Raw genomic sequence first — 115,343 nt, 5'->3', positions numbered from 1 at the left:
GACCTCCGTAGTTTTTCTTTTTTTATATAGATAATTGATGTGCTAAATTATACATTTTATTGTCGATGTTATGTTCTGCTTGGAATATTTCATCAAAATGAGTACATGTAAGTTCATTTTGTTGAATTCCAACTGCTTTAGCACTATCACCTTGCATAAGTAATTCAACTGCATAGCCGCCTAAACGAGAAGCAAGCACTCTATCCATTCCAGTAGGTGTACCACCTCTTTGAATGTGGCCTAAACATGAAACTCTTGTATCAATGTTAATAAATTTCTTCAATTCTTCCCCACATTGATTACCAGTCATGACACCTTCAGCACAAATAATAATAGAATGTTTTTTCCCTCTATCCATACCATGTTGAATTTTTTCAGCTATTTCTTCAATGTCCGATTTAACTTCTGGTATTAAAATTGTTTCTGCTCCAGCAGCTAAACCTGACCAAAGTGCTAAATCTCCAGCGTCTCTTCCCATTACTTCAATAATAAAAGTACGTTCATGACTTGATGCTGTATCTCTTATTTTATCGACAGCATCAATGATTGTGTTAAGCGCTGTATCAAAACCAATTGTAAAGTCTGTACCATTAATATCGTTATCGATAGTACCGGGAACACCGATTGTTTTAAGATTTTTAGCTTCTTCGCTTAATCTTTGTGCACCTCTATAACTTCCATCTCCACCGATAACAACTAATCCTTCTATGCCTCTTTTTTCAAGGTTTTCAATTGCTTTTGCACGCACTTCTTTTTCTTTAAATTCTGGACATCTAGCAGAATAAAGGAATGTACCACCTCTTTGAATCATGTCCCCAACTGAACCTAATTCAAGTTTTTTGATATTATCATTTATTAAGCCTAAGTAACCTTGGTAAACACCATAAACTTCAATATCATGATAAATAGCTTTACGAACAACTGCACGAATTGCTGCGTTCATCCCTGGTGAATCTCCACCGCTCGTTAAAACCGCAATTTTTTTCATAAATATACAGACCTCTCTTGTTATATGTTTGTTAATTTAAAAATAACACAAATATTGGCTTGATTCCATTAAAACTACTGTTATTTAAATATGTAAACGTCTTCTTAAAAAAAAGATTCCAACTTTTGTAATTTTTCAAAAGTTGGAATCGCTTAATTTTAATTCAATTATGCACATATACATAAATTTATAAAAAGAAATGATATCCGTATAAATCATTTTCTTTTCAATTATTATATCTTAATCGATATAACTTCCTATATTACGATACTTTTTAAAACGATCTTCAACTAAACTTTCTGCATTTAATGTTCTTAAGTCTGAAAGATGTTTTTCAATTGATGTCTTTATAAGTGAAGCTTGTGATTCTAGATGTTTATGAGCGCCACCAAATGGTTCTTTAACAACTTCATCTACAACATCTAAATCAAATAAGTCAGGTGCTGTAATTTTCATTGTTTCGGCTGCCATTTGAGCAAGCCCAGAATCTTTCCATAATAATGCTGCTGCACCTTCCGGAGATATAACAGAATAAGTACTATTTTCTAACATAAGTAGACGATTGGTTACACCTAATCCAAGCGCACCACCGCTTCCGCCTTCACCGATGACAATAGAAATAACAGGTACTGTTAAAGATGCCATTTCGACTAGGTTTTTAGCAATAGATTCACTCTGTCCACGTTCTTCTGCGGCTTTACCAGGATATGCACCTTTCGTATCAATGAACGTAATAATCGGTCTATTAAACTTCTCAGCCTGCTTCATTAAACGCAATGCTTTACGATATCCCTCTGGATGTGCCATCCCAAAGTTTCTAAAAATATTATCTTTAGTGTCTTTACCTCTTTGGTGCCCTATAACTGTCACTGGTAACCCATTAAAGTAAGCCAATCCACCTATTAAAGCTGGGTCATCACGGAAAGTTCGATCACCGTGAAGTTCGATAAAATCATCAAATATGTAAGGGATATAATCTAAAGTTGTAGGTCTTTCTTGTAATCTCGCAACTTGTACTCTATCCCAAGGCTTTAAATTATTATAAATGTGTTCAGTTTCTTTTGTTAAAGTGGCTTCCAACATTTCTATTTCATCTGTTAAGTCTACACCATGTTTTTCTTGATAAGATTGTAGAGATGCTATTTTTTCTTTAATTTCTACTAAAGGTTTTTCAAATTCAAGCATTGTCTTTCACCTCGTTATGATGCATCTTGAGCACAGTACTTAAAGTTTTATACATATCTTTTCGATGTACAACTTTATCTAATTGGCCATGTTCTAATAAAAATTCCGCCGTTTGGAAATCGTCAGGTAGTTTTTCACTAATCGTTTGTTCAATGATTCTTCTACCAGCAAATCCAATCAAAGCTTTCGGTTCTGCAAAGTTTAAATCACCTACAGAAGCAAAGCTCGCTGAAACGCCGCCAGTTGTAGGGTGTGTCATATATGAAATGAATAGTAAGCCTTTATCACTATGACGTTTAATGGATACACTTGTCTTTGCCATTTGCATTAGTGAGATGATTCCTTCTTGCATTCTTGCACCACCACTCGCTGTGAACAATACAAATGGTAAATTATGATCTGCACAATAATCTACAATTCTACAAATTTTCTCTCCAACTACTGCACCCATACTTCCCATTCTAAATCTTGAATCCATAACACAGATACCATAAGGAATACCGTCAATTGACGTTACACCTGTAACGACTGCATCATTTAAACCAGTGCTTTTTCTATCTTTTTCTAATTTTTCTTCATATCCAGGAAATTCTAATGGGTTTGAAGCAGTCATACCGACATCAAACTCTTTAAATGCATCTTCATCACTCACAGCTCTAATTCTATCGTGAGCAGTTAATGCAATATGATGATCACAGTTAAAACAGACATTTAAGTTTTGTACGAGCTCTTTCGTATACATGATTTTTTTACATTTAGGGCATTTTGTCATGATACCTTCAGGCACGTCATTATCTTTACTGTTTTGAACAGTTACATATTTTTTCTTTTTCTGGCTACGATTGAACAAGTCTTTAAACATGTCACTATCCCCCTGATTTTATTTACAATTGTCTCTTTCAAATCTATCACTATATTGAGAGAGTAGCTTCCAAATCATATACATAATTTGATTATTATTATTTGAAACAAGTTCTTCTTTTGAATTTGTTTCAATGTTATTGTGTTCTTCACAGAAATTTTCAATCATCCATTTTAATTCATTAATTTCATCTAATTGTGATTCGTTATGAATTAAGAACCTTCCGATTAAATCAAAAAGTTGGTGTTGGTACATATCACTTAAGAATGTACCTTCACCTCTTCTAGTATGTATCACTCCTAAAAGTTCTAATGCTCTTAGGGCTTCTCTGATACTTGAACGTCCAACATTTAACGTTTCACTTAAAAATCTTTCGGAAGGCAGTTTTTCACCCACTTGAATATTTTTTTCAACAATAATTGACTGAATTTGTTCGACAATCTTGATTAATCCTTTTTGCTTTTCTTTATCCAACGTGAGTCTCCTTCCAAAATTATGACAAGTCTGCTAATTCATATGTTCTACGTTCTATTTCATCAACATCAACTTCAATACGTGCTACACCTGATTCCATACCAGCTTTTGCTACAGCTTTCGCTACATATGGTGCAACTCTTGGATCGAAAGGTCCAGGAATGACATAATCAGCATTTAATTCATCCTCTGAAACAAGATTAGCAATTGCTTCTACTGCAGCTTGTTTCATTTCTTCATTTATATGAGTTGCACGAATATCTAATGCACCTCTAAAAATACCAGGAAATGCTAATACATTATTAATTTGGTTAGGGAAATCAGAACGCCCTGTACCAATAACTTTAGCACCCGCTTCTTTCGCTACATCTGGCATAATTTCAGGAACTGGATTAGCCATAGCAAAGATAATTGGGTCTTCAGCCATTGTTTCAACTAATTCTTTTGTTAATGCGCCTTCAACAGATACACCTACGAATACATCCGCATCTTTAATAACATCTGATAATTGACCTTCTGTTTTGTCTTTGTTTGTCCATTTCGCAACAAAGTCTTTAGTAGGATTCATACCATATGGACGGTCTTCATAAATCGCACCTCTAGAATCACACATAATCATATTTCTTACACCATAACTGTATAATAATTTAATAATTGCAATACCAGCTGCACCTGCACCATTTAAAACAACTTTTATATCGGATAATTTTCTGTCAGTAATTTTCAATGCATTAATCAAACCAGCAACAGTTACGATAGCCGTACCATGCTGATCATCATGAAAGACAGGTATTTTAGTTTCTTTTTTTAGGCGTTCTTCAATTTCAAAGCATCGAGGTGCTGAAATATCTTCTAAGTTAACACCACCATAGTTAGGTTCTAATAATTTAACAGTATTCACAATTTCATCAACGTCTGTCGTATTCAGTGCAATTGGCACACCATCTACACCAGCAAAACTTTTGAACAAAACTGCTTTCCCTTCCATAACAGGAATACTTGCTTCAGGACCTATATCACCTAAACCTAATACAGCTGTACCATCTGTAATAACAGCTACTGCATTTGATTTCATTGTATAGTCATATACTTTTCTGACGTCTTCATGTATATCTTTACACGGTTCTGCGACACCTGGAGAATAAGCAAGACTTAATTCCTCTTTATTAGTAACTTTAACTTTGGCATAAACGCCTAATTTACCTTGTTTTTCTTTATGCATATATAGTGCATCATCTCTTAATGACAAAATAATCATCCCTTCATTGTATGTATCTATCCCTTTATTATACATTAAATTTCTATAATTAAATTAAAAAATTCTTCATAGTGGTCAGACCACCATGAAGAATACTATATCATAAATTATTTAATTAATAAAGACTATAAAAGGCGTACATTCTCATAACCTATTTTATGAATAAATTCTTCAAAATTACCATGATTTAAGTTTAAATAGCCAAGCATTTTTGAACTATAATCTTCATCATTAAAATACGTTACTTTAATATAACGATCGTGGTCTTTTGTAATCCACTCTGCTAAATCTTCTACATTTCTTACGACGACTTCTTTTGTCGTATTAAATTTATGTTGTTTAAATGCTTCTAATGTATCTATTTGATTAATAATAATTTGTGTCTTACCGTTTCTTTTTTCGAATTTGCCATTAATAATTACTGGGACATTGATGATATCAGTTGTTTCAATTTGTTTATATGCATCAGGGAATATAACCCCTTCAACTTCATTTAGCCCATCTATTAAATTGACGAAAGCCATATTTTGACCTTTTTTAGTTCTAATTTTCCTTAGTGAGGCAATCATTACGAGCATCGGCACTTTATTATGGTCTATTCTTAATGGATAAATAGATAAATATTGATGTTGATTGAATAATGAAATGATTGGATGTTCAGTTGCATAGAATCCTAAGTATTCTTTTTCATATTCACTTTTCATAAGATTAGGCATTTCTTCAATTTCTTTAAATTCTTTCTTTACGTTTAAACCTAATTCTTTCAATAAATTATTAGAATCTCCAACAGACTCGCTACTTTCATAAACATCGTCAATAGACTGTAACAATGTCGCTCTAGTCTGACCAAAATCATCTAAAGCTCCAGCATATATAAGTGCTTGTATCATTTTCTTACTTTTCGCTTTACTAGGTAATCGATGTACAAGATCAAACATATCTTTATATGTTCCGTTTGCTTTTCTTTCATCAACGATCACTTTTACGCTTTGATAACCAACACTTTTAATTGCACCAAGTGACGTATATATACCTTTTTTAGTTGCTTTATAGAACCATTCACTATGATTAATGGACGGTGGATATATTTTTACACCAATTCTTTTAAGTTCCGTTACCATTTGTTCTGTCTTAACTTCATTACCAACTACATTAGAAAGAATCGCAGCATAAAAATATGTCGGATAATGGACTTTCAAATAAGTCATGATATACGCGATTTTACTATATGCTACAGCATGTGCTTTTGGATAACCATAGTCTGCAAACTTCAGTATTAAATCAAATATTTTTACAGCTGTTGATTCCTCGTAACCTCTTTCTAAGCTTCCATTCACAAAATGTTTTCTTTCATTTTCTAACACTGCTCTATTTTTCTTACTCATCGCACGTCTCAAAATATCCGCTTCACCATATGAGAATCCTGCGAACTTACTCGCAATCTGCATAATCTGTTCTTGATAAATAATAACGCCATAAGTTGATTTCAATATCTCTTTTAAGTCTGGATGTAAATATTCTATCTCTGCATTTTGTCTACGTCTTTTAATATATGTTGGTATTTCTTCCATCGGTCCAGGTCTATATAGCGATGTAACTGCTACAATATCGAGAAAATGGTCAGGCTTTAACCTCTTTAATACACTTCTAACACCTTGAGATTCGAGCTGAAAAATACCTGTTGTTTCACCTTTAGACAATAGTTGAAAGACTTTAGAGTCATCAAAAGGTATTTTTTCGATATCTACAATTTGATTTTCTTGATATTTCACTTGATTGACCACTTGTTGAATAATCGATAAATTTCTTAAACCAAGAAAGTCGATTTTTAATAGACCGATCTTTTCAGTTTCTGTCATTGTCCATTGCGTTAAAACACCCGTATCACCCATCATTGTAGGTACAAATTGGTGTAATGACTGATCATTAATAATGATACCTGCTGCATGGGTCGATGTATGCCTCGGTAAACCTTCTAATTGTTTACTTAGTTGAAACCATTTTTCATGCAAATGATTCTGGTTAACAAATTGTTTAAACGCATCATCTTCAAATGCTTCGTCTAATGTAATACCTAATTTATGCGGAATTAATTTTGAAATGTAATTGAGTGTAGCATCATCAAACTGTAATATTCTACCTACATCTCTTGCTACTGCTCTCGCTTGAAGATGTCCATAAGTTACAATCCCAGCAACACGATTATCACCATATTTTTCTTGAACATATTGAATCACTTTATCGCGCTTAGTATCTTGAAAGTCGATATCAATATCCGGCATCGTCACACGTTCTGGGTTTAAAAATCTTTCAAATAACAAATCAAATTCAATCGGATCAATAGTTGTAATATTTAAAATAAAACTAACAAGAGACCCGCCAGATGAACCACGTCCTGGTCCAACTAATACATTTTGCTCTTTCGCATAATTAATTAAGTCACTAACGATTAGGAAATAATCTGAATATCCCATTTTTACAATAATATCGTATTCGTATTTAAGTCTTTTTTCATATACTTCATTAAACTGTGGATACTTAGATTTATTCCTCATTAATAATTCCCAAAGATATTCATCACTTGATTGATTATCAGGCGTTTTATATTTTGGTAATAAATCTTGATGATACTCAATTTCAACATGACATTTTTGAGCTATTTCGTCTGTGTTTTGTATGTACGTTTCATCTATATTAATTTGTGATATATCTTCTTTAGTTAAAAAATGATGATTTAAGTTTTGTTGAAAATCACTCATCGTTAATTTTTCATTATTTTTAATTGCATGAAGTGCAATTAAACTATCACCATCATCTTCATTCAAATAAAGTGCAGACTTCATAAAAACTTTCTTATGATCCATTTCAATCATAGAATCATGTGAAATATATTTATCATCTTCCTCAATTGTTATAGCTTGGAATAAATAATAGTTAGCTTCATTGATTTGTTTACCAATGATTATAAGTCCTTCTGAATAAGCATTCACCCATTCAATGGGTGTTGAAAATCTTTCTTTTATGGAAATAGCAGAAGATAACTTAATTAAATTATGATAGCCTGTTATATTTTTAGCTAAGACCACACATTCAACTTGATTGAGTTGGTCATCTAAATAAATGGTTAATCCGAAGATTGGTTTTATATCTTCTTTTATACATGCATCATAAAATTGTAAAGCACCGTGCAGAACATTTAAATCTGTAAGAGCAAGCGCTTGATAATTTTCATTTTTAGCTTTTTGAACAACATCTGGTATTCTGACACTTGAATTGAGCAAATCATATGATGAATGAATATTTAAATGACTTACCATGCGCTCACCTCCTATATTTCAGATTTAATATCTGCTGCTAATGCATCAAACTCTTCCCAGCTATATACAGATGCACCCGAGGCATTTGGGTGTCCTCCACCGTTATATTGAGCTGCGATATGATTAATTTTTATACCTTTTGAACGAATTCTACATCTTATTTCTTTACCTTCATCGACAGCAAATACCCACGCTTTTAATCCTTTAATATCAGAAACGGTATTCACGAATAATGAAGCTTCGTTAGGTTGTAAGTTGAATTGTTCAAGTATATCTTTCGTAATCTTAATTGAACAGAATCCTTCACCATCATATTTGAAATTCTGAAGTATATATCCTTGGAAGTGAAGTAAAGCTGGGTCTCTTTCACTCAGTTGATTAAGTAATTTAGTACGTTCGAATTCTTTCGTCATTAACTCAGCTGCAACTTCCATTGTATGTGTTGACGTATTATCAAATAAGAATCTACCCGTGTCACCAACAATGCCTAAATATAAGACTCTACTTGCTTTCTCACTTACGTTAGAACCATTTAAATTCCATGATTTATTTAAATCAAAGATTATTTCACTTGTAGATGACGCCTCAGTATTCACAAAATTAATATCACCATATGAATCTACTGGTGGATGATGATCAATCTTAATTAATTCGGCACCTGTATTAAAGCGACTATCATCTATACGTGGCGCGTTTGCTGTATCACAAACAATCACGAGTGCACCATTATATGTTTCATCTGCAATTTCATCCAAATCTCCAATAAATGTTAGCGTCGGTTCTGGTTGCCCGACTGCATAAATATGCTTTTCAGGAAAAGCATCTTGTAGTATATATTTCAAACCTAATTGAGATCCGTATGCATCTGGGTCTGGTCTAACATGCCTATGTATAATAATTGTTTCATATTGCTTTATTTTATTTAATATTTCTTCCATTATTATCCTTCTTTCTTTATATTTACTTATATTTTATTAATTGATATAATTCGACTTGGTAGGAGGAATCAAACATGTCATCTGAAATTATGTCTACACTTGTTGCTTTAGCAGTAACAGTTATGATTATTGCTTTAATATTCGCTATTTTAAATTTAGCACGTTCATTTAGAACGAAACGTGACGTTAGAAAAGCGTATCATAAAGCACGTTCAAGATTTTACTTTGGTATATTTATGATCGCATTTGCAGCAGACCAAGTATTGTTATTTCCAACATTAGTCACTTATATTATTGTTTTAGTATTATTATTCTTTGGTATTTTAAACGTGTCTTATGGCTATACAGCAAGTAAATACTTTAAAGGTAACTTACCGATTGAGAACAAAGCTTGGGAAGAATTCGAACAAAAAAAACATCAATAATATTTTAAAAAGCGTTGTATAACATAACGCTTTTTATTTTTCGAGAATTTGACACATTAGTAATGCTTTCGCAACAGTCGCACTACCGCTCACCATCGTAACTTCGAATTTAGCAAATATTCTACCGATATCTAATGTTGTAATCTTCACTTCTACATCGTCATCGATTTGAACAGTTTTCAAATAATAAATGTCTATATGTTCAATCATGATTTCTGATTTTTTCATTTTTCTTATTTCATAACGTAACGCTTCTTCAATAACTGCAATATAAACAGATTTCGTTAACATACCGAATTGATTGGTTAATTGTGGAGATATATTCACCACAACATTACCGTTGTCCATTGTGATTTGTTTTGCAATTTGGTCATGAATCGTTTCACCAATTTGTGGTTGTCTACTCATTAATTGCATCGTCTTCAATACATCTTCACGAGAAATGATACCGATTAATACTTTAGAGGTAGATACAACAGGCAACAATTCAATCCCTTCCCAAATCATAAGATGGGCACAAGTTGCGATGGTCGTATTTAAATGTGCAATAATAGGTGATTTAGTCATCAACGTTCTAATACTTTTATCTTGTTCTTCGTTAACAATATCTTTACTCGTTAAAATTCCTACAACTTTCATTTCACTATCAACAACTGGAAAACGCGTATGAGATGTTTGTTGAGATAATTCGTTCCAATCTCGCACTTTTTGTTTATCATCTAAATAAGAAGTTGATTCAAGGGGGATCATAATATCTTCAACCATTAAAATTTCTTTTTTAATCATTTGATCATATATAGCTCTGTTAATAATATTGGCAACTAAAAATGTATCATAATTTGATAAAATAATCGGAAGTTCGTGTTCATCAGCATAATTTATAATATCTTCATTCGCTTCAAAACCACCCGTAATTAACACGGCAGAACCTCTTTTTAAAGCTTCCATTTGTACATCTGATCTATTACCAACTATCAGCAATGTATTTTTAGTTAAATATTTAACGACATCATTTAATTCCATTGCGCCAATTGCAAATTTTGATAAAGTTTTATATAAGCCTTGTTTACCGCCCAATACTTGACCATCCACAATTTTAACAATTTCATTAAATGTTAAATTTTCAATTTGTTCTCTAGATTTTCTTTCAATTCTAACTGTCCCTACTCTATCAATAGATGCTACAAGCCCTTGATTATCCGCTTCTTTAATTGCACGGTAAGCTGTACCTTCAGAGACATTTAAATCTTTCGCTATCTGTCTGACAGAGATTTTATGTCCAACAGATAACGATTCAATATACTTAATAATTTGCTCATGTTTCGTCATGTTTATACCCTCTATCAAATTTTATGAATTACTTTCTATTATACATTTTTAATGTATTAAATGATATCTTAAAAATTAAATAAAAGATTGAAACAACGCTCATTAAATTAAATCTTTTATACAGATTTACTTCTTAAACTTAAAAGCTGAGACGATAAAATCATCTCAGCTTTCTTAACTTACTTTCATATACATTTATAATTCTACTGATTCACCAGGCTTTAAAATGTGCACTTCTGATTCTGTTACAGCTTTTTCAAAATCTTTAGGGTCTTGTTTAATAAAGTCAAATGTATCGTAATGAATGGGTACTACCTTTTTCGGCTTGATAAATTCATTAACTGCATAACTTGCATCATCAATGCCCATTGTAAAGTTATCGCCTATCGGAATAAAGCATAAATCTACTGGGTGTCTATCTGCGATTAATTTCATATCGCTGAATAAGCCTGTGTCACCAGTATGATAAATTGTACCCGCTTCAGTTTCTAATACAATTCCTGCAGGCATACCTAAATAGACGATTTCTCCATTTTCTTCTGTAAAGCTATTACTATGAAAGGCTTGCACATATTTTACTTTTCCAAAATTAAATTCAATATTTCCACCAATATTCATTGGATGTAAGTTTTCTAATCCGTGTTTATTAGATAAATAATCAATCGCTTCAGGTAACGCTATAACAGTTGCACCTGTTCTTTTTGCAATGCTAACAGTATCACCTAAATGATCGCCATGACCATGAGTTAATATAATATAATCTGCTTCTACTTCATCTGTCGTCAAATCTGATAATGGATTCCCTGTTATAAACGGATCCACAATCACTTTATGTCCTTTACTTTCAAAATAGATTACTGATTGTCCATGAAATGATACTTTCATGAATCTCCCTCCTCACATTGTCTTTTCCGTATATTATATACCCTAAATTTGAATTTATGAATCAAGAAGTCTAAAATAATGATGTAAGAAAGAGATTTGGGAGGAAGAATAATGGAACATAATGAAATTGCAACATTTTTAAAAGATAAAGGTGCAGATGCAGCATGGATTACAACGCCTTTGAACATCTTTTATTTAACAGGTTATTTATCTGAACCACATGAACGTCTATTTAGCTTATTAGTCACTAAAGATGGTGAAGAAACACTATTTTGTCCAAAAATGGAAGTTGAAGAAGCTAAAAATGCAGGTTTCACTGGAAACATCGTTGGATACTTAGATACAGAATCACCATTCGATTTGATTGAACAACAATCTTATAAAACTTTTGCGATAGAATCAGAGCATTTATCAGTTAAAAGACTTCGTGAAATTGAAAAAGCATTTAATGTAGAAACAATTGTTGATATTGATCAAGTATTAAAAGATATTAGAAATGTAAAAACTAATGACGAGATTGAGTTGTTGCAAGAAGCGGCTAAATATGCAGATTTAGCTATTCAAGCTGGCGTTGATAAGTTAGAAGTTGGCGTTTCTGAAATTGAAGTATTAAATCATATTGAAACAACTATGAAACAACATGGTATTTCTAAGATGAGCTTTGATACTATGGTATTATTCGGCGATCATGCAGCAGCTCCTCATGGTACACCAGGAGAAAGAACTTTAAAAGAAAATGAATATGTACTATTTGACCTAGGTGTCATTTATAAAGGTTATTGTTCAGATATTACAAGAACTGTTCCATTCGGTACACCTTCTGATAAGGCACAAGAAATTTACAACGTCGTACTTGATGCTAACAAACAAGCAATTGAAATGATTAAACCAGGTGCTAAAATTGCTGACTGCGATAAAGTAGCTAGAGATATTATTAGCAATGCTGGTTATGGTGAATACTTCCCGCATAGACTTGGTCACGGACTTGGATTAAGCGTCCATGAATTCCCAGACATTTCTAGTGCAAATACGGATGAATTCAAACCAGGCATGGTATTAACAGTTGAACCTGGAATTTACGTTCCTGGTGTCGCTGGCGTTAGAATTGAAGACGATATCGTTGTAACTGAAGATGGACATCGCATACTAACAGGCTACCAAAAATGATTAAAGAAGCTTGTGTAGAAACAATTTCGCAAATTGAACAAGCGATTAAAAACGGTGCAAATCGAATTGAACTTTGCGATAACCTTTCAGTTGGTGGCACAACACCAAGTTATGGAATGGTAAAGATTGCAATAGAATTATGTCATCAACACAATGTCGAAGTCGCTGTCATGATTAGACCTCGCGGTGGAGATTTTAACTATAATTATTTCGAATATGAAATCATGCGACAAGATATATTACAATTGAAAGATTTGAAAGTTGATGCATTTGTATTTGGTTGTTTAGATGAACACGGTCATCTTGACGAATGGAAGATGAAATCATTAAAAGAAACATGTGGTATCATACCTGCCGTTTGTCATATGGCATTTGATTCAATTAATCCATATCATCAATTAAAATCATTAGATTGGTTAATTAAGCACCAATTCAGTCGCCTACTAACACATGGCGGACCAAGTGATAGTGTGATATTTGATAACATTAACCATTTAGGTAAATTGTTGATTCACTCAAAAGGCAATATTACAATCATGCCAGGTGGCGGACTTAATAAAGATAACTTATCACAATTAATAGAAGACATACCATTCGATGAAGTACACGGTACAAAGATCGTATAATAAGAAAAACCTGAGACGAAATTCGTCTCAGGTTTTTTGGTGGAGTTGACTTGTTTTTTAGTTTGGCGGGCGCTTAGTTACATTTCGTCCGACTTTTGTTACTATGGGGTGCCTTAGTTACACTTCGTCCGACTTTTGTTACTATGGGGTGCCTTAGTTACATTTCACCCGACTTTTGTTACTATGGCCACCCTTAATTACACTTCGCTCGACTTTTGTTACTATGGGCTGCCTTAGTTACATTTCGTCCGACTTTTGTTACTATGGCCACCCTTAATTACACTTCGCTCGACTTTTGTTACTATGGGCTGCCTTAGTTACATTTCGTCCGACTTTTGTTACTATGGATAGCCTTAGTTACATTTCGTCCGACTTTTGTTACTATGGGCTGCCTTAGTTACATTTCACCCGACTTTTGTTACTATGGCCACCCTTAGTTACATTTCACTCGACTTTTGTTACTAACAATGCCTTATTAGAATTTGATACACCCTATGTACCGAAAACTAAATAAATCAAGTATGTTTTTTGAAAAATATCGTACTTCATATTTTAACTTTTTTCTAGATAAAATTTCTTATTTCGCATATTTGTATTTTTAAAGTATTTATTACATACTCTTCTGACTGTATGTATTGGTATAGGATAACACCATGCTTTAGCTTCTTTAAAATCAAAAGGTTTTCTCTTTATGATAAAAAGTTCTTTTAGGTTGAAATATATTAACTCCTCATATCCTAAATCTTTTCTACAGTAACAACATCTATAGTTATGCTTGTTTTTCTTAAAGGCAATAGTAAATAATTTTCTACAATTTGGGCATCTCAAACCAGATCCAACTTTATCTTCTAGAATATTAATATCTTTTTGATAAAAGGTTGAATGAATAGATTCATATTGTTTGAAAATATTTAAGATTTCTTGATTAGCTTCTTGATTATTTGTATCAATGAGTTGAGGAACTCTAGAAAGTTCTTGAGGAAGTAGTATTGCTTGATTTTGTGGTCTTTTACCGTGAAGATTGAAATGACTATTCGTAAATATAATAATGGTTTCAACTTCTCTTGGTAAATTGTGAGTATTAACGATTGATTGTATTTTATTTTCAATTTTATTTGTTTGTATGTGCGGTGACGGGTATCTTAAACTATTTGTACATTTAATATAATTTTCTTCAAAATACCAATCGCCAGTATAGTGTTTAACTTCGAAAATATAGATTTTTGTTGATGAAACAACTAAAAAATCAATTTGTATATGATTTGAGGTTCCGATTTCTAAATTATATACATACTTAACATCAACGATAGTGTCTAGTATTGCTTTAAAATACATTTCACCTTCCAATCCAGTTTGGTTAATATACAATTCTTTTCTTTGATCTAAATTCAAATTTGTCCTGCCTTCGATAGCTTTAAGATAAGAAATATATTCGGTTTTGTTCATGTAATCACCTGCTGTTAATAATAATATGTAATCAAATTATAGGTATTCTGCTCATTTTCAGCAAGTTCCATAAATTAAAAAAATGTCCAACTCAGCAATCTGAGTTAGACATTTTTTAAAATTTTATCTCAAAACTTCTTGATAAGGTGTGTATTCTTTATCAAAAGCTTTTGCAACTTCTTTATATGTTAATTTACCGTGTATTGTGTTTAAACCTTTAGCAAGTGCTTCGTTATCTTGACATGCTTTAACGTAGCCTTTGTTTGCTAATTGAATTGCATATGGAGTTGTTGCATTATTTAATGCAATTGTAGATGTTCTTGGAACTGCTCCTGGCATATTAGCAACTGCATAGTGAACGACATCATGTTTAACATATGTTGGGTTATCATGTGTTGTAATTCTATCTGATGTTTCGAATGAACCACCTTGGTCAATCGCGATGTCTACTAATACTGAACCTGGTTTCATTTTCTTAACCATTTCTTCAGTTACAAGTTTCGGTGCTTTAGCGCCTGGTATAAGTACTGACCCAATTACTAAATCACTTTCAACAACTGCTTCTTCAATATTTAAAGGTGATGACATCATCGTTTGCACGCTTGCACCAAATAAATCATCTAATTGTTGTAAACGTGTAGGATTTAAGTCAATAATCGTAACGTCTGCTCCAAGACCGACTGCCATTTTAGCAGCATTTGTTCCTGCTTGACCTCCACCGATTATTGTTACTTTCCCTCTTTTAACACCTGGTACTCCAGATAATAATATTCCAATGCCACCATGTGTTTTTTGTAGGAATTGCGCACCAATTTGAGTTGACATTCTTCCTGCTACTTCACTCATTGGCGCTAGTAATGGTAATGAACGATCGCTTAGCTGAACAGTTTCATAAGCAATTGCAGTTACTTCATTCTCTAATAATGCATTTGTTAAAGATTCTTCAGCAGCTAGATGTAAATATGTAAATAGGATTAAGTCTTTCTTGAAGAATTGGTATTCTTCTTGTAATGGTTCTTTAACTTTCATAACCATTTCTACATTCCATGCTTCTTCTTGACTTACAATTTCTGCTCCAGCTTGTTGATAATCTTCGTTAGTAAATTGTGAACCTAACCCTGCTTCAGTTTCTACTTTAACAACATGATTTTGTGCAACTAAACTTGCCACGCCACTAGGTGTTAATGCCACCCTATTTTCGTTATTTTTAATCTCTCTTGGTACTCCAATAATCATTTTTCATTCCTCCTTGCTTTTATCATAACGCCACTAATTTGAAAGCGCAATCATTATTATTCATTTTTTATATTATCCTTATTTTCTAAATTTTTTTAATTTTCTTACTATAACGCAATCTTAACATACTTTATATAAAAATCGTGTAAATTCCCTATTATTTAAAAGTTTATATTGTTATTTTTTCAGAAAATTATGATATAATTAAATAAAAGAACTAGGAGGCGGTTTCTATGTTAAGTTACAAAAATATTTTAATTGCAGTAGATGGATCAACTGAATCAGAATGGGCTTATAATAAAGCTGTAGCCGTTGCTAAACGTAATGATGCTAAATTAACAATTGTTAATGTTGTAGATTCAAGATCATATGCAAGTGTTGAAGCCTATGATACTCAAATAGTAAATAAAGCAACAAGTTTTGCTGAAAGTTTATTATCTGGATATAAAGAATTCGCTGAGAATAATGGTGTTCATAATGTAGCGACTAAACTTGAATTCGGATCTCCAAAAACAGTTATTCCTAAAAAATTAGCAGTAGAATTTGACGTAGATTTAATCATGTGTGGTACTTCAGGATTAAATGCAGTAGAACGATTTATCGTTGGCTCTGTATCAGAATCAATAGTGAGAAACTCACCATGTGACGTTCTAGTAGTAAGAACAGAAACAATGCCTGAAGATTTCGAACCAGTTGTAGCAACAAAAGAATTATTCGAAGAACACCACGAAGTAAATAAATAGATATAAGAAAAGCGTTCAGTCGAAATGGCTGAACGCTTTTATATTAGTTTTGATTATTATTTTGATCTTTTAAGTTTTGGTTATTTTCTTGTTTCTGTTTTTTAGATTGTTCTTTAACGACTCTGCGTGTAACGATTCTAACTAATCGCATTAATGCTCTCTCTGGTCTCATTTATATATCCTCCTTAGAATATGCATTACTTACATATAACCGAAGAATCACTTTTTAAACATAAAAAAACGAGACTGGCATCTTATTCACACATAAGTTACGCCTGTCTCGCTTTTAAATATACTTGATTATCCTAAGTTACCAAATTTCACAACGTCACGTGCGATCATAACTTCTTCGTCAGTTGGAATTACAATAACTTTTACTGGTGAATGTGGGTAGTTGATGAATGCTTCTTCTCCACGTAAACCTGTGTTTAAGCGTTGATCCCAATATACACCCATAAATTCTAATCCTTCTAATACTTTAGCACGAACTGTGTCAGAGTTTTCCCCTACACCAGCTGTAAATACAATTGCATCTAAGCCGTGCATTCTTGTAGCATATGATCCCATATATTTATGGATTCTAGATGCGAATACATCTAATGCTAATTTAGCACGTTCGTTACCTTCGTTAGCGTCTTGCTCAATATCTCTTAAGTCACTTGATGAACCTGAGATACCAAGTAAACCTGATTCTTTATTAAGGATATTTAATACTTCTTCAGCATTTTTACCAGTTTTCTCCATGATATATGGAATTAAAGCTGGGTCAAGGTTACCTGAACGTGTACCCATTGTAACACCTGCTAATGGTGTGAAGCCCATTGAAGTATCAACTGATTTACCACCGTCAATTGCAGCAATAGAAGCACCATTACCAATATGACAAGAGATAATTCTTAATTGATCTAATGGACGATCTAATAATTCTGCTGCTCTTTCAGATACATATTTATGACTTGTACCATGGAAACCATATTTACGAATACCGAAATCTTTATAGAAGTTGTAAGGTAAGCTGTATAAATATGATTCTTCTGGCATTGTTTGGTGGAATGATGTATCGAATACTGCAACATGTGGGATACTTGGCAATAATTTTCTAAATGCTTTAATACCCATGATGTTTGCTGGGTTGTGTAAAGGCGCTAAATCAGTTAATGATTCGATTTTAGCTAATACATCTTCAGTAACAAGTGCTGATTCTGGGAATAATTCTCCGCCGTGAACAACACGATGTCCAGTACCTTGAATATCATTAATGTCTTCGATGATATTATGCTCTTTTAAAGCTTCAATCATGATATTTACTGCAACTTCATGATTTTCAATATCTAATGTTTTTGTAATTTTTTCCCCGTTAACCGTAATTGAGAAAATTGAATTTTTCAATCCGATACGCTCGATTAATCCTTTTGTGATAACTTTTTCTTCAGGCATCTCAAATAATTGGAATTTTAAAGATGAGCTACCAGCATTAATTGCTATAATTTTTGTCATTTAGACTTCCTCCTGATAATACTATTCTATACTATTTAAACACTAATACAGTTATGAATCAAGCATTAATACAGTTTATAAAGAATGATTTTCTTTCATCCATTCATCTACTTCTGATAAAAACGTTTGCAATTGAGATTGTGCCTTGAAATCTGGTATATTTGCTAGCAATACTTCAACACTCTTAGTATTTCTAGGATCTTTCTTCTGTAAGATTAATAGTGATTTACGTGATTGTTCTGTCTTGAATAATGAATTAGGAAAGTTTAAAAATGCTTGCATTTCTGTTTCTGTTGCAATATATTTTTGAAGCTGTTTCACTTCTTCGCCTTCAAAGATATTTGTTGGTACGATTAAGAAAACATACCCACCTGGTCTAGTTGCTGTAACAGCTTGTTCTAATAATAAATAATGACTATAACTATGCCCTTCATCAAAGCCTAATTTCATCTCTTTACTGCGTTCATCAACTGGGTAATATCCTACTGGTAAATCGCCGACAATAACATCCGCTTCTTCTAAAGGTAGTGGCATAATGGCATCTTGTGGATACACATCAAATGGTATTTCTAAGAAGTTAGCTAAATGTATACTTACACGTTGTAATACAGGATCAACTTCAATCAAGTGGTGCATCAATGTCTTATCTTGATTTTGTTCGTTGATTGTTGCACTTAAATGTCCTGTACCACTTGCAATATCTACAATGTTTAATTCTTTTTTGTTTTTGTTAAATAAATTTACAAGATAGCTTAATATAAACCCAATAGAATCTGGCGTCATTTGATGATTGGGTTGAATCACTTCTTCTTTTAATAAACTTAAATAAGCAAATTGGAACGCTTTTCTTCGTTCTTGTAATGTTGATTGTTCTAAAAGATCTCTTTGGTTTGTATAAATGTCTTCCATCGCCAAACCAAGATTCTCTATATAACTTTGTCCATTCTCATCGTGGAGGTCTTTACTTTTTACATCAAGTTTTTCAAATAATACTTCCATCATATTCTTTTCTTCAGTCATAATTGCCCTCTTTCGTATAAAAAGCTGTCCACTAAATGGACAGCAGTTTATGGTTGTTAATTAGTCTAAATTTTTAAATGCTTCTAAAGCTTTGTCATAGTCAGGATGGTTTGTACCTTCACTCACTATTTCTGCATAAACAACTTTATTATCTTTGTCCAAAACAAATACTGAACGTGCTAATAAACGAAGTTCTTTCATGATAACACCATAGTTTTCACCAAATGATAAATCACGGTGGTCACTTAATGTAATCACATTATCTAATCCTTCAGCTGCACACCATCTTTTTTGAGCAAATGGTAAGTCGTTAGAAATTGTTAAAACAACGCCATCTTGTTCATTTGCAGCTTCTTCATTAAATTTACGTGTTTGTTGACTGCACACGCCTGTATCTAAAGAAGGTACGGCACTAATAAGTTTCTTTTTACCTTCATAGTCTTTTAATGTCTTTTCAGATAGGTCGTTTGCTAATACAGTAAAATCAGGTGCTACTGAACCTATTTTAACTTCCTCACCTAATATTGTAATTGGTTCATTCTTGAATGTAACTTGCGCCATAAAAAAAGCCTCCTTATTCTTGATAAATATATTTTATCATGATTAAAGAGACTTTAAAATTCTTTTGATTATAACTTAGTTATCCAATCACATTTTGGAAGTCTTTTCTCATTTGAACATATTTGTTTTTGAGAACGACTGTTTCCCCAAAATAGTCATGAATACCTTTATGCTTTTTAGTAAATGCTACTACAATATATGGAATGCCTAATAGTGCACCAGATATAATTCGCCCGATCCATTCTCTAAATAGGACATCCTTCAATTTGAGCGGTTGAGTATCTTCTCGATAGACACTTAAACCTAAGATCATCTTGCCTAGTGTTGCTTTAAAATAATACGTCATCAACACGAAATATAAATAAAATATTAAGGCACTTGCCATATTTTCAACACTGAAGTATGGCACCCATAGATAAGAATCATTGATATCTGTAAGTGCAAATATCGGACTTAACACAATACCTTTAAATCCTGCTAAAGCTAAGATATCGATGATATAAGCTAAAAATCGGACCCAGAATCCAGCAAATACGATGGATTTAATATCAGACATATATTTATTGACAGTACGCTCAATTTCACTTTGTTCACGTGTAGTAGCGACTTGTTCATAACTTGTTTCTGTCATTACAATCCCTCCTTATTCACCGTATAAATACATAGGTTGTGGTGATTTATTCGCTTTAATTAATGCTTCATATTTAGTCATATCATCTAAACCTATCATAGAAGAAAGTTTACTTTTAGCAGCCATTGGGAAGTTTAAGAATCCACCTGATGTATCATATGTTACAACTTGTGCATTTTTCGATTTAATGTCACTTCTTAATGCTTTAATTGCATCATCTTCATAACCAATTTCATCAATTAAGCCATTTGATTTAGCTTGTTGTGCAGAATATATTCTACCATCAGCTAATTTCTTAACTTCTGATTCTGACATATGTCTACCATCTTTAATGACATTTACAAATTGTTTATAACTATCATCAATGATGGATTGCATGATATCGCGTTCTTCTTTTGACATTTCTTTCATTGGATTCAAGATTTGTTTATGTTTACCAGAAGTAACAGATTCATCTTTCACACCTAAATCATTTGCAAGTTCTGAATAATTAATGCTTGAGATAATAACGCCAAGTGAACCTGTTAATGTTTGTGAACCTGCATAAATTTTGTCAGCTGGTGTTGAAATATAATATCCACCTGATGCTGCCATATTTTTCATTTGTACATAAACTTTTTTATCTTTAGCTTTAATTTCTTCTAATTTTTTATGTATTTCATCACTTTCATATGTTCCACCACCTGGTGAATTCACAACTAGAAGTACACCTTTAACTTGATCGTCTTTTTTAATTTTATCAAGTTGTTTTAAGAAGGATTCATGATTATACCCTCCTCCACTAAATAACGACTCTTGGACACCCGTATCTTGAATGGTACCATCTACTGATAATTTAACAATTTTACTACTACTATCACTACCAGATACGACAGACTCACTAATACCATCTGAATCTGTTACTGATTTTTTCCACGAATCGTCTAAAAATATGCCAACTGTGCTGACAACTATACCACCTACAACTAAAACAGCTGCGATGATTATCGCTATAATTCGTTTAGACATAGTATCATCCTTTCTATTTTAAATATTTACATTTATAATAATAACAGACTTTAATAATAACTGTAACTTTTGGGAGGAATAAATTATGACTTCGTATAAACGTATTTATTTATTTAGTTCAAAAGACCGTGACGTATTGGAAACACGCGAAAAGATTCAGAATGAAATGGAACCACACGGATTTGAATTTGTTTCAAATTACGATGATGCAGATATTATTGCTTCAGTTGGAGGAGATGGGAGTTTCTTACAAGCTTGTAGAAAAACTAACTTTAATAAAGACAAAGTATATATTGGTATCAAAACACGACTAGACCAAAATTATTTATATGTTGATTTTAGTATTGATGACATTCCACATTTAGTAGAATCTATTGATTCTCATGAAGTAAGTGTCAGAAAATATCCTGTCCTAGAAGTAAACTTGAATAATCAAATGTCTTATATGTGTTTAAATGATTTTTACATTAAATCAAGTGTTATCAAACCGATGAAGATGGAAATATACATTGATGACGAATACTTCGAGGCATTCAACGGGGATGGTTTGTTAATATCAACACCAACAGGATCAACAGGATATAATAAATCATTAGACGGCGCAATTATTGACCCTAAAATTAGAAGCATGCAACTAACTGAAATCGCATCACTGAATAACAACAATTTTAGAACAGTGAGTAGTTCAGTAGTATTAGGTGATACAAGAACCCTTAAAATCATACTCGATAAAGAAGGAAACTACTATCCAATTATGGGACTAGATAATGAAGCATTAAGCATTCAAGAAACAGACTTTATATCACTTAGAATACAAGATAAATATATTCGAACACTGAAATTACCTCAAAATTCATTCTGGAGTAAAGTACAAAGAAAATTCTTATAAAAATAAGTAACAATCCCATAAATTAAAACACCTTAGCGCCTATGCGCTAAGGTGTTTTTTACATAAAGTGACTACTAATATAGTCATATAGATTTTTGAGTATTAACGTGATTGTTACAACAATAAATAATACTTTGACGTATGATACGCCTTTTTTAATAGCAAACGTAACCCCTAAATACGAACCGATTACCATAGATACTGCCATACTTAATCCATAGATATAATTGACATGTCCTAAAACCATAAATAACAGTAATGCACCTATGTTAGAAGCAAAATTTAAAAATTTAGCATTCCCTGCTGCGTGTAAATAATCAAGGCCGATTATTAATAAAGCAAATAGGAAAAATGATCCTGTTCCGCCTCCAAGAAATCCATCATAATAACCAATTACCGTTACACCAATAATAAACAAGATTGCTTTTTTTAGAGACAATTTCTTGTATCGATTAATGTCTCCCCAATCTTTTTTTACAATTGAGTATATGGTTACAAGTGCCAATATAATAATTGCTAATGGCTTTAAATATTCTGGTGGTAAATATGTAGCAGTAATCGCACCGAATATCGAACCTACAAAGGATAATGGAAATAACTTACCTACAATATCGAAATCTACTTTCTTTGCTCTTATAAATTTCATCGTACTCGTAAATGAACCGAATGAACTTGCTAATTTATTCGTACCTAGAGCTGTGGCTGGATCCATTCCTACTGCTAGTAATGCAGGTAAAGAAATCAATCCTCCTCCACCTACAACTGAATCGATAAACGATGCAATTAAACCAAACAAAATAATGATTAATAATATATTTAAATCAAACTCCATATGGATATCTCCTCTACTTTAATGATAACGACATCCCAACGTTCGTATTAAAGTAGTTCATCCATCCATTCTTCTTTTTGTTGATTCAAATCATCGTGCTTAGAAATTGTAAGTGTTTCTACATTTTTAACCGCTTCATCAATTAGTGGACCAAAATCAAATTTTGATTCAAAATATTCCACTTTTTCTAGTTTAGGATTTGTCTTTGGATTTTTTGGTGTAAATATCGTACAACAATCCTCAAATGGTTGAATTGATAAATCAAATGTATTAATTGCTTTCGCCTTTTTAACGATATCTTCTTTATCAAATGTAAGTAATGGACGTAATATCGGCATTGATGTTACGCTGTTAATGGCATACATACTGCCTAAAGTTTGGCTCGCTACTTGTCCTAAATTCTCACCATTTACAATAGCGTGTGCACCGATTTCATGTGCTACTTTCTCAGTAACTCTTAACATCATTCTTCTTGTACTTGTCATTGTAAAGCTTTCTTCAACGACTTTATGAATTTGCTTTTGGAGTTCTGTAAAAGGTACAATGTGCAATTTGATATCGCCTGTTAAGTGAGCAAGTTGTTTTGTTAAATCGATTACTTTTTGTTTAGCTTGTTCACTTGTATATGGCGGACTATGAAAATGAATAGCTTCAATTGTCACGCCTCGTTTCATCACTTCCATGCCTGCCACTGGTGAATCTATTCCACCTGAAAGCATAAGTAATGTTTTACCACCTGTCCCAACAGGTAATCCACCAGCGCCTTCAAGTACGCGGTTGTACATATAAATAGCGTCTTTACGAACTTCTACTTTTATTTTATGATCTGGTTGTTTAACATTTACTGTTATATGATCAGTATTTTGAAGTACATGACCGCCTAATTCTTGTTGCAATTGAAAAGTATCAAGTTCAAACGTTTTATCTGCACGTTTGACATCTATTTTGAATGTATCTCCATCTTTAAAATCATACGCAAACTTTAAGGCAATTTCTTTCATTAAATCTAAATCTTTATCAATTCGAACTACTGGACTTACAGAGTGGACGCCGAAAACCGTTTGAATTCTGCTCATCATTTCTTCAATGTCAGAACCTTCGTGTACATCTATATACATACGGTCACGATTCGCACGTACTTTATAACCTTGAAGTGGCATTAATCGGCTCTTGATGTTTGCTTTTAATTTATTCACAAACATATTTCTATTACCTGTTTTTAAAGTCAGTTCTCCGTATCTCACTAAAATGTGATCAAAATTCATATTTTATTAACTCCTTTACCTCTTTATATACTTTATCAAAGGCATCTTTAAAACGTTCTATTTGTTCATTCGTTAAATCTGGTGCAATACTTATTCTTATACTTCCTTCAATAACAAGGTTGCTTAATCCCATTGCTTTTAACGTTTCATTATGAGAACTTTTCTTTGACGAACATGCACTCGTTGTAGACAAATAAATTTCATATTTAGAAAATGCATTGACTAATACTTCACCTTTAACACCTGGAAAAGAAATATTTAATATATATGGTGCTGCATCGATTGGTGAATTAATCAAGACACCTTTATATTGTGCTACAAACGCTCTAATTTCTCTACCTCTTTGACTTAATGCTTGAGCATTATTTTCCATATTATCGTTCATTATTCTCATCGCTTTTGCTAATGCAATATTGACTGGTGCATTAACTGTTCCGCTTCTTAAGCCTTGCTCTTGTCCGCCACCAAATATTATCTGTTTAATCGATTTAATTTGTTTAATCGCCAGTATACCTGAACCTTTTAATCCGTGGAATTTATGCGCGCTTAAACTATAACTATCCGCTAAATTAATATCTAATGGTATTTTCCCAAAACCTTGTACACCATCTACATGAAAATGCACTTTAGGATATTCTTCTAAAATTCGGCTAATTTCTTCAATCGGTTGAATTTGCCCCATTACATTATTGACATGCATACATGTTACAAGTACAACTTCATCGTTAAGCAATTCTTGTAAAGATGATATATCTAATTTCCCATCATTTGTCGTTTTAATATATTTCAAATTAAAACCTTCGTCCTCTAAGCCTCTCATCGTTTCAAGAACTGACGGATGTTCCATTTTAGTTGTTAGAATTGTATTACCAAATCTCTTTTTCGCTTTTGCCATCCCTTGAAGTGCTATATTATTCGATTCAGTAGCACCACTTGTAAATATAATATTGAATGGGTCTTTTAAATTTAAATATTGTTTAATATTTTCTCTTGCTTTATCAAGTAAATGAGCAATCTTTATGCCAGCAGAATGAGGACTATTTGGATTAAAAAAGTATTGTTGATTCATTTGTATATATGTTTGAATAACATCCTCATTAGGCTTTGTCGTTGCAGCATTATCAAGATATATCATACTGTCACCTCTTTTTTTCATTATATAATGATACCACAAGTCATTTCGTATAGATATACTAATTGACTTAGAAAAAACATCCACTAACTCAGAAAAAATAAAGGCAAAGACATTTGCCATGTCTTTGCCTTTACAACGTTCTTATCGTTTATTTACATCTTCTTCTATTTTTTCACTGATACCAGGTTCAACTTTTTCAAGCGCTGCTTCTGCTATTTCAATAGCTCGTTTGTATCTATTGTTAGCAAATAATCTTTCTGCTTCATTAAGACTCTTATTCAGTTCATTATTTTCTTTTCTATATCTATTACCATATTGAATTAATGTTTCAGCATGAACTGCATTAATAAGTACATCTGTTGTTTCATCTTCAAATTTATTCATTTGAAGAACAATGTTACTTACTTTATCTTTTACATACTGTACATTAATAGGTCTTTGACTAAAGATTTTATTCACTTCACGAATTTCGTGATCAATTTCATTTTTCATAATGATAAATCTTTCAGGTACACTTGGTAAATTTGATGCTAATAAATTTCTATATATTTCTTCTTTCTTAGATTGAACACGTAATGTATTTTGTTGAGCTGTAGCTTCGTCTTCTCTAAGAGAAACTAAATGATTTTGTATTTTTTGTTGATTATCATTAATAACTTTAACATGTTCTTCTATATATAGAAGATTATCTTCAACTTCACTATAGCGTACGTTTGTTTTAGCCATTTCACCTAAAATTTCATCGTATACGCTGATTAAGTTTTGAATTTCATTCTCGTACTGTCTTACTTTATGTACATCTTCTTCGGAAATATAATAGTTCTCTTTAACATATTCAATTTCTGTTTGAAGTGTGTAGTTCATATCTTTAGCATGGAATAATTCATCTGTAATAATTTCTTTAGATTGTTCGACAGTATTTTTAGATTTTACTTCATGTTCGATTAAATCATACATATCATCTAAAGCATCATTAATTTCATTAATAATGCTTTCAGCTTTCGTTAATTCTAATCTTCCAATCAATGGTTCAACTAAATTTAATTTACCACGTAAAGTTTGTAGCGTACCTTCCACTTTAACATGTTCTAGGTTGTAACCTTCAACTTTTAAATCTCTACATCCAAATTTCAAGTCTTGGAATTGACCTGGTAATTCTTTTTGTACATCTTTGATCAATAATGGAATTTCATTCATATCTTCTTGCATACGTTTCATATCCGTATTAAGTTGATCGATATGACCACTTGCTTTAATGTAGTGTCCATCTTCAACAAGTTCTTCATATTGTTCAATTCTAGGTAGAAAAGCTTCGATGTTTTTTTCGATTAGTTCAGCAGCATCCCCAAACTGGTGTCTATTCGCTAATACTTCTCTCTTCGTTTCTCTATAAATCTGTTTAGATTCATCGTATAGTTTGTCGCTTGTTTCCACTGTTGTCATTAATTCTGTAACACTCTGAGTTAAGCGCGTATATTTCTTTTCTATACCATCCATTATTTTGTTAGCATCTGCAATACTTTCTTCAGATTGTGAGAACTTAAATTTATCAAGTTCTGCATCAGCATCGTGAATTTTAGCATCTACAACTTTTAAATCTTCTTGTAAAACAGTTTGCCATTCTCTCTTAAATTGGTCATACTTGTCTTTAGCTTCACCATGGATATTTAATTTTTTAAGCTTAGCTAATTCATCTTGAAAAGGTAATTGCTTAATTTTTTGCTTACGCTGCTCAGTCTCAGTAATCAAATTTCGCTTTGATGTACGCAACCATAACATTATACCAATACCAATTAATATAATGATTATAACTGCAAGTGTTATATAAATTGCCATTATGTATTCTCCTCCTAAATCGTTCTCTTTATTATAACGTAAAATATATATCCAACAAACCTTTTTCTATGCAAAACATATTCAAAATCATAAAATAGTAATATAATTCAAATAAATATTGAAATGAGGAATAAAAATGTCAGAACAACAACTAGATTATTCATTACTCAACCGCCAATTAGATGGTTTATTATCAGGAGAACGAGATTTAATTGCTAATTTAAGCAATGCATCTGCGTTTATCAACCAATTCTTACCAAACATCAACTGGGTTGGGTTTTATCTTATTAAAAATAATGCCTTAAAACTTGGTCCATTTCAAGGATTACCTGCGTGTGTAGACATTGAAATTGGTAAAGGTGTTTGTGGAACAGCTGTTGCCGAAAACCAATCACAACTTGTTGAAGATGTTAATCAATTCCCTGGCCATATTGCATGTGACGCTAATAGCCAATCAGAAATCGTTATACCTATATACTATAACAAAGAAATCATCGGTGTGTTAGATATAGATGCACCTGTTAAATCAAGATTTAATCAAACTGATCTTGAAGGGTTAGAATTACTTGTCAAAACACTTGAAAAGCATATCCATCTTTAAAAATATAAATTGACATGAACTAAACAAAAATGTATAATAGCTTTTGTGTGAATTAACGAAAGTAGCAGTTAAATATTGTAAGGCTCTATGTTATTCCCAAAGAAGGCGTGTTGTGTAACCGCGGCTGCAAGGTGAAGGCACACAAATATAACATATCCCTATGAGCATTTAACATTCTTTCTTGTTTCTTCATAACAATCAAACAAGAAAAAAGGAGGAACTTCAAAATGGCAAGATTTAGAGGTTCAAACTGGAAAAAATCACGTCGTTTAGGTATTTCATTAAGCGGCACAGGTAAAGAATTAGAAAAACGTCCTTACGTACCAGGACAACACGGTCCAACTCAACGTAAAAAATTATCTGAGTATGGTCTTCAATTACAAGAGAAACAAAAATTACGTTACATGTACGGAATCAACGAACGTCAATTCCGCACTATTTTCGATAAAGCTGGTAACATGAAAGGTATCCACGGTGATAACTTCATGGCGCTATTAGCTTCACGTTTAGACGCAGTTGTTTACCAATTAGGTTTAGCTCGTACTCGTCGTCAAGCACGTCAATTAGTTAACCACGGTCACATTACTGTAGATGGCGCTCGTGTTGATATCCCATCTTACACTTTAAAACCAGGTCAAACTATCAGTGTTCGTGAAAAATCACAAAAATTAAACATCGTATTAGAATCAGTTGAATTAAGTCATCACGTTCCTGATTACTTATCATTCGATGCTGACAAATTAGAAGGTACTTTCGTACGCGTTCCAGAACGTAGCGAATTATCTGCTGAAATCAATGAACAATTAATCGTTGAGTACTACTCTCGTTAATCTTTGTTCAAACAAAACCACTTTCATTTCGAAAGTGGTTTTTTATTTTATAATTTATGACTTCATCCATTCATCTAATATATGCGCATAATCCGATATTAAACCATCAACACCCATAGCTAACATTTTTTGAGCCGTATGTTTATCATTAATCGTATATGGCAGTATCTTAAGATGCGATGCATGTGCAGCTTTTACAAATCTTCTCGTGACAATTTTATAATTCGGATTAATATAGTTTGCATACTCCCCTATTTTCTTAATTGCCCTTTTACTTATAAAACGATCTTTCTTCTTAATTAAGACACCTAATTCTATTTCAGGCCATAAAATATTTATTTTTTGAATTGCATTTCTATTAAATGATTGAATCATAATTTGATTGTTCGAAATACCATGTTGTTTGATCATAGTAATGATATCCTCTTCGATGTTCGGATAATTTTCAGGTTGTTTAATTTCTATTAGAAGCTTTATATATGTGTCTTTTATTAATTTAAGTACATCTTGAAATAACGGAATTTGCTCTCCAGAATATGCTTCCCCTTTCCATTTACCGACATCATATTTTGTTAATGCTTCGTACGTTAATTTTCTGATGATCCCTTTTTCTTGTGAAGTACGGTTCGTCGTCGGATCATGAATAACAACAAGCTTACCATCTATTGTTCTATGTATGTCTATTTCAAGAACGTCTATATTGAATTCTATTGCACGTTTAAAAGAAACCATTGTATTTTCTGGTGCTAAAGATGGAACACCTCTATGTGCAACTTTTAATTTACAATTTTGATTATACACATTCATTGTCTACTCCTTTAAAATCAGTCATACTATAGATTATACCCAAATATTTTTATTTATAGAAAGGAACATGATTATGACAACACATATTTTTAATTTAAAAGGAACATGGACAAAAGGTAGAAATGCTTCTGGCCATATAACTACTGATAACTTATCTACACGCGTATCAATTCCAGAAGTAATGGATGGTCCGGAAATCGGCACAAATCCCGATGAAATGCTACTTGGTGCAGCTTCAACTTGCTATATGATTACATTGGCAGCAATGATTGAACGCTCTGAAATTGATATCGAGAGAATTGAAGTGGCTTCTAAAGGTCATGTTGATGTAGAAAATGGTGTAATCACTTATAAAAAAATAGAACATTTCCCAATTATTTATTTATCTGAAGAACCGGATGAAAATTTACAAAAAAGATTAAATAGACTTGTTCAAAAAGCAGAAGAATCTTGTATGGTAACACGTGCTTTGGCTGGCAATGTTCAAGTTGTAGCAACTGGGGAAATAAGATTTTAATAATGAAAACGTTTTAATCAGAATTTTCTATAAATTCTCTATTATTTTACTATTTTCTTTGCTACAATATAGAACATAAATTCAGTAAGGAGTGTATATATATGTATCAGCATGATTCTTTATTACTCGCACCAGGTCCTACAACTGTTCCAAGGGAGATTTTAGAAAGTATGAATCAACCTATGACAGGACATAGAACAAAGGAATTTAGTCAAATTATTCATCAAGCATCAAGAGATTTACAAACAATTTTTGGGGCTAAACACCCTGTTGCTATTCTAACTTCATCAGGAACAAGTGCTCTTGAAGCAGCTATGGTTAATGTAGCGAATCCTGAAGATGATATTGTCATTATTGTTTCAGGCGCTTTTGGGGATAGGTTTAGAAAAATCGCGTCCTCTTATCCTTTTAAGGCACATATTTTTGAAGTTGAATGGGGAAAAGGTGTCGATTTAAAAGAATTTGAAACATATTTAAACTCACTTAATGTTGATGTTAAAGCCGTATTTACTCAATTCTGTGAAACGTCTACTTCTGTTAAACACCCTATTAATGCTTTAGGTAAGTTAGTTAAACAATTTAATCCTGACATCTATTTTGTAGTGGATGGCGTTAGTATTATTGGAGCAGTAGAAGTAGATATGGAACAAGACAACATCGATGTTCTCGTTTCAGGTAGTCAAAAAGCAATCATGTTACCACCTGGGGCAGCATTTGTAGCATATAATGATAGAGCTATTGAAAGGTTTAAAGAAGTGAAAACTTCAAGATTTTATTTAGATTTAAATAAATACATAACTTCTTTAAACGATGATTCAACACCTTTCACACCTGCTGTATCACTTATTAGAGGTGTACAAACTTATTGTGATTTAATACAAAAAGAAAAATTTAAAAATACAATCAAAAGACATGAAGTATGTAAATCAGCTGTTCGAGAAAGTTTAAAAGCATTAGATATTGAACTATTAGTTGAAGATGAATTTGCATCACCTACTGTAACAGCTTTTGTACCAAATAAAAATGAAGTTAAGACGATTAAAGATGAATTACTTAATAGGTTCAACATTACAATTGCTGGTGGTCAACAACACCTTAAAGGCACAATATTAAGGGTTGGTCACATGGGTAAAGTCTCACCAAATGACATGTTGCAATTTATTAGTGCATTAGAAATTATACTTTCAGAAATACGTGAACAATCAGTACTTGGTAAAGGTGTTTCAAAATTCCAGGAGGTAGTTAATCAATATGTTTAAAGTAATTGTAGTCGATCCAATATCAGAAGAAGGTTTAAAAAGTTTAACAGATCATGAAAAATTCGAAATAGACATCAAAACTGGCTTGAGTGAATCAGAAATCGTTAACATTATCGGTGACTATGATGCTTTAATCGTAAGAAGCCAAACTCAAATCACACCCCCAATCCTAGACGCAGCGAAAAATCTTCGTGTTGTAGCTAGAGCTGGTGTTGGTGTTGATAATATTGATATCGATCACGCAACAAAACAAGGTATTCTTGTTATTAATGCGCCTGATGGAAACACTATTTCTGCAACAGAACATTCTATGGCAATGATTCTTTCTATGGCTCGAAATATTCCAGAAGCACATCGCTCCTTACAAGAAGGTAATTGGGATAGGAAAAAATATCGTGGTACTGAATTATACAAGAAGACACTCGGCGTAATTGGTGCAGGTAGAATAGGATTAGGTGTTGCGAAACGTGCTCAAAGTTTCGGCATGAATATTCTTGCATTTGATCCTTATTTATCTAGCGATGACGCGAAACGTTTAGAAATTACAAGAGCGACCGTAGACGAAATTGCTGAACAAGCAGATTTCATTACAGTACATACCCCTCTTACACCAAAGACTAAGGGACTTGTAAATGAAGACTTTTTCAATAAAGCGAAACCTAACTTACAAATTATCAATGTTGCCAGAGGTGGTATTATCGATGAAGATGCCTTAATTAAAGCACTTGATGAAGGTAAAATCGAAAAAGCTGCACTAGATGTATTTACTGAAGAACCGGCAAATAACACACCACTTACGCAACATGAAAAAATCATCGTAACACCACATCTTGGCGCTTCAACTATCGAAGCTCAAGAAAAAGTTGCAGTATCTGTTGCAAATGAAATCATTGATATTTTTGAAAATAATAACGTCTTACACGCTGTAAACGCACCACAAATGTCTGGTGAAGTTGAAGCAGAACTAAGACCTTTTGTAGAATTAAGTAGAACAACTGGTGAAGTTGGTATCCAACTATTTGAAAAAGGTCCAAGAGAATTAAAAATTAAATATCATGGTGAAATTGCATTAGATGATACAAGTTTAATTACAAGACAACTTGTTATGGGTGTCTTACAACAAGACTTAGGTGATCATGTTAATTTAATCAATGCACTCGTATTGTTAAATGAACAAGGCGTAACGTATCAAATCGAAAAAAATAGTAAAAAATATGGTTTCAGCAACTATATTGAATTAGAATTAGTGAACAAAGACCATTCTATTAAAATCGGTTCGACTGTATTAAATGGTTATGGACCTCGTATCGTAAGAATCAATGACTATCCTGTAGATTTCAAACCAGAAAAGCATATGTTACTTATCCATCATAATGATAGACCAGGTATCGTAGGTAAAATGGGACAAATCTTAGGAGAACATGGTATCAATATTGCTTCAATGCACTTAGGTAGACATTCTATCGGTGGAGAAGCATTAATGATATTATCAATAGATGATGAAGCATCAGATGAAACAATAAATGACTTATTTGCTATTGATGGCTTCCAAAGTATTAAAAAAGTCGAACTAAATAAACAACTATAAACAATCAACCACGTGTTAGCATTCATCTAACACGTGGTTTTTATTATACATAATTAACTTACAAATGCTTTAAGTTCAAGTCTTGCTCGATTGTTGTTCATTTCATGAATATCATAGTACGTTAAGATATGTAACCTTATATCATTAATCATTTTTTCTTCAGATGATTTACCAATACTTCTCACTTTACCTACAATCCATAAAATAAATGATGTTAAAACAGTTTGGGATACGTCTTTCATATATTGCTGATCATGAGATATATCAGATTGCTTTATATCATTAATCAGACTATAAACCTCTTTACCAACTAAAAATTCTTTAGGACTCGTATCAATCACAATCTTTAGTTCGTCGACAGTGTGTGCTTTATAAAGTGTCCCCTTTTCTTTAATTTGTCGTAATTCATTTCTAGTATTGTCATAGCTTAAATTAAGGAATTGAGCAATCTCTTTAATTAATTCTTCACTATACGAATTAGGATCTTGCTTATTGAGTTTAGAAATTTTCTTATGTGAGAATCCAGTTTGCCTCATAAAATGGTTTCTATCAGCATCATGATTTTTAAGTAAAATATCAATATACATTATTCCAACCCCCATTTGTTTTTCAAAATTTTATTCACACTTCTATTATACAATATTTGTAAGTAAATATTGTAATAAAATCTTATAAATTATTTATTTATCAAAAAAAACCACAAATCATCAAAGATTTGTGGGATGTTAAATTTATAATAATACGTTTCTAATATCTAATATATTATCTACAATATAATCAGCATGGTAATCTTCTAGCTCTGCTCTTGCTGACTGACCTTTTAATCCAGTAAGTGTGCCTATAAATGTTGCACCTATTTTTTGTGCACTTAATAAATCAGCTAATGAATCACCTACTATATATATATCTTGCTCACTAAACACCTGTTCTTGTTCTTTAATATAAGTTAAATAGTTCTCTGGGTCATTTCCACCATTCGCTATTAAATAACTAAACGGATTTGGTTTACCGAGTGGTTTGAATTCAGGATATGTTGTTTCTGCTTTAAGAACTTCTGATGCTGTTCCTATATGGAATTCATCAAATTGCTTTAACCAACCGATTGTTTCAAATGGAACGATTGTTTCTGTTCTTGGTCTACCTGTAGCAATACCGATTTGATATCCCGCTTCTTTCAAATCTTCTAGCAATTGCGTCACTTCATCCACATTTGCTAACACTACTTCTTCTTTTATATAACCATTTTTAAAAGTTGTACGTGGTGTCTTATGTTCAACTTCTTGATATAACTCAGTACCTAAGTACCATTCTTGATAAACTTCTTGAGCAACATCCCAGAACTTACTTTTCAATTCAAAAATTGAAGCATCTTCTACATTGAGTTCTTCTTTCGCAAAAGCGATAAGATCATGATAAATATTTTCTTTACCGGAAGTCGCTTTAGATAAAAATCGACGAGGTGTTTCTATATTGATCTCTTGGCCTACTATTTGTTGAGCATAATTTTTCAAAGTATTGTCGTCAAAGTTAACGTTACTCAAGTCTAGATTTTTAGCTTTTGCTTGCTTTAACAATTCAATTAAATGTGTACTAATCACAATAAAAAGCATATCCCAGTTAGAATTTAAACCTAAAGACTTAAGTTGATTCAGAATTTGATCATCAATAAATATGTCTTTTCTAATTTGTTTAATATCTTGTTCGTCTAATGTTTCAATGTCTACTGTTCCTTTTAAGTTTAAAAAAGCTTCACTATATAAAATTTCATAAACTGTTAAAGCAGAAACATCAAAACATCTTTCTTCACTTAAAAAAACACCGTCTACATCAAATAATACTTGTTTCATATTATGCCTCCATTTTTTGAACATTCTGATTATAATTTTAGCATAGATTATTACCGAATACAGTAGTATTACAACATAAGATAAATGAAAACGTTTTACTTTAAAATGCAAAAAAATCTTACAAGCAAATGGTCGCTTGTAAGATTTTTTAATATTATTTTTGTCTAGATTTATGAGCAATATACGTTACTTCTTTTTGTAAAGTATTCGTTCTTTCTTCTAATAAAGTCATAATTTTAGCTATTTTTTCACTTTTCTTTAAATCACTTGGTAAGTCGTTTGGATCAATCGGCTCTCCAAATTTAATAAAGGACTTTTGTCTAAAACCAAAAATTGATTTAACTTGTTTAGGGCCTTCAAAAGCAGCTGGTACAATTGGTTTATTACTTAATACAGCAATCGTAGCTGCCCCTCTTTTCAATGGTGCCTCTCCTGTTTCTGCTCTATGACCAGATGGGAATATACCAACACTTTTACCTTCTTTTAATAATTTAACTGGTATTTTTAATGTACTTGGACCTGGGTTTTCTCTATCAACTGGAAATGCATTCAATGAATGAAAGAACTTATCTGACCAGTCTTTCGAAAATAATTCCTTTTTAGCCATATAATTAATTTCTGTAGGATATAAACTTAAAGCTAACATGATAACTTCTACATATCCTGTATGTGTACATGTAACGATATAAGGTTCATCAGGAACTTTTTCTTTATTGATTGCTACAATTTGTTTCCCGAATTTTTGAAAAATAGTATATAAAACAGTACTCGCAAATTTATACATTTAATGACCACTCTCTTCTTAATGATATACATATTCTATCATTGTCGTACTTGTGGAACAAGTTTTCATACAAAATATTGTAACAATTTAAAACAACCATATCATTAGCTTTTTAAAGGGATTTCTATAATAATTATTTTATGGACAGTGTTTAAGGAGGCAATACAATGGATCAAAATCAAAATGAGGATCAACAAAATATTAATAAGACAACTTCAAATGGTTACTATTACAAACAAAAGAATAAAATCCCTTGGTATCAAAGTTGTCTTATCCCATTTATTTCTGGTATTCTAGGTGCGGTGTTAATACTCGCATTATATATCGGAGGGACTAAAATAGTAGATGTATTTAGCAATTATAATGATGAAGCAAACATTACTAAAGCACCTGCTAATGAAAAAGGTGGCAATATTAAAGATAATAAATCTAGCAACAAATCCGTTTCTAAAATGATTGAAGATGTTTCACCTTCAATTGTAGGTGTTATTAACAAACAAAAAGCAAGCGGACTTGAATCATTTTTCGGTGGTAACAACTCTGAGGATTCAAACGGGTCTGGTGATTCAGAAGAAACAGGTACAGGTACAGGCGTGATTTATCAATCTAATGGTAATAGTACATACATTGTAACGAACAACCATGTTATAGAAGGTGCAAATGAAATAGAGGTTCGCCTTCATAATGATAAATCAGTGAAAGCAAAACTTGTTGGTACAGATGTTATGACAGACTTAGCAGTATTAAAAATAGAAGGCAATTATAATATTAAACCAATTAAATTCGCAGATTCATCTAAAGTTAAAGCTGGAGAAACAGTATTTGCTCTAGGTAATCCATTAGGTGTCGAATTTGCAAACAGTGTGACACAAGGTATTATTTCGTCACAAGAACGTACGATGAATGTACAAACTTCTCAAGGTGTGACAGAAGCAACAGTAATTCAAACAGATGCTGCCATAAACCCAGGTAACTCAGGTGGTGCATTAATCGACTTAAACGGTAACCTTATCGGTATTAACTCAATGAAAATTTCAAGATCTGATGTAGAAGGTATCGGTTTTGCAATACCAAGTAATGAAGTAAACAATATCATTAAAGATATTATGGATGACGGTAAAGTTACACGACCTTATATCGGTATCAGCATGATTTCAATAGATGATATACCAAACCAATACAAAAAAGAATTAAATCTCACAACAGATAAAGGTGTTTACATTTCTGAAGTAGATAAAAAAGCAGACAACGGACTTAAAAAAGATGATGTCATCACTAAAGTAGACGATAAAGATGTATCAGTCGTTTCTGATATTAAAAATTATATCTACAATGAGAAAAAACCAGGTGACAAAATCACAATCAAATACATTAGAGATGGTAAAACACATACAACAAAAATCACATTAAAAGAACAAAACTAAATTATATACCGCATGGGACAATGATAGAGTCCCATGCGGTTTTTAGATAGTTGCCAAAGTATTATGCTTTAGGTGCATTTTTTATGTGCTTCCATAGTTACATTTCAGACGACTTTTGTTACTATGGGTGGCCTTAGTTACATTTCCCACGACTTTTGTTACTATGGGCATCCTTAGTTACATTTCAGACGACTTTTGTTACTATGGCGGCCTTAGTTACATTTCGACCGACTTTTGTTACTATGGGCGGCCTTAGTTACATTTCGACCGACTTTTGTTACTATGGGCGGCCTTAGTTACATTTCGACCTACTTTTGTTACTATGGGCGGCCTTAGTTACATTTCCCACGACTTTTGTTACTATGGGCCTCCTTAGTTACATTTCGACCGACTTTTGTTACTAACGGCCTTCTTATTAACATTTCAGCCGACTTTTGTAATCATATCTACTATTATATATACATAAACTCCATATAATAAAAAAAGCATGCAACCCATATCGAGTTGCATGCTTTTTCTATATACATATTACAAACTAAAATCCTCTTCCTGCGCCTCCGCCAGAGAAGCCGCCTCCTCCGCCGAAGCCACCTCCGGAGAACCCGCCACCAGAACTACCTGATGAACCTCCAAAGATAAATGGTCCAGTCATACCGCGTCTTGTACCTCTTCTATTTCCACCTCTTGGAGGTCTACCGCCTCCATTTTTGAAGTAAATGATGAAGAATACAATAATAAATATGATAAAGATGATAAATGGTATTTTTCCTAACCCACTACTTTGTGGCTCGTCTTCAGTAAACTTCTTACCATCGTATCCGTAACTTTTAGCTACTTCATCCCACACTGCATCATATAAATTTGTTAAACCTTGACTGTAATAGGCGTTTGCTTTTTTAGTATCTTTAGTTTGAGAAGCTTTCTTTTGGTAAGGCATAAATTTAGAATCAATCAATTCCCCAACTTTAGAGTCGTTGAGGACACCTTCAAGTCCATCTCCAACTGCTATATCAATACCTCTATTATTGTTCTCATTACCGTTATCCATATTTAAAAGAATAACGATACCGCGATTATGCTTTTGGTCTCCAACTTTATAGTGTCGACCCGCTTCTAATGCATAATCTTGGCGAGGTGTTTGACCTATTGATTTCATCGTCATTAACAAGATATCTGCATCTGTTCCATCTTGTAATTTTTGACCCTTTTGATTAATTTTGTCTTTATCTTGATCAGTCATTAATTTAGCATGATCTTGTACAAATACAGGCTGTTCTAACTTAGGAAATTTATCATCAGCTGCATGTACGACATAACTTAGTGAAAAAAAGCTAACAATAAGCAAGACACAAAATCGTTTAAACATTAATTTCATTAAGATTCGTCTCCGCCAAAATCAACTTTTGGTGCATCTTTAGCTTCACCTTTGGCTTGGAAGTATTCTTTTTTATCAAAATTAAACAATCCTGCTACGATACTAGAAGGGAATCTACGAGTAGCTTGATTATATTCATTAATAGATTCGTTATAATCTTTTCTAGCTACTGCGATTCTATTCTCAGTACCAGCTAATTCGTCTCTTAATCCTGTAAATTGCTTATCTGCTTTTAAATCTGGATAATTTTCACTGATAGCAAGTAAACGACTTAACGCACTATTAACTTCACCATTTGCTTCTGCTTTTTCTTCTGGCGTATTCGCACCTGCTAATTTGCTACGTGCATCTGATACATCTTTGAATACTTTTTCTTCGTGTTTCGTGTAACCTTTAACTGTATCAACTAAGTTAGGAATTAAGTCAACACGTCTTTGAAGTTGATTTTCAATATTAGATAATGACTTATCCGCTTCTTCTTCAAGTCCAACTAATCTATTGTATGGACCGATCATAAATAAGCCAATAATAACAATTACTGCTACAACAACAATAATTGGTCCTAAATATTTTTTCATTAAATGTCTCCCTTTCTATTTATAAATAAATTGTCTTCTTTATTATACAATAAATACCATATGTATGCTAAAAAAGACTGAGACAAACATGGTTGCCTCAGTCTTAATAGCTTATAAATATTAAACGTATTTAACCATTGTGTATTTCTTCTTACCTCTTCTTACAATTGTAAATTCGTCATCTATTTTATCTTCGCTTGAAATCTCATGGTTAACTTCTTGAATACGTTCACCGTTTAAGTAAATTGCACCATTCGTAATATCTTCACGTGCTTGTCGTTTTGAAGGAGAAACGCCAGCTTCAATAATAAAGTCAACAAGTTGTACAGTTTCAGAACTCACTTCAGCTGTTGGCACATCTTTAAAACCTTCTACGATTTCTGATTTTGTTAATGATTTAATATCACCTTTAAATAGTGCATCTGTAATTCTTTTAGCTTCTTCTACAGCTTCTTCACCATGTATAAAGCGGACCATTTCTTCAGCTAATACTTTTTGAGCTTCTCTTAAGTGAGGTGCTTCTTCAACTGTTTTTTCAAGTCTTTCAATTTCTTCTCTATCAAGGAAAGTAAAGTATTTCAAGTATTTTACAACATCAGCATCTTGTGAGTTAATCCAGAATTGGTATAACTCGTAAGCTGAGGTTTTACTTCTATCTAACCATACAGTACCTGATTCAGATTTACCGAATTTTTTACCATCTGCTTTCGTAACAAGTGGAATTGTGAAACCGTAAGCTTCAGTGTCACCGTACATTCTTCTCATTAAATCTAATCCTGTCGTGATGTTACCCCATTGGTCAGAACCACCGATTTGCATTTTACAATCGTAATTGCGGTTTAAGTATCCAAAATCAATGGCTTGTAAGATCATGTACGTAAACTCAGTGTATGAAATACCTGTTTCTAATCTCGTCTTAACAGAATCTTTCGCTAACATGTAGTTTACACCTACGTGTTTAGCGTAATCTCTTAAGAATGAAATTAAGTCTATTTCTTTTAACCAATCTTTATTGTTAACAAGAATCGCTGAGTCTTCACCTTCAAAATCAAATATTTTATGCATTTGATTCATAATCCCTCTAACGTTAGCTTCAACTTGTTCATCAGTTTGTAATTTTCTTTCTTCTGAACGACCTGATGGGTCACCAATCATACCTGTACCACCACCGACTAAGACGATTGGTGTATGACCATGATTTTGGAAACGACGTAGTGTTAAATATGGTAATAAATGTCCAATGTGTAAACTATCAGCTGTTGGATCTGCACCACAATATATTTTAACTGACTCTCTATTTAATAAATCTTCAATTTCTTGTTCATCAGTTTGTTGATAAATTAAACCTCTCCATTTTAAATCTTCTAAAAGTTCATTTGTCATTATATTTTCCTCCTCTAAAATAGAATATAAAAAAGCACCCTCACAAAAATGTAAGGGTGCTTGAATACACGGTACCACCATACTTATGACGTACATTCATACATCATCACTCTTTAATGTTACGTACATTAATAACGTTGAACTTGTTGTTATAAAGGTGTATTCATCATTATCACTTTATCAGTTCGCAGCACCACTGACTCTCTTAAAAAGAAAATAATCACTACTTCTCCTTTAGTTCATTACCATATGCAATTAATTACAAAGTATAATGCTAACTTTTTTAAAAGTCAACACTAAACATATATGTTATAATATTGATGATTAGATTGGAGGTAAAAATTTGAGTTCAAATCAGTCTAAAAACAAACTTAAAGAACAATTTAATCGTTCAAGTAAGAAATATAAAGATACTTTTAAAGAAACAAAATGGTCTCCAAAACTCATATTCCATACTACATACAATGTAATAAGCAATTTATTTTTCGTTATTGTATTTATTAGTTGTTTATTATTAGCTTTAGGATTGGGTATTGGCGGAGGATACTTCGCAGGACTTGTCAAAGATGAAAAAGTAATGTCTAAAAAAGAAATGAAGCAACAACTTTATTCAATGACAGAAAGTACATCTGTTTATTTTGGTTCTGGAGAGTCACTTGGTCGATTAAAAAGTGATGTCCAAAGGGATGTTATTAAAGGGAAAGACATAAGTAAGAATGTTAAAAATGCACTTATATCAACAGAAGATGAAGACTTCTATAACCATAATGGTATTGTACCAAAAGCTTTTATAAGAGCTTCTGTACAAGAAGTGCTTGGCAGTGCTAATTCTTCTGGCGGGAGTACATTAACGCAACAACTTGTTAAGAACCAACTTTTAACAAATGAAACATCATTTGAACGTAAAGCAAAAGAAATGCTACTTTCAATGAATGTTGAAAAGAACTTATCAAAAGAAGAAATTATTGATAGTTACTTGAACGTTGTTTCATTCGGTAGAAATTCAAATGGTTCTAATATAGCGGGTATTGAAGCCGCTGCTCAAGGTGTATTTGGTAAATCAGCTAAGAATTTAAACGTTGCACAATCAGCATATCTTGCTGGATTACCACAGAATCCTTACACATACACACCTTTCTTGCCGAATGGTGATTTGAAAGATGATGAATCCTTGAAATACGGCATCAATCGTCAACACTATGTTCTGAAAAGAATGTATCAAGAAGATAAAATTACGAAAAAAGAATACGATGAAGCATTAAAATTCGACATCAAGAAATCATTTGTTGATAAGGTTGAAGAACCTAATCAGAAATATCCATTCTTAACAGAAGAAGTAGAAAAACGTACTGTTGATATTCTTAAATATCATTTAGCTAAAGAAGATAATATTTCTAAGAAAGAACTTGATCAAACACCTGTTCTTATGACGAAATACACTGAAAAAGCTAATCAAGCTATGCGAACTGAAGGTTACCGTGTAGATACAACGATTGATAAAGATATGTATGACAAACTTCAAGAAGTTAAAGATAATTCTGGTAGCTACTCATGGGATAGAGAAGCAAGTTATACAAACAGTGAAGGTAAAAAAGCTTCTAAAGATTTCCAACATGAAGTCGGCGCATTATTAAAAGAAAACCAATCTGGTAAAATTCTAGCGTTCGTTGGTGGTAGAGATTACGAAAAATCACAAATCAATCACGCAACAAGTGCTAAACGTTCACCAGGTTCAACAATGAAACCATTACTCACATATGCGCCTGCATTTGAAAATGGATTAATCACACCAAACACTGCCCTACTGGATAAAAAATTCGACTTCCAAGGTTATTCTCCTGATAACTATGATAGAAGAGAATTTGGGCCGGTAACAGCAGATTATGCATTAAGAAACTCTTTAAACTTAAGTACTTTAAGATTGTATAGCAATGTTCAAGACTACAAACCATGGGAAAACTTAAATAAAATGGGTATGACCGTACCTAAAGAAATCCAAGATGGTTTAGCTTTAACACTTGGTACAGCAGACTTCACGTTAGAACAAGATGTGAATGGTTACAGTACTTTAGCTAATAAAGGTGAATATAATGAAAGTTATATGATTGAATCTATTAAATCACGAGATGGCGAAGTGATTTATCAACACAAAAAAGATCCTAAGCGTATCTTTAGTGAATCAACAACATATTTAACAACAAGTATATTAGAAGGTGTTCTTGATGACGGTTCTGGTTACCAAATTAAGAATTCATTTGACGGTAACTGGGCTGGTAAAACAGGTACATCACAAGATGCTAAAGATAGCCTGTTTGTAGGATATACACCAAAAGTTACACTTGGTATATGGATGGGTTACGACCAACCAATAACATTTGATGAAGACAGTCATTATCAATTATTTATGTGGAGAGATATGGTTAATGCATTATCTTCTACAGATAGAGAAAAATTAGGATACGATAGTGAATTCTCTAGACCTAGCACAGTTAAAGAAGACACAATTTGCCAATACACAAATTCTACAGGAAGCTGTAGTAGTGGTGAATCTAAATCTTCTACATTAATATCTGATAAAGTCGATACTTCGAATAAAGATATTAATTCTGACTATGTATTAAAACGACTAGGACAAGCAATTGATACAAACACATCTTCAAAAGTTAAGCCAAAAGAACGCGTATCTAAAAATTCTAAAGAAGCTTGGTCATATAAATCAAGCAGTAATAAAGATAGTAATTCAAACAGCAATAGCAAGCCATCCAGTGGTACAAGCACCGCACCACCAAGTGGCAATAATTAGATAATTCGTTTATAACACCTCATTTTCAGTGAAAATGAGGTGTTATTTTTTGTTGAATAAGATGATGTGATGGCATGCCTTAGTTACACTTCAACCAAGTTTTGTTACTAACGGCATCCTTAGTTACAATTCGGCTGACTTTTGTTACTATGGCGTGCCTTAGTTACAATTCCACCGACTTTTGTTACTATGGCGTGCCTTATTTACAATTCCACCGACTTTTGTTACTAACGGCATCCTTAGTTACAATTCGGCCTACTTTTGTTACTAACGGCATCCTTAGTTACAATTCCGCCTACTTTTGTTACTAACGGCATCCTTAGTTACAATTCGGCCTACTTTTGTTACTAACAGCATCCTTAGTTACAATTCCACCGACTTTTGTAATTAAAAACTCATTCTCTACATATCCCTAAATATTTTATAAACAAAGAAACTGTTGAGACAGCCATTATTGTCTCAACAGTTTTCTATAAAGTCATATTTTATTTAGAATAATCCTACTGCAGAACCGTCTTCGTTAACATCCATATTTAATGCTGCTGGTTTCTTTGGTAAACCTGGCATTGTCATGATGTCCCCTGTTAATGCTACGATAAATCCTGCGCCAGTTCTTGGTGATAATTCTCTTATTGTTATATCGAAGTCTACTGGTGCACCAAGTTCTTTTGGATCGTCTGTAAATGAATATTGTGTTTTCGCCATACAAACTGGGTATTCATCCCAACCGTTTTCTTTAATTGTCTTCAATTGTTTTAAGGCTTTATCACTGAATTTAACAGATCTTCCACCGTATACTTTCTGAACAATTGTTTCAATTTTTTCTTCTATAGATAAGTTCAAATCATAAAGTTGCTTAAATGGTTGAGGTGTTTCTAATACTTTTAATACTTCTTTAGCGAGTTCGACGCCACCTTCTCCACCTTTTTCCCAAACTTCTGTTAGAGCAACTTTTACGTTATTTTCTTTACACCAATCTAAGACAACTTGTACTTCGTCATCTGTATCGTGAATAAAAGCATTAATTGCTACAACAGGTTCAACGCCAAACTGTTTAATGTTATTGACATGTCGTTCTAAGTTTACGATACCTTGTTGAACAGCTTGAACATTTTCTTCTTTAAGATCAGTTTTTGCTACGCCACCATGCATTTTTAACGCACGAATAGTTGCGACTATTACAACTGCACTTGGATCAAATCCAGCTTTACGTGTTTTGATATTTAAAAACTTCTCTGCACCTAAATCTGAACCAAATCCACTTTCTGTTACGACGATATCCGCTAACTTTCTAGCAGTATTCGTTGCAATAATTGAATTACATCCATGTGCAATATTCGCAAAAGGTCCACCATGTACTAATGCAGGCGTGCCTTCTATCGTTTGTACGATGTTAGGTTTTAGCGCGTCTTTTAAAATAAGTGTTAAAGCACCTTCTACCTTTAAATCACGAACCGTTACTGGTTGCTTATCGACATTATAGCCAATTGTAATGTTAGCTAGATTTTCTTTTAAATCTTTAATGCCGTTTGATAAACAGAATATAGCCATTATTTCAGATGCAACTGTGATATCAAAACCATCTTCTCTTGGTACACCTCTTGTCGGGCCACCTAAACCAACTACGACTTGACGTAACTCTCTATCATTCATATCAAGTACACGTTTCCACTCAACTCGTCTAGAATCAATATTGAGTTCGTTACCTTGATAGATATGATTATCGATAAAAGCTGACAACGCATTATTAGCAGTCGTTATCGCGTGTAAGTCACCATTAAAATGTAAATTGATTTCTTCCATTGGTAAAACTTGTGCATAACCACCACCTGTTGCGCCACCTTTCATACCAAATACAGGTCCAAGTGAAGGTTCTCTTAATGCAACCATTACATTTTGATTAAGTTGATTAAAGGCATCTGCTAATCCAACTGTTACCGTTGATTTCCCTTCACCTGCTGGCGTTGGACTTAAAGCTGTTACAAGAACAACTTTACCTTTTTCCTCTAGATCATTTAGCTTTGTAATATCAACTTTTCCTTTGTAGTGACCATAAGGCTCCAAAGCTTCATGAGAAATTCCCACCTTCTCAGCTATTTCACTAATTGGTCTTAAAGTACTTTGTTTTGCAATTTCTAAATCTGATAAATGACTCAACATCGTTCACTCCTTAAATTTATATTACAAATTAAATATTAAATGACATATCCTAACACTATTAGGATATACAATTCACTCATAAAAGTCGATATGTAAGCTACTTTTATTCAAATTTCCCGTAAAAAAGATCACGCCAATTATATGACGTGAACTTTATTTAAATTAATCTTCAAGCGTAGATAAGTCACCTGCTGGTAAATCTAATTCCCATGCTTTAAGTACACGTCTCATAATTTTACCTGAACGTGTCTTAGGTAATTTATCTTTAAATTCAATTTCACGAGGTGCTGCATGACCAGCTAATCCTTCTTTAACAAACTTTCTAATTTCTTCTTTAAGTTCGTCTGATTCTTCATAGCCATCTCTTAAAGCAATAAATGCTTTAATAATTTCACCTCTTACTGGGTCAGGTTTACCGATAACACCCGCTTCAGCAACAGCTGGATGTTCAACGAGTTTAGATTCAACCTCAAATGGACCTACACGTTCACCAGCAGTCATAATTACATCATCAACTCTACCTTGGAACCAGTAATAACCATCTTCATCTTTATATGCAGAATCTCCTGAAACATACCACTCATCATTGATAAAGTAAGAATCGTATTTAGGTTGATTATTCCAAATTGTTCTCATCATTGATGGCCAACCTTTTTTAAGGGCTAAGTTACCCATTCTATTCGGTGGTAATTCATTACCTTGATCATCTACAATTGCTGCTTCAATACCTGGTAATGGTTTACCCATCGAACCAGCACGTATATCCATAGAAGGATAGTTTACAATCATATGTCCACCTGTTTCAGTCATCCACCATGTATCATGTACTCTATGATTAAATACGTTATGTGCCCATTTAATAACTTCAGGGTTTAATGGTTCACCAACTGAAAGCACATGTCTTAATGATGAAAGATCATACTTACTAACAACATCATCACCAGCACCCATTAACATACGTAGTGCTGTTGGTGCTGTATACCAAATTGTTACGCCATATGTTTGAATAAAGTCATACCAACCTTCAGGCGAAAATCTTCCACCGACAATGCAATTTGTAACACCATTTAACCATGGACTAAAGATACCGTATGATGTGCCTGTTACCCAACCTGGGTCAGCTGTACACCAATAAACGTCATCTTCTTTAAAGTCTAATACATATTTACCAGATATATAATGTACGATCATAGCCTCTTGAACATGTAATACACCTTTAGGTTGTCCTGTAGAACCTGATGTATAATGTAAGATCAAACCATCTTCTCTATCTAACCATTCAATATCAAATTCATCACTTGCTTGTTCAAATGATTGATTGAAATCAATGTATTCATCACTTACTTCGTCATCTACAACGACAATATGTTCAAGGTTTGGTAATTCATCTTTCGGAATTCTACCAACTAAATCATTCGTCGTAATGATCACTTTAGCTTCACTATTTTCTAATCTGTCTTTAACTGCTTTTTCCATAAAAGCTTCGAATAATGGTCCTACGATAGCCCCAATCTTCAAAGTACCTAATAAAGAGAAATATAATTCAGGTGTTCTAGGCATAAATATAAATACTCTATCACCTTTTTGTACATTCGCTTCATTTTTCAAGACATTTGCAGCTTTATTACTCGCGATTTGTAATTCTTTAAATGTATAACTATCTTGTCTATTGCTATCTTTATAATGAAGTGCAATTTTGTCCCCTTTACCATTGTCTACATGACGATCGATACATTCGTAAGCCATATTTATTTTTCCAGTTTCACTCCAACTGAAATTCTTTTCGATATCTTTCCAATTATGATTTTTTACTGTTTCATCATAATCAGCAAGGTTATAAGAATCATTTAATGCTTCGTAAACTTCGACTTTCATTTAAATCTCCCCTTTTATGAATGTAATCGTTTTCAATAAAGCCTATTTACATTATAATATAAATAGATGATACTTTTCAAAAAAATTTGATTATTCAAAATACATATTGCAAATATAGAATATCATACTTAATGAAAGGAGGTACAACATTGGAATTCAAGAAGACTTTTATATCTGAAACTGTCCCCTATGATAAAGACACAGATATTATCGTTGAAGGACCTGTACATCCAGATGAATTACGAAACATGACTTTTGATGAAGGACTCAATAGTTTTAGAGTATCTAAAGAACAATTTGAAGCCATTATTGAAATTGCTGAATTGCCTGAAGGAAGAATAATTATCGCACGTATTGATCAACATATTATCGGTTATACGACATACTTATACCCTGACCCATTAGAAAGATGGTCTGATGGTAATTTACCGTATATTCTAGAGTTAGGTGCTATTGAATTGTCTTTAGATTATCGTAAATATGGTCTAGGTAAAAAAATGCTTCAACTTGCTATGAAAGCGCCTGAAATGGAAGATTTCATCGTCATTACAACTGAATATTATTGGCATTGGGATTTAAAAAACAGTGGTTTAGATGTTTATCAATATCAAAAAATCATGCATAAAATGATGGCTGAAGGTGGATTAGAAGTGTTTGCAACAGACGACCCTGAAATAATTAGTCATCCAGCTAATAGCCTAATGGCAAGGATTGGACAAAATATTCAACAAGAACAAATGGAAGCATTTGATAAACTCAGATTTATGAATAGATTTTTCTTTTAGAGGGGGTTTGAATTTATGTTAGTTGAAAAAATTATGACATCACCTTGTACAACAATACAAAGTGATAAATCTATTGAAGATGCTTTAGTATTAATGACACAAAAAGAAATTAGACATTTACCGATTATTGATGAAGAAGATCATTTACTCGGTATTATTTCTGATAGAGATATAAAAATGGCTCTGCCTAGTATATTATCTGATGACGAGCCCAACAAAAGTTTGTCATTATCTGTTTCAAAAATAATGAGACGTAATGTGATACGTTGCCATCCACTTGATTTCGTAGAAGATATTGCACTAGATTTTTATGAAATGTCTATTGGTTCAATTCCAGTTATTCGAGATAATAAAGTAATTGGTATCGTTACCCAAAAAGACATGCTCAATACATTTTTAGAACTTACAGGTGTGACTATGCCTGGTTCTATTATTGAAGTACATATTGATGATAAAGTTGGCGCACTTCATGATATTACTAGAATATTTAAAGAACAAAATATTGATATCTTAAACGTTTTAGCATATGCAGATCAACAAGATATTAATAAGAGATACCTGATGTTACGAGTGAAATCAATGAATCCAGAGAAAATATACAAATTATTAGAAGAACAAGATTACCATGTCATCTATCCGTTTGGTATAAAAAATGACTAATGTTAAATATGTATATTCTGAAGATTTATTGAAATATCGTTTTTCAGATAGTCACCCTTTCAATCAAATGAGACTTAAATTAACAACTGATTTACTCTTTGATTTAGGTGTATTAACCGAAGCACATATTATTTCACCTCGGGTAGCGACTGATGAAGAACTTCAACTCGTACATGAACCAAATTATATAGAAGCAATAAAGAAAGCTGGTAATGGTGATTTACCATTAAAAGAATATGATAAATACGGATTAAATTCTGAAGACACGCCACAATTTATAAATATGCATGAAAATAGTGCACGTGTTGTTGGTGGAACTTTAAGTGCAGTAGATGCCGTTATGACTGGAGAAGCAACAAGAGCATGCCATCTTGGCGGTGGCTTACATCATGGCTTTAAAGGTAAAGCGAGCGGATTTTGTATATATAATGACAGTGCTGTTGCCATTCAATACATGCAATCAAAGTATAATCAACGTGTCTTATATATTGATACAGACGCACATCACGGCGATGGCGTACAATGGTCATTTTATACAAACGAAGATGTCATGAACTATTCTATACATGAAACTGGTCGATACTTATTTCCAGGCACTGGTGCGTTAACAGAACGCGGTGATGGCAAAGGATTTGGAACGACTGTCAATGTACCATTAGATGCTTATACAGAAGACGATTCATACATAGACGTTTTTAAAGATACAGTAGAAGCAGTTTGTAAAGCATATAAACCAGATGTCATACTAAGTGTAAATGGTGTGGATATACATTATTTAGATCCACTCACACATTTAAGTTGCACACTTGATACATTGTATAAAATACCATATATCGTTAAAGGTTTAGCTGATAAATATTGTGATGGCAAAATCATTATGATTGGAGGCGGTGGCTATAATATATGGCGCGTTGTACCTAGAGCGTGGTCACATGTATGGTTTGCACTAAATGACCTAGAAACACCTGAAGGATCAATACCAGATTCATGGTTACAAAAATACCAACCACACGCACCATTACCACTACCTTCAACTTGGATAGATGAAAAAGAAGACTATACTGACATACCTAGAAGAAAAGAAATAACAGAAAAAAATAATAATACTAAACTAAGAATATTAGATTGGTTTGATTAAATGTAAAAAAAGACGAGACTGGGACATAATGTAATGTCTCAGTCTCTTTTTGCAACTTGGCAGTAGATGTCTGAATTGAAAATGCGCTTGTACCAAGCTTTTTTCAACTCTAGTCATCCTTCCCGGGGCGGGACTACGAAATCATTTTATATAAATTAGATTTCTGTCCCGCTCTCGTCTTTCTATATTATTTAGTTGTACCTCTATATTCTACTCTATAAGGTAAAATCACATTAGGTTCATCAATTTGTTCATCATTCATATATTTAGTTAATAATCTCATACCAACTGCACCAATATCATATAATGGTTGTGTCACACTTGATAATTGAGGTCTAACCATATGAACTAATCTTGTATTATTGAAACTTACAACTTGTAAATCATTTGGTACATTAACGCCTGCATCTTGTGCTGCGTGTACAATACCAATTGCTTGTTCATCACTAATACATAAAATAACATCCGGCTTATCTTGAGAAACAGCCTCATAAGCACGACTACCATCTTTATATGTTTCATTACCAACAAATTTAGCATTGTCTTCGATTTCAAGTCCAGCTTCTTGAAGTGCAAGTTCTAATCCTTTAAAAGCATCATCTTGTGCTTTTTCTGAATATCCTCCACCTACAAATGCAAATTTCTTAGCACCTTTCTTAATCAATGACTCAGCAATTTCTTTACTAGCTTCTGTATAGTTAATGTTAACTGAAGCAAGTTTAGAGTCTTTATCATTCGTACCTGATACGACTACTGGTACTGATGATTTATCAATAAGGTCTACTGTTTCATCTGTTAAAGTACCACCTAAGAAAATAATGCCGTCAACTTGTTTACTTAATAAATTATTAAATATCTCTTGTTCTTTTTCACTATCATTATCAGAATTTGAAATGATTGTATGATATTTATACATAGTAGCAATATCTTCTAAACCACGAGCTAATTCAGAATAATAAACATTTGAAATGTCAGGAATAATTACCCCAACAGTTGTTGTTTTCTTACTTGCTAAACCTCTAGCTACAGCATTAGGTCTATAATTTAATCTTTTAATTACTTCATTTACTTTATCACGTGTTGAAGGCTTTACATTTTGGTTGCCATTCACTACACGTGAAACTGTTGCCATTGATACTTTTGCTTCTCTTGCAACATCATATATTGTTACAGTCATAATATCCTCCTATCTTGAAAACGTTTTCTACTTTATTCTAGCACGTTTTCATAATGTTTTCAAAATATATGAAAGCGAACTCACAATTAACAATTATAAAAGATTATAGAGGTGTTGTCGATACAATTGCTCTAATATTTTTGAGCATTGTGTAAATTGTAAATAGTTTTTCAGAAAACAAACGAACATGTGTTGATTTACAACATAAAAACTGGCGAAAAGTTATGATAACTTTTCGCCAGTCGATGTATATGAAAATTATTTTTCGTATAATTTAGCAGCTTCAACGATTTCTTTGTAGAATGCGTCAAATTCATTTAAGTCCATTTGTTGTCCAGCGTCACTTAACGCTACTGATGGATCAGGATGTACTTCTGCCATTACACCGTCAGCTCCAACTGCTAATGCAGCTTTAGCACATGGTAGCATGATGTCTTTACGACCAGTACTATGCGTAACGTCTACCATAACTGGTAGATGTGTACCTTGCTTTAAAATTGGAACTGCTGAAATATCTAATGTGTTTCTTGTAGCTTTTTCATATGTTCTAATACCACGTTCACATAAGATAATATTATTGTTACCTTGTGAATGAATATATTCTGCAGCGTAAATGAATTCTTCGATAGTTGCAGAAAGACCACGTTTTAATAAGATAGGTTTGTTTGTTTTACCTGCTTCTTTTAATAACTCAAAGTTTTGCATGTTTCTTGCACCAATTTGGAATACATCTAAGTATTCATCAGCCATTTCAAAGTGTGCAGGATTTACAATTTCACTTACGATATTTAAACCGTATTTATCTTTAGTATTTTTAAGAATTTTTAATCCTTCTTCACCTAAACCTTGGAAGTCATAAGGAGAAGTACGTGGTTTAAATGCGCCACCTCTAATGAATTTTTCGCCTCTATCAGCTAATTCTTTCGCAACAGTATCAACTTGTTCTTGTGATTCTACAGAACACGGCCCGAATACGAATGATTTTTTATTATTACCAATAATTGCACCATTGTCGAATTGTACAATAGTATCTTCTGGTTTTAATTTACGAGAAACATATAAATGTTTTTCATTTTCAGATTTTTGTAAGTCAGTAGAAGCTTTAAAGATCTCTTTAAATAATTGCTTAATAGTATTGTCGTTATATGGTCCTTGGTTATTATCAATTAAATGATTTAACATTTCTTTTTCACGTTGTGGATCATATACTTGAGTACCTTGTTTACGTTTTTCTTCACCAATTTTTTTAGCTAAAGTACCACGCTCTTGTAATAAAGCTAAAATTTCATCATTAATACCTTCAATTCTTTTTCTTAAATTCTCTAATTCATTTGACATCCTTTTCACCTCATGTAAACAATTTAACTCACATACTTTAAAGCGATAAAATATATAAGTAATTAGATGTTAGTATAACAATTAAAATGATCTGATTCAACCCCAACATCTCAAAAATATTAAAGTTTATTACTAATCAGACTAATAAAGTATATTTTAATTTATAATGGTGTTCATTACAATATAAAAAACTACCGAAAAGTTATGTTATAACTTTTCGGTAGTACAAATAATATGCGTTATACATCACTTATTTATTATTTTTTATCGAAAGTTTTTTTCTCTACAACTGTTTTTGGACCTTTTAAGTCTTCATTTTCTACTTCAGATTTAATCGCACCTTTTTGTGCTTTTAATTCTTCATCGCCTACATCGTCAGCTGTTACAACGCCTTTGTTAGCTTTCTTTTCAGCTTGTTTAGATTTTACTTCTTCTGCTTTTTTCTTAGTTTCTGTTTTCTTTTCTGAAGCTTTTGTTTTAACTTCTTCTTTTTTATCTGTAGCTTTAGCTTTTACTTCTTCCGCTTTTTGACTAGCTTCTTCTTTTTTATCAGCAGCTTTAGCTTTCACTTCTTCTGCTTTTTCGCTCGCTTGTGCTTTTTTATCTTCAACTTTAGTTTTGACTTCTTCTTTCTTTTCTTCAGCTTGTGTTTTGATTTCTTCAGCTTTAGATTGAGCTTGAACTTTTAAGTCGTCAGTTTTAGTTTTAACGTCATCGATAATTTTGTTTGATTTCTCACTTAAATCATCTTGTAGTTCTTTCCCTGATTTAGGTGCTAGTAATAAACCAACAATTCCGCCTACTACTGTACCTAATACTACACCAAATACAAAATCTCTACCGTTTGTATTTTTTTCATATTCAGCTTCATATGTTTCTAGACCATGTGTATATAAATCTCTATTGTATTTGTTTTCCATTTTATTTTCCCCCTAATTTTATTAAAGAAATCAGGCTGTGACATTTTTTATATGCCTCAGCCTGAAAAGATTGTTATTTGCTTCCATGCACTTTATTTTTTCAAGCCTGCACCAATTTTATCTTCATCTAAGTTGTCACCTGATGTTGTTTTTTCATTGTAGTCTTTCGGCACTTGCGCTTCAAAATCTTTAGAAGCATTTACATTATTTTTGTACGATACATTACTTCTACGATCTCTTCTTAATTGCCATTTATCTGCAACTTCCATTGCAACATTTGACCATTGAATAACTTGAGAAATCTTATCTTCATTTTGTGAGATATTGTGTGTAATAGAGTTTGTAACTCTATCTACTGAATTATTAAGTGTTTGTACAGAATCTCCAACACCTTTAACTGCATCTACTACTGAGTTTAAGCGTAATGATTTATCTTGAATATCTTCAGTTAAACGATTTGCTTTATGAAGTAAATCTGTAGATTCACGAGTGATACCTTGTATTTGGCCTTGAATGCCATCTAAAGTTTCATTAATTCCTTTAACTGTTTTTAATAATTGCATTAAAAATAGTGCTAAGACAACACAAATAATTAAAAATGCAACCGCAGCAATTATGCCTGCTATTGGTAAAATCCAATCCATACTGAACGCCTCCTAATAATTATAAAACTATTCTTTATTCGATTTACTAATATTTAATACCCTCACTATTAAAGTATAAACATATTATATTAAATGTGATAGTGAAGTAACATAGGCTTTTTGAACTTTTTGAATATCTCCAGCACCCATAAATAGTATAACACCATTATCATGCTTTTGTAGCTGAGAAACAGATTCTTCACTAATTAAATCCGCATTAGGAATTAATGCTTTTAAATCATGTATTGTCAGCTCACCTTGTTGTTCTCGAATAGAACCAAAGATGTCACATAAATATACTTTATCAGCAAGGTTTAAACTTTCAGCAAATTCGTTTAAGAAAGTTTCTGTTCTTGAAAATGTATGTGGCTGAAATACTGCAACCACTTCATTTTCAGGATATTTTTTTCTAGCTGATTCAATTGTAGCATTTATTTCTCTCGGATGGTGTGCATAGTCATCGATTAAGATTTGATTATCGTAAAAACTTTCACTAAATCTTCTTTTTACACCACCAAAAGTTAATAATGCTTCTTTAATATTTTCAATATCAAGTTTTTCTAAATGGCAAATTGCAATAACAGCTAATGCATTTAGAACGTGGTGATCACCATACATAGGTGTTGTAAATGTACCTATGAGTTCGTTTTTAGATTTGAAGTATACATCAAATGTTGTACCTTTAGAAGACGTTTGAATATTTTCAGCATAGACATCATTGTCGTGTTCGAAACCATAAAAGTAAATTGGAACATCCGCTTTAATTTTTCTAAGTTCAGCGTCATGTCCCCAAGCAACGATTGCTTTTTTTACATTACTAGCCATCTCTTGGAATGCATTTGTTACGTCTTGTAAATCTTTAAAATAGTCTGGATGATCAAAATCAATATTTGTCATAATCGCATAATCTGGATAATAACTTAAAAAGTGTCTTCTATATTCACAAGCTTCAAAAGCAAAGTATGAGCTATCAGGTAATCCCATACCTGTTCCATCACCTATTAAGAATGATGTCTTTTGATCACCATTCATGACATGTGATAATAATCCAGTTGTCGATGTTTTACCGTGTGCACCTGTAACAGCGACTGATGTATATTGAGACATAAATTCACCTAGGAATATATGATATCTTTTTACTTCAAGTCCCATGTCGTAAGCTTTTGCTATTTCAGGGTGTGTATCTGGAAAGGCATTACCTGCTATAACAGTCATGCCTTCTTGAATATTTTCTACATCAAAAGGTAATATTTTAATGCCTTTATTTTTTAATGCTATTTCAGTAAATACTGTATTCTCTATATCAGAACCTTGTACTTTATGTCCCATGTCGTGCATGATTTGTGCAAGTGAACTCATACCTGCACCTTTTATGCCGACAAAATGAAATAATGTCATTTCATGTCACTCCTTCTATTTCTTAAATGTTAGTTTCTCTTTCTTCTATCATATCTTTAGTAATAAGTACATCTCTTGGTTTAGAGCCGTTAGGTCCTGATATATAACCTCTCTCTTCAAGATTATCAATCATTCTCGCTGCTCTATTATATCCAATTTGGAAATGTCTTTGTATAAGTGAAGTTGAAATATGACCTTCGTTTAACATAAATTCACAAACTTCATCAAATAGTGCATCAGCAGGTTGTTCATTTACCTTTTTCAACAATGTTTCTTTTTTGAATAGATAATTAGGTTTCATTTGACTACTAACATTTTCTACTGTTTCATCAATTTCATCATCTGATACAAATGCACCTTGAACTCTTATCGGTTTATTCATACCGTTACCAAGATATAACATATCACCATTACCAAGTAATTTCTCTGCTCCACCAACATCAAGAATTGTTCTAGAGTCAATAGAAGACGATACCATGAATGATATTCTTGTTGGTACGTTTGCTTTAATTAAACCTGTAATCACATTGACGGATGGTCGTTGTGTCGCAAGAATCATATGTATACCACATGCTCTAGCTTTTTGTGCAATTCTAGCAATAGATTGTTCAACTTCTTGAGGTGACATCATCATTAAATCAGCTAACTCATCTATAACTATAATGATTTTTGCCATTCTTTGCTCGTAATTTGCTTTCTTATTAAATGCAGTAATATTTCTAACATGTAATTCAGCAAAACGCTTATATCTACGTTCCATCTCTTCAACTGCCCATTTTAAACTAGCAGTTGCTGCTTTAACATCCGTAATAACTGGCGCAACTAAATGCGGCAAATTATTATATGGTGCAAGCTCTACCATTTTCGGATCAATCAGTAATAGTTTCAGCTCATCTGGATGATTTTTATAAAGTAAACTTGTTAAGATAGCATTAATACATACTGACTTACCAGAACCTGTTGCACCAGCAATGAGCGCATGAGGTGTCTTAGCAATATCCATTAATAGCGGTTCGTTATTAATTTTAAAGCCCATTGCTACAGTCAGTTTACTTTCTGCTTGTTGAAAAGGTTTAGACGTGATCATTTGGCCTAATGGAATCTTTTTAGGACTTTGATTAGGCACTTCGATACCTACTAAACTTGTACCTGGAATAGGCGCTTCAATACGAATATCTTTAGCAGCTAATGCCATCTTAATGTCATCTTGCAACGCAGTAATTCTAGATACTTTAACACCTTTTTCAACAGATAATTCAAACCTTGTAACAGTTGGCCCTTGTATCATATTGACAACATGTGCAGGCACATTAAAATGATAAAAAGCTTCATCTAGTTCTTTTTTCTTTTCCTCTAACCATTCACTATTATCTTCTTCCTCAACTAGATCATCTAATATAGATACTGGTGGAAGTACATAAGATGGTCCTTTACGTTTAACAGCTTGGTTAGACTCATTTTGTTCAGTGTTGCTTTCATTTTCTGTTTCTTGAAAGTTAGATGTTTGCGTCTTGTTGATATTTGATGAATTCTTAAATGCTTGATGTTTGCGTTTATCTGAAGGTGTCATCATCACGTTAAATGGTGAAGACTTTCTAACAGACTTAGGTTTCAAGATAGGTTCGTGAGAAGTTGTTTCTTTAGGTTCTTCAGGTTGTTGAATCGTGTCTTCAGCTTCTATTGGATTATTATTTGATTCTTCTTCTGCAATAACATTATCCGCTTCTTGTTTTTCTGTATCACTTTCCACTTCAAAATGATCAGACTCGAATAAGCTTTCATTATTATCTTCTTCATTTTCATCAAATGTTAATACATCTTCAGCATTATCGATTGTTTCTATTTCTTCATCTTCAGAATCTTCTACTTCTTCAAAATGTATATCATCTTCGACAAATTGATCAGATTGTGTAATCGATGCATCATCATCTTCTTCAAGAGAATCATGCGTCTCTATTATTTCTGATGGTTCGATAACTTCTTCATTTGAAACTTCATTATCTTCTTCAAAATGTTGTATTGCTTCAGCTTCAGTAATATTTTCGGCTCCACTAATGTCTTCTACTACATTGCTCGATTCTACTTCTTCAACCTCTGAAGCTTCCTCTTCAATTGAATCATGAGTTGAATTGTCTTCTTCATGTTCAGTCTCAACTTCTTCAATGATATCATCAACATTGTCTTGTTTAATGTCATCTTCTGTATCATCAAAATCTAAGTCTATCTCTTTAAATTCATATGTAGTTAAATCATTGACGTCTGGCTGTAACGCATTAGAATTAACCGTCTCTTCTTGAGAGTCGCTTGATTCATCTTGGGGTATGTCATTTTGTAATTCATCTGGCAATTCTTCTTGTTCATCTTCCACGTCTTGATAATCTTTTGGATCTTTTTTAATATATGAAGCTTGTTGTTTTAAGTAATAGTCTTGGTTTTTAATTTGTGACTTTGTTTCTTCTGAATCAAGACTGTTAAGTTCTTGTTCTCTTTTTTCTCTTAAAGCTTTTTCAAATTGTTTTTTCTTTTGAAGTTTCTTCTCGCGTTCTTTTCTAATTTCAGAAACAATTTGTGAAGCATAAATATTTTCAATGTTAATCGTATTATCCGTCTTTGAATAAGTAGGGACTTCTTGTACGATTTCACTACTTTGTTTACGTTTATTTTCTTTTTCAGTATCATTATCTGATTTAGTTGAATGATCTTTCAAACCACTATTAGGAACTTCTTTTTGTTTTCTCATACCGAATATTGCTGAAGGCACTTCAGAAGCTTTAAATTTTGGTTGATGTAATGCATTCAATCTTTCTTCAAATTGATAGTCATCATTATAACGTTTACTGTTGTCGTAGCGTTGAGAAGATTGTTTACTTTTCGTATTGTAATGATGTGTTACATCCTGATCATAACTTCTTGACTTCTTAGCAGGTTCATATGCATCCACATTACGATTTCTTCTACGTCTTCTTCTATTTGTTGGAAAAGAAGCTGAGCTTTCATCATAAAATCTACTATCATGATATTTCTCTTCTCGTTGACTTGTTTCATTATCATGTTGATGGTGCTCTTCATTAGATTGTTCTTCATATTCCATTTGTATTGGAAATCTAAATTTGCCTTTAGGTCTTCTATAAATTTCTTCATTAGTTGAATCGTCATCAGGATGATGATCAAAAGACACTTGATCGCTTTTTTGCTTTTCATTTTTTTGTTCATTTTTCGATTGCCCGAATATATCATCAAACCAACTCATAGGTTCACTACCTTTCGTCTTCAAAGAATGGTGTTCCTACAGTATAACTATCATCTAGTACCATTATACCTTTTTCTTTTGGAGCACCTTCTAAATCAAGTTCTTTCATTGAACAAATCATACCACTAGAAGGAACACCACGTAATTCTGCATCTTTAATAATCATTCCACTAGGCATTACGGCTCCTACTTTAGCAACAACAACTTTTTGTTCTTGATCAATATTTGGAGCACCACATACAATTTGTAATGTTTCATTACCAACATCAACTTTACATACTGATAGTTTATCTGCATCAGGATGTTTTGATTTTTCAGATACGTATCCTACTACAAACTTAGGAGATAAATCAACGTCTAATTTATAATTAATATTACTTTTCTCTAGTAAGTCTTGAATACTATTAATGTGTTTCTCTTCAACTTTAATATTGCCATTGCCTTCTATTTGAACATATTTAGAAGCATTGAATATATTAAATCCAACAATTTTATCTTCACTTTTAATAATTGTTAAATCATTTTGATAATCATATTCTAATTCTTCAAATAAAGGTTCTAAAGTAACCATTAATACATCGCCAACACCATTTTTATTATAAAATAAATTCATTTCTCCTACTCCTTACAATCTTTTTTGATTATTTTTCATTTTTTTAAATATTTCTCTATTTTTTTCTAATCGCTCAATAACTTCTTGGTTTCTCTTACGAGAGTGATTTTTACCTAAAATAAATATTGGTTCCAAAGGTTTATCAGGTGTATAAGAGAATGATAATGATGTTATTGGCACTAAGCCATTTTGGAAGAATTGCATCGTCATTTGCGCTACAATATCATACCCAATTTCATTTTTAATATCACAAATCACCAGTACATCTTGGTGAGGTGTAGCTAATAACATTTCCCCTTCAATATTTTGATAAACATCTTTTAGGAATGTCTGATTGAGAATACGTGAAGCATCATATCCGTCATTCGTATTAATGAAATAGAATGTATTGCCTTGAACTTCATCAGACTTGTAAGTTGTTTTTCTCTTTTTAATATTGAATAACGCTTGCTCTTTAATTTGTTCTTTCGTTAAATTAAGTTCACTGAGCATAGACTCATCTATTAGTCTATAAGTATTACCTAAATCAAGCGCATAATATATATTTGTTTCAGCTGTATGTTCATCAATGACAAAAGGTGTACCTTCTTTCGTTTCTTTATGAAAACTAGTAGACCTTATGACAGGCAAGATTTCAATTTTATTAATTTCTTTATTGGATTCATCTTGCATTGCATTTATTGTTTCAGTGACGTAATAAACAATTTCGTCTATTGTTTTATTACCGTTATTTTTATATTTAGCAATAATCGGAGCTAATTTAACTGAAAGCCCTTTTTGATTATCTGTACGTTCAATTCTTAAACTTTCATTTTCCCTATCAAACTTAAAATTTGCATCTAAAGTTTTCAATCGGTCTTTTAATAAATCTCTCATTTGAAAGACATTCATACTTAACACTCCTATTTTTATACCTCTATATAGTTTACAACAAATCGCAGTTATGTAACAGTGATAAACATATTTAAATGAAGTTAAATAAAATAAAAAAGCAGGTAATTCGAAAATAAAAGAAACTTTTTTCGACCTGCTTTTTTTATATAATTTTAATTATTTAATCCATCAATAAATGCACTAATTTGTGGAATTGTTTTTCTTTCTTTACCAACGTATCTACCAAGTTCTTGACCGTTGTTATAAGCAATAAAACTTGGAATACCCATAACATCAACTTCTTGACATAAATCAATAAATTCATCACGATCAACTGATACGAATTGATATTGATTGTATTTCTCTTCAAGTCCAGGTAAATCAGGATCTATAAAATGACAATCCGGACACCAAGATGCTGTGAACATAAATATTGTGGGTTCGTTAATCAACGATTTGTATTCTTCGATTGACGTTAATTGTTTCATTTCTTTGCACTTCCTATCATTAATGTTTGTTGACCATCTTTAATTATATGATACTTCTTCAATAAATGATAAACAAATAAACTGATTACTGCAGGTAATAAGAAATGGAAGAAAGCAATTTGTAAGTATACTTCTGTCGTACTACCCATTGTTTTAATCGTCATAATTTGCCCTACAAGTCCACTTGAACCCATTCCAGCACCAGCAGCATTATTTTCCATTGGCCAAAAGACTGTCATAATTGGTGCTACAACAATACTTGCTACGACTGGTGGTATTAATATAAAGGGTTGCTTTAAATAATTTGGAATTTGAAGTTTACTTGTACCAATACCATGTGCAATAACGCCTGAAATACCATTATCCTTATAGCTTGTTACTGCAAATCCGATCATATGACAACATCCACCTATTGTAGCTGCTGCTGCCGCTGTTCCACTTAAGCCGAGCATTAACGCTAAAGCCGCACTTGAGATTGGACTACTTAGTGTAAGACCAACAATAAGACTAACGAATATCCCCATTAATAAAGGTTGTTGATCAGTACTTAATTGTATCCAATTTCCTAATGCTTTCATAAATGCATCGATAAATGGCGCTATAAACTTTGCAATAGCTGCACCTATAAATAACGTTAAAATCGGTGATAAAATAATATCTATTTTAGTTTTGCCTGAATATAATCTTCCGAGTTCACTCGCAAATACTGAAGATAAATAACTTCCTACAGCGCCACCTTGTTCATATCCATACATGCCTGTTACTGCAGTTGTAAATATAATGAGTGGTGATGCGCCTAAACCATAACTAACTGCTACCCCTACCCCAGCACCTGTTAAAGTTTGAGCTAACTTGCCTATTTCTATCATAATTGATGTATCAAAATATGTATTTAATGATTGGCCTAAAGTTTCAATAATAAGTCCAACAATTAATGTACTAAACAAACCTAAAGCCATATAACTTAAACCATCTATAATTGTTCGATTAAAAAAAGATTTTACGCGTTCCATTTATTCACACTCCTTAAATGGATTATACAATAAAAAATACACATGTCATTATTTAAATTAAAATAATAACATGTGTATTTAGAAACTTTATACTTCTATAACATTTAGAAATTTCTTCAATGCGTCTGTCTTCGGTTGAGTAAACATCTCTTCCGGTTTACCTTCTTCACCAATTAAACCATCATGAATAAAAATCATTCTATCAGAAACTTCTCTTGCAAATCTCATTTCATGTGTAACAATGACCATCGTCATACCTTCATTAGCTAAATCTTTAATAACTTTTAATACATCATTCACTAACTCTGGGTCTAATGCTGATGTCGGTTCGTCAAACAACATGACTTTAGGATTCATTGCCAATGCTCTAGCAATCGCCACACGTTGTTGTTGACCACCAGATAAAGCATGAGGTCTTTGATCTTTAACACTTTCTAATCCTACTTTTTCTAAAAGTTGAAGTGCTTCGTCATATGCTTTTTGCTTATTTACTTTTTTAACAGTAATTAAACCTTCCATAACATTTTCAATTGCTGTTTTATGTGGAAACAAGTTGTAATTTTGAAACACCATACCTGATTGTTTACGTACTTTAATTTGTGACTTCTTATTATCTGCTGTGTACGTTTCGCCATTAACAACTACAGTACCTTCAGTCGGAATTTCCAATGCATTCATCATTCTCAATAAAGTTGTCTTACCCGAACCTGATCTTCCAATTAAAGTAATCACTTCACCTTTATCTACTGAAAGATTAATCCCTTTGATGACTTCTTTATCATTAAATGATTTTTTAATATTTTGAAGTTCAATCATGAACGATACCCTCTTTCAATATAAGATTCATAGTAAGATTGAACGATTGATATGATAAAACATACGATCCAATATAATATCGCTACTAGTAAATAAATCGTTAAGAATTCATATGTTGTAGATGCTACTTCTTGCGCTTTTCTAAACATTTCTGCTACTAAAATAAACCCAAGTAAAGACGTATCTTTAATTAAGCTTAAGAATGTATTACCTAATGCAGGTACTGAAACTCTAATTGCTTGAGGTAATATAATTCTTTGTACAGTTTGTTTATAATTCATACCAATCGAGTAGGCAGCTTCAGTTTGACCTTTCGGAATAGACATAATTCCACCTCTTAAAATCTCAGATGCGTATGCACCTACATTAAGAGAAAGGCCAATTATCGCAGCTATGACAGGTGACAAAGTCAATTGATTGTCTGCATTTCCTGTTGCCAATCTACCAATCTCAGGGATTCCGTAAAAGATAATGAATAATTGAACAATCATAGGTGTACCACGAATGATTGAAACATAAAAACGTGCAATCCCTTTTAGAACTTTACTACTTGATATACGCATTAATGCTGTAACTAATGCCAAGATTAAACCAAGCACAAAAGTAACTAAAGTAATAGGAATAGAATATTTAACTAGACCCTCTAACATCGGTAGAAATGCTTGTTTGGCAGCATTTAATGCATGAAGTTGCTCATCATTTAGGCTCTGAAACATTAGCGCCAAACCATTTCTTACTTATTTTTTCTAATTCGCCATTATCTTTTAAAGTTTTTAGACCTTTATTAAAATCTTTAATCACTTTGTCATCTTCTTTTTTACTAAATGTAAATGCAGATTGACTTTGTTCTGCATCACCTTGAATTGCTTTTATTTTAGCGTTAGGTTTTTGCTTTTTATAATCTAAATATGAAATATTATCATTAAAAGTACCTTCAACACGATTTGATTGTAATAAATCCATCGCTTGGTTGAAGCCGTCTACTTTAGTAATATCTGCACCTTTAGACTTTGCAAGTTTACCATAGTTAGATGTTAAAGTTTGTGCTAATTTTTTACCTTTAACGTCGTCGAATGATTTGATGTCTTTATTATTCTCATTTACTACTAATACACCATTTGAATAAGTGTATGGATCTGAGAATTTATATTTTGCTTTTCTTTCATCGTTGATACCAACTTGGTTAGCAATCATGTCAAAACGTCCTGAATCTAACCCAGCAAACATTGAATCCCATTGTGTTTCTTTAAATTCAACTTTGTATCCCATTTCTTTAGCAACTGCTTTTGTTACTTCTACATCATATCCAGTTAACTTATCATTTTTGTCATGAAAGCTAAATGGAGAATACGTACCTTCTGTACCTACTACAATTGTTTTATCATCTTTCTTACTACTTTCTTTCTTGTCGTTGCTGTTTCCACATGCAGCTAACACAACAATTAATGCAATAATTAAAAATATACCCTTTTTCATATATACATCCCTCTATTCTTAGTATCCAAATCGGAATAAACATATTTTAGACCGAATTACAACTACTGTCAATTACTAAAATCTGGACTATTTAAATTTCAAATATTCAATCTTTTCTGAACTTAAATTTAACACGATTTCATTAAGTAATAATTTTGCACTTTCATAATCTCTTGCATCGTAAATAGCTTTACTTGTATGGATATATCTAGCACAAACACCTATTACCGCAGTTGGGATACCTGTTAGAGCTTTATGAATTTCTCCACCATCAGTACCACCTGGTGATTGGAAGTATTGATGATTAATTTCTTTTTCTTCAACCATTTCAATTAAATAATCTCTCATTCTTTCAGATAAAATCATCGTACGATCTAATATTCTAATTAATACACCTTTTCCTAAAGCACCAGATAAGCCGACATGTCCTTTCATATCATTTGCAGGTGAACAATCCACAACTAATGCTAAATCTGGTTTGATTAAATTCACACTTGCTGAAGCACCTCTTAAACCAACTTCTTCCTGAACATTTGCACCTACATATAAATCGACATCAAGCTCTTCATCTTTAACGGCTTCCAATAACTCTAATCCAACTAAACAACCATATCTATTGTCCCATGCTTTAGCGAGTATTCTATTCTCTGTAAGTTGTTCAAAATTCGTACTTGGAACAATTGTATCACCAATTTTAATGCCCATTTCTTTTAATTGATCAATGCTTTCTGCACCAACATCTAAAAGCATATCTTCAATAGATACACCTGACTCTTTACCAGTTCTAAAATGTTTAGGGATACTGCCAACTACGCCGTTATAGTATTTACCGTCACGAGTTTTTAACTGTAGTGTTTGTGATAACCATACATCTGATGACACACCGCCAAGTGGTGTGAACTTTAACATACCCTCTTTTGTCATTTCAGTAACCATAAAGCCAATTTCATCCATATGAGCTGCTACTAATACTTTAGGAGCATTTTCTTTTTTAGATTTTTTCACACCATAAATACTGCCCATATTATCACCGATAATTTCATCAACAAATGGTGCCATTTTTTCTTTTAAATATTCACGTACTTCATTTTCAAATCCAGGTACAGCATGTAATTCTGTTAATACTTTCATTCTATTAAGTGTTTCTTGTCTAATTTGTGTCATTGTAAATCTCCTTATTGAAATATTTATCTATCGTTCAGTCTTTGTGTTAAACTTAACTTAAATAGAAGGAGGCATGGTCATGCAGAACAATAAGTTACGCTTTTTCATTTTATTATTGTCCGTTTTTACTGGTATAGGTATTGTTGCTTCTATCGTATATGCTAAGCAATATAAGCCATATAGTTGTGAAGAAATCCTTAAACAAGTCAAAGCAGAATTTAATAATGTTGAAGCCTCTTATATATTACATATCCCAAAGACCTACCAAAAATTCGGCATTGAAACTAAAGTTGTACATGGTGGTATTACCGTTAATAATGATGGTAAACAAGTTCACTATGAATTTATCGCCGATGCCTTTAATGGCCAAGTTATTGATATATTTGAAATTTAATAAGCTTAAAAAGATGAGTCTGAGTGATTAATTTAAACCTCAGACTCTTTTTTTAACTGAAAATTATTCAACTTCACCGTGATCTAGTGCATCGAATGATTTTTTAATAGATTCTAAACCACTTCTTAATTTTTCTTCGCTACAAGCTAAATTCATTCTGAAATGATGACTTTCTCCGAGCTCGTAGGAATGGCCGATCCCTGTTGCAAGTTTCCCTACAGATTGCAATGCTTTTTGAACATCACTTTCTATGTAACCACTTTTAGAAAAGTCTACCCAAGCTAAATATGTCGATTCAGGTTTGATAAACGATAACTGATCAGACATTTCACTTTTAATAAATTCATCTAAGATAGTCATATTCTTTTCAATATGATTATTTAATTGATCTACCCATTCACCTGCTTCATTATAGGCTACTTTAACTGCTTCAACAGCCAATGTATTTGCAGCTGACAATCCATAATATGTTGCCAATTTACGATTGAATTGTAATGTGAAATAACGATGTTTTGTAATCATATAACTACTTGCTAAACTTGCTAAATTAAATGTTTTACCTAAACCAGTGACAACAAGAATTGGAGAATCTAAAGTCATTTCATTTGTCATTGAATAGAATCCATTTTCACTTCTCACAAAATCCATATGAATTTCATCAGAAACAATAAAGACACCATGTCTTTCACACACATCTTTCATAAATGCACATTCTTCTTTCGTCCAAACTTTACCTGTTGGATTATGAGGGCTACACAGTACTAACACTTTAACATCATCACGTACTGCCATTTCTTCAAATTGTTCTTTATCTAACTCATAACCGTTATCCGTTGCAACTAATGGAGATTCGACGGCCACTCTTTTATTACCTTCAATTAAATTTAAAAAGGCATTATATGAAGGTGTATGTATTAACACACCTTCACCTTCTTTCGTAAACTCACGTATAACTTCAGTTACAGTAAACAAAATACTCGGAACATAATATATATCATTCTTTTGGATATTTACAGAAAATCTCGTTTTGTACCAATTTTTAATCGCACTTAAGTATGCTTCTTGTTTCCACACTAAATACCCGAAATGTGCTTGATCTAATTTGTTTTTCAAATGGTTGATAATAAAATCAGGTGTCTTAATATCCATATCTGCAATCCAAAATGGTTCTAAGTTCTCATAATCATAAACTTTACGTTGTCCATCATATGCTACTGTTGCTGTTCCCCTTCTATCAATCACTTCATCAAAATTATATTTCAATTAAATCATCCCTTCTCATTTCTTCTTTAATTCCCTTCGTTTGTTCATCAAGTTTGAGCGCAAAATAATTGGCATCATGATAGAACACGAACCAATAATCTTCTTTAATATATCTTTGTAAAAGTCTCTCCTTAGCATTTATGGAATCCATTGGATAATCATCATAGGCTGTAACCCATAAAGGATTAAGATGAGCTAATGTAGGCAAGATATCAGCCATATGCACAGCTTTCATATCATTACTTTCAATTTCAATGACACTATGACCAGCACTATGACCACCAGTATGTATCATTTTAATACCTGGAACGATTTCCATCGAATCCACAAATGTTACAACTTGATGTTCAATACCTTTATAATTTTGTTCCCAATATGTAGCGCTACTTCTTATATTTGGGGCTCTCAATTCATTCCATTCAATTTGTGATGTATAAATTGTTGCATTTTTAAATACTGATTGACCATCTGTAGTTGTCAGGCCACAAGCATGATCAAAATGCATATGAGACATTAAAACTATATCAATATCATCAATGGTCAAATTAAATTGCTTTAATGAGTTACTTATATCACTTTCATAAGTTGTACCATAGTTTCTTTTTTGTTTGTCTGTTAATTTACCATTACCTATCCCAGCATCAATTATTATATTGTGTTCATCTGTTTGAACGAATATTGGATGTGTTACGAGAGGTATTTGATTAAGTTCATTAGGTGGGTATTTTTTACTCCACAACGCTTTTGGGACCACACCAAACATTGCACCACCATCCATTTGAGTAATACCACCTTGTAATGGATATAATTTAAATTCACCTATATTTAACAAGAAATTCCCCTCCAATCATTTATTATTATTTTATCACTAATTAGAGTAATGAACATCTTTGATGATTACTACAACACATTAGTTAAAAAAGACGTAAAAAAAGAAGTTAGAATCAAAAGCGATTCCAACTTCCTTATTTAAAGCTTGCTTCCATACGATAGATTCTAAAGCCTCTACTAGAGAATTTATCTTCATATTCAGTACGGATATTATCTTCAGGCTCATCTTCATGTAAATTCAAATTAATATAATTAAATGACATACCATATTGAGACATACTTTCTAAACTATACTCAAATAACCCTTGATTATCTGTTTTGAAATGTATTTGCCCATCTTTATTCAAAATGTGTTGATAAATTTCTAAAAAGCTAGAAAAAGTTAATCTTCTTTTAGCATGTCTTGTCTTAGGCCATGGATCAGAAAAATTCAAATAAATTCTTGAAACTTCATTCTCAACAAAATACTCTGTTAATAATTTAGCATCTTGATTAATCAATTTAATATTGTTTAATTCCATTTCTTTAACTTTTTCAAGAACACGGACCATAACATTTTTATCTTTTTCAATTGCTACGTAATTGATATTAGGATTCTGTTTAGCAGTCTCAGTAATAAATCTACCCATACCAGTTCCGACTTCAATATGAATGGGTTGATCTTTATCAAACCATTCTGCCATCTTATATTGATGATTAAGATCTACATCTACTATATTGGGATGATCCTTTAAGAAATCATCAGCCCAAGGTTTATTTCTCATTCTCATTCAAAGTTACTCCTTATATAAATACATTTCTTGTCATCACTTCATTTAAGAAGTGTAACCAATCATTCATATCTTTATAACGTTTTTTCTCTTCATACCACTCTACCATTGCGATAGCTTGAATTAATGTATACCACTTCATACGTTTCTTTAAATCGTGCGTATCATTAATGCCATACATACTTAGCCAATCTGACCAATCTTTCTCATCAACATAAGTATATAATATCATTCCGATATCAATAGCAGGATCAGCAATCATTGCACCTTCCCAATCTACTAAGAAAAGTTCGTCTTGATCAGATAAAAGCCAATTATTGTGATTTACATCTCCATGTATGACTGTATAGAATCTACTGTCTAATGTTGGCATGTTATCTTCTAGATATAACAATGCCTTTCTCACAGTGCGATTAGACAATACATGTCGTGACAATGAGCTGTTAATTTTATTAAATAAAATCTCTGGATGCATAGGTTTCATTTCCATACGTTTAAGCATATTTAATAATTGTTTAGAAGAATGTATTTTTTTCAGAAGTTTGGCAACTCGGTTAGAATTCATTTCATCTTGGACTAACTCTCTACCATTTTTCCAATGTTGTGCAGTCACAACTTCTCCTGTTTCGATTCTTTTAGTCCAAACTAATTTTGGAACGATACCTTCAGCAGATAACGCTGTTAAGAAAGGACTTGAATTACGTTTTAGGAAGAGCTTGCGGCCATCTTGTTCTGCCATATATGCTTCACCAGATGCACCACCTGCTGAGTCTAATGTCCAACCTAACTGATAAAAATGTTCCAACCTATCCACCTCACTTTCAATTAAAGAAAAAGAAAAAGACTCAAGAATATTGTTTTTCAAGAGTCATATTTTAATCTTAAAAATTTTTGTTTTATTTTTGTAATTTTAGTGCGCTTGATATAAATTTTATTATCTTTCGGTTAAGATTTCAACCTCATAAATGAAAACTTTGGAGTATTTTGAACCTATTCATATACAATAAGTCTTATAAATTCAGTATCCACTTGAATTACTTAAGATATTAAAATTACACTAAAAAATTTTTATGATTTTGACTCTATATAATTATTAAATGCATTTTGTAATTGCTTCGTAATTTGTCCGACTTTTCCGTCACCTATTTTTTGATCATTTACTTGCACAACTGGCATTACTTCAATAGATGTACTTGAAATAATCACTTCATCAGCATCATTTAAGAAATCTAATGTAAATGATTCTTCAATAAATGGAATATTTAAATCGTCAGCTAATTCTTTTATAACACGTCTAGTAATACCATTAAGAATTAAATTATTTGCAGGATGTGTATAAATTTTGCCACCTTTTATCGCATAAACATTGCTTGAACTACCTTCAGTAACTGTTTCACCTCTATGCATGATCGCTTCAGCTGCATCATTTTGTGTAGCTTTCTCTTTTGCTAACACGTTACCTAATAAGTTCAAACTCTTAATATCACATCTTAACCATCTGATATCTTCAACTGTTATAGTTTTAACGCCATTTTCTAATTCGTCGTATGGTCTGTCATAGCTTTTAGAAAAAGCTGAGAATACAGGCTTTGTACTAGCATCAGGAAACGGGTGATTTCGAGGCGCAACACCACGTGTCACTTGAATATACACGCCACCATTTACAACATTATTCTTTGCTGCTAATTCTTTCGTCACTTCTGTTAAACCTTCAACAGAGTATGCGTCTAAATTAAGTCCAATTTCTTTGGCACTTCTAAATAATCTTTCATAGTGCTCTTTAGATGTGAATACCTTGCCTTCATATATACGTATGTATTCATATATGCCATCACCAAAGTTATAACCTCTATCAGAATAGCTAATCTTACCTTCAGATTCATCAACAAACTCATCATTTATATAAATATAATTCATTCATCATCACCCTTTACACAGACATTGTATATAGCTTCTAAATAAATTGCAGTTGCATTAAATAATTGTTTTTTCGTGATATATTCATTTTTTTGGTGCATTAAATCTTCAGATTCTTTAAACATGGCACCAAATGCCACACCTTTATCTAAGTTTCTAGCATATGTCCCCCCACCGATTGTAAATGGCTCGGACTGATCACCTGTTTGATTGCGATATGCTGATAATAGCTTTTCGATAAATGGATCGTTTTTATCTACATAATGCGGAACTTGGTGTTTATCCATTTCAATTTCGAAGCCTTTTTCTTTCACTTCTTCAGAAAAACGAGACATTGATTGGTCGAAATTAAAGCCTTCGGGATATCTTAAATTAATACCAAATTGACCACCATCTACATCTGTATAACTCATAATACCTGTATTAGTCGTCACTTCCCCCATTTCTTCCGTAGCAAACTTCATACCCATTTTTTCACCTTTTGGAGAATCAACTAAATATTCATTTGCAAATTTCACATATGAGCTCGCGTATTTATCTAAATTTAATTCATTTAAGAATTGAATAAGATATAAGCCAGCATTCACTCCTAATGTAGGATCCATACCATGAGCTGATTTACCGTGAACAACGATGTTTAAGAAACCTTCATCAATTGTCGTTTCGCCTTCAATCTCATGTTCATTTAAAAATGATTCGAATTTCTGAACAACATTCGTCATTTGTTCTTTTATAAGTAATTTAGCTTGAGCAGTATCTGGTACCATATTGAATCTTTCACCTGAGAAGAATGCTTTGAGCTCTACTTCAGGCTCATCATTATCTTCCACATATCCAGATTGAGTGATGTTGAATGTTACAATCCCTTTTTCTCCATGAATTAAAGGGAATTCTGCATCTGGTGCAAAACCTACAGAAGGCATTTCTTCTGTTTCAAAATAACGATCTGTACATTTCCAATCAGATTCTTCGTCAGTACCTACAATAATATGTATTCTTTTTTTCCATTCGACTTTCATATCTTCAAGTATCTTAACGGCATAGTATGCTGCAATTGTTGGTCCTTTGTCATCAAGTGTACCTCTTGCAATGATTGCATCTTCAGTTTCTACAGGTTCAAACGGATTATAATCCCATCCAGCACCTGCTGGCACAACATCAACATGGCAAAGTATACCTAATAAATCATCACCTTTACCCGCTTCAATTCTACCTGCAATATTATCTATATCAACATGAGAAAATCCATCTCTTTCTCCTAACTTGTACATATAATTTAACGCTTCTTTTGGACCTGGTCCAACTGGCGCATCGTATGTACTTGCTGCATCATCTCTAACACTTTCGATGCTTAATAGCCCCTTTAAATCATTTATAATATCTTGTTCATATTCTTTAATTTTATTTCTCCACATCGAAAATCATCTCTTTCTTAACTTGAATAGTTATCTATATAATACATGATATTTTTGTAAATATGAAATAGAATTACCGATAAATTTTTAATTTTTTATACATAAAGTTATTTCCTTTTACGTACGACTAAAGTCTTATATAAAAATATTTTTTTGAATCTTATTATTTCCCGACAAGATGAAAGTTGTTAACAAAAAAACTAGGACAAATAAGTTGCCCTAGTTTTAGTCAATATTGAACATAAGGAGAAAATTATTTCTTCAAATCTTCTTCTGTAACAACTCTTAAATTGTTGTTTGCAGTTCCGCCTTCATCGTCAAATTTAGCTTCTCTTTGTTCAGTTGGATCTTCATCTTCTTTTTTTAGACGAGATTTAGCATTTGATGCATAACCTTTTGGATCTTCTTTTGCTTTTTGGAATTCATTTTTCGCTTTTTCTTTAGCTGACTCTTTATAAGAAGTTGGATCTTCTTTATATTTAGAGTACTCGTCTTGTGCTTTACCTTTTAGTTCGTTTGCTTTTTGCTTAGCATTTTCTTTGTAATTCTCTGGATCTTCTTTATATTTCCCGTATTCATTTTTTAATTTATCTCTATTTTCTTTTTTAGATAAGACAACTGCTGCTGCAGTTCCACCTAATACTACTAACGTTCTAAATAATCCTGCTTTTTTAGCCATTTGTATCCACCTCTATTTAATTAATAGTTATTATAATACCCCGAGAAAATCTTTCTAAACATTTTAAACAGATAAATTTAAAAGTTTAAAATCTTCTTCTAACAAATGCCTATACTCACCAAGTTCTAAACGTTCATCAAGTTCTAAATCAGCTATTTGAACACGTTTTAAATACGTTACTTCACAACCAATCGCATGAAACATTCTCTTAACTTGGTGGAATTTACCTTCATAAATCGTAACATAAGCTATAGACTCTTCTCCATTTTCTACAATTTCTAATTCACTTGGAGAAGATGTAAAGTCACCTAAATCTATGCCTGCTTTAAAAATATCTATTGCATCATCTGAAATGTGACCAGACACTTCAACATAATACTTTTTAGCGACTTTTTGTTTTGGACTCATAAGTTGATGCGAGAATTTACCATCGTTTGTTAGAAGTAATAAACCTTCTGTATCTTTATCTAAACGACCAACCGGAAATAAATCTAAGTGCATATATTCTGGGACAATATCAATGACTGTTTCATGTTCATCATCTTCTGTCGCTGAAACAAATCCAGCTGGCTTATTCATCATTAAATATACAACTGGTTCATATTCTATCGGGATATCATCAAATGTTATAACATCATCTTCTGGATTAATATGCATTTCAGGTTTCTTAACGATCTCATCATTAACGGAAACAAGATTTTTCTTTAGAAACTTTTTAACTTCTTTTCTTGTTCCGATACCTGAATTTGCTAAAAATTTATCTAATCTCATCATTTACACCCACTTAATTTTGCGTCTAATTTTAGCAGTCAAATCACCTAAAAATTCATCCGCTAGACGTGAACGCATTGTTAAATAACCATATACAATTACACCTACACATCCACCGACAATTAGCGTAATCAGCGCACCTAATTTTGATGTTGGATCAATGATTAGTGACACAATAAAGAAACTTAACTCAACGAATAATACCATGATTATAGTATAGAAAGTAATTCTTAACGTATGGTAAATTGTGATATTAAATTTAAAGTCTGCATATTTATATAGGACGACACAATTTAATATAACAGCTACTAGTAATGCGATTGCCGTACCAATGACAGCACCTAATGTATGAAATACCATAATTAGTGGTAAGTTTATAACTGCTTTGATAACTAATGAAGCAATAACGATCCAAACTGTTAAAGCTTGTTTATCAATACCTTGTAACATTGAAGCTGTTACTGATAATAATGCAATTAAAATACTAACTGGTGCATACCAGAATAATATTTCTGTACCCATTGGATTATAACTATAGAACACATTATATAAAGGCTGTGCTAATACCATAATGCCAAGTGATGCTGGAACTGTTAAATATAGCAATACGCCTAATGATTTTCTAATTTGATGATGCATTGCATCAATTCTACCTGAATTATATGTGTTCGTAATAAATGGAACTAAACTCACTGCAAATCCTGCTGCAAGAGATGTTGGAATCATAACAATTTTATTAGTTGTCATGCTCAGCATTGTGAAATAAATATCTTGTAATTCACTACCTACACCTGCCATCGCTAATCCAGTATTATGTGTAAATTGGTCGATTAAGTTTATAATCGGGAAACATAAACTTACAATTACAAATGGTATACTGTATTTAATGATTTCTTTATATATTTTGATATACGAAACATCAATATCACTTGTATCTTGTTCAACTTCTGCTTTTATTAAATGTCTTCTCTTCATCCAAAAATAAAGTAAAGTCAATAATGCAATAATTGCACCGATACCTGCAGCAAATGTTGCAACTTGGTTGGCCATTAACACAGAACCGTCCATTACATTTAATACAATATAACTTCCGCCAAGTATAAATGCGATACGCGCTACTTGTTCAGTTACTTCAGATACAGCTGTTGGACCCATTGAATTAAATCCTTGGAAGATACCTCTCCATGTTGCAAGTAATGGAATAAATAATACAACAAAACTAATTGTTCTAATAACAGTTGTAATTTCTTCTATACTCCAACCGCCTTCTATGCCACCTTTATTCGCTAATGTTAATTGAGCAATAGTTGGTGATAAGAAATAAAGTAATAAAAATCCGATAAATCCTGATACTGTCATAACTAAAAAGCTTGACCGGTACAATTTTCTACTTACTTTATAAGCACCTAATGCGTTATATTTAGATACATATTTCGCAGCTGCTAAAGGAACGCCCGCAGTTGCTATTGTTATCATGATTGTGTATGGTTGATAAGCATATGTAAATGGAGCAAGATTTTTTTCATCGCCTATAATAGCGTAAAAAGGTATTAAATAAAGAATACCAATTACTTTTGTTATTAAAATACTTGCAGTAAGCAGGAAGGTTCCCCTTACTAGCGCTTTACTTTCTGACATAATTTCATCCCTATCTAATTTACTTTTAAATTTAATAATAACAGGTTTATTTCTATTCTACTACTTTTTTAAAGACACATTATTCGTTAAAATATTATTACATCGATTTATGGAGGTAACTTATGTATCATACAATAATTATCGGCGCTGGACCTAGTGGTTTAATGGCCGCATATAGTGCAAGTTCAAATGGTAAAAACGTCTTGCTACTCGAAAAGAAAAAAGGCTTAGGACGAAAGCTCCGCATATCTGGTGGCGGTAGATGTAATGTTACGAACCGCTTACCTTATGAAGAAATTATAAAAAACATTCCTGGTAATGGAAAATTCTTATATAGTCCATTTTCAACATTCGACAATGAATCAATTATACAATTTTTTGAATCTAGATCTGTACAATTAAAAGAAGAAGATCACGGTCGAATGTTCCCTGTTTCTAATCGCGCTCAAGATGTTGTTGATGCACTAGTTGATTCCATTAAACAAAATGGTGTAGAAATACGCCAAGAAACTACAGTATCATCTATTGAAAGTGAAAATCAACAAATAACAGGCGTCACTCTACAAGATGGTACATTTATTCCTTCAAAGGCTGTTATCATCGCATCAGGTGGTTGCAGTGTGCCACATACTGGATCGACAGGAGATGGGTATAAATTCGCTGAGAATTTAGGACATTCTATAACAGAACTATTTCCAACAGAAGTACCGATCAAATCAAGTGAACCATTCATTAAAAACAAAACACTACAAGGATTAAGTTTACAAAATGTTGGACTATCCGTACTCAAAAAAAATGGTAAACCTAGAATCACACATCAAATGGACATGTTATTTACACATTTTGGTATTTCAGGACCTGCAGCATTAAGATGTAGTCAATTTGTGTATAAAGAACAAAAATCTCAAAAGAAAACAGACATACAAATGTCTATAGATGCCTTTCCAGAAATCAAAACACATGACTTAGAACAACAAATTGTAAAAAAACTAAAAGACGAACCTAATAAAGCGATTAAAAATGCACTAAAAGGACTAGTCCAAGAAAGATATTTACATTTTATCTTACAACAGTCAAGTATTGATTTAGATGTGACATACCATCACCTATCTCAACAAGCCATCCGAACATTCGTGGAAAACCTTAAATCATTTACATTCACAGTAAATGGTACACTCCCACTTGATAAAGCTTTTGTAACAGGTGGCGGTGTTAATATTAAAGAAATCGAACCCAATACAATGGCATCCAAAATATGTGCTGGGCTTTACTTCTCAGGTGAAGTACTAGATATCCATGGGTATACAGGTGGCTATAATATTACGAGCGCTCTTGTCACTGGGTATGTAGCAGGCTATAATGCCGCACAATTTAATGATTAAAATTCTATAGAATGTATATAGTTTGGTGTTTGTTATGTGGTGTACTTATTTACAAAACTGCTTGGATTTGTTACTAACGGAGGCCTTATTTACAAAACTACTTGGAATTGTTACTAACTTTAACCTATATTATATTCACACATTATTTAAGGCTGAGACATTTTAAATGTCTCAGCCTTATCTATTTCTTCATTAAACTCTTTTGTTTTCTAAACCATCGTCGCCCCACTCATTCATGCCGCCTTCTACGTTTACTGCATCAATGTCGTGGTCATTTAAATAATCAACTACTCGAGCACTTCTAACGCCACCTGCACAAACAATATAATATGTTTGGTCTTTAGAGAAATGATTTAATTCATTTGGAATTTCTCCCATTGGAATATGCTTAGCGCCAGGGATTACACCTAATGCTACTTCATGATCTTCTCTCACATCAACTATATTAATTGGATTATTAGATGTAATTTTGTTTGCTAATTCTGTTACTGTAATTTCTTTCATAACTAGAACACTCCTAATTGATTAATTTGCTACGATATTAACTAACTTTTGTGGAACTGCAATCACTTTACGGATTGTTTTACCTTCAATCGCTTCTTTGATTTTTTCATTATCCATTGCTACTGCTTCCATTTCATTTTTAGTTAAATCTTTAGAAATTTTGATTTTGTCTTTTAGTTTACCGTTAACTTGGATAACAATTTCTATTTCGTTATCTACTAGTAGTGACTCATCAAATGTTGGCCATTCTTCATAAGATAAAGAATCGTTATGACCAAGTTTTTGCCATAATTCTTCAGAAATGTGTGGCGCAATTGGTGATAACATTTTTACAAAACCTTCAGCATATGCTTTGCTGATTTGATCTTGTTTATAACAATCATTGATGAATACCATCATTTGACTGATTGCAGTATTGAAGTTTAGTGTATCGAAGTCTTCAGTTACTTTTTTAACTGTTTGGTTATAGACTTTATCTAGGTCTGGTGTTTCGCTTTCAACGACCTTATCCGTAATGTTCCCTTCTTCTGTAACAAATAAACGCCATACTCTATCTAAGAAACGACGTGAACCGTCTAGTCCATTTTCACTCCATGCAATTGCAGCATCTAAAGGTCCCATGAACATTTCATATAGACGTAATGTGTCAGCACCATGAGAACGTACAATATCATCAGGGTTAACGACATTACCTTTTGATTTACTCATTTTTTCATTACCTTCACCAAGAATCATACCTTGGTTAAATAATTTTTGGAAAGGCTCTTTAGTTGGAACTACACCGATATCGTATAACACTTTATGCCAGAATCTTGAATATAATAGATGAAGCACTGCATGTTCTACACCACCGATATATAAATCAACTGGTAACCAGTGTTTAAGTTTTTCAGGATCAGCTAATTGTTCATCGTTATGTGGGTCAATATATCTTAAATAATACCAACAGCTACCTGCCCATTGTGGCATCGTATTCGTTTCACGACGCCCTTTCATACCTGTCTTAGGATCTACAACATTAATAAATTCATCAATATTAGCTAATGGTGATTCTCCTGTACCTGATGGTTTAACTTGATCTGTTTCAGGTAGAATTAGTGGAAGTTCTTCTTCAGGAACTGTTGTCATTGTACCGTCTTCCCAATGTATAACTGGAATTGGTTCACCCCAATAACGTTGTCTACTAAATAACCAATCTCTTAATTTATAGCTTACTTTTTTATGACCGATACCTTTTTCTTCAAGTAATTCAATCGCTTTAGGTACTGCTTCTTCTTTTGTTAATCCATTTAATGCATCTGAATCAATCATTTTACCATCATCATCATATACAGTGATGATATCTAAATTGAATTTCTCTGCAAACTCAGCATCTCTTTCATCATGTGCTGGAACTGCCATAACAGCACCTGTTCCATAACTAATTAACACATAATCTGCAACCCAAATCGGCATTTTTTTGCCAGTGAATGGGTTTGTCGTAAATGCTCCAGTGAATACACCACTTTTATCTTTTGCTAAATCTGTTCTTTCTAAGTCAGATTTACGAGAAGCTGCTAATTTATATGCTTCAACCGCTTCTTTTTCATCTTCAGTCGTAATTAAATCTACTAAAGGATGTTCTGGTGATAGTACAGCAAAAGTTGCACCGTAAATCGTATCTGGACGAGTTGTGAATACTTCAAATGATAAATCTGTATTATCAATATTAAATTTTAATTCAGCACCTTCAGATCTACCAATCCAGTTTCTTTGCATATCTTTAATAGATTCTGGCCAATCTAATTCATCTAAATCTTCTAATAGACGATCCGCATATTCAGTGATTTTTAATACCCATTGTCTCATAGGTTTGCGAACAACTGGATGTCCTCCACGTTCTGAAACACCATCAACAATTTCTTCATTAGATAACACTGTACCTAGCGCTGGGCACCAGTTTACAGCTACTTCATCAACATATGCTAATCCTTTATTATATAATTGAATGAAAATCCATTGTGTCCATTTATAGTAATCTGGGTCAGTTGTATTCACTTCTCTATCCCAGTCATATGAGAAACCTAGCTCTTGAATTTGTCTTTTAAAAGTCGCTATATTTTTAGCTGTAAATTCTTTAGGATCATTCCCTGTATCAATAGCATACTGCTCAGCTGGTAAACCAAATGCATCCCATCCCATTGGGTGAAGTACATTATACCCTTGCATTCTTTTATATCTTGAGACGATATCTGTAGCAGTATAACCTTCAGGATGTCCTACATGTAAACCAGCGCCAGATGGATATGGAAACATATCTAAAGCGTAAAATTTCTTTTGTCCAAGATTATCGTTAGCTTTAAATGTTTTGTTAGCTGCCCAAAAATCTTGCCATTTCTTTTCGATTTGTTGATGATTATAATTCATTTGTCCGTTCCTCCTATAAAATAAAAAAAGCCATCCCAACCATCATAACAGTTGGGACGACTTGAATAAATATGCCGCGGTACCACCCAGAATTCACAATTAAGTGCGCTTCATTTATATGGTTTAAGATTGCTTTTAATAAATAATGAATCGTTCATAAGTTCACTTAATGGATATCATCAGTTCTCAGCACCACTGACTCTCTTAAGATTCGCATTAAAGCTACTTTTCTTATATACATCCTAATATTATGCAATTTCAATATATTTTGCAAGTCTTATTTGTTAATATCATGTATCTTGCTTTGAAATACCTCTATCATAAATGTATAAGAAGTAATAACCTATTAAAATAAGTAATATCATACTGTAAAACATCATTTTCATATCAAACATATCAACTATTACGCCACCTACAACTGGCCCAAATGCTTTTCCTATTGTTGAAGATGCGTTTACAATACCTTGATATGCACCCATTCTGCCTTTAGGTGCTAATTTATTTGCAATTGCAGGTACTGCTGGCCATACAAACATTTCTCCAAATGTTAAAATAACCATCCCTACAACAAACATTGTAAATTGTTCAGCAAAGCTTGTAATCACATAACTTAAAATAAAAATCGTTAGCCCTATAAACATTTGTAATTTCAATTTCTCTTTGAATCTATTGATAAACGGTGCAATTAAAGGTTGTCCTGCTAAAATCAATATACCATTTATTGTCCAAAGGAAACTATATTGTTTCAAGGATATACCAACTGATTGTGTATAAGTCGCAATTGTCGTTTGCCACTGAACATAACCAATCCAACATAAACTAAACATAACACATAGAAGTATAAGTGCAGTAAATTTACTTTTATCTTTAACTTGCATAGCACTCGTGATGCCTTCATCATTTTTCAAATGAATATCTAAATCTATGTTGTAATATTTTAAAGCAATTATGATAAATACGACATATAGTAGTAAGTTCGCCATAAAAATATAATTAAAGCTAAAGTCCGCTACAAACCCACCTGCTGCAGCCCCAATAGAAACACCTAAGTTTTGAGCAAGATAAATTGCATTAAATGTTGTGCGTCCTCCGTTTGGCCAACTTGCAGCAGCCATTGCATAAATAGCTGGCACAATCACGCCTCCACCGAAACCAAGTATCACAAGCCAAAACGGATACCATGGCCAATCATTTAAAAAGTTTAACCCGATTAAACTTAAAATATTTAAAATAGAGGCAAAAATAATAGAACGAAACCCACCAATTTTGTCGAATAAACTTCCGCCTAATAAATTCCCGATTACACTCCCGAATGCATTAATCATTAAAACGATACCAGCTGTACTTAAACTCTTACCTAATTCTTCATTCATATATATTGTATTAAGTGGCCATAAGAAACTTGATCCTGTAATATTGATCGCCATTCCTATGATGAGCATTTTAACAATTTTCGGCATTCTCAAGGATTTCAACCTCCTCTCAAATTTTGTCAATTTTAATAGTCTAAACCTTTTTCTGCAAAAGTTCAATATTATATGTTAAAATGCTTTAGATAAGTTTGTAGAACAGGATGTGAAATATAATGACAGAACAATTCCGTTATGCATTTGATAACAAAAGATATCATACATGGAATTATCATTTAAGAAATAAATTTGGTGAGAAGATTTTTAAAATAGCATTAGATGGTGGATTTGATTGTCCAAACCGTGACGGCACAGTAGCACATGGGGGTTGTACATTTTGTTCAGCAGCCGGGAGTGGAGACTTTGCAGGTAACCGTGCAGAACCAATCCATGTACAATTTAAAGAAATTAAAGACAAAATGCATGAAAAATGGTCCGAAGGAAAATATATCGCTTATTTTCAAGCTTTTACAAATACGCATGCGCCAGTTGAAGTATTAAGAGAAAAATACGAAGCTGCTTTATCAGAAGAAAATGTAGTTGGACTATCAATTGCAACAAGACCAGACTGCCTACCAGATGATGTTGTAGAATACTTAGCAGAATTAAATGAAAGAACATATTTATGGGTAGAACTTGGATTACAAACCGTTCACCAAGAAACTTCAGATTTAATTAACCGTGCACATGATATGAAATGCTATTACGAAGGTATTGCTAAATTAAGAAAACACAATATCAATATATGTACACATATCATTAATGGTTTACCTGGTGAAGATTACAATATGATGATGGAAACAGCAAAAGAAGTCGCACAAATGGACGTTCAAGGGATTAAAATTCATTTGTTACACCTACTTAAAGGTACACCAATGGTTAAACAATACGAAAAAGGTATGCTTGAATTCATGACTCAAGATAATTATACGCAACTCGTTTGTGACCAATTAGAAATTTTACCAGAAGAAATGATCATTCATCGTATTACAGGTGATGGCCCTATCGATTTAATGGTTGGACCTATGTGGAGTGTAAATAAATGGGAAGTCCTTAATGCTATAGACAATGAACTTAAAGAACGTGGCACAATGCAAGGATCTAAATTCAAGAAAGCAGAACAAGTTCAAAAATGATTGTTCAAGGAATCTTACCATTCGCAAGAGATTTAATAGCAACACATATAACGGATAAAAGTATCGTAGTTGATGCAACATGTGGGAATGGCAACGATACACTTTTCCTTGCTAATCAAGTTCCAAACGGCGAAGTATACGCGTTCGATATACAAGAAGAAGCCATTAATAATACTAAAATCAAAACAGAAGCATATAGTAATATTCATTATTATCAAACAGGTCACGAAAATGCAGCACCTATAATAAAAGAACGTCATGAGCAAATAGACGCATCAATATTTAATTTAGGCTATTTACCAAAAGGCGATAAACATATTACAACGAATGCACCGACAACAATTAAAGCAATTGAAAGTCTATTCGAAATGACAAGTAAAAATGGCATCATCGTATTAGTCGTATATCCAGGACACCCAGAAGGACAGATAGAATCTAACGAAGTCATCAATCATGTTAGTTCAATAGATCAACAATCAGCACACGTGCTCCACTATCAATTTATAAATCAAAAAAACAATCCACCATATATAATAGCAATTGAAAAAAGATAAAAATGAGTGAAATGACAGAACGCAAACCTTGGGAATGGGTTTGCGTTTTTTATGTGATATTGGAGGTTTTTGGATATATCCGGTGGTTAAGCCACGACTTGGTCAATTTCTTGGCTTTACTCTCTACTTAAGCCACGACTTGGTCAATCTCTTGGCTTTACTCTCTACTTAAGCCACGACTTGGTTCATTTCTTGGCTTTACTCTCTACTTAAGCCACGACTTGGATCATTTCTTGGCTTTACTCTCTACTTAAGCCACGACTTGGTCAATCTCTTGGCTTTATTCAATACTTAAGCCATGACTTGGATCATCTCTTGGCTTTATTCAGCACTTAAGCCATGACTTGGTTCATTTCTTGGCTTTACTCTCTACTTAAGCCATGACTTGGATCATCTCTTGGCTTTATTCAATACTTAAGCCACGACTTGGATCATCTCTTGGCTTTATTCAATACTTAAGCCACGACTCGTGTGTTTACTTCACCTTTAACTCACATCTTTCACAATCTAATGACAAAACGCAAACCTACTCAACAGGTTTGCGTTTTAATTAAATATTACAAGTATTAACGATTGACTCAAATTGTTTTTCAAAATGTTCTTTTCTATTTTTGATTTCTTCACAAGCGAAATCGATAATTGCATCTTTCTTGTCTTCGAAGTCTTTATTCACTTCAACAATTACAGTTCTTTCATCATTCTCTGGGCGCACTTTATTAATCCATCCTTTTTTCACAAGGTTATTGTATAATCTTGTTCGTTTGTATGGCTTAATATCTATATAACTATCCAACTCTTTCAAACTCATCGATCCGTTATTCCATAACATGATTAATGTAAGAAACTCTTCTTTTTCTATATCAAACTTTTCTTCAATTTTATAAAAAATAATATTTATATTTTTTTGGATATCATCTAATAAAATTAAGTCACTTACGTTATTTACTTTTTCTGTCATAAACTCGCCTCCAACGCTCTATATGGGTTATATACCCGATATAGTATCGTTTAAGCTTGTTTGCATTATATTTTATAAATTATTCAGTTTCATCATCAATAAGTAATCCTACGTAGTGAATGCGATTATTCATAAATGATATGATATATTTCATTACATTTTCGCGTTCTGGTTCATTATGTACTTCATGATTAAGTCCGTGCCAAGCTTTAAAATATAATTCGTTAGTATTGATTGTTTTACCGATTTGACGAATTGATTCTGTATCTACTATTTTATCTTCTGTACCTAGCATAAGTAATGTAGGAATTGGAGATATGTGGTGAATATTTTCCATTGTTGCTTTCATTGTTTCTAAGATAGTCTTGTACCAGTGGTAACTCACTTTATTTAACATTAAAGCATCTTTATTCGTATCATCTATTACTTCTTTGTTTCTTGTTAAGCTTTCTACTTTAATGCCCGTATCAAACTTAGCATCTTTCGCAACTGTACCGAAACTTGAAGCTAAGAAATTACGTCTTGTTGAAATATTTTGTTGAAAAGCAACTAATGGTGAAATCAATAGTACGCCTTCTACTTTTAAATCTACTTTTTCTAATAAATTAAGAAGAATAAGGCCACCTAAACCAACACCTAACGTAAATACTGGTAAGTGATATTCTTCTGCAATAGATATCCATTCAAGTACTTGTTCATGGTATTCTTCAAATTTATCAACATGTCCTCTATGTACACGGGAAGTTTGTCCTTGTCCTTTTAAGTCACCCATAATAACATGGTAACCTTCTCGTCGTAGCTTAGTGATTACGTATGCGTATCTTCCTGTATGTTCTAGCATATTATGTACAATTACTACAATTCCTTTAGCTTCTTTCTCAGTTTCCCATTTCCACATAATATATTACTCCTTTTACCTATATAGCTACTTTTTTGTTAAACTTAGTATAACAAAATTTTTCAAAAGAATGGAGAATCTTGAATGATTAAATCTTTTAAAGGTCAAAAACCACAAATCGATCAAAGCTGTTATATTGCTGAAAATGCAACTTTAATTGGTGATATTACAATCGGTCCTAAAAGCTCAGTATGGTTCAACTCAGTTATTAGAGGTGATGTTGCCCCTACAATTATAGGTGAAGGTGTTAATATCCAAGATTTATGTTGTTTACACCAAAGCCCTAATCAACCACTTATAATAGAAAATTTTGTAACAATTGGTCATAAAGTGACATTACATTCTAGTATTATTCGCAAGCACGCGTTAATCGGAATGGATTCAACTATTCTTGACGGTGCAGAAATTGGAGAATATGCATTTATCGGTGCTGGATCACTCGTTCCACCAGGAAAGAAAATCCCACCACATACGTTAGCATTTGGTCGTCCTGCAAAAGTCATTAGAGAACTGACAGAAGATGACTATAATGAATTAAAAAGAATCAATGCATCTTATATTGAAAAAGCTGAGATTTATAAAGCAGATCAATAAATAATAAAAAGGATTGAGACGCAATGTCCCAATCCTTTTTTGTTACGCTATTTTAAATTTGCTATGCATAAACGGTAATTTTACAACGATATAAGCGATAATAATTTCATAAAACATTGAGAAGAACTTCTCAAAGAAGAAGACAACATTCTGAACTAATATTGTGCCTATACCTGCCCCACTAAAGTGGTAGTTAACGAGTAAGAAATTATCAATAATATTTAAAGCAATGATTGTAACAAAAACTGTCCATGACTTTTTAGTAATCATCGCCACTAAAATTGCTATAATACCAATCACAATTGGCTCAAAAATAAACAATTGCACGAAACTATCTAAAGGTTTCCCAAACATATAAAATGCCATATCCCTAAACATCCCGATTTCTCCTTTACAGTCATTTCTAATACATTAATTGTATCACGATAAACCAGCTATAATTATTAAGATATTTTAAAGATTCATTGCTTTCCTTAACATAAAATTAACATTAATAGCCATTAAATCTTTACATTGAATTAGCAATCAATTCATATTGTCGTGTTACTTTAAAGATGTAACATAAGACGCCTTTAAAGGAGCATGATAAAATGCATTTCTTTAAAAAAATAATTATTTCTTTGTTTATATTCACATTTCTACCACATGCAATTAGCATAGCAGCAGAACCCATTTCACCAAACTATGAGCAAGTCAATCAATCCACCCCCTAAACCATAATAAGCAATATTAAAAAAATTTAAATAATAATGAATTAAAAAAGAAACTGATTTTCCCAATCAGTTTCTTTTTTACAATATAAATACCTTTTTTATCCATTTATGTATATAATAGTATTAATAATATCTTAGAAAAGAATTATTGGAGGGATTTAATATGCTGCATTACTACAAACTTTTTTGGTTAAATGCATTTAATATTCACGGTCGATCTAGACGTAAAGAATTTTGGTATCCAATACTTGCTACAATCATTATCACTATGCTAGGTAATCTATTAATTACAGTACTACCTATTCCTGCGCTTATTACAGTTATTGTTTCTAGCATATTTAATATTGCAACATTTATTGCTTCTATTTCAGTAACTAGTAGAAGATTCCATGATTTAAATATGACAATGATATTTCCTACTATTACATATGCACTTACTTTTATTTTAGATATTTTATATAGTTTATTTAAAGATTCAGTTACAAGTACTTCTATGACTGTACTATATGCCGTCTTATTGATTATTTGTTTATTTTTAAATCTTGCAATTCTGCTTATGGCATGTAGTGAGGGAAATAAAGCTCCAAACAAATATGGAAAAAGTCCTAAATACGTTTAAGATTTAATTGTTCAAACGCATTATACAAATCCAATTAAACTACATTAATATACGTGTATATATTTTCTTATTTCGGACAAAATATTGTCAATATTATGGAACGCCTTGCGGGGGCGTTCTTTTTCGTGTCAGAATTCATAATTAGTATAATTTTACATTATATTAAAAATGTAAACGCTTAACTAAATTTGTATTTCCATGATAAAATAAATTAAATGAATATATATATTTAAGGAGGACTTGCTATGCCTGTCGTAAAAGATTTTTTTATTGCATTATCTAACAACAAATTCATGAATGAATCAGCTAAGAAAATGGGTCCTGCACTAGGTGCAAACAAGGTCGTAGCGGGCGTTGATATTGATTCAACAATCGATACAGTTGAAAGATTAAATATGAAGGGAATTTCATGTACGTTAGATAATTTAGGGGAATTCGTAACATCACGTCAAGAAGCTTTAGAAGCTCAACAAAATATTGTTGAAATTATGCGAAGAAACTACAATGCTAATATTGATGCGCATGTTTCGATTAAGCTTACACAATTAGGTCTCAATATTGATAGAGAGTTTGCTTATCAAAATACGAGAGAAATTTTGTTAAAAGCTCATGAATACGGAAATACATTTGTGAACATAGATGCTGAAAAATATGAAGATTTAGTTGGTATTACGGAAATAGTTGATAAACTTAAGGGTGAATTCAAAAATGTAGGGACTGTTATTCAAGCATACTTATTTGATGCTATGAATATTATGGATAAATACGATGATGTGCGATTACGATTAGTTAAAGGTGCATATAAGGAAGCACCTCATATTGCTTATCAAACTAAAGAAGAAATTGACAAAAATTATATAGCATTGATTGAAAAAAGATTATTAACTGCTAAAGCATTCACTTCAATTGCAACACACGATCATAATGTTATTAATCATGTTAAACAATTTGTTAAAGATCATAACATCTCAAGAGATTCATTTGAATTCCAAATGTTATATGGTTTTAGAACAGATTATGCATATCAAATCGCTAATGAAGGCTATAATTTCTGTATGTACGTACCATTTGGGGAAGATTGGTTCGGTTACTTCATGAGAAGATTAGCAGAAAGACCACAAAATATTAATTTAATGTTATTAGATATCTTTAGTGAAAAGAATAAAGGAAAAATCGCTATCGGAGCTAGTGTAATAGCTGGCTTAACCTTATTAAGTATAGGCGGAATCGCTAAAGCGAAGAAAAAATAATACATAAGAAGCCAGAACGCTTGTCCTGGCTTCTTTGTTTTTATATTTGTGCTTCAATATTTTTAAGTAAGTTTGCCATTTCAATTGCAGCTAAGGCAGCATCTCCACCTTTATTACCTGCTTTTGTTCCTGCTCTTTCAATCGCTTGTTCAATTGTTTCTGTTGTTACGATTCCAAATATTACAGGTACATTTGTTTCATCATTTACTTTAGAAATACCTTTAGCAACTTCATTACATACATAATCATAATGTGTAGTCGCCCCTCTAATTACACAGCCTAATGTTACGACCGCATCGTATTTCCCTGACTTCGCTAATTTTTTAGCTACTAAAGGAATTTCATACGCGCCTGGTACATATGCTACATGAACATTTTCTTCATCCACGTTATGTCTAATTAAAGTATCTTTAGCACCATCTAATAAACGACCTGTTATAAAATCGTTAAATCTACTCACGACGATTGCTACTTTTAATTGTGATCCATCCATTTTACCTTCAAATTTCATTTTAAAAACTCCATTCTATTTTATATTAAATGACCCATTTCATGCTTTTTAGTATTGATATATGATTCATTTGTTTCATTCGGTTCAATGACAACTGGAACTCTATTAGAAACACGTATACCTAAAACTTGTAATTGATTAAATTTATCTGGATTATTACTGATGAGTTGAATTTCTTCTATATTAAAGTATTTCAAAATCTGACTCGCTTCAGTATAATCTCTTAAATCCGCTTCAAAGCCTAAAGCTTCATTAGCTGTAATCGTGTCATAACCTTGTTCAATAAGTTCATATGCTTTAAGTTTATTGATCAGTCCTATTCCTCTACCTTCTTGAGGTAAGTACAAAATCATGCCACCATGTTCTTGAATGTATTTCATTGAATATTCAAGCTGTTCTCCACAATCGCATCTTGCACTATGGAAAATATCACCTGTCACACATTCAGAATGAATACGTACATTCATACCATCTTTAATTTCTCCTGAACTAATGACAATATATTCTTTATCATCTAATTGCGATGTAAAGCCGTACATATCAAATTCACCATATGAAGTTGGCAACTTAACTTTAGATTCAAGATGAATAATTTGATCATGACGTTTTCTATACTTTACAAGTTCATCAATCGTTATCATTAACAAACCATGTTTACGTTTAAATTGATATAAATCATCTCTACGAGCCATCGTGCCATCATCATTCATAATTTCACAAATAGCACCAGCTGGTTTCGCTCCAGAAAGTTTCGCTAAATCAACACAAGCTTCTGTATGACCTATTCTTTCAAGAACACCATTGTCTTTAGCTATTAATGGAAATACATGACCTGGTTGAACGAATGCTGTTGGTGACGTTTCATTAATTAATGCTTTAATCGTATCCGCTCTTTCAAAAGCACTTATACCTGTCGTACTTGATGCATGATCAATACTTACAGTAAATGCAGTCTTATATTTATCACCCGTTTCAGTCATCAATTTCAAACCAAATTGTTGGGCAATTTCGCTGCTTATCGGTGCACAGATTAAACCTCTTGCATGTGTAGCCATAAAATTAATCGTTTCAGCTGTTAAATACTCAGAAATTGCGACAAGGTCACCTTCATTTTCTCTATCTTCATCATCTACTACAATAATCGGTTTACCACTTTTAAGTTCTTGTATGGCATCTTCTACGTTATCAAACATGTTATAGCCTCCTAAAATCCTAGATTAAGTAATTTCTCTTCGGATAAATTTGAATGATTTTGTCCTGTTGCTTTCTGCACATATTTAAATAACAAATCCGTTTCAATATGTACACTGTCACCTTGTTTCTTATTAACAAAGATTGTTCGATCTCTCGTTTCAGGAATTAAATGAATTTCAAATTTTTGAGGATATAATTTAAAAATTGTCAAACTAACACCATCAACTGTGATAGATCCTTTATCAATCATTTGATTTAATAAATGCGCTTCTGTAGATATTTCAATAATCCATTCATCTTGTCTCTTTGAAATATGTTTAATAATGCCTTGACCATCTACATGCCCACTTACAAAATGACCACCAAATCTTCCATTTGCTAACATCGCTCTTTCAAGATTTACTTTGTCATTCATTTTCAAATGTTCTAAATAAGTTACTGAGATTGTTCCAGTAATCACTTCCACTTTAAAACTAGAACTTGCTTTCTCAGTAACGGTCAGACAAACACCATTAACAGCAACGGAATCACCTAAAGATAAATCATCCATTATTTCAGTGGCTTCAATTGTTAATGTTTTAACGCCTTGGTTTGTGCTTGTATTCTTGATTACACCAACTGTTTCAATGAGTCCTGTGAACATCTTGTCACTTCTTTCTTAATGTTATTTTAAGATCTCCACCAATGATTTCTGTTGATATAATTTGAAATAATTTACTATTGGATAAAGGAACGACATCTTGCGTTTGATAATATTGATATTTTCCTTGACCACCAATCATCTTCGGGGCTTGATAAATAATTAATTGGTCTACTAAGTCTTGTTCAATAAACTGACTTACAAGTTTAGGACCTGCTTCAACCATCACTTGAGCATATCCATCTTCATATAAATCTTTTATAATCATTTTTAAATTTGATAAATCACTGTTCTTAACTTTAATATGCTGGTTCTCATACGTGTGAAATGATTCCGAATTCGTTACAACAATAACAGGATTATCTTCATCTTTGAATATTTCATAATCACCACCAAAGTGTGATTGCTCTGTTAAAACAATTCTAGTTGGATTACTTAAATTGGGATTACGAGTAGTTAATAATGGATTATCTTCACGAACTGTCATCCCACCTGTAATAATTGCATCATGTTGTGAGCGCAATTTTAATACATCTTGCTTAACTTCTTTAGATGTAATCCATTTACTTTCTTTGTAATCTGTCGCAACTTTACCATCTAGACTCGTAGAAATTTTCAAAGTAATAAATGGTAATTTCGTTTGTTGTTGATGAAAAAATGCCTCATATAAGTCTTCTGCTCTTTTAGAAGGCTCATGTTTTACATCTATTCCAGCTTCGTACAACATTTCATGACCACTATTTTTAAGAGAACCATCTTTGACTGCATATACAACTGATTGAATACCGTTATCGATAATCGCTTCGGCACAAGGTGGTGTTAAACCATAATGTGAACAAGGTTCTAAAGAAACATATATTGTTGCACCTTGAGCTTCTTCACCTGCCATTTTTAAAGCTTGTATTTCAGCATGTGCTTCACCTTTTTTTAAATGTGCACCAAAACCTATGATTTTATGATTTTTAACAATAACTGCACCAACAGAAGGATTCGTACCCGTCTGTCCTTGTACACGTTCAGCTAAATCAATTGCAAAATCTAAATATTGATTCATTTCTTTACCTCCTAAAAATAAAAACCACCGAAAATCACTTTTCGGTGGTTGGGAGTAAAAATGTATCACGAAATAAGCCTTTTATGAAAAAAGACTTTAACATTTTAAGTATAACGAAATAAGCGTATAGCATACGCTGTCGTCTATTCTTTCTCCCATCCAGACTATACTGTCGGCTTCAGAATGTTACTGAATCAGCCATAAATGAAAATTCACTTATGGGTCGCGGGCTATTATACCGCCGGTTGGGAATTTCACCCTGCCCCGAAAGAATATATTATTAAATTATATATCAGTAATCACTGATGACATCATTCTATACCATTTCACTAAGAATTACAAATGAAGAAGTTAAATTTATATAGTTTGTATTTGTGTGATGGTTTTAAAATGCTGATAACGACGGGCGTTGTGAACACTTTTGACTAAACTTGTTCATAACGAGGGCACTTAGTTACAAAACTCGCCTGAAATGTTACTAAGGATATCCATAGTTACAAAACTCGGCCGAAGTGTTACTATGGACGACCTTAATTACAAAACTACTCAGAAGTGTTAATACTGTATTCTTATTTGTACTTTCAGACAGAACTGCTTCTAACGACATCAGTATTTGCACTTGTTTCCAAACTTGCTAATAACGACCCCAGTATTTGCACTTTGTACCAAAACTGCTTTTAACGCCCCATCACCCTCACACATAAAAATTAGCTTGAGACATTAAACACTGTCTCAAGCTTACATTTCAACTTCCTTTATACTATTTCTTTTTAGATTTCGCCTTTTTAACTTTTTTTCTTTCTTCTAATTCAACGTATAAATCATTTACGGCTCTTACGGATTGATCGACTAATAATGAAACGCCATTTACATCAAAATTAACACCACTTGTTAATTGTCCAATCACTTTTAAATTTGGCATTGTACCGAATTTAGGACTAATAACTTCATTTGAATATGGCATCACTAGAATACCTCCAAATGGATGTGCAGCTATAATTTGCTTGTTCTCTAATCCTTTAATAAAATGCTCTTCTTCTGTCAATTCTGATAAATGTTTTTTAGGACCAGTCGCATTAATAACATAATGATAACTTGTTTCTTCTTGTTCGCCTTCATATTTAATTCTAAATTTACCGTAATATTTTCGTACATTTTCTAATCCTTCTTTAACGACAATGTCTCCATTTTCAATCCATTCGATTAATTGCTTAGCTGATGATTGAGGCATAGGATTCGCATTACGTTTAAAGTGATGTCCATACTTTTCTAAAAATGTCGTTTTATCATCGATTGTCATGGCATTCCATACAGGAATCATATGATGTTTTACTTCTTCAACAAATGATTGAAAATGCCCTACTTCATCTTCATGTCTTAAATCATATTTCATATTCGCTACATTATCTTTTTTAAATCGATAAAGCATTTTTTTCAAGTTAATATTTTGATATTCACATTCTTTCGCAAAGAGGTTTTCTATTTCTTTTAATGGTGCGATACCTTTATGCGTCTTTTTTAACTTTTCTATTGAATCTTTCGTAATATACTTCAAATTGATTTCATGTTTAATACCTCTAACTGTCGGAAATTGAGCATGTCTTGAAGCTACAGTTATTGGAAGTTGTTTATGATTTTCCATTACAAATCTAATGACATCTATTGAACTAAGTCCTGTTCCAATTATCGCAATATCATCATTTTCTTTAACATCACGTAATGCTTTAATTGTTGGATATGGTGATTCAATATACCCTTTTAATCCAGATAAATTGTACGGATCTTTATAAGGTAAAGTACCAATAGTCAAAAAGACATAGTCATACTTTTGGCATACCGCTTCATCATCTTCTATATAGCAGACATCTATTTTATATTGTCCTCTTTCATCTTTAATTTCTTCGACATAGCAACTATCAACTTTATGCTTATGTACGAATATATTATCGTGTTTATTTAATAAGTCATTTAAAATAGACTTCATATAATGGCCAAATACTAATCTTGGTAAATATTTCGCTTTACCATAGTCAAAATCATCATTTTTCTTATACCATTTCTTAAAATCTTTCGTATCATCTGGACTTAAAGACATTTGATTAGCTGGTAAGTTAATGAGTAATCGATCACTATCATTTTGAAATGGCTTACCCATACCCATATCTTCGACACTATCAAATATATCAACCGTAATTTTTTTGAATTTTTTATGTTTTGCTAATTGGTTTAATGTACTAACACCAGCAGTTCCCATTCCTATTATTGCTACTTTCAAATTGTACCCCTCCAAATCTCTCAATGCATAATATGCAAAAATCATTCAATTTTATAAATCTATTATACATGTGGAAAACATAACATGTCTTTATATATAACATTAGTCTCATTCACACTTTTTTTATTTATTCCTTTTTTTAAATAACAATAAACATAAATTACACGATTTGGGCGATTTTCATAATTATGCAACTATTGTGTTATAATAATAAACGTCATTATTATAAATTTCAAAAAAAGGAGAAGTATTATGTTATCAATCCAAGACTTAACTAAAGTTTATCGTGGCGGAAAAAAAGCCGTAGACAGCATCAATATGAAAATTGAATCTGGTGAATTTATCGCTTTTATCGGTACGAGTGGTAGCGGGAAGACAACTGCTTTAAGAATGATTAACCGCATGATAGAGCCAACTAGCGGGACAATTACGCTTGACGGGAAAGATTTAAGCAAGATGAATCCAGTTAATTTAAGAAGAAATATAGGTTATGTCATTCAACAAATTGGTTTAATGCCACATATGACGATACGTGAAAATATCGTTTTAGTACCTAAATTACTTAAATGGACTAAAGAAGAAAAAGAGAAAAAAGCTAAAGAACTTATCAAATTAGTAGACTTACCAGAATCATATTTAGATTTATACCCATCTCAATTATCTGGTGGACAACAACAACGTATTGGTGTTGTAAGAGCACTTGCAGCAGACCAAGATATCATTTTAATGGACGAACCATTTGGTGCTTTAGACCCTATTACAAGAGATACATTGCAAGACCTTGTAAAGACACTTCAACAAAAACTTGGTAAAACCATTATATTTGTAACGCACGATATGGATGAAGCGATTAAATTGGCAGATAGAATTTGTATTATGTCTCAAGGTGAAATCATTCAATTTGATTCACCAAACAATATTTTAAAAAATCCAGCTAATGATTTTGTACGCGAGTTTATCGGTCAAAACAGACTTATTCAAGATAGACCTAACATACGTGTTGTTGATGATGCAATGAAAGATCCAATTGCCATCACTTCTGAGAAGACAATAGACGAAGCTGTTTCGATTATGAGAGAGAGACGTGTAGATACGCTATTTATTACAAATGTAAAAGGTAAACTTGTCGGATATATAGATATTGAAGATTTAAACGAAGGATATCGTAAAAAATCAGACATTATCGATATTATGCATCGAGATATTTATACAGTTAAGACAGGTACGATGCTTCAAGACTCTGTTCGTACAATTTTAAAACGAAATGTGAGATTAATCCCTGTTGTTGATGAACAATATTACATAAAAGGTGTTATAACAAGAGCAAGCTTAGTAGATATTGTTTACGATTCTATATGGGGACAAACCGAGGAAACAGAAGCAACTGAAAAAAGTGATATCAAATAAGGAGTGAAAAATAGTGATTGAATTCTTACAAGTTAACGGAAACGAACTACTTCAGAAGACACTGGAACACTTCTATATTTCATTATTAGCTTTACTTTTAGCAATGATCGTAGCGATACCACTTGGCATTTTATTAACACGAACTAAAAAGTTAGCCAAAGTCGTATTATCTATTGCAAGTGTTCTACAAACCGTTCCGTCATTAGCAGTATTAGCACTTATGATTCCTTTCTTAGGTGTTGGTAAATTACCTGCCATTTTAGCATTATTTATTTATATCTTATTACCGATTTTAAACAACACATATATCGGCATTAATAATGTTGATAAAAATGTTAAAGCAGCTGGACTAAGTATGGGTATGACAAAATTCCAAGAAATGTTCATGATTGAATTACCACTTGCAATATCAGTCATTATGAGTGGCGTTCGTTTATCAAGTGTTTATGCAATCAGTTGGGCAACATTAGCAAGTTTCATTGGTGCTGGTGGTTTAGGTGACTTTATCTTTAATGGTTTGAACTTATACCAACCTGATTTAATTATTGGCGGTGCCATAAGTGTTACATTAATCGCGCTTATTATGGACTTTGTACTTTCTAAAGTTGAACTATGGGTTACACCTAAAGGGTTAAAAGTTTCAAGATAGGGAGGAAATATAAACATGAATAGATATTTTAAACTGTTATTGCCTATCATGGCTTTATCTGTCATTTTATCTGGATGTTCATTACCTTTTCTTGGCGCTTCAGGTGATGAAAACTCAATAAAAATAGGTATGCAAAATACAAGTGAATCACAAATTATGGGACATATTGATAAATTGATGATAGAACATGAAGCTAAAAAAGATAACGTAAAAGAAAATAATATACAGCTTATCAATAATTTAGGATCATCAACTGTTACATTTAATGCTCAAAATAGTGGAGATGTTAACATTTCAAGTGCTAGATATACGGGAACTGATTTAACAGGTGCATTGGGTAAAGATCCTATCACTGATCCTAAAAAAGCTTTAAAAGTAGTGAGAGATGCATTCGATAAAGATTATGACCAAAAATGGTATGGTTCATATGGTTTTGAAAACACTTATGCCATGATGGTTACGAAAGAAACAGCTAAGAAATACAATCTTAAAAAAGTTTCAGACATGAAAAAAGTAGCAAATAAATTAGAAGCTGGCGTTGACTCATCTTGGATGAAACGTCCTGGAGATGGATACCCAGCATTTAAAGAAAAATATGGTTTCGATTTTAAACGTACTCGTCCAATGCAAATTGGCCTTGTATATGATGCGTTAAACACAGGTAAAATGGACGTTGTATTAGGTTATACAACAGACGGAAGAATTGCGAGCTATGATTTAGTTGTGCTTGAAGATGACTTGAATTTCTTCCCTCCTTACGATGCAAGTCCATTAGTTACAAAATCTTTAATTAAAGAAAAACCTTACGTTGATCGCGCAATGAATAAATTAAGAGGAAAAATCTCTACAGAACAAATGCAAAAATTAAACTACGAAGCAGATAATAACCTTAAAGAACCTGCTGTAGTAGCTGAGGAATTCCTTAAAAAGCACAATTATTTTGACGATGAAAAGGATGGTGAGAAATAGTGGTTGATAATCATGTATGGTCACAATTAGTCGATTATTACGCAACAAATGGTGGATATATATTTCAACTTTTCCTAACTCATTTACTTATTTCTGTTTATGGTGTGTTATTTGCGGTTATAATAGGTATACCAGTAGGCATTTTCATTGCTAGATATTCTAAATTATCTGGCTTTGTCATTTCGCTAGCTAATATTATTCAAACAATCCCAGCACTTGCCCTACTTGCGATATTAATGCTTGTGATGGGACTTGGTTCAAACACTGTTGTAATGACAGTATTCTTATACGCGTTGTTACCGATTATCAAAAATACGTATACGGGTATTAATAACGTAAGTTCAAGTATTAAAGATGCTGGTAAAGGTATGGGTATGACATCACGTCAAATCTTAACGATGGTTGAACTTCCCCTTTCGTTATCAGTAATGATTGGTGGTATAAGAATCGCATTCGTTATTGCAATTGGTGTTACTGCAATCGGATCATTTATTGGATCGTCTACACTTGGTGATATCATTATTAGAGGTACAAACGCTACTGATGGTACATCACTTATTTTAGCCGGTGCAATCCCTACCGCTTTACTAGCAGTACTAAGTGATTTAATATTAGGCTTTATTGAAAAGAAATTAGACCCAACAAAGAGAAAGCAAAAAGGTCCACAACCTCAAACACTTTCGGAGTGATATTAAATGAAATTTATATTAAAAGTAATTGTATCAACTATTGTTATTTTAATACTTTCACCTAAGAAAAAACTTAAATAATTTACATTAATAACTTATGTAATTATATAATTTTTTGCTATTATGAATTGCATAGTGTTAGTATAGTTAAAACAAAGGAGGAAGTAATATGAAATATAGAATACTTGGAAGTTTATTTTTATCATCAACACTTATTTTAGCAGCATGTGGGAATGGATCAGACAGTTCAGATTCTGATACAAAATCAGAAAAGAAAGATGACACTAAAAGTTCTAGTCAAGTCGTTAAAGACTTACAAAGCAATGCTAAAGATGTTAAAAGCTATCACACTGATAACAAAATCGAAGTTTCTGCTAAAGGCGAAGATAGTCAAACTGTAGAAGTTGGCATGGATGTTGATGAAAAAGAAACAGCAAAATTAGATATGGACCAAGCTGGTCAGAAAATGTCAATTTATGTACAAGGCGATAAAATGATTGCTAAAGTAGATGACCAATGGGTAGACTTATCTTCTCAAGTAGAAAATATGAATATCGATAGTTCTCTAGATCAATTAAATTATGAAAAATACGCTAAAACTTTAAGTGCTTTTAAAGATGCGAAAGCTAAGAAAGTTGACGATGGATATGAACTTACATATGACATCAAAAACAAAGAAGATTTCACTAAATTAGCAAACGCCTCAGGTAACAAAGATCAACTAGAGCAATTTGAATCACAAGTTGATAAAGTTAAAGGTAACGCTATATTGAAAGTAAATAAAGATAATCAAATTGATTCATACAAATTAAATGCTAAATTAACTAAAGATGACGAAACTGCTGATATGAAGACAAACGTCACTTATAATAAGTTAAACGAAATTGATGAAATTAAGATTCCAGATGAAGCAAAAGACGCTAAAAAGATAGAAGACTTACAAGGCGGATCATCTAGCTCATCAAGCAGTAGTTCATCTAACAGTTCAGATAAAGCATCATAATTAGTAAAGACTCGAGGTAAATGCCTCGAGTCTTTTTTGATTTGGACAGGTGTGTTGTGAATATATTTCGCTAAACTTGTTTATAACGAGTGCCTTATGAACAGTTTTCGCTATACTTGTTCGTAACGGGTGCCTTGTGAACACTTCTCGCCAAACTTGTTCATAACGGGGGTGTTAGTTACAAAAGTCAGCCGAAGTGTTACTATGGATGGCCTTAATTACAAAACTCGACTGAAATGTAACTATTGACGGCTATAATTACAAAACTCAGCCGAAATGTTACTATGGAAAGCCTTAATTACAAAACTCGACTGAAGTGTTACTAACACACTCAGTATTTACACTTCTCACCAAATCTGCTTTTAACGACACCAGTATTTGCACTTCTTGCCAAAACTGCTTTTAACGACACCAGTATTTGCACTTCTTGCCAAATTTGCTAATAACAGCACCAGTATTTGCACTTCTTACTAAAACTGCTTATAACAGTCTTCCATTACGACTACTTCTATACTCATTTCACAAAAAAGACTCGAGACAAATGTCTCGAGTCTTCTTAATTACTATTTTTCTTCTTGTTTATCTAATTTTTCATCTAATGCTTTGATTGAAAGTGACTTATCTGTATCTTGGTATTTATATACGATATAGTACTTTCCTTCTGTTTTAAGTTCGTTATAGAAATCTGCTATTATACGTGCATTACTTTGTGCCCATTTGATATCTGTTGCGTATTGATGTACGCCAGGTTTCTCTGGGTTCCATCTCATACTATATAATGTATTTTGCTCTGGGTTTGATAAATAATGATCATGTATAAACTTCGCGCCACCTGATATGGCTTTTTGAGGTGTATCCCAGCCTCTTTTTTTAGCGTAATTTGCGCCTGTTCCGATAGGATCACTGTCTAAAGCACCGACACCATAAAAGTTATAATACTTTTTACCATCTGATTCTTCTTTAGATTTAGTTACTTTCCCTTTGTCGGTTAACATGACACCATTTGCTAATTCACTTTTGTTATTACCTGTTTCTAAAATAGCGTGAGAAATTAAATACACTTCATTGACATGCTCTTTCTTAGCAGCATTTAAAAATTCTGTTGTATAATTTTCTAATACTTCTTGTTTTCTTAACATATGATGAATTCGTTTTTCTTCAATTCCTTGATACTCTGATAAGTTCAAGAATTGATATACTTGTTTTTTATCATTTAAGATTTTTTCTACATCCATCACTTCATAAATTTCGCTTCGTGTTGCATTTTTCCAATTGCCTGACTCTGTTGCTACTTGCATTTTCGTATCATTTTTATATTGTTTATTTACTGCTTTACTTAAAGTTAATGGGACTTCTACATTATCTTCTTGTTTATCTACTTCATAAAATTTTAAATGATCTGAAATCAAATAATAAAACAGGCCAACAATAACTAACAAGACTATTGATAATATGACTAAATTTTTAATGGTTTCTAGCCTGGCATTTTTCATCGTTTCACCTCTAAATTTGTAAACCACCATCAATTATAATTTATTACCTAATTTTTACAATTGTATTAAAGTTTACTCTTTATATTCTATAGGATAAGGACTTATTATTCAAAAATAAGAATGTTACGTTTTAATTACTATTATATTTCAACAAAAAAAGCAAACATGCTTTGAAAGTATGTTTGCTTATTTATAAGTTGAATAATTCATAAATATAAATGACATTGCCGCTGATCTATTCTTATAGTTATAGTGGCTTAAATTGATTGTACCCTCTTCTTCGCCATTTCTATAATTCATAAATCTGTTTACGTTGTTAATCATTACAAAATCTGCGTTATCTCTTATCGTATTCAAGTCATTATTTCTTGCAAAAAAGTGTTCTAAATTTAGATGTTCGTAATCCATATGATGAGCCTCCTAATCTTTGCCCCAATAAAACATATGTCCATATATATATCCAAATATACACGTTTGAAGTGAAAATGTAAATCATTTCAATCTATGTTTTTATAAGTTATTTTTAAAGATAAAGTCTTTATTTTTCAAAATAATCTCATGAATTATGGTATATTTTAAAGTTTGCTCTATTTTATGGTATATTGTTAATTTTTAATGTACTTCTTAATTATTTACAATACGTTTATCCGGAAATAACCGTGTGCATGCTCACCAAAGAGGACAACATGAAACAACACAAATTTGAACATTACTATAACCAGTATAAAAATATGATTCATTATTTACTACAACGATATCAAATCAAATATGGTTACGAAGATTATTATCAACTATTATTAATTAAACTATGGACTGAAATAGAGCGTTATGATTTTTCAAAGACCGCTTCACTAGATAAATATTTATATACTAAATTAAAATATTACCTCATTGACTGTATAAGAAAACAAAGTAAAGATTCATATCGTATATTACCCACTTCAAATCATGAAATGTTAGATCAAAGCTTCATTCAAACTCATCAATTTGAAACGTTTAGTATGTTAGAAATTTTATCACAAGATGAACTCATGTGGTTAAAACTAACATTACAAGGTTTCTCAACCCAAGAAATTGCGATATATTTAAATAAAAGTGAATCCTCCATTAAGTATTATCGTAAAAATGCGCGACGTAAATTGAAATCACATTTTTTAATTTAATTACAAATATTTCTTCAAAAATTACAATATTTTTCCCAAAATTCAAGTAACATGTTATATAGGAGGTGCGACATATGACTTTGATCAATCCTAATATGACATTACTGAAATACTCTGATGATTCAGCTTATAGATTCCAAATTGAATATTTAAATCAATCAACTGTTTATACCAATCACTCTATCCCCTATCTTATTAATGACGCACTAAAAATTGAAGGGGCAAGTTTAAAATCAAGAGAACATTACGCTAAATATGTCTTAAACATTTCTAAACTTCTTCCCATTCTCATCTATGCCTCTGAAGATTTCGTATTATTTCCAACAAGCGCAAAATCTAACTATAATTATATGCTCATTAACAGCAAACACATTGTTCATATCGACGCATACAAACATTACACTAAATTGTTATTAATTAATCAGCAAACTAAAGTCATATATCATGAAAATCCTATAATCAGTAGGAAACTCGGTGAATCATTAAGACTCATTCAGTTTCAAAAGCATCATCTTTACAGTCAAAATCCTTCTGTAAATATTAAAAAAGTCGTTACGCACTAATTGCGTAACGGCTTTATTTGTCATTCTATATTAACTTGCTACTTACACCTGATAACAATGCTTGGTATGCACTATTAAAGAATGTCAGCAGTACTTCATCTCTTCTAATGATACTTTCTAAATCTTCTTCATAGATTAAAAAGCTTCCATCTTTCCCATTATATTCAGCATATGATGGCTCTACTTGTTTCAAGTTGATTTTATCTTGTTTAAAAGGATTAATCTTTATAATATAATAAGGAGACTCTCTATATTTATCTCCAAAGTAATAACAAAGTGATACAGTATACTCATCATTACCTTCTACATAAAAAATAGATGTTACATCAAATTTATCCCAAAACAAACCTGTTTTGACATCTTTAATATTTCTCGAATGTAAAAATTGATAATGATCATATTGAGCTTGCTGCATTAATCTTAATGCATGATATGCAGTCTTTGGATTAAAGATTCTTTCTTTATCGTCTTTATCTAGCGTTTTTTCATATGGAATATTATATGGCTTCGTATTGATTGTGATATCAATGCCGTTATCATGCAATGTATCAAATATAAATTGATAATATTCTTGAATCGTACGTCCTGATTTGACGATCATAGTTTCTTCTTTTTCATCTATTTTAACGACTATTAACTGATCAATTAAATCTAAGTTAATTTCAAATGTATGATTGTCCTTTTTTAATTCGCCTGTAGATAACCCAACTTGATTAACTGTTAACATGACGTGCTTATATAACGGTTCAGGTGTATTCACAGCTAAACAACATTTCCCCATAATTTGAACAATATATCTTATTGTTGCACGTGTATCACGCCATTCATCAAAATATAACAAGCTCATCTACAACACCCCCTAGTCAGTAATCTATGAAAATTCTTTAAATCTTCTAGCAATTAGCAAACGCCTTGTAAAGAATGCATTTACCCATTTGATACCTTTATAACCTATATAAAATAGTACAATACCTAAGACAAGATATAAGGCTTGTAATGTTATTGCTTCACCAATTGGTTTTGTAAAATATAAAGTAAATGTCCCCAATATCAACAAAGCAGCTGTTATTAAAATGCCTGCCATTAAGACATTTCCAAATAATAAGCCACCTAACGTAATCACTTTATACAAACTACTTGGTGGTGTTGCTTTATCAATAATTTCTTTTTCAACAAATTCATTCACAAATTTACTTGGTTTACTATATTCATCGATTAAATTTTTATCTGCATGATGGTTTAATTTTTCATGTGCTAAATTTTTTTCTTTTTTATTTATAAACCAAAGCTTTTTATAAACAATGGATTTATATTGTTCGTTATTCATTACACACCTCTAAAATTCATTAATATTTTAATTATAACATTAATCAAACTATACGTTGATTATTTTTCAAAATTGCTATATTGAAGGAGTGACAATGATGTTTAATTTTACTCTCAACCATATTTCATACGAAAATAAATGGATTTATCATAATGAAGACGCATCGATTATATATGTCACAAATGGTTATATCAATATTTTTTATCATACATCGAATTACGTAATGACATTGAATAAAGGATTTTTGTGCATTGTACCATTTGATGAATATAGTTTTATTTATGCAATTAATGGTCAAATATGTATACTTAATATTAATAAATTAATGGTATATACATTAGCTTCAAATATCTATGATTATTTCTTACTCAAAAATTTCTTTCCCATTATTCAAACTTACAAATTTGATAAAGTAAGTGATCACTTAAACATTCTTAACATACTTGCACCATATCATAAAGAACATTTAACGACGACCATTTCAAAGAGTATCATTACGTTATTAGATGATATTAAACAGCCACCCTATTCTAAAATTCCTATTAACGATTCTTATGTAAGTCATCACCATCACAATCAATATGGGCAATGTCATTTGTTTGAAGCTACTGTTGCACTTATATTCAATACAAATCAATCTATTTCAGACATAGCTATAGAATATGGTTTTTATGACCAAGCTCACTTTACAAAGGTCTTTAAAAATCACCGAAACATGACGCCGCTTCATTTTAGAAAAAGATACAATGTATATTCACATTATAAATAGCGATTGATAATTTCTCCTGCCTCTAAATTCTTCGCTAAAATATTTAATGAATCAAAATTCAAATCTTCTGTAATTTCATGCGTTATAACGATTACATCCATTCCAGCTTCTATTGCAGCTTGTGCACCATTCGTCGTATCTTCAATTGCTAAACACTTATCTGGTTCTACATTAAGATCATGTGCTGCTTGAATATATAATTCTGGATTGGGTTTAACAAACGCAACATCTTCACGCCCTTTTATAACATCGACATATTGATCCAATTCTAATCTTTGTACGTTAGGCATAATATGCGCTTTATAACTACTAGTTGCTATACCCATTTTTTTCTGGTTTTCACGACCATAATCTATTAATTCTTTGACCACTGGTTTTATAGGTAAAGATTTCGTACCTTCATAATGATCTTCAAACATCTCTTCTAAAGCTTTTTTCGAACCTAATGCATTTAATATTTTATCATTTAATTCTTCTGATACTGATCCGATAGAAGCTTTATATTCATCTAGACTTATCTTTTCGTTATTCTTTTGATCAATATGTTTATTTAGAGTATTAAATAAATTAATTTCTGTATCTATTATCGTACCATCAAAATCAAATATTATTGCATCGTACATGTTTAAACACTCCATTCTAAAAAATAAGAGACTAGGACTATTCTTAATCCCGGTCTCTTATTTTGATTATAAATCTTCTGATTTAAGTGTCAATTCTAAACGATCGATAATGTTCTCTAATTGAATTAAACTCAGTGATTTTTCCAGTGCAATGCGTTCTCTATTTGTCGCTAAATATTGCACGATTTCATGTAATGGAATAATGGATCCTTTTTGTGACCCGTTCTCTTCAATTATAAATAAACCATCTGACTCATTTAATTTTAATTCATCTTGTTTAGCATTAGATAAATCATTCTTGAAATATACTGAACCATGCGGAAAATCATGATACTTTCTCTCTTCTAAAGAAATAACAGCATCGTGTATATTCTCTTGATTTAATCCTGTGTAAAATTGATTAATAATTTGTGTACGATTATCGTTATCGTTGAATAATTTTAGGTTTGTTAACATAGTCATTCACCTCATCCCGTTGCTTATATTTTAACATTTTAAACTGAATATTTAGAGTATTTTATTATTACATTTTCAAGTCATTTATTACATAATTTTTTCGGTTTTCACGAAAGGTTCAAAAATTACGTCGTTTCCATATTGTAATTTATTCCAAAAAATAATAACGTTAAATAGAAGTTATACATTAATTGAAATAGAGGTTGAGTACATGAACAAAAGTTTTAATCCATTGAGACGTTTACATTTTTATGCAGCTTTCTTTATCACACCTTTATTATTAACACTCTCACTTACAGGTATTGGTTATTTATTTTATACAAATGTAGAAAATAATATTTACCATGATGAATTTTTTAAAGATAGCACTACGAAAGGTCATCAATCATTAGATGATGCTATTCAAGAAATTAGAGATGTATATAAAGGATACGACATTCAAAAAATTAGTATTATGGATGAGCCATACAATAACAGAGTTACAATCGGGAATGAAGATGGAGATTCACGCTATATTTTCTTGGATGAACATAACCAAAGAGTTGCAAACCAAAACGCTAAATATACATATTCCAACGTATTAAGAGAAACACATAGTTCTTTATTTGTTGGTGGTAGTTTTGTAAATTATTTAGTTGAGCTAGCCGCATGTTGGACAATTTTTATGATTATATCAGGTATTTATTTAACTTTTAAATCAAAAGCATTGAAAGCAACTAAAAAGAAATCATCATTCTTATTTAATAGAAGATTACACGCAATCATAGGACTTATTATTGCTATCCCTATTTTTATAATCGTATTAACTGGTCTGCCTTGGTCAGCATTTATGGGTAAACAAATTAACCAATTTGCCGAAGATCATCCAAAGCTCGGTTATTCAGCGTTAAAAGCTAACCCACCAGAATCAGAAGATAATGAATTACCTTGGGCAACGCGTACTAAGGAGAAACCTTCATCTAAAAAAGATCCACATGCAGAACATCATGGTTCTACCAGTAATGTAATTGGTACAGATGGACAACAAAGTTTAGAAAATATTATCGCAGATGCTGAAGAAAATGGCATTAAAAAGCCATTCTCTATCGTTTACCCTACTGATGAAAAAGGTGTATTTACCGTTTCGAAAAGTAGTAATACAGGCGTTACAGGATTAGATGTTCCACCTAAAGAGGAAACGACAGCATATTTCGATCAATACTCAGGTAAACTTTTAGATAAAGTAGATTATGATGATTATGGTATTATCGGTAAATGGTTCAGTTTCGGTATACCTTTACATGAAGGTCACCTATTTGGAACTGCAAATAAAATCATTAACCTATTAGTTTGTTTAGCCTTTATTGGCGGCATTACATTTGGTTTCTTATCATGGATGAAACGAAAGAAATCCAACTCATTTAGCGCACCAATAAGAACTAGTAATCAAGTTCCAATTGGACTCATTGTATTCTTAGTTATATTAGGAATCGCAATGCCATTATTCGGATTATCGCTAATTCCAGTCGCTATTATAGAATTCTTCTTATGGAAACGACATAAAAAATTAAATACATTATAAATTAATAAGCATATCACGCAACTGAAATTAAATTCAGATAACACGTGATATGCTTATTTTTACAAATATTTAAATGCATTCATATATTCATTAAACTTAGCTATTAGCTTCGTCATAATCATTACAAACTGCTTCAAGTAAGTGTCTTAAATCATAATCATCCATATCATCAGGCACTCTTACTTTTATAAGATGATTTTTATCAGTAATAACATGAAAATAATGATGGTCATTCTCATATCCTTTTCCTAGTATTTGCATGAATAACATCCCCTTAGATATTTATCAAACACTCATATACTAATAATATCATACTTATTTAATTTATTTTAATATTTTAATTTCATAATAAATTGATTACAAGTTGGGCTCAGGATGAACATAAGAAGAATATGCGCCTGCTTCTTTTAATTGTTGTTCAACTAAATCACAAATATCATGGGCTTCATCTAGGGTTAAATCTTTATCGACAATGATCGTTACATCAAGAAAGACACTATTACCATGATAACGCCCTTTTATAGACGGTACGTCTAATACGCCCTCTATATTTTCAATTTCTTCTATATAATTATTTAAATCTTTTTCATGAAAACCATCACTCAACGTGAATATCGATTCTTTAAAAATCGTAAAACCAGTATAAACAATAATAAAGCCTAGAATGACAGCAAGTATAATATCAATTATAGGTAGACCAAACTGTGTAAATATAAGACCAATACCAGTACCGATGCTGACTAACGCATCAGACAGATTGTCTTTTGCTGCTGATTTTAATGATGTACTTTTAGTTTTAATCGCTAACTTCCAATTAAATAAATATACTAAAATCATTATAATACCACTTATAAAACTGACCCATATTGTCAGTGTGCTAGGTTCACTATAGTCACCTTGAAGTAATTTAGGAATGTTGCTAGAAATAACTTCTATCCCAACAAACATAATGATAAAAGATACAATCAAAGTTGTAATATTTTCAGTCTTCATATGTCCGTAAGGGTGATTTTTATCAGCAGGTTTGATTGAAATCTTCAAACCTATAAGTACTGCCACAGAAACAAATATATCTGTTAAGTTGTTTAAACTATCCGCCTTTAATGCAGATGAATTATAAGTTGTACCAACTACAAATTTCAAAATAGAAAGAATAATATAAGTAACCAAACTTATATATGCGCCACGTTGTGCAATTCTCAAATTATTTGCCATTTCCAACACTCCAATTTTTTCACTGAAATATGATTATATAACAAAATTTGAGACAAGTTAATGAATTAGTTATCGTAAAATAATATAAATTAATTCGCATATTTATGTTTTAGGTATACCTATATTTCAAATACATATTCTCTTATAATATATTATTAATATATCTAAAAATTTTCAATATATGTTCTTATGATATTTGTTACTATGGACGCCCTTAGTTACACTTCGCCCGACTTTTCTAACGCCTAAAAATCATTTTTCTTAGCAAACTAAAAACCCAGCAAAGTTAGATAACTTCGCTGGGTTTGATGAACTTTATTCTTATAAAATGCTTAATCCGCTTGCTTTAATATCTTTAGCAAATCCTTGAACTGTATCAACAGATAATTCATTAATATCTCTTCCGATATTTGGTACTTTTGCTACCACATCTTTAGGACAAGTAATGATATCTACGCCGATTTCGTCTGCTTGAATAACATTAAATAATTCACGGCAACTTGCCCATAATAATTTAACGCCCTCTTTACTATGACAAACTTTTTCTGCTTCTTTCATTAATGGTAGTGGATCTACACCTGTATCAGCAATTCTACCTGCGAATACAGAAACATATGTTTCAACACCTGGTTTAATTGCTTCTACTATTTCTTTAACTTGTTCAATTGTATAAACAGCAGTGACATTAACTTTAACATCATTTTCTGATAATTTTTTAATTAAAGGAATCATTGATTCACCTTTTGTATTTACAACAGGAATTTTGACAAATACGTTTTCACCATATTGTTTTAAAATTTCTGCTTCTTTAGCCATTGTTTCTATATCATCTGCAAATACTTCAAATGAAATCGAAGCATCTGGTATTGCTTTAACCACATCTTCAGCAAATGTTTTATAATCCGTTACACCTGCTTTTTTCATTAAACTTGGATTTGTTGTAAAACCATCAACTTCTTTATTCTGATAGGCTTGTTTCATTTCTTCAATGTCCGCACCATCAGCAAAAACTTGTACTTTAAGATTACTCATGAATTTCATTCCTTTCTACTTGTTGTGCATTTATCGTACCATAATTTGCAATCGCTTACTAAACTATTTGATTAAAACAACAATATCCAAGTTATTTTAAATGTATTTTGAAGTGCTTTATGGCATAATAAGAATTAATAATAATCAAATAATATTTTTTAAGTAATATAAATATAATTGCTTAGGTGGTGTATTTTGATGGCTGATAATATAGAAACAATAAAGCATTTCAAACTTTATACGACTGGTTCATTTTTAGGTGACGAAGCAGTCATCAATAATAGCCCTACGAGCCGAGTTGAGCGGTACTATATTTTTTCCTATTATTTAGAAATTAACGATTTCAAAATACTCATTAACACAGGCTTTTCAGAACATGTTAAACCAAGTACTGATTTAAAAACTTTAAAATTATTTCGCAGACAAGACTATAAAGTGTATGAAACTTTACCAAGCCAATTATTAAAAGACCATATACACCCAGATGAAATTGATTATTGTATTATCACAAACTTTTCAAGCCATCATCTCGGTTATTTAAACGCATTTAAAAATGCAACTATCATAACCTCAAGTGAAGCTTATCATGATTTTATTACACAACAAGTTTCCAACAACAACCTTCAATTAAGCTTTCATGTTATGCCAAATAACTTTAAAGAACGCATTGAATTTGTAGAAGATTTTGTACAAACTGAACATCCTATTTTGGGTAAAGGATATAAAGTCTTTAATCAAGATGCATTAGTTAGTTTTGATTTGCCAGGAGCCATGCCAGGTCAATTCGGCTTAATGATGACATTCTCTAATTTAATGATTTTTATGTGTAGCGATGCCGCATGGTGCCGTTCAAATATTCAAAAGAATGACCTTCCTACTAAAAGATTGTTGCGCAAAGCATACAACGGCGAACTTTTCATTGAAACCCATTTAAAGCTTATTGATTTAAAAGAAAATGCGAATACCTCTCTTTTCATCATTCCTAGTCATTGTAAAAAAATGGACGACTTTGAAGAAGTAATGGAATTATTAGATGCAATAAAATAATTTATGTGATAACATAAACGATTATACGGAATTTTTGGAGGGCATCATGGATAAAGCTAAACGCTATTTTTATATATCAATTATACTTATTATTATTAGTTTATTTTTAAGTGCACAAAATCCACTTTTAGAAACGATGTTTGGATCTTTAGTTTCGCTCGTACTAATAAGTAGTATTTTAAACGGTATTTTATTATTAATTGCTGTCTTTACAACTGATAAGTCAATTAAATATCAAACTGATAAACACTCAACGCTTTCAAAATTGAATAAACTAATACCAATCGTTTTATTCATCGTCATTTTATATCATATTGTCGTTATAATAAGATTTTTCGGAATAATTTAAGGGAAACATAATGTTTCCTTTTTTTAATGAGGAGGTTTATTAAATGGTATATTTAGCAATATTTTTAGGCGGTGCTATAGGTGGAGGGCTAAGATATTTAGTTTCGTTAACGATCACTAATGACGCCTTCCCATTCTCCACATTGACTGTTAACGTAATCGGAGCACTTTTAATGGGTATATTCTCTACATATTTTATTAGCTATTTCAATTTACACCCAAATATTAAAAAATTAATAACAACAGGCTTCTTAGGTGCTTTAACAACCTATTCATCTTTAAGCTTAGAAACAGTCGAGCTACTAGAACGTGGACATATATTAGTTGCAGGTACTTATTTACTCGTTAGTTTACTTCTAGGTTTCATATTTATTGCAATAGGTTATAGGAAAGGAACTGACCAAGCGTGACGTTATTATATATTATGATAAGTTCAGGTATAGGTGCACTTTGCAGAAATTTAGTGAATGAATTCTTCACTAAACTGTATACAAACCACTTCCCAATCGCTACTTTAACAGTCAACGTAATTGGTAGCCTTATAATTGGATTTGCCGCTCAATATTTAAATGACGATTCTTATTCATATGCAATTATCGCAATAGGCTTTTGCGGTGGATTTACAACATTCTCTACTCACTTTTTAGAAATTTATGAACGATACTTATTAAAATCATATAAAATGATGACTATTTATATTGTATCTACAATCATACTATCAATCGGAGCATGTTATTTAGGATATCACTTATAAAATCACTTACGTAAAAAGTTCATTTAAATCTAAGACAAAATAAAAAGGACTGATAAGAATAAATTTTCTTATCAGTCCTTTTGTGTTAATTATTGACCAGTAAAGACTTCTGGGTCTGGTCCGATTCTTTCGTCTTTATTTAAAGCATTTAATCTTGAAAGTTGATCTTCTGATAACTCAAAATCAAATACGTTTAAGTTTTCTTCGATTCTTGATGGTGTTACTGATTTAGGAATAACAACAATATTTTCATCAATATTCCATCTTATAATAACTTGAGCTGGTGTTCTATCTAACTCATTTGCAATTTCTTTTACAACTTCGTCTTCCAGTATTTGTCCATTCATTAAAGGAGACCATGATTGTGCAACAATTTTTTGTGCTTCTAAATACGCTCTTAATTCTTTTTGAGTTAAGTATGGGTGACATTCTATTTGATTAATAACTGGTTTAATAGAAGCTTCTTGTAATAATTCTTCTAAATGATGTACATGGAAGTTACTTACACCAATGTTTTTAATTTTACCTTCATTGTATAAATCTTCCATAGCTTTCCATGTTTCAGTGATAAGATCTTTATCTTGACCTGGCCAATGGATTAAATATAAATCTACATAATCTAAACCTAATCTTTTTAAAGATGCTTCATAGGCTGATTGAACATTCTCTCTACCGTAATCTGTCATCCAAAGTTTAGTTGTAATAAATAAATCTTCTCTATTTAATCCAGTTGCTTCTAATCCTTCTTTGATACCTTGTCCGACTTTTTCTTCGTTGTGATAAGTTTGAGCAGTATCTATATGTCTATAACCACTTATAATAGCATGTTTAACCGCTTCTCTACATTCATCATTATTTTCTACTCTGAATGTCCCTAAGCCTAAAGCTGGTATAGAATTTCCGTTGTAAAACTCAATTATTTTCTGTGTCATTTTACTGCCTCCTAATTTTAGACGATACTTAAATTAAAATTGAAACAACTTTAGTTTCTAAATATGGTTCAATACCTTCTGAACCACCTTCTCTACCAAATCCACTTTCCTTCATTCCACCGAATGGAATATGAGCTGCACTTGGTCCACCATCGTTCCAACCAATTACACCATAATCTAAGTTCTCATACAACTTTATACCATTACTATAGTTTTCAGTAAAGAAATATGCTGCCAAACCAAATGGTGTATCGTTTGCTTTTATGATAACTTCATCTAAATCTTTATAAGTTTGAATTGGTGCTACTGGTCCGAATGTTTCTTCTACCATTATTTTCATATCGTCTGAAACGTCAGATAGAACAGTTGGTGTAATAAAATAACCACCATCTTTATAGCTATCCCCTCCAGTAATCACACGTGCGCCTTTACTTGTTGCATCTTCAATATGAGATTTAATTTTTTCAAAACCATCTACGTTAATAACAGGACCTATATCTGTTGATTCATCTTGTCCATCGCCTACTTTTAATTTACTGACCTCTGTTCTGAGCGCATCTTCAAACGCGTCTTTAATAGATTCTTGTACGTAAATTCTATTTGCACATACACAAGTTTGTCCTGCATTTCTGAATTTAGATGCAATTGTTCCTTGAACTGCTTTATCTATATTTGCATCTTCGTGAACAATTAAAGGTGCATGACCACCTAATTCAAGCGTTACTTTCTTCAATGTCGAACTAGATTGTTCCATTAATTGCTTACCTACAGGCGTTGAACCTGTATAAGTAATTTTTGAAATTAAAGGATGCTTTGTGAAAATTGCACCGACGTCTTTACCTGAACCATTTACATATTGGATAACACTTTGATCAAATCCTGCTTCATGTGCAAGATCAACTAATTTCATTGTTGTAAGAGGTGTATCTTGTGCTGGCTTACATATAAATGTACACCCTGCTGCTAATGCTGGTGCTGCTTTTCTAGTCATCATCGCTGCTGGGAAGTTCCAAGGTGTTATGCTCGCTACAACGCCAACAGGTGCACGTGTAACGATGAGTCGTTTGTTATCAACATGTTCTGGAATAGTTCTACCATAAGTACGTTTAGCTTCTTCAGCAAACCATAATATATAATCTGACGCATATTTTACTTCACCTAAAGCTTCTTTTAATGGCTTCCCACTTTCTTTTGTCATAATTAAGGCAATTTCTTCTTTATTTTCGAGAATCAATTCATACCATTTATATAACAATGCACTACGTTCATGAGCTGGTTTCTTTTTGTATGTTTGAAAAGCATCATGTGCCTTTTCAATCTTGCTGTTAATATCTTCTTCCGTATTGTTTTTAATCGTTTCGATTACTTCACCAGTTGCAGGATTTTTAACTTCAAAATTTTCTTTTACCATACTTATAACCACCTTTTTAGTATAAAAATAGCGCTACATAATATGCAGCGCTTAGTTATTACGGGTTAAACTTTTCAATTTCATCCATAATTCTCTCAAGGTCTTCCACACTATATTGGAATCTACCATGAAATACAAATTTATTAAAGAAGTGTTGAAGTTGTTTTTCACCAACTAACACTTTAATGTTAGGGTCTTGTGAATAATTACTGATAGTTGCTTCACTTACTTCATTTGGATGGAAGTAAATAATAGGTGTCGGTGTATATTTAAGTTCTAACTGCCTTTGTAATTCTTCAGTTGTATTATCAACTTCTTTAACTTCATTAGTATATGAATGAAAAGCTGCAGTTTTATTATTTGGTTGTTTTTCAAGTAATAACGTTTGTTCTTTGTTTGGGTTTAAATCCAATGTTTCAAAGACTTGTCCTAATACTGGAAAATCACTAAACTGCTGTTCTGTAATACCGTGATAGATATGACCACTTACTAAATTAGAGTCAATTACATAAATACCCGTTCTTGTTAAGACTAAATGATCTATTTGTCGAACTTTACCTAATGGATCTTTAGGTAAGAAGATGTTAGCCATAATATGCATGTCTTCAGGTCTGATACGACGTTCATTTACAAGTTGGTCTCTTAACTCTAACAAGTGTCTATCAGTTATATATTCCCCTTCATTCTTAGAAAATAACTTTAATGAGTCAATTTCTCTTTCTTTTTGTGAAATTGCTTCTTGATGTGTTTCTTCTTGTTTCGTTAGAACCTTTTTATTTTCAACTCTTTCATGATCTAACTTTTCTTTATGTTCAGATTTAAGCGTCTCATTTTCTTTTTTATGAGCTTCTTGAATCTTATTCAAAGATTTTTGTTTCTGTTTTAATGAAACAAAGAATAATATAATAAATAGTATCGCAATGACGACCGCTGCGATTAATCCATAATGAATCGGTTCTAATTGACTCATAATTGTAGATCGCTCCCTTTCATATGTATTAATTCCATTATAGTAAAAATTACAAATAAATTCAGTATATATCATGAAATATATTGATAACATAACGTAATTTCTTATACTTCATACATTTGAGTAGTTAAACCACACTTTAATAGTAAATATTTTATGAATATATAGCGGATTGCTGTTACAAAACTTGCATGAATTGTAATTATGAGCGTTGTTGTGAACACTTCAGGCCAAACTTGTCCATAACGGGGGCGTTAATTACAAAAGTCAGCTGAAGTGTTACTATGGGCGTCTATAATTACAAAAGTCGGCTGAAATGTTACTATGGACCGCCTTAATTACAAAACTACTTAGAAGTGTTAATACCGGTATCCTTATTTGCACTTCTAATCAAAACTGCTAATAACAACCTCAGTATTTGCACTTCTAACTAAAACTGCTAATAACGACCCCAGTATTTGCACTTCTAACCAAAACTGCTAATAACACCCCAACTTCCTTCTAAAATAAAATAAAAACTCTGCATAAATCCCGTAAGATTCTATACAGAGCGTAATTGTTTATTTTAATAAGTCTTTTAATAAATCTACTTTATCTAATTGTTCCCATGGTAATTGAACATCTGTTCTACCGAAGTGACCGTATGCTGCTGTCTTTTTGTAGATTGGTTGTCTTAAATTCAACATTTGAATAATGCCTGCTGGTCTTAAATCAAATACTTCTCTTATTTTTTCTACTAATACAGTTTCTTCTACTTTACCTGTACCAAAAGTATCTATTGAAATGGATACTGGTTGTGCTACTCCAATTGCATATGCTAATTGGACTTCACATTTATCTGCTAATCCACTTGCTACTATATTCTTAGCAACATATCTAGCAGCGTATGCACCTGATCTATCTACTTTAGTAGGATCTTTACCACTGAAACATCCTCCGCCGTGTCTTGCATAACCACCGTATGTATCTACAATGATTTTTCTACCTGTTAATCCAGCATCTCCTTGTGGTCCACCAATTACAAATCTACCTGTTGGATTGATAAAGAATTTAGTTTCTTCATCTAATAATTCTTTAGGTACGATTGGATAGATAACATGATCTTTAATATCTTGTTGAATTTTTTCTAATTCAATTTTTTCATGATGTTGTGAAGAAATAACGATTGTATCTACTCTTACTGGTTTGTCATTTTCGTCATATTCAACTGTTACTTGTGTCTTACCATCTGGACGTAAATATTCTAAAGTACCGTCTTTACGTACATCTGTTAATTTCTTCGCAAGTTGGTGAGCTAAATATCCTGGTAAAGGCATGTATGTTTCCGTTTCATTTGTAGCAAAACCAAACATAAGACCTTGGTCACCTGCACCAATTGATTCTATTTCTCTATCTGATAAATCATCTCTATCTTCTAGTGCGCAATCTACACCTTGTGCAATATCTGGTGATTGCTCATCAATAGCAGTTAAAATCGCCATCGTTTGGAAATCATAACCATACTTCGCTCTTGTGTATCCTATATCTTTTACTGTTTGTCTAACTACTTTGGGGATATCTACATATGTTGAAGTAGAAATTTCACCTGCAATTAAAGCCATACCAGTTGTTACTGTTGTTTCACAAGCGACTCTTGCTTTAGGATCGCCTTTTAATAATTCATCCAGGATAGCATCGGAAATTTGGTCCGCAATTTTATCTGGATGCCCTTCTGTTACTGATTCTGATGTGAAGAGTCTTCTATTCTTTGACATAAAAAATCTCCTTTAAATAAAGTTGTACGGTCTCTTCCTCAGCGCAAATAAAAAGTGCCCTCTCTCAATAAAGATATAGAGAGAAGGCACACTCGTCCATTCGCTCTTATCGTTCAGACAATATTGGTCTGCAAACGGTTTGGCACCTTTCTTTCATTAGAAAGAGGTTGCTGGGTTTCATTGGGTCCATGTCCCTCCACCACTCAGGATAAGAGAATCCGTCAGAAATGATAATACTAAAGTTTTCATAATATGTCAATGGAACGAAACACATTCAAATTTCCAAAAATTTTTTA

112 protein-coding genes, 2 riboswitches and 1 other annotated feature are annotated in these 115,343 nt (G+C 32.1%); of the genes, 35 read left to right on the top strand and 77 right to left on the bottom strand.

All coding sequences use genetic code 11. The features are described from left to right. Window positions 1-22: 22 nt before the first annotated feature. The 7 genes from pfkA to CD035_RS12300 form a co-directional block, all read right to left on the bottom strand. The gene (gene pfkA / locus CD035_RS12330) at window positions 23-988 is read right to left on the bottom strand and encodes a 6-phosphofructokinase (RefSeq protein ID WP_048539605.1); all 966 of its coding nucleotides are present in this window, start codon (window positions 986-988) and stop codon (window positions 23-25) included. A 240-nt stretch (window positions 989-1,228) separates the two neighbouring features. Then, entirely contained in the window at window positions 1,229-2,173 is a 945-nt protein-coding gene (locus CD035_RS12325; protein WP_048539604.1) for an acetyl-CoA carboxylase carboxyltransferase subunit alpha, read from the bottom strand. Then, the gene (gene accD, locus CD035_RS12320; protein WP_025904314.1) at window positions 2,166-3,035 is read right to left on the bottom strand and encodes an acetyl-CoA carboxylase, carboxyltransferase subunit beta; all 870 of its coding nucleotides are present in this window, start codon (window positions 3,033-3,035) and stop codon (window positions 2,166-2,168) included. The genes CD035_RS12325 and accD overlap by 8 nt, the downstream gene beginning before the upstream one ends. A gap of 18 nt (window positions 3,036-3,053) precedes the next feature. Continuing rightward, complete coding sequence (locus CD035_RS12315) at window positions 3,054-3,509, bottom strand: FadR/GntR family transcriptional regulator (RefSeq protein WP_025904315.1); 456 nt, start codon at window positions 3,507-3,509, stop codon at window positions 3,054-3,056. Window positions 3,510-3,528: 19 nt separating this feature from the next. Then, complete coding sequence (ystJ, locus tag CD035_RS12310) at window positions 3,529-4,758, bottom strand: NADP-dependent malic enzyme (RefSeq protein ID WP_048539603.1); 1,230 nt, start codon at window positions 4,756-4,758, stop codon at window positions 3,529-3,531. A gap of 134 nt (window positions 4,759-4,892) precedes the next feature. After that, window positions 4,893-8,084 (bottom strand): DNA polymerase III subunit alpha, encoded by a 3,192-nt coding sequence (locus CD035_RS12305; protein WP_048539602.1) that lies wholly within the window; start codon window positions 8,082-8,084, stop codon window positions 4,893-4,895. Window positions 8,085-8,095: 11 nt separating this feature from the next. Then, on the bottom strand, window positions 8,096-9,022 hold the full coding sequence (locus tag CD035_RS12300; protein WP_048539601.1) for a DHH family phosphoesterase: 927 nt from the start codon (window positions 9,020-9,022) through the stop codon (window positions 8,096-8,098). Window positions 9,023-9,096: 74 nt separating this feature from the next. On the opposite strand from CD035_RS12300, the gene CD035_RS12295 reads away from it, so the two are divergent. After that, window positions 9,097-9,447: a YtpI family protein gene (locus CD035_RS12295; RefSeq protein ID WP_048539600.1), complete on the top strand. Its 351-nt coding sequence runs from the start codon at window positions 9,097-9,099 to the stop codon at window positions 9,445-9,447. Between the two features lie 33 nt (window positions 9,448-9,480). Here the strand turns inward: CD035_RS12295 and CD035_RS12290 are convergent, their stop codons facing one another. Both CD035_RS12290 and CD035_RS12285 read right to left on the bottom strand, forming a co-directional pair. Next, window positions 9,481-10,776, bottom strand: a complete 1,296-nt coding sequence (locus CD035_RS12290; protein WP_048539599.1) for a DRTGG domain-containing protein — start codon at window positions 10,774-10,776, stop codon at window positions 9,481-9,483. Between the two features lie 195 nt (window positions 10,777-10,971). Further along, window positions 10,972-11,661, bottom strand: coding sequence for a metal-dependent hydrolase (locus tag CD035_RS12285; RefSeq protein ID WP_048539598.1), 690 nt, complete (start codon window positions 11,659-11,661; stop codon window positions 10,972-10,974). 111 nt (window positions 11,662-11,772) lie between these two features. Here CD035_RS12285 and CD035_RS12280 point away from each other — a divergent pair, with 111 nt between their 5' ends. Further along, window positions 11,773-12,828 (top strand): M24 family metallopeptidase, encoded by a 1,056-nt coding sequence (locus CD035_RS12280; RefSeq protein ID WP_103354277.1) that lies wholly within the window; start codon window positions 11,773-11,775, stop codon window positions 12,826-12,828. Beyond that, window positions 12,825-13,454, top strand: a complete 630-nt coding sequence (locus tag CD035_RS12275) for a copper homeostasis protein CutC (protein WP_048539597.1) — start codon at window positions 12,825-12,827, stop codon at window positions 13,452-13,454. Before CD035_RS12280 ends, CD035_RS12275 begins: the two co-directional genes overlap by 4 nt. Before the next feature lie 552 nt (window positions 13,455-14,006). On the opposite strand, the gene CD035_RS12270 is transcribed toward CD035_RS12275, so the two are convergent. Beyond that, complete coding sequence (locus tag CD035_RS12270; protein WP_048539596.1) at window positions 14,007-14,900, bottom strand: nuclease-related domain-containing protein; 894 nt, start codon at window positions 14,898-14,900, stop codon at window positions 14,007-14,009. A 123-nt stretch (window positions 14,901-15,023) separates the two neighbouring features. Then, entirely contained in the window at window positions 15,024-16,136 is a 1,113-nt protein-coding gene (gene ald / locus CD035_RS12265) for an alanine dehydrogenase (RefSeq protein ID WP_048539595.1), read from the bottom strand. Between the two features lie 233 nt (window positions 16,137-16,369). On the opposite strand from ald, the gene CD035_RS12260 reads away from it, so the two are divergent. Then, entirely contained in the window at window positions 16,370-16,879 is a 510-nt protein-coding gene (locus CD035_RS12260) for a universal stress protein (protein WP_048539594.1), read from the top strand. Between the two features lie 43 nt (window positions 16,880-16,922). On the opposite strand, the gene CD035_RS14225 is transcribed toward CD035_RS12260, so the two are convergent. The 6 genes from CD035_RS14225 to sppA all read right to left on the bottom strand — a co-directional run bounded on the left by CD035_RS14225 (window position 16,923) and on the right by sppA (window position 21,596). Continuing rightward, entirely contained in the window at window positions 16,923-17,051 is a 129-nt protein-coding gene (locus tag CD035_RS14225) for a hypothetical protein (RefSeq protein ID WP_255209528.1), read from the bottom strand. A gap of 128 nt (window positions 17,052-17,179) precedes the next feature. Then, on the bottom strand, window positions 17,180-18,376 hold the full coding sequence (locus tag CD035_RS12255; RefSeq protein ID WP_048539593.1) for an acetate kinase: 1,197 nt from the start codon (window positions 18,374-18,376) through the stop codon (window positions 17,180-17,182). Between the two features lie 75 nt (window positions 18,377-18,451). Further along, a complete protein-coding gene (locus CD035_RS12250) occupies window positions 18,452-19,396 on the bottom strand; it encodes a class I SAM-dependent methyltransferase (RefSeq protein WP_048539592.1) in 945 nt (314 codons plus the stop codon). Between the two features lie 60 nt (window positions 19,397-19,456). Further along, the gene (gene tpx, locus CD035_RS12245) at window positions 19,457-19,957 is read right to left on the bottom strand and encodes a thiol peroxidase (RefSeq protein WP_048539591.1); all 501 of its coding nucleotides are present in this window, start codon (window positions 19,955-19,957) and stop codon (window positions 19,457-19,459) included. A gap of 79 nt (window positions 19,958-20,036) precedes the next feature. Further along, entirely contained in the window at window positions 20,037-20,588 is a 552-nt protein-coding gene (locus tag CD035_RS12240) for an RDD family protein (RefSeq protein ID WP_048539590.1), read from the bottom strand. A gap of 12 nt (window positions 20,589-20,600) precedes the next feature. Next, on the bottom strand, window positions 20,601-21,596 hold the full coding sequence (gene sppA / locus CD035_RS12235; protein WP_048539589.1) for a signal peptide peptidase SppA: 996 nt from the start codon (window positions 21,594-21,596) through the stop codon (window positions 20,601-20,603). A gap of 85 nt (window positions 21,597-21,681) precedes the next feature. On the opposite strand from sppA, the gene CD035_RS12230 reads away from it, so the two are divergent. Further along, window positions 21,682-22,485 carry an NAD kinase gene (locus tag CD035_RS12230; protein WP_048539588.1) on the top strand — a complete coding sequence of 268 codons (804 nt, stop codon included), beginning with the start codon at window positions 21,682-21,684 and terminating at the stop codon, window positions 22,483-22,485. Between the two features lie 58 nt (window positions 22,486-22,543). On the opposite strand, the gene CD035_RS12225 is transcribed toward CD035_RS12230, so the two are convergent. The 4 genes from CD035_RS12225 to ezrA all read right to left on the bottom strand — a co-directional run bounded on the left by CD035_RS12225 (window position 22,544) and on the right by ezrA (window position 27,553). Then, window positions 22,544-23,317 (bottom strand): sulfite exporter TauE/SafE family protein, encoded by a 774-nt coding sequence (locus CD035_RS12225; RefSeq protein WP_048539587.1) that lies wholly within the window; start codon window positions 23,315-23,317, stop codon window positions 22,544-22,546. A gap of 47 nt (window positions 23,318-23,364) precedes the next feature. Next, the gene (thiI, locus tag CD035_RS12220; RefSeq protein ID WP_048539586.1) at window positions 23,365-24,582 is read right to left on the bottom strand and encodes a tRNA uracil 4-sulfurtransferase ThiI; all 1,218 of its coding nucleotides are present in this window, start codon (window positions 24,580-24,582) and stop codon (window positions 23,365-23,367) included. Beyond that, on the bottom strand, window positions 24,572-25,717 hold the full coding sequence (locus CD035_RS12215) for a cysteine desulfurase family protein (protein ID WP_048539585.1): 1,146 nt from the start codon (window positions 25,715-25,717) through the stop codon (window positions 24,572-24,574). Before CD035_RS12215 ends, thiI begins: the two co-directional genes overlap by 11 nt. Window positions 25,718-25,858: 141 nt before the next feature. Beyond that, window positions 25,859-27,553: a septation ring formation regulator EzrA gene (ezrA, locus tag CD035_RS12210; RefSeq protein ID WP_048539584.1), complete on the bottom strand. Its 1,695-nt coding sequence runs from the start codon at window positions 27,551-27,553 to the stop codon at window positions 25,859-25,861. A gap of 136 nt (window positions 27,554-27,689) precedes the next feature. On the opposite strand from ezrA, the gene CD035_RS12205 reads away from it, so the two are divergent. Next, the gene (locus CD035_RS12205) at window positions 27,690-28,154 is read left to right on the top strand and encodes a GAF domain-containing protein (RefSeq protein WP_048539583.1); all 465 of its coding nucleotides are present in this window, start codon (window positions 27,690-27,692) and stop codon (window positions 28,152-28,154) included. A gap of 227 nt (window positions 28,155-28,381) precedes the next feature. After that, the gene (gene rpsD / locus CD035_RS12200; protein ID WP_025905513.1) at window positions 28,382-28,984 is read left to right on the top strand and encodes a 30S ribosomal protein S4; all 603 of its coding nucleotides are present in this window, start codon (window positions 28,382-28,384) and stop codon (window positions 28,982-28,984) included. Between the two features lie 54 nt (window positions 28,985-29,038). Here the strand turns inward: rpsD and CD035_RS12195 are convergent, their stop codons facing one another. Then, the gene (locus tag CD035_RS12195; RefSeq protein ID WP_048539582.1) at window positions 29,039-29,791 is read right to left on the bottom strand and encodes a glycerophosphodiester phosphodiesterase; all 753 of its coding nucleotides are present in this window, start codon (window positions 29,789-29,791) and stop codon (window positions 29,039-29,041) included. 73 nt (window positions 29,792-29,864) lie between these two features. Between CD035_RS12195 and CD035_RS12190 the strand changes: the two genes are divergently transcribed. The 3 genes from CD035_RS12190 (at window position 29,865) to serA (ending at window position 33,155) form a co-directional block, all read left to right on the top strand. Continuing rightward, a complete protein-coding gene (locus tag CD035_RS12190) occupies window positions 29,865-30,308 on the top strand; it encodes an SACOL1771 family peroxiredoxin (RefSeq protein ID WP_048539581.1) in 444 nt (147 codons plus the stop codon). 101 nt (window positions 30,309-30,409) lie between these two features. After that, on the top strand, window positions 30,410-31,567 hold the full coding sequence (locus CD035_RS12185; protein ID WP_048539580.1) for a pyridoxal-phosphate-dependent aminotransferase family protein: 1,158 nt from the start codon (window positions 30,410-30,412) through the stop codon (window positions 31,565-31,567). Further along, window positions 31,560-33,155, top strand: a complete 1,596-nt coding sequence (gene serA, locus CD035_RS12180; RefSeq protein WP_048539579.1) for a phosphoglycerate dehydrogenase — start codon at window positions 31,560-31,562, stop codon at window positions 33,153-33,155. The genes CD035_RS12185 and serA overlap by 8 nt, the downstream gene beginning before the upstream one ends. A 53-nt stretch (window positions 33,156-33,208) precedes the next feature. Here the strand turns inward: serA and CD035_RS12175 are convergent, their stop codons facing one another. The 3 genes from CD035_RS12175 to CD035_RS12165 form a co-directional block, all read right to left on the bottom strand. Then, entirely contained in the window at window positions 33,209-33,742 is a 534-nt protein-coding gene (locus CD035_RS12175) for a helix-turn-helix domain-containing protein (protein WP_048539578.1), read from the bottom strand. A 144-nt stretch (window positions 33,743-33,886) separates the two neighbouring features. Further along, window positions 33,887-35,002 (bottom strand): HAD family hydrolase, encoded by a 1,116-nt coding sequence (locus CD035_RS12170; protein WP_048539577.1) that lies wholly within the window; start codon window positions 35,000-35,002, stop codon window positions 33,887-33,889. 154 nt (window positions 35,003-35,156) lie between these two features. Continuing rightward, window positions 35,157-35,786, bottom strand: a complete 630-nt coding sequence (locus tag CD035_RS12165; RefSeq protein ID WP_048539576.1) for a lysophospholipid acyltransferase family protein — start codon at window positions 35,784-35,786, stop codon at window positions 35,157-35,159. Between the two features lie 167 nt (window positions 35,787-35,953). Here CD035_RS12165 and CD035_RS12160 point away from each other — a divergent pair, with 167 nt between their 5' ends. Beyond that, window positions 35,954-37,210: a S1C family serine protease gene (locus tag CD035_RS12160; protein ID WP_080964634.1), complete on the top strand. Its 1,257-nt coding sequence runs from the start codon at window positions 35,954-35,956 to the stop codon at window positions 37,208-37,210. 535 nt (window positions 37,211-37,745) lie between these two features. Here CD035_RS12160 and CD035_RS12155 read toward each other — a convergent pair. From CD035_RS12155 to tyrS, 3 genes are all read right to left on the bottom strand, one after another. After that, the gene (locus CD035_RS12155; protein ID WP_048539575.1) at window positions 37,746-38,585 is read right to left on the bottom strand and encodes a TPM domain-containing protein; all 840 of its coding nucleotides are present in this window, start codon (window positions 38,583-38,585) and stop codon (window positions 37,746-37,748) included. Further along, window positions 38,585-39,163 (bottom strand): LemA family protein, encoded by a 579-nt coding sequence (locus tag CD035_RS12150; RefSeq protein WP_048539574.1) that lies wholly within the window; start codon window positions 39,161-39,163, stop codon window positions 38,585-38,587. The genes CD035_RS12155 and CD035_RS12150 overlap by 1 nt, the downstream gene beginning before the upstream one ends. A gap of 120 nt (window positions 39,164-39,283) precedes the next feature. Continuing rightward, a complete protein-coding gene (gene tyrS / locus CD035_RS12145) occupies window positions 39,284-40,546 on the bottom strand; it encodes a tyrosine--tRNA ligase (RefSeq protein WP_048539573.1) in 1,263 nt (420 codons plus the stop codon). Window positions 40,547-40,595: 49 nt separating this feature from the next. Further along, window positions 40,596-40,789 (bottom strand) — a binding site (T-box leader). A gap of 100 nt (window positions 40,790-40,889) precedes the next feature. Between tyrS and CD035_RS12140 the strand changes: the two genes are divergently transcribed. Further along, window positions 40,890-43,349, top strand: coding sequence for a transglycosylase domain-containing protein (locus CD035_RS12140; protein ID WP_048539572.1), 2,460 nt, complete (start codon window positions 40,890-40,892; stop codon window positions 43,347-43,349). Window positions 43,350-43,838: 489 nt separating this feature from the next. Here CD035_RS12140 and CD035_RS12135 read toward each other — a convergent pair whose 3' ends face one another. Beyond that, window positions 43,839-45,506: a formate--tetrahydrofolate ligase gene (locus CD035_RS12135; RefSeq protein WP_048539810.1), complete on the bottom strand. Its 1,668-nt coding sequence runs from the start codon at window positions 45,504-45,506 to the stop codon at window positions 43,839-43,841. Window positions 45,507-45,671: 165 nt separating this feature from the next. Next, window positions 45,672-47,384, bottom strand: coding sequence for an acetate--CoA ligase (gene acsA, locus CD035_RS12130; RefSeq protein ID WP_048539571.1), 1,713 nt, complete (start codon window positions 47,382-47,384; stop codon window positions 45,672-45,674). A 149-nt stretch (window positions 47,385-47,533) separates the two neighbouring features. Here acsA and CD035_RS12125 point away from each other — a divergent pair, with 149 nt between their 5' ends. The 3 genes from CD035_RS12125 to CD035_RS12115 are packed head-to-tail and all read left to right on the top strand — an operon-like array spanning window position 47,534 to window position 49,967. Next, window positions 47,534-48,169: a GNAT family N-acetyltransferase gene (locus CD035_RS12125; protein ID WP_037588559.1), complete on the top strand. Its 636-nt coding sequence runs from the start codon at window positions 47,534-47,536 to the stop codon at window positions 48,167-48,169. Between the two features lie 15 nt (window positions 48,170-48,184). Then, window positions 48,185-48,829, top strand: a complete 645-nt coding sequence (locus CD035_RS12120; RefSeq protein ID WP_048539570.1) for a CBS and ACT domain-containing protein — start codon at window positions 48,185-48,187, stop codon at window positions 48,827-48,829. After that, window positions 48,822-49,967: an acetoin utilization protein AcuC gene (locus CD035_RS12115; RefSeq protein ID WP_048539569.1), complete on the top strand. Its 1,146-nt coding sequence runs from the start codon at window positions 48,822-48,824 to the stop codon at window positions 49,965-49,967. Before CD035_RS12120 ends, CD035_RS12115 begins: the two co-directional genes overlap by 8 nt. A 187-nt stretch (window positions 49,968-50,154) precedes the next feature. On the opposite strand, the gene ccpA is transcribed toward CD035_RS12115, so the two are convergent. The 14 genes from ccpA to CD035_RS12045 all read right to left on the bottom strand — a co-directional run bounded on the left by ccpA (window position 50,155) and on the right by CD035_RS12045 (window position 65,137). Next, window positions 50,155-51,144 (bottom strand): catabolite control protein A, encoded by a 990-nt coding sequence (ccpA, locus tag CD035_RS12110; RefSeq protein ID WP_025905288.1) that lies wholly within the window; start codon window positions 51,142-51,144, stop codon window positions 50,155-50,157. A 258-nt stretch (window positions 51,145-51,402) separates the two neighbouring features. Further along, window positions 51,403-52,482, bottom strand: a complete 1,080-nt coding sequence (locus CD035_RS12105) for a bifunctional 3-deoxy-7-phosphoheptulonate synthase/chorismate mutase (protein ID WP_048539568.1) — start codon at window positions 52,480-52,482, stop codon at window positions 51,403-51,405. Between the two features lie 257 nt (window positions 52,483-52,739). Beyond that, complete coding sequence (locus tag CD035_RS12100) at window positions 52,740-53,402, bottom strand: YtxH domain-containing protein (protein ID WP_048539567.1); 663 nt, start codon at window positions 53,400-53,402, stop codon at window positions 52,740-52,742. Between the two features lie 92 nt (window positions 53,403-53,494). Further along, complete coding sequence (locus tag CD035_RS12095) at window positions 53,495-54,046, bottom strand: DUF948 domain-containing protein (RefSeq protein WP_048539566.1); 552 nt, start codon at window positions 54,044-54,046, stop codon at window positions 53,495-53,497. 84 nt (window positions 54,047-54,130) lie between these two features. Then, on the bottom strand, window positions 54,131-55,444 hold the full coding sequence (gene murC / locus CD035_RS12090; RefSeq protein WP_048539565.1) for a UDP-N-acetylmuramate--L-alanine ligase: 1,314 nt from the start codon (window positions 55,442-55,444) through the stop codon (window positions 54,131-54,133). Between the two features lie 22 nt (window positions 55,445-55,466). Continuing rightward, window positions 55,467-58,694, bottom strand: coding sequence for a DNA translocase FtsK (locus tag CD035_RS12085; protein WP_080964636.1), 3,228 nt, complete (start codon window positions 58,692-58,694; stop codon window positions 55,467-55,469). A gap of 7 nt (window positions 58,695-58,701) precedes the next feature. Beyond that, window positions 58,702-59,307 (bottom strand): YtpR family tRNA-binding protein, encoded by a 606-nt coding sequence (gene ytpR, locus CD035_RS12080; protein ID WP_048539563.1) that lies wholly within the window; start codon window positions 59,305-59,307, stop codon window positions 58,702-58,704. Between the two features lie 12 nt (window positions 59,308-59,319). After that, the gene (locus tag CD035_RS12075; RefSeq protein ID WP_025905281.1) at window positions 59,320-60,198 is read right to left on the bottom strand and encodes a DUF1444 domain-containing protein; all 879 of its coding nucleotides are present in this window, start codon (window positions 60,196-60,198) and stop codon (window positions 59,320-59,322) included. A 155-nt stretch (window positions 60,199-60,353) separates the two neighbouring features. Next, window positions 60,354-60,668 (bottom strand): thioredoxin family protein, encoded by a 315-nt coding sequence (locus tag CD035_RS12070; RefSeq protein WP_037588574.1) that lies wholly within the window; start codon window positions 60,666-60,668, stop codon window positions 60,354-60,356. After that, on the bottom strand, window positions 60,665-61,681 hold the full coding sequence (locus tag CD035_RS12065) for a PTS transporter subunit IIC (RefSeq protein ID WP_048539562.1): 1,017 nt from the start codon (window positions 61,679-61,681) through the stop codon (window positions 60,665-60,667). The genes CD035_RS12070 and CD035_RS12065 overlap by 4 nt, the downstream gene beginning before the upstream one ends. An 87-nt stretch (window positions 61,682-61,768) precedes the next feature. Further along, window positions 61,769-62,497, bottom strand: coding sequence for an amino acid ABC transporter ATP-binding protein (locus CD035_RS12060; protein WP_048539561.1), 729 nt, complete (start codon window positions 62,495-62,497; stop codon window positions 61,769-61,771). Then, window positions 62,494-63,213, bottom strand: coding sequence for an amino acid ABC transporter permease (locus tag CD035_RS12055; protein ID WP_048539560.1), 720 nt, complete (start codon window positions 63,211-63,213; stop codon window positions 62,494-62,496). Before CD035_RS12055 ends, CD035_RS12060 begins: the two co-directional genes overlap by 4 nt. Then, window positions 63,194-63,973: an amino acid ABC transporter substrate-binding protein gene (locus CD035_RS12050; protein WP_048539559.1), complete on the bottom strand. Its 780-nt coding sequence runs from the start codon at window positions 63,971-63,973 to the stop codon at window positions 63,194-63,196. Before CD035_RS12050 ends, CD035_RS12055 begins: the two co-directional genes overlap by 20 nt. 87 nt (window positions 63,974-64,060) lie before the next feature. Next, window positions 64,061-65,137 (bottom strand): M42 family metallopeptidase, encoded by a 1,077-nt coding sequence (locus tag CD035_RS12045; protein WP_048539558.1) that lies wholly within the window; start codon window positions 65,135-65,137, stop codon window positions 64,061-64,063. 79 nt (window positions 65,138-65,216) lie between these two features. Between CD035_RS12045 and CD035_RS12040 the strand changes: the two genes are divergently transcribed. Continuing rightward, window positions 65,217-65,531, top strand: coding sequence for a hypothetical protein (locus CD035_RS12040; RefSeq protein ID WP_048539557.1), 315 nt, complete (start codon window positions 65,217-65,219; stop codon window positions 65,529-65,531). A gap of 63 nt (window positions 65,532-65,594) precedes the next feature. Here the strand turns inward: CD035_RS12040 and CD035_RS12035 are convergent, their stop codons facing one another. The 9 genes from CD035_RS12035 to CD035_RS11995 form a co-directional block, all read right to left on the bottom strand. Further along, window positions 65,595-66,794 (bottom strand): MalY/PatB family protein, encoded by a 1,200-nt coding sequence (locus CD035_RS12035; RefSeq protein WP_048539556.1) that lies wholly within the window; start codon window positions 66,792-66,794, stop codon window positions 65,595-65,597. After that, a complete protein-coding gene (locus CD035_RS12030) occupies window positions 66,784-67,626 on the bottom strand; it encodes a YtnP family quorum-quenching lactonase (protein WP_107610373.1) in 843 nt (280 codons plus the stop codon). The genes CD035_RS12035 and CD035_RS12030 overlap by 11 nt, the downstream gene beginning before the upstream one ends. Before the next feature lie 133 nt (window positions 67,627-67,759). Beyond that, window positions 67,760-68,395, bottom strand: coding sequence for a tRNA (guanosine(46)-N7)-methyltransferase TrmB (gene trmB, locus CD035_RS12025; RefSeq protein ID WP_048539555.1), 636 nt, complete (start codon window positions 68,393-68,395; stop codon window positions 67,760-67,762). A gap of 13 nt (window positions 68,396-68,408) precedes the next feature. Further along, window positions 68,409-69,200 (bottom strand): phosphotransferase family protein, encoded by a 792-nt coding sequence (locus CD035_RS12020; protein ID WP_025905270.1) that lies wholly within the window; start codon window positions 69,198-69,200, stop codon window positions 68,409-68,411. Window positions 69,201-69,463: 263 nt separating this feature from the next. After that, window positions 69,464-70,312 carry a D-amino-acid transaminase gene (dat, locus tag CD035_RS12015; RefSeq protein ID WP_048539554.1) on the bottom strand — a complete coding sequence of 283 codons (849 nt, stop codon included), beginning with the start codon at window positions 70,310-70,312 and terminating at the stop codon, window positions 69,464-69,466. After that, window positions 70,309-71,727 carry a dipeptidase PepV gene (gene pepV / locus CD035_RS12010; protein WP_048539553.1) on the bottom strand — a complete coding sequence of 473 codons (1,419 nt, stop codon included), beginning with the start codon at window positions 71,725-71,727 and terminating at the stop codon, window positions 70,309-70,311. Before pepV ends, dat begins: the two co-directional genes overlap by 4 nt. A gap of 253 nt (window positions 71,728-71,980) precedes the next feature. After that, window positions 71,981-72,406 carry a YtxH domain-containing protein gene (locus CD035_RS12005; RefSeq protein ID WP_048539552.1) on the bottom strand — a complete coding sequence of 142 codons (426 nt, stop codon included), beginning with the start codon at window positions 72,404-72,406 and terminating at the stop codon, window positions 71,981-71,983. Between the two features lie 63 nt (window positions 72,407-72,469). Further along, the gene (locus tag CD035_RS12000) at window positions 72,470-73,177 is read right to left on the bottom strand and encodes a pseudouridine synthase (RefSeq protein WP_048539808.1); all 708 of its coding nucleotides are present in this window, start codon (window positions 73,175-73,177) and stop codon (window positions 72,470-72,472) included. 3 nt (window positions 73,178-73,180) lie between these two features. Continuing rightward, window positions 73,181-74,815 (bottom strand): putative polysaccharide biosynthesis protein, encoded by a 1,635-nt coding sequence (locus tag CD035_RS11995; protein WP_048539551.1) that lies wholly within the window; start codon window positions 74,813-74,815, stop codon window positions 73,181-73,183. Window positions 74,816-74,937: 122 nt separating this feature from the next. Between CD035_RS11995 and CD035_RS11990 the strand changes: the two genes are divergently transcribed. After that, the gene (locus tag CD035_RS11990; RefSeq protein WP_048539550.1) at window positions 74,938-76,197 is read left to right on the top strand and encodes a BaiN/RdsA family NAD(P)/FAD-dependent oxidoreductase; all 1,260 of its coding nucleotides are present in this window, start codon (window positions 74,938-74,940) and stop codon (window positions 76,195-76,197) included. Window positions 76,198-76,389: 192 nt separating this feature from the next. On the opposite strand, the gene CD035_RS11985 is transcribed toward CD035_RS11990, so the two are convergent. The 3 genes from CD035_RS11985 to CD035_RS11975 form a co-directional block, all read right to left on the bottom strand. Then, window positions 76,390-76,701 carry a rhodanese-like domain-containing protein gene (locus CD035_RS11985; protein ID WP_048539549.1) on the bottom strand — a complete coding sequence of 104 codons (312 nt, stop codon included), beginning with the start codon at window positions 76,699-76,701 and terminating at the stop codon, window positions 76,390-76,392. A 21-nt stretch (window positions 76,702-76,722) separates the two neighbouring features. Continuing rightward, entirely contained in the window at window positions 76,723-79,107 is a 2,385-nt protein-coding gene (gene leuS, locus CD035_RS11980) for a leucine--tRNA ligase (protein WP_048539548.1), read from the bottom strand. 290 nt (window positions 79,108-79,397) lie between these two features. After that, window positions 79,398-80,573, bottom strand: coding sequence for an MDR family MFS transporter (locus tag CD035_RS11975; protein ID WP_048539547.1), 1,176 nt, complete (start codon window positions 80,571-80,573; stop codon window positions 79,398-79,400). 119 nt (window positions 80,574-80,692) lie between these two features. Here CD035_RS11975 and mnmL point away from each other — a divergent pair, with 119 nt between their 5' ends. Continuing rightward, a complete protein-coding gene (gene mnmL / locus CD035_RS11970) occupies window positions 80,693-81,652 on the top strand; it encodes a tRNA modification radical SAM protein MnmL/YtqA (RefSeq protein ID WP_048539546.1) in 960 nt (319 codons plus the stop codon). Then, window positions 81,649-82,206, top strand: coding sequence for a tRNA 5-(aminomethyl)-2-thiouridylate-methyltransferase MnmM (gene mnmM / locus CD035_RS11965; protein WP_048539545.1), 558 nt, complete (start codon window positions 81,649-81,651; stop codon window positions 82,204-82,206). The genes mnmL and mnmM overlap by 4 nt, the downstream gene beginning before the upstream one ends. Window positions 82,207-82,756: 550 nt before the next feature. Here the strand turns inward: mnmM and CD035_RS11960 are convergent. Next, entirely contained in the window at window positions 82,757-83,164 is a 408-nt protein-coding gene (locus tag CD035_RS11960; RefSeq protein WP_048539544.1) for a transcriptional regulator, SarA/Rot family, read from the bottom strand. Window positions 83,165-83,243: 79 nt separating this feature from the next. After that, entirely contained in the window at window positions 83,244-84,062 is an 819-nt protein-coding gene (locus tag CD035_RS11955) for an alpha/beta fold hydrolase (protein ID WP_025905248.1), read from the bottom strand. Window positions 84,063-84,146: 84 nt separating this feature from the next. Between CD035_RS11955 and CD035_RS11950 the strand changes: the two genes are divergently transcribed. Then, window positions 84,147-84,656, top strand: a complete 510-nt coding sequence (locus tag CD035_RS11950; protein WP_048539543.1) for a gamma carbonic anhydrase — start codon at window positions 84,147-84,149, stop codon at window positions 84,654-84,656. 42 nt (window positions 84,657-84,698) lie between these two features. Here CD035_RS11950 and CD035_RS11945 read toward each other — a convergent pair whose 3' ends face one another. Then, window positions 84,699-85,034: a hypothetical protein gene (locus tag CD035_RS11945; protein ID WP_048539542.1), complete on the bottom strand. Its 336-nt coding sequence runs from the start codon at window positions 85,032-85,034 to the stop codon at window positions 84,699-84,701. A 498-nt stretch (window positions 85,035-85,532) separates the two neighbouring features. Between CD035_RS11945 and CD035_RS11940 the strand changes: the two genes are divergently transcribed. Both CD035_RS11940 and CD035_RS11935 read left to right on the top strand, forming a co-directional pair. Beyond that, window positions 85,533-85,988 (top strand): DUF805 domain-containing protein, encoded by a 456-nt coding sequence (locus CD035_RS11940; protein ID WP_048539541.1) that lies wholly within the window; start codon window positions 85,533-85,535, stop codon window positions 85,986-85,988. 245 nt (window positions 85,989-86,233) lie between these two features. Further along, on the top strand, window positions 86,234-87,238 hold the full coding sequence (locus tag CD035_RS11935) for a proline dehydrogenase family protein (protein ID WP_048539540.1): 1,005 nt from the start codon (window positions 86,234-86,236) through the stop codon (window positions 87,236-87,238). A 40-nt stretch (window positions 87,239-87,278) separates the two neighbouring features. On the opposite strand, the gene ribH is transcribed toward CD035_RS11935, so the two are convergent. The 5 genes from ribH to CD035_RS11910 all read right to left on the bottom strand — a co-directional run bounded on the left by ribH (window position 87,279) and on the right by CD035_RS11910 (window position 92,912). After that, window positions 87,279-87,749, bottom strand: a complete 471-nt coding sequence (ribH, locus tag CD035_RS11930) for a 6,7-dimethyl-8-ribityllumazine synthase (RefSeq protein ID WP_048539539.1) — start codon at window positions 87,747-87,749, stop codon at window positions 87,279-87,281. A gap of 20 nt (window positions 87,750-87,769) precedes the next feature. Further along, on the bottom strand, window positions 87,770-88,942 hold the full coding sequence (locus tag CD035_RS11925) for a bifunctional 3,4-dihydroxy-2-butanone-4-phosphate synthase/GTP cyclohydrolase II (protein ID WP_048539538.1): 1,173 nt from the start codon (window positions 88,940-88,942) through the stop codon (window positions 87,770-87,772). Window positions 88,943-88,953: 11 nt separating this feature from the next. Further along, a complete protein-coding gene (locus CD035_RS11920; protein WP_048539537.1) occupies window positions 88,954-89,586 on the bottom strand; it encodes a riboflavin synthase in 633 nt (210 codons plus the stop codon). A gap of 4 nt (window positions 89,587-89,590) precedes the next feature. Next, on the bottom strand, window positions 89,591-90,637 hold the full coding sequence (gene ribD, locus CD035_RS11915) for a bifunctional diaminohydroxyphosphoribosylaminopyrimidine deaminase/5-amino-6-(5-phosphoribosylamino)uracil reductase RibD (protein ID WP_048539536.1): 1,047 nt from the start codon (window positions 90,635-90,637) through the stop codon (window positions 89,591-89,593). Between the two features lie 143 nt (window positions 90,638-90,780). Beyond that, a riboswitch (FMN riboswitch) is annotated at window positions 90,781-90,913 on the bottom strand. Between the two features lie 484 nt (window positions 90,914-91,397). Next, window positions 91,398-92,912: an FAD/NAD(P)-binding protein gene (locus tag CD035_RS11910; RefSeq protein WP_048539535.1), complete on the bottom strand. Its 1,515-nt coding sequence runs from the start codon at window positions 92,910-92,912 to the stop codon at window positions 91,398-91,400. Between the two features lie 252 nt (window positions 92,913-93,164). On the opposite strand from CD035_RS11910, the gene CD035_RS11905 reads away from it, so the two are divergent. The 5 genes from CD035_RS11905 (at window position 93,165) to CD035_RS11885 (ending at window position 97,629) form a co-directional block, all read left to right on the top strand. Continuing rightward, complete coding sequence (locus tag CD035_RS11905; protein ID WP_048539534.1) at window positions 93,165-94,319, top strand: betaine/proline/choline family ABC transporter ATP-binding protein; 1,155 nt, start codon at window positions 93,165-93,167, stop codon at window positions 94,317-94,319. Between the two features lie 13 nt (window positions 94,320-94,332). Continuing rightward, a complete protein-coding gene (locus tag CD035_RS11900; RefSeq protein ID WP_025905237.1) occupies window positions 94,333-94,968 on the top strand; it encodes an ABC transporter permease in 636 nt (211 codons plus the stop codon). A gap of 15 nt (window positions 94,969-94,983) precedes the next feature. Beyond that, entirely contained in the window at window positions 94,984-95,937 is a 954-nt protein-coding gene (locus CD035_RS11895; protein ID WP_048539533.1) for an osmoprotectant ABC transporter substrate-binding protein, read from the top strand. Beyond that, window positions 95,937-96,626, top strand: a complete 690-nt coding sequence (locus tag CD035_RS11890) for an ABC transporter permease (RefSeq protein ID WP_048539532.1) — start codon at window positions 95,937-95,939, stop codon at window positions 96,624-96,626. Before CD035_RS11895 ends, CD035_RS11890 begins: the two co-directional genes overlap by 1 nt. A gap of 169 nt (window positions 96,627-96,795) precedes the next feature. Next, window positions 96,796-97,629, top strand: coding sequence for a DUF6612 family protein (locus CD035_RS11885; protein WP_048539531.1), 834 nt, complete (start codon window positions 96,796-96,798; stop codon window positions 97,627-97,629). 563 nt (window positions 97,630-98,192) lie between these two features. Here the strand turns inward: CD035_RS11885 and sagB are convergent. Together sagB and CD035_RS11875 are read right to left on the bottom strand one after the other, a co-directional pair. Continuing rightward, entirely contained in the window at window positions 98,193-99,122 is a 930-nt protein-coding gene (gene sagB, locus CD035_RS11880; protein WP_048539530.1) for a peptidoglycan release complex glucosaminidase SagB, read from the bottom strand. 186 nt (window positions 99,123-99,308) lie between these two features. Beyond that, window positions 99,309-99,530 (bottom strand): hypothetical protein, encoded by a 222-nt coding sequence (locus tag CD035_RS11875; RefSeq protein ID WP_025905232.1) that lies wholly within the window; start codon window positions 99,528-99,530, stop codon window positions 99,309-99,311. A 278-nt stretch (window positions 99,531-99,808) separates the two neighbouring features. On the opposite strand from CD035_RS11875, the gene CD035_RS11870 reads away from it, so the two are divergent. Together CD035_RS11870 and CD035_RS11865 are read left to right on the top strand one after the other, a co-directional pair. Continuing rightward, the gene (locus tag CD035_RS11870; RefSeq protein WP_048539529.1) at window positions 99,809-100,285 is read left to right on the top strand and encodes a sigma-70 family RNA polymerase sigma factor; all 477 of its coding nucleotides are present in this window, start codon (window positions 99,809-99,811) and stop codon (window positions 100,283-100,285) included. A 74-nt stretch (window positions 100,286-100,359) separates the two neighbouring features. Continuing rightward, window positions 100,360-100,848 carry a competence protein ComK gene (locus CD035_RS11865; protein WP_229412551.1) on the top strand — a complete coding sequence of 163 codons (489 nt, stop codon included), beginning with the start codon at window positions 100,360-100,362 and terminating at the stop codon, window positions 100,846-100,848. A gap of 25 nt (window positions 100,849-100,873) precedes the next feature. Here CD035_RS11865 and CD035_RS11860 read toward each other — a convergent pair whose 3' ends face one another. Continuing rightward, a complete protein-coding gene (locus CD035_RS11860; protein WP_048539528.1) occupies window positions 100,874-101,695 on the bottom strand; it encodes a DUF5996 family protein in 822 nt (273 codons plus the stop codon). Window positions 101,696-101,719: 24 nt separating this feature from the next. After that, window positions 101,720-102,175 (bottom strand): hypothetical protein, encoded by a 456-nt coding sequence (locus CD035_RS11855; RefSeq protein ID WP_048539527.1) that lies wholly within the window; start codon window positions 102,173-102,175, stop codon window positions 101,720-101,722. A 97-nt stretch (window positions 102,176-102,272) separates the two neighbouring features. Between CD035_RS11855 and CD035_RS11850 the strand changes: the two genes are divergently transcribed. After that, window positions 102,273-102,944, top strand: a complete 672-nt coding sequence (locus tag CD035_RS11850) for a helix-turn-helix domain-containing protein (RefSeq protein ID WP_048539526.1) — start codon at window positions 102,273-102,275, stop codon at window positions 102,942-102,944. Here the strand turns inward: CD035_RS11850 and CD035_RS11845 are convergent. Both CD035_RS11845 and CD035_RS11840 read right to left on the bottom strand, forming a co-directional pair. After that, complete coding sequence (locus CD035_RS11845; RefSeq protein ID WP_048539525.1) at window positions 102,935-103,567, bottom strand: HAD family hydrolase; 633 nt, start codon at window positions 103,565-103,567, stop codon at window positions 102,935-102,937. The two genes, CD035_RS11850 and CD035_RS11845, sit on opposite strands and share 10 nt — an antisense overlap. A gap of 66 nt (window positions 103,568-103,633) precedes the next feature. Further along, entirely contained in the window at window positions 103,634-104,023 is a 390-nt protein-coding gene (locus CD035_RS11840; RefSeq protein WP_048539524.1) for a hypothetical protein, read from the bottom strand. A 211-nt stretch (window positions 104,024-104,234) separates the two neighbouring features. On the opposite strand from CD035_RS11840, the gene CD035_RS11835 reads away from it, so the two are divergent. Beyond that, window positions 104,235-105,584: a PepSY-associated TM helix domain-containing protein gene (locus CD035_RS11835; RefSeq protein WP_048539523.1), complete on the top strand. Its 1,350-nt coding sequence runs from the start codon at window positions 104,235-104,237 to the stop codon at window positions 105,582-105,584. Window positions 105,585-105,680: 96 nt separating this feature from the next. Here the strand turns inward: CD035_RS11835 and CD035_RS13980 are convergent, their stop codons facing one another. From CD035_RS13980 to CD035_RS11825, 3 genes are all read right to left on the bottom strand, one after another. Continuing rightward, a complete protein-coding gene (locus CD035_RS13980) occupies window positions 105,681-105,845 on the bottom strand; it encodes a hypothetical protein (RefSeq protein ID WP_167401694.1) in 165 nt (54 codons plus the stop codon). Between the two features lie 96 nt (window positions 105,846-105,941). Beyond that, on the bottom strand, window positions 105,942-106,805 hold the full coding sequence (locus tag CD035_RS11830) for a cation diffusion facilitator family transporter (protein WP_164960879.1): 864 nt from the start codon (window positions 106,803-106,805) through the stop codon (window positions 105,942-105,944). A gap of 315 nt (window positions 106,806-107,120) precedes the next feature. Beyond that, complete coding sequence (locus CD035_RS11825; protein ID WP_048539521.1) at window positions 107,121-107,831, bottom strand: transaldolase; 711 nt, start codon at window positions 107,829-107,831, stop codon at window positions 107,121-107,123. A gap of 198 nt (window positions 107,832-108,029) precedes the next feature. Here CD035_RS11825 and CD035_RS11820 point away from each other — a divergent pair, with 198 nt between their 5' ends. Genes CD035_RS11820 through CD035_RS11805 form a run of 4 tightly spaced genes read left to right on the top strand, consistent with a single transcriptional unit; the run spans window position 108,030 to window position 109,980 of the window. Further along, complete coding sequence (locus CD035_RS11820; protein WP_048539520.1) at window positions 108,030-108,878, top strand: MBL fold metallo-hydrolase; 849 nt, start codon at window positions 108,030-108,032, stop codon at window positions 108,876-108,878. Between the two features lie 46 nt (window positions 108,879-108,924). After that, window positions 108,925-109,227: a hypothetical protein gene (locus CD035_RS11815; RefSeq protein ID WP_048539519.1), complete on the top strand. Its 303-nt coding sequence runs from the start codon at window positions 108,925-108,927 to the stop codon at window positions 109,225-109,227. Between the two features lie 43 nt (window positions 109,228-109,270). Continuing rightward, window positions 109,271-109,636, top strand: coding sequence for a fluoride efflux transporter CrcB (gene crcB, locus CD035_RS11810; RefSeq protein WP_048539518.1), 366 nt, complete (start codon window positions 109,271-109,273; stop codon window positions 109,634-109,636). Next, window positions 109,633-109,980, top strand: coding sequence for a fluoride efflux transporter FluC (locus CD035_RS11805; RefSeq protein WP_048539517.1), 348 nt, complete (start codon window positions 109,633-109,635; stop codon window positions 109,978-109,980). The genes crcB and CD035_RS11805 overlap by 4 nt, the downstream gene beginning before the upstream one ends. Before the next feature lie 89 nt (window positions 109,981-110,069). Here the strand turns inward: CD035_RS11805 and CD035_RS11800 are convergent, their stop codons facing one another. The 4 genes from CD035_RS11800 to metK all read right to left on the bottom strand — a co-directional run bounded on the left by CD035_RS11800 (window position 110,070) and on the right by metK (window position 115,047). Then, window positions 110,070-110,912 carry an aldo/keto reductase gene (locus CD035_RS11800; protein ID WP_048539516.1) on the bottom strand — a complete coding sequence of 281 codons (843 nt, stop codon included), beginning with the start codon at window positions 110,910-110,912 and terminating at the stop codon, window positions 110,070-110,072. A gap of 28 nt (window positions 110,913-110,940) precedes the next feature. Continuing rightward, entirely contained in the window at window positions 110,941-112,323 is a 1,383-nt protein-coding gene (locus CD035_RS11795) for an NAD-dependent succinate-semialdehyde dehydrogenase (RefSeq protein ID WP_048539515.1), read from the bottom strand. 58 nt (window positions 112,324-112,381) lie between these two features. Then, complete coding sequence (locus CD035_RS11790; protein WP_048539514.1) at window positions 112,382-113,293, bottom strand: nuclease-related domain-containing protein; 912 nt, start codon at window positions 113,291-113,293, stop codon at window positions 112,382-112,384. 560 nt (window positions 113,294-113,853) lie between these two features. After that, window positions 113,854-115,047, bottom strand: coding sequence for a methionine adenosyltransferase (metK, locus tag CD035_RS11785; protein ID WP_048539513.1), 1,194 nt, complete (start codon window positions 115,045-115,047; stop codon window positions 113,854-113,856). A 103-nt stretch (window positions 115,048-115,150) separates the two neighbouring features. Next, window positions 115,151-115,262, bottom strand: a riboswitch (SAM riboswitch). Window positions 115,263-115,343: the final 81 nt, after the last annotated feature.

It is taken from the genome of Mammaliicoccus sciuri (assembly GCF_002901825.1).
Classification (GTDB): Bacteria; Bacillota; Bacilli; order Staphylococcales; family Staphylococcaceae; genus Mammaliicoccus; species Mammaliicoccus sciuri.
Note: the sequence above shows the minus strand (reverse complement) of the source record. Positions and strands in the feature narration are given on the sequence as shown.

Coding starts and splice junctions, on each gene's coding strand:
- CD035_RS12120 (WP_048539570.1), top strand. CDS start 48,185: ATGTTAGTTGAAAAAATTATGACATCACCTTGTACAACAATACAAAGT.
- CD035_RS12100 (WP_048539567.1), bottom strand. CDS start 53,402: ATGGAAAACAAATACAATAGAGATTTATATACACATGGTCTAGAAACA.
- tyrS (WP_048539573.1), bottom strand. CDS start 40,546: ATGACAAATGAACTTTTAGAAGATTTAAAATGGAGAGGTTTAATTTAT.
- CD035_RS12285 (WP_048539598.1), bottom strand. CDS start 11,661: ATGAAAGTATCATTTCATGGACAATCAGTAATCTATTTTGAAAGTAAA.
- CD035_RS12195 (WP_048539582.1), bottom strand. CDS start 29,791: ATGAATGTGTATAATCAAAATTGTAAATTAAAAGTTGCACATAGAGGT.
- CD035_RS11875 (WP_025905232.1), bottom strand. CDS start 99,530: ATGGATTACGAACATCTAAATTTAGAACACTTTTTTGCAAGAAATAAT.
- thiI (WP_048539586.1), bottom strand. CDS start 24,582: ATGAATTTTGATCACATTTTAGTGAGATACGGAGAACTGACTTTAAAA.
- accD (WP_025904314.1), bottom strand. CDS start 3,035: ATGTTTAAAGACTTGTTCAATCGTAGCCAGAAAAAGAAAAAATATGTA.
- sagB (WP_048539530.1), bottom strand. CDS start 99,122: ATGAAAAATGCCAGGCTAGAAACCATTAAAAATTTAGTCATATTATCA.
- CD035_RS12240 (WP_048539590.1), bottom strand. CDS start 20,588: ATGACAGAAACAAGTTATGAACAAGTCGCTACTACACGTGAACAAAGT.
- CD035_RS11845 (WP_048539525.1), bottom strand. CDS start 103,567: ATGTACGATGCAATAATATTTGATTTTGATGGTACGATAATAGATACA.
- CD035_RS13980 (WP_167401694.1), bottom strand. CDS start 105,845: ATGCAAATACTAGGAAAAGGATATGAGAATGACCATCATTATTTTCAT.
- CD035_RS11955 (WP_025905248.1), bottom strand. CDS start 84,062: ATGTGGAAATGGGAAACTGAGAAAGAAGCTAAAGGAATTGTAGTAATT.
- CD035_RS12255 (WP_048539593.1), bottom strand. CDS start 18,376: ATGACAAAAATTATAGCAATTAATGCTGGTAGCTCATCTTTAAAATTC.
- CD035_RS11855 (WP_048539527.1), bottom strand. CDS start 102,175: ATGAATAACGAACAATATAAATCCATTGTTTATAAAAAGCTTTGGTTT.
- leuS (WP_048539548.1), bottom strand. CDS start 79,107: ATGAATTATAATCATCAACAAATCGAAAAGAAATGGCAAGATTTTTGG.
- CD035_RS12150 (WP_048539574.1), bottom strand. CDS start 39,163: ATGAAAAAATATTTAGGACCAATTATTGTTGTTGTAGCAGTAATTGTT.
- CD035_RS12170 (WP_048539577.1), bottom strand. CDS start 35,002: ATGAAACAAGTATTATTTGATGTAGACGGTGTTTTTTTAAGTGAAGAA.
- rpsD (WP_025905513.1), top strand. CDS start 28,382: ATGGCAAGATTTAGAGGTTCAAACTGGAAAAAATCACGTCGTTTAGGT.
- CD035_RS12045 (WP_048539558.1), bottom strand. CDS start 65,137: ATGACACAAATTAGACAAGAAACACTTAATAGAATGAAAGTATTAACA.
- CD035_RS11885 (WP_048539531.1), top strand. CDS start 96,796: ATGAAATATAGAATACTTGGAAGTTTATTTTTATCATCAACACTTATT.
- CD035_RS11815 (WP_048539519.1), top strand. CDS start 108,925: ATGGATAAAGCTAAACGCTATTTTTATATATCAATTATACTTATTATT.
- CD035_RS12270 (WP_048539596.1), bottom strand. CDS start 14,900: ATGAACAAAACCGAATATATTTCTTATCTTAAAGCTATCGAAGGCAGG.
- CD035_RS11840 (WP_048539524.1), bottom strand. CDS start 104,023: ATGTTAACAAACCTAAAATTATTCAACGATAACGATAATCGTACACAA.
- mnmL (WP_048539546.1), top strand. CDS start 80,693: ATGACAGAACAATTCCGTTATGCATTTGATAACAAAAGATATCATACA.
- CD035_RS11990 (WP_048539550.1), top strand. CDS start 74,938: ATGTATCATACAATAATTATCGGCGCTGGACCTAGTGGTTTAATGGCC.
- CD035_RS11950 (WP_048539543.1), top strand. CDS start 84,147: ATGATTAAATCTTTTAAAGGTCAAAAACCACAAATCGATCAAAGCTGT.
- CD035_RS12070 (WP_037588574.1), bottom strand. CDS start 60,668: ATGAAACAATTAACGTCAATCGAAGAATACAAATCGTTGATTAACGAA.
- trmB (WP_048539555.1), bottom strand. CDS start 68,395: ATGAGAATGAGAAATAAACCTTGGGCTGATGATTTCTTAAAGGATCAT.
- CD035_RS11865 (WP_229412551.1), top strand. CDS start 100,360: ATGACTTTGATCAATCCTAATATGACATTACTGAAATACTCTGATGAT.
- CD035_RS11790 (WP_048539514.1), bottom strand. CDS start 113,293: ATGAGTCAATTAGAACCGATTCATTATGGATTAATCGCAGCGGTCGTC.
- ccpA (WP_025905288.1), bottom strand. CDS start 51,144: ATGACTGTAACAATATATGATGTTGCAAGAGAAGCAAAAGTATCAATG.
- CD035_RS12175 (WP_048539578.1), bottom strand. CDS start 33,742: ATGTATATTGATATTTTACTTAAAAATCATGATGCTGATAGAAACCAT.
- CD035_RS11920 (WP_048539537.1), bottom strand. CDS start 89,586: ATGTTCACAGGACTCATTGAAACAGTTGGTGTAATCAAGAATACAAGC.
- ytpR (WP_048539563.1), bottom strand. CDS start 59,307: ATGAATTTATTTTATAATAAAAATGGTGTTGGCGATGTATTAATGGTT.
- CD035_RS11870 (WP_048539529.1), top strand. CDS start 99,809: ATGAAACAACACAAATTTGAACATTACTATAACCAGTATAAAAATATG.
- CD035_RS12250 (WP_048539592.1), bottom strand. CDS start 19,396: ATGACTGAAGAAAAGAATATGATGGAAGTATTATTTGAAAAACTTGAT.
- mnmM (WP_048539545.1), top strand. CDS start 81,649: ATGATTGTTCAAGGAATCTTACCATTCGCAAGAGATTTAATAGCAACA.
- CD035_RS12290 (WP_048539599.1), bottom strand. CDS start 10,776: ATGACGAAACATGAGCAAATTATTAAGTATATTGAATCGTTATCTGTT.
- CD035_RS12085 (WP_080964636.1), bottom strand. CDS start 58,694: ATGAGTTGGTTTGATGATATATTCGGGCAATCGAAAAATGAACAAAAA.
- CD035_RS12005 (WP_048539552.1), bottom strand. CDS start 72,406: ATGGCTAAAAAAGCAGGATTATTTAGAACGTTAGTAGTATTAGGTGGA.
- CD035_RS11905 (WP_048539534.1), top strand. CDS start 93,165: ATGTTATCAATCCAAGACTTAACTAAAGTTTATCGTGGCGGAAAAAAA.
- CD035_RS12230 (WP_048539588.1), top strand. CDS start 21,682: ATGACTTCGTATAAACGTATTTATTTATTTAGTTCAAAAGACCGTGAC.
- ald (WP_048539595.1), bottom strand. CDS start 16,136: ATGATTATTGGAGTACCAAGAGAGATTAAAAATAACGAAAATAGGGTG.
- CD035_RS12165 (WP_048539576.1), bottom strand. CDS start 35,786: ATGTATAAATTTGCGAGTACTGTTTTATATACTATTTTTCAAAAATTC.
- CD035_RS12055 (WP_048539560.1), bottom strand. CDS start 63,213: ATGTTTCAGAGCCTAAATGATGAGCAACTTCATGCATTAAATGCTGCC.
- CD035_RS12095 (WP_048539566.1), bottom strand. CDS start 54,046: ATGGATTGGATTTTACCAATAGCAGGCATAATTGCTGCGGTTGCATTT.
- CD035_RS12000 (WP_048539808.1), bottom strand. CDS start 73,177: ATGAGATTAGATAAATTTTTAGCAAATTCAGGTATCGGAACAAGAAAA.
- CD035_RS12225 (WP_048539587.1), bottom strand. CDS start 23,317: ATGGAGTTTGATTTAAATATATTATTAATCATTATTTTGTTTGGTTTA.
- CD035_RS11820 (WP_048539520.1), top strand. CDS start 108,030: ATGGCTGATAATATAGAAACAATAAAGCATTTCAAACTTTATACGACT.
- CD035_RS12260 (WP_048539594.1), top strand. CDS start 16,370: ATGTTAAGTTACAAAAATATTTTAATTGCAGTAGATGGATCAACTGAA.
- ribH (WP_048539539.1), bottom strand. CDS start 87,749: ATGAAATTTGAAGGTAAAATGGATGGATCACAATTAAAAGTAGCAATC.
- ezrA (WP_048539584.1), bottom strand. CDS start 27,553: ATGGCAATTTATATAACACTTGCAGTTATAATCATTATATTAATTGGT.
- CD035_RS11860 (WP_048539528.1), bottom strand. CDS start 101,695: ATGAGCTTGTTATATTTTGATGAATGGCGTGATACACGTGCAACAATA.
- tpx (WP_048539591.1), bottom strand. CDS start 19,957: ATGGCGCAAGTTACATTCAAGAATGAACCAATTACAATATTAGGTGAG.
- CD035_RS12115 (WP_048539569.1), top strand. CDS start 48,822: ATGACTAATGTTAAATATGTATATTCTGAAGATTTATTGAAATATCGT.
- CD035_RS12040 (WP_048539557.1), top strand. CDS start 65,217: ATGCAGAACAATAAGTTACGCTTTTTCATTTTATTATTGTCCGTTTTT.
- CD035_RS12275 (WP_048539597.1), top strand. CDS start 12,825: ATGATTAAAGAAGCTTGTGTAGAAACAATTTCGCAAATTGAACAAGCG.
- CD035_RS12065 (WP_048539562.1), bottom strand. CDS start 61,681: ATGGAACGCGTAAAATCTTTTTTTAATCGAACAATTATAGATGGTTTA.
- CD035_RS12155 (WP_048539575.1), bottom strand. CDS start 38,585: ATGAAATTAATGTTTAAACGATTTTGTGTCTTGCTTATTGTTAGCTTT.
- CD035_RS14225 (WP_255209528.1), bottom strand. CDS start 17,051: ATGAGACCAGAGAGAGCATTAATGCGATTAGTTAGAATCGTTACACGC.
- dat (WP_048539554.1), bottom strand. CDS start 70,312: ATGAATTATATTTATATAAATGATGAGTTTGTTGATGAATCTGAAGGT.
- CD035_RS12295 (WP_048539600.1), top strand. CDS start 9,097: ATGTCATCTGAAATTATGTCTACACTTGTTGCTTTAGCAGTAACAGTT.
- murC (WP_048539565.1), bottom strand. CDS start 55,444: ATGACATTATTTCATTTTGTCGGCATAAAAGGTGCAGGTATGAGTTCA.
- crcB (WP_048539518.1), top strand. CDS start 109,271: ATGGTATATTTAGCAATATTTTTAGGCGGTGCTATAGGTGGAGGGCTA.
- CD035_RS12160 (WP_080964634.1), top strand. CDS start 35,954: ATGGATCAAAATCAAAATGAGGATCAACAAAATATTAATAAGACAACT.
- CD035_RS11825 (WP_048539521.1), bottom strand. CDS start 107,831: ATGAGTAATCTTAAAGTACAAGTTTTTGCTGATGGTGCGGACATTGAA.
- CD035_RS12305 (WP_048539602.1), bottom strand. CDS start 8,084: ATGGTAAGTCATTTAAATATTCATTCATCATATGATTTGCTCAATTCA.
- ribD (WP_048539536.1), bottom strand. CDS start 90,637: ATGAATCAATATTTAGATTTTGCAATTGATTTAGCTGAACGTGTACAA.
- CD035_RS11895 (WP_048539533.1), top strand. CDS start 94,984: ATGAATAGATATTTTAAACTGTTATTGCCTATCATGGCTTTATCTGTC.
- CD035_RS11935 (WP_048539540.1), top strand. CDS start 86,234: ATGCCTGTCGTAAAAGATTTTTTTATTGCATTATCTAACAACAAATTC.
- CD035_RS12060 (WP_048539561.1), bottom strand. CDS start 62,497: ATGATTGAACTTCAAAATATTAAAAAATCATTTAATGATAAAGAAGTC.
- CD035_RS12190 (WP_048539581.1), top strand. CDS start 29,865: ATGACAACACATATTTTTAATTTAAAAGGAACATGGACAAAAGGTAGA.
- CD035_RS11795 (WP_048539515.1), bottom strand. CDS start 112,323: ATGGTAAAAGAAAATTTTGAAGTTAAAAATCCTGCAACTGGTGAAGTA.
- pepV (WP_048539553.1), bottom strand. CDS start 71,727: ATGTGGAGAAATAAAATTAAAGAATATGAACAAGATATTATAAATGAT.
- pfkA (WP_048539605.1), bottom strand. CDS start 988: ATGAAAAAAATTGCGGTTTTAACGAGCGGTGGAGATTCACCAGGGATG.
- CD035_RS12205 (WP_048539583.1), top strand. CDS start 27,690: ATGTCAGAACAACAACTAGATTATTCATTACTCAACCGCCAATTAGAT.
- CD035_RS12300 (WP_048539601.1), bottom strand. CDS start 9,022: ATGGAAGAAATATTAAATAAAATAAAGCAATATGAAACAATTATTATA.
- CD035_RS11940 (WP_048539541.1), top strand. CDS start 85,533: ATGCTGCATTACTACAAACTTTTTTGGTTAAATGCATTTAATATTCAC.
- CD035_RS12075 (WP_025905281.1), bottom strand. CDS start 60,198: ATGAATGTCTTTCAAATGAGAGATTTATTAAAAGACCGATTGAAAACT.
- CD035_RS12280 (WP_103354277.1), top strand. CDS start 11,773: ATGGAACATAATGAAATTGCAACATTTTTAAAAGATAAAGGTGCAGAT.
- CD035_RS11945 (WP_048539542.1), bottom strand. CDS start 85,034: ATGTTTAGGGATATGGCATTTTATATGTTTGGGAAACCTTTAGATAGT.
- serA (WP_048539579.1), top strand. CDS start 31,560: ATGTTTAAAGTAATTGTAGTCGATCCAATATCAGAAGAAGGTTTAAAA.
- CD035_RS11800 (WP_048539516.1), bottom strand. CDS start 110,912: ATGACACAGAAAATAATTGAGTTTTACAACGGAAATTCTATACCAGCT.
- CD035_RS12105 (WP_048539568.1), bottom strand. CDS start 52,482: ATGTCAAATGAATTAGAGAATTTAAGAAAAAGAATTGAAGGTATTAAT.
- CD035_RS11985 (WP_048539549.1), bottom strand. CDS start 76,701: ATGAAAGAAATTACAGTAACAGAATTAGCAAACAAAATTACATCTAAT.
- CD035_RS11925 (WP_048539538.1), bottom strand. CDS start 88,942: ATGTTTGATAACGTAGAAGATGCCATACAAGAACTTAAAAGTGGTAAA.
- CD035_RS12325 (WP_048539604.1), bottom strand. CDS start 2,173: ATGCTTGAATTTGAAAAACCTTTAGTAGAAATTAAAGAAAAAATAGCA.
- CD035_RS11835 (WP_048539523.1), top strand. CDS start 104,235: ATGAACAAAAGTTTTAATCCATTGAGACGTTTACATTTTTATGCAGCT.
- CD035_RS12185 (WP_048539580.1), top strand. CDS start 30,410: ATGTATCAGCATGATTCTTTATTACTCGCACCAGGTCCTACAACTGTT.
- CD035_RS12215 (WP_048539585.1), bottom strand. CDS start 25,717: ATGATATATCTTGATAATGCTGCAACGACAAAGCCTAATGAGGATGTT.
- CD035_RS11995 (WP_048539551.1), bottom strand. CDS start 74,815: ATGTCAGAAAGTAAAGCGCTAGTAAGGGGAACCTTCCTGCTTACTGCA.
- CD035_RS11850 (WP_048539526.1), top strand. CDS start 102,273: ATGTTTAATTTTACTCTCAACCATATTTCATACGAAAATAAATGGATT.
- CD035_RS11960 (WP_048539544.1), bottom strand. CDS start 83,164: ATGACAGAAAAAGTAAATAACGTAAGTGACTTAATTTTATTAGATGAT.
- CD035_RS12050 (WP_048539559.1), bottom strand. CDS start 63,973: ATGAAAAAGGGTATATTTTTAATTATTGCATTAATTGTTGTGTTAGCT.
- sppA (WP_048539589.1), bottom strand. CDS start 21,596: ATGTCTAAACGAATTATAGCGATAATCATCGCAGCTGTTTTAGTTGTA.
- acsA (WP_048539571.1), bottom strand. CDS start 47,384: ATGAAAGTCGAAGTTTACGAAGCATTAAATGATTCTTATAACCTTGCT.
- metK (WP_048539513.1), bottom strand. CDS start 115,047: ATGTCAAAGAATAGAAGACTCTTCACATCAGAATCAGTAACAGAAGGG.